106 protein-coding genes, 2 tRNA genes and 2 rRNA genes (2 of these 110 running past the window's edge) are annotated in these 114,429 nt (G+C 60.6%); 51 read left to right on the top strand and 59 right to left on the bottom strand.

The window, feature by feature from the left end:
- A protein-coding gene (gene hemW / locus CK627_RS08215; protein ID WP_095592092.1) for a radical SAM family heme chaperone HemW crosses the window boundary here: on the top strand, positions 1 to 869 show its 3' portion. It extends 277 nt beyond the left edge of the window; only the last 869 of its 1,146 coding nucleotides appear in the window; its start codon lies beyond the left edge, outside the window; its stop codon occupies positions 867 to 869.
- A gap of 254 nt (positions 870 to 1,123) precedes the next feature.
- Here hemW and CK627_RS08210 read toward each other — a convergent pair whose 3' ends face one another.
- From CK627_RS08210 to zntR, 3 genes are all read right to left on the bottom strand, one after another.
- A complete protein-coding gene (locus CK627_RS08210; RefSeq protein ID WP_095592091.1) occupies positions 1,124 to 1,342 on the bottom strand; it encodes an alternative ribosome-rescue factor A in 219 nt (72 codons plus the stop codon).
- A gap of 120 nt (positions 1,343 to 1,462) precedes the next feature.
- Complete coding sequence (locus CK627_RS08205) at positions 1,463 to 1,999, bottom strand: dihydrofolate reductase family protein (protein WP_095592090.1); 537 nt, start codon at positions 1,997 to 1,999, stop codon at positions 1,463 to 1,465.
- Positions 1,989 to 2,426 carry a Zn(2+)-responsive transcriptional regulator gene (gene zntR / locus CK627_RS08200; RefSeq protein ID WP_005309469.1) on the bottom strand — a complete coding sequence of 146 codons (438 nt, stop codon included), beginning with the start codon at positions 2,424 to 2,426 and terminating at the stop codon, positions 1,989 to 1,991. Before zntR ends, CK627_RS08205 begins: the two co-directional genes overlap by 11 nt.
- A gap of 408 nt (positions 2,427 to 2,834) precedes the next feature.
- Between zntR and purH the strand changes: the two genes are divergently transcribed.
- The 18 genes from purH to CK627_RS08120 all read left to right on the top strand — a co-directional run bounded on the left by purH (position 2,835) and on the right by CK627_RS08120 (position 19,893).
- Positions 2,835 to 4,427 carry a bifunctional phosphoribosylaminoimidazolecarboxamide formyltransferase/IMP cyclohydrolase gene (gene purH, locus CK627_RS08195; protein WP_095592089.1) on the top strand — a complete coding sequence of 531 codons (1,593 nt, stop codon included), beginning with the start codon at positions 2,835 to 2,837 and terminating at the stop codon, positions 4,425 to 4,427.
- A 110-nt stretch (positions 4,428 to 4,537) separates the two neighbouring features.
- Positions 4,538 to 5,827: a phosphoribosylamine--glycine ligase gene (gene purD, locus CK627_RS08190; protein ID WP_095592088.1), complete on the top strand. Its 1,290-nt coding sequence runs from the start codon at positions 4,538 to 4,540 to the stop codon at positions 5,825 to 5,827.
- A gap of 255 nt (positions 5,828 to 6,082) precedes the next feature.
- Positions 6,083 to 6,457, top strand: a complete 375-nt coding sequence (locus CK627_RS08185; protein ID WP_005309462.1) for a cytochrome b562 — start codon at positions 6,083 to 6,085, stop codon at positions 6,455 to 6,457.
- Positions 6,438 to 7,001 carry a cytochrome b/b6 domain-containing protein gene (locus CK627_RS08180; RefSeq protein ID WP_095592087.1) on the top strand — a complete coding sequence of 188 codons (564 nt, stop codon included), beginning with the start codon at positions 6,438 to 6,440 and terminating at the stop codon, positions 6,999 to 7,001. Before CK627_RS08185 ends, CK627_RS08180 begins: the two co-directional genes overlap by 20 nt.
- A gap of 531 nt (positions 7,002 to 7,532) precedes the next feature.
- Positions 7,533 to 8,957, top strand: coding sequence for a tyrosine-type recombinase/integrase (locus CK627_RS08175; RefSeq protein ID WP_058056776.1), 1,425 nt, complete (start codon positions 7,533 to 7,535; stop codon positions 8,955 to 8,957).
- Between the two features lie 12 nt (positions 8,958 to 8,969).
- Positions 8,970 to 9,935 carry a DUF6387 family protein gene (locus CK627_RS08170; protein WP_058056777.1) on the top strand — a complete coding sequence of 322 codons (966 nt, stop codon included), beginning with the start codon at positions 8,970 to 8,972 and terminating at the stop codon, positions 9,933 to 9,935.
- Positions 9,936 to 9,991: 56 nt separating this feature from the next.
- Positions 9,992 to 10,264, top strand: coding sequence for a helix-turn-helix domain-containing protein (locus tag CK627_RS08165; protein ID WP_227290100.1), 273 nt, complete (start codon positions 9,992 to 9,994; stop codon positions 10,262 to 10,264).
- Between the two features lie 16 nt (positions 10,265 to 10,280).
- Entirely contained in the window at positions 10,281 to 10,601 is a 321-nt protein-coding gene (locus CK627_RS23235; protein WP_081043458.1) for an ogr/Delta-like zinc finger family protein, read from the top strand.
- The gene (locus CK627_RS08155) at positions 10,598 to 11,227 is read left to right on the top strand and encodes a GPO family capsid scaffolding protein (RefSeq protein WP_095592086.1); all 630 of its coding nucleotides are present in this window, start codon (positions 10,598 to 10,600) and stop codon (positions 11,225 to 11,227) included. The genes CK627_RS23235 and CK627_RS08155 overlap by 4 nt, the downstream gene beginning before the upstream one ends.
- A gap of 12 nt (positions 11,228 to 11,239) precedes the next feature.
- Complete coding sequence (locus CK627_RS08150) at positions 11,240 to 12,205, top strand: P2 family phage major capsid protein (protein ID WP_095592085.1); 966 nt, start codon at positions 11,240 to 11,242, stop codon at positions 12,203 to 12,205.
- Between the two features lie 4 nt (positions 12,206 to 12,209).
- Positions 12,210 to 12,923: a hypothetical protein gene (locus CK627_RS08145; protein ID WP_095592084.1), complete on the top strand. Its 714-nt coding sequence runs from the start codon at positions 12,210 to 12,212 to the stop codon at positions 12,921 to 12,923.
- Positions 12,924 to 13,310: 387 nt separating this feature from the next.
- A complete protein-coding gene (locus CK627_RS23010; RefSeq protein WP_236663931.1) occupies positions 13,311 to 13,478 on the top strand; it encodes a host cell division inhibitor Icd-like protein in 168 nt (55 codons plus the stop codon).
- Positions 13,475 to 13,726 (top strand): hypothetical protein, encoded by a 252-nt coding sequence (locus CK627_RS08140; RefSeq protein ID WP_019444965.1) that lies wholly within the window; start codon positions 13,475 to 13,477, stop codon positions 13,724 to 13,726. Before CK627_RS23010 ends, CK627_RS08140 begins: the two co-directional genes overlap by 4 nt.
- The gene (locus CK627_RS08135) at positions 13,723 to 16,446 is read left to right on the top strand and encodes a DUF927 domain-containing protein (protein WP_095592083.1); all 2,724 of its coding nucleotides are present in this window, start codon (positions 13,723 to 13,725) and stop codon (positions 16,444 to 16,446) included. The genes CK627_RS08140 and CK627_RS08135 overlap by 4 nt, the downstream gene beginning before the upstream one ends.
- 339 nt (positions 16,447 to 16,785) lie before the next feature.
- Positions 16,786 to 18,015: an AAA family ATPase gene (locus tag CK627_RS08130; protein WP_167385307.1), complete on the top strand. Its 1,230-nt coding sequence runs from the start codon at positions 16,786 to 16,788 to the stop codon at positions 18,013 to 18,015.
- A 2-nt stretch (positions 18,016 to 18,017) separates the two neighbouring features.
- A complete protein-coding gene (locus tag CK627_RS08125; protein WP_095592081.1) occupies positions 18,018 to 18,551 on the top strand; it encodes an RloB domain-containing protein in 534 nt (177 codons plus the stop codon).
- Between the two features lie 713 nt (positions 18,552 to 19,264).
- Entirely contained in the window at positions 19,265 to 19,522 is a 258-nt protein-coding gene (locus tag CK627_RS22525; protein ID WP_157737162.1) for a hypothetical protein, read from the top strand.
- Between the two features lie 116 nt (positions 19,523 to 19,638).
- On the top strand, positions 19,639 to 19,893 hold the full coding sequence (locus tag CK627_RS08120) for a hypothetical protein (protein WP_157737161.1): 255 nt from the start codon (positions 19,639 to 19,641) through the stop codon (positions 19,891 to 19,893).
- A gap of 620 nt (positions 19,894 to 20,513) precedes the next feature.
- On the opposite strand, the gene CK627_RS08115 is transcribed toward CK627_RS08120, so the two are convergent.
- From CK627_RS08115 to rpsU, 5 genes are all read right to left on the bottom strand, one after another.
- A tRNA-Ile gene (locus CK627_RS08115) sits at positions 20,514 to 20,590 on the bottom strand.
- A gap of 193 nt (positions 20,591 to 20,783) precedes the next feature.
- Positions 20,784 to 22,679: an RNA polymerase sigma factor RpoD gene (gene rpoD, locus CK627_RS08110; RefSeq protein WP_264082799.1), complete on the bottom strand. Its 1,896-nt coding sequence runs from the start codon at positions 22,677 to 22,679 to the stop codon at positions 20,784 to 20,786.
- Between the two features lie 183 nt (positions 22,680 to 22,862).
- Complete coding sequence (gene dnaG / locus CK627_RS08105; protein WP_095592079.1) at positions 22,863 to 24,650, bottom strand: DNA primase; 1,788 nt, start codon at positions 24,648 to 24,650, stop codon at positions 22,863 to 22,865.
- A gap of 88 nt (positions 24,651 to 24,738) precedes the next feature.
- Positions 24,739 to 25,182, bottom strand: a complete 444-nt coding sequence (locus tag CK627_RS08100) for a GatB/YqeY domain-containing protein (RefSeq protein ID WP_017780947.1) — start codon at positions 25,180 to 25,182, stop codon at positions 24,739 to 24,741.
- Between the two features lie 15 nt (positions 25,183 to 25,197).
- A complete protein-coding gene (rpsU, locus tag CK627_RS08095; protein ID WP_005309452.1) occupies positions 25,198 to 25,413 on the bottom strand; it encodes a 30S ribosomal protein S21 in 216 nt (71 codons plus the stop codon).
- 179 nt (positions 25,414 to 25,592) lie between these two features.
- Here rpsU and tsaD point away from each other — a divergent pair, with 179 nt between their 5' ends.
- Positions 25,593 to 26,606 (top strand): tRNA (adenosine(37)-N6)-threonylcarbamoyltransferase complex transferase subunit TsaD, encoded by a 1,014-nt coding sequence (gene tsaD, locus CK627_RS08090; protein ID WP_017764738.1) that lies wholly within the window; start codon positions 25,593 to 25,595, stop codon positions 26,604 to 26,606.
- Positions 26,607 to 26,690: 84 nt separating this feature from the next.
- Here tsaD and rpoS read toward each other — a convergent pair whose 3' ends face one another.
- The 14 genes from rpoS to rlmD all read right to left on the bottom strand — a co-directional run bounded on the left by rpoS (position 26,691) and on the right by rlmD (position 41,315).
- Positions 26,691 to 27,674, bottom strand: coding sequence for an RNA polymerase sigma factor RpoS (rpoS, locus tag CK627_RS08085; RefSeq protein ID WP_005309444.1), 984 nt, complete (start codon positions 27,672 to 27,674; stop codon positions 26,691 to 26,693).
- A 47-nt stretch (positions 27,675 to 27,721) separates the two neighbouring features.
- A complete protein-coding gene (locus tag CK627_RS08080) occupies positions 27,722 to 28,777 on the bottom strand; it encodes a peptidoglycan DD-metalloendopeptidase family protein (RefSeq protein ID WP_025202185.1) in 1,056 nt (351 codons plus the stop codon).
- A gap of 9 nt (positions 28,778 to 28,786) precedes the next feature.
- Positions 28,787 to 29,368: a YqaA family protein gene (locus tag CK627_RS08075; protein ID WP_010635013.1), complete on the bottom strand. Its 582-nt coding sequence runs from the start codon at positions 29,366 to 29,368 to the stop codon at positions 28,787 to 28,789.
- Positions 29,365 to 29,982, bottom strand: coding sequence for a protein-L-isoaspartate(D-aspartate) O-methyltransferase (locus tag CK627_RS08070; protein ID WP_005309437.1), 618 nt, complete (start codon positions 29,980 to 29,982; stop codon positions 29,365 to 29,367). Before CK627_RS08070 ends, CK627_RS08075 begins: the two co-directional genes overlap by 4 nt.
- A 4-nt stretch (positions 29,983 to 29,986) precedes the next feature.
- A complete protein-coding gene (surE, locus tag CK627_RS08065; protein ID WP_043170413.1) occupies positions 29,987 to 30,733 on the bottom strand; it encodes a 5'/3'-nucleotidase SurE in 747 nt (248 codons plus the stop codon).
- Positions 30,714 to 31,772: a tRNA pseudouridine(13) synthase TruD gene (truD, locus tag CK627_RS08060; RefSeq protein ID WP_095592078.1), complete on the bottom strand. Its 1,059-nt coding sequence runs from the start codon at positions 31,770 to 31,772 to the stop codon at positions 30,714 to 30,716. Before truD ends, surE begins: the two co-directional genes overlap by 20 nt.
- Positions 31,772 to 32,248: a 2-C-methyl-D-erythritol 2,4-cyclodiphosphate synthase gene (ispF, locus tag CK627_RS08055; protein WP_095592077.1), complete on the bottom strand. Its 477-nt coding sequence runs from the start codon at positions 32,246 to 32,248 to the stop codon at positions 31,772 to 31,774. Before ispF ends, truD begins: the two co-directional genes overlap by 1 nt.
- Complete coding sequence (gene ispD / locus CK627_RS08050) at positions 32,245 to 32,976, bottom strand: 2-C-methyl-D-erythritol 4-phosphate cytidylyltransferase (RefSeq protein ID WP_095592076.1); 732 nt, start codon at positions 32,974 to 32,976, stop codon at positions 32,245 to 32,247. Before ispD ends, ispF begins: the two co-directional genes overlap by 4 nt.
- Complete coding sequence (gene ftsB / locus CK627_RS08045) at positions 32,969 to 33,286, bottom strand: cell division protein FtsB (protein ID WP_005309428.1); 318 nt, start codon at positions 33,284 to 33,286, stop codon at positions 32,969 to 32,971. Before ftsB ends, ispD begins: the two co-directional genes overlap by 8 nt.
- Positions 33,287 to 33,464: 178 nt before the next feature.
- Positions 33,465 to 34,766, bottom strand: coding sequence for a phosphopyruvate hydratase (gene eno / locus CK627_RS08040; RefSeq protein WP_005309426.1), 1,302 nt, complete (start codon positions 34,764 to 34,766; stop codon positions 33,465 to 33,467).
- A gap of 89 nt (positions 34,767 to 34,855) precedes the next feature.
- A complete protein-coding gene (gene pyrG / locus CK627_RS08035; RefSeq protein WP_017764743.1) occupies positions 34,856 to 36,493 on the bottom strand; it encodes a glutamine hydrolyzing CTP synthase in 1,638 nt (545 codons plus the stop codon).
- 141 nt (positions 36,494 to 36,634) lie between these two features.
- On the bottom strand, positions 36,635 to 37,432 hold the full coding sequence (mazG, locus tag CK627_RS08030) for a nucleoside triphosphate pyrophosphohydrolase (RefSeq protein ID WP_042051154.1): 798 nt from the start codon (positions 37,430 to 37,432) through the stop codon (positions 36,635 to 36,637).
- 82 nt (positions 37,433 to 37,514) lie between these two features.
- Positions 37,515 to 39,728: a GTP diphosphokinase gene (gene relA / locus CK627_RS08025; protein WP_005309420.1), complete on the bottom strand. Its 2,214-nt coding sequence runs from the start codon at positions 39,726 to 39,728 to the stop codon at positions 37,515 to 37,517.
- Positions 39,729 to 39,992: 264 nt separating this feature from the next.
- Complete coding sequence (gene rlmD, locus CK627_RS08020) at positions 39,993 to 41,315, bottom strand: 23S rRNA (uracil(1939)-C(5))-methyltransferase RlmD (protein ID WP_095592075.1); 1,323 nt, start codon at positions 41,313 to 41,315, stop codon at positions 39,993 to 39,995.
- 153 nt (positions 41,316 to 41,468) lie between these two features.
- Between rlmD and barA the strand changes: the two genes are divergently transcribed.
- From barA to CK627_RS08005, 3 genes are all read left to right on the top strand, one after another.
- A complete protein-coding gene (gene barA, locus CK627_RS08015) occupies positions 41,469 to 44,180 on the top strand; it encodes a two-component sensor histidine kinase BarA (protein ID WP_024941396.1) in 2,712 nt (903 codons plus the stop codon).
- 71 nt (positions 44,181 to 44,251) lie between these two features.
- Positions 44,252 to 44,731, top strand: coding sequence for a YehS family protein (locus CK627_RS08010; protein WP_005309414.1), 480 nt, complete (start codon positions 44,252 to 44,254; stop codon positions 44,729 to 44,731).
- 3 nt (positions 44,732 to 44,734) lie between these two features.
- Entirely contained in the window at positions 44,735 to 45,634 is a 900-nt protein-coding gene (locus tag CK627_RS08005) for an N-acetylmuramoyl-L-alanine amidase (RefSeq protein WP_095592074.1), read from the top strand.
- Positions 45,635 to 45,703: 69 nt separating this feature from the next.
- Here the strand turns inward: CK627_RS08005 and CK627_RS08000 are convergent, their stop codons facing one another.
- Positions 45,704 to 46,501 (bottom strand): DeoR family transcriptional regulator, encoded by a 798-nt coding sequence (locus CK627_RS08000; RefSeq protein WP_017764749.1) that lies wholly within the window; start codon positions 46,499 to 46,501, stop codon positions 45,704 to 45,706.
- Between the two features lie 272 nt (positions 46,502 to 46,773).
- Here CK627_RS08000 and kbaZ point away from each other — a divergent pair, with 272 nt between their 5' ends.
- The 11 genes from kbaZ (at position 46,774) to CK627_RS07945 (ending at position 57,396) form a co-directional block, all read left to right on the top strand.
- Entirely contained in the window at positions 46,774 to 48,087 is a 1,314-nt protein-coding gene (gene kbaZ / locus CK627_RS07995) for a tagatose-bisphosphate aldolase subunit KbaZ (protein ID WP_026459032.1), read from the top strand.
- Positions 48,088 to 48,099: 12 nt separating this feature from the next.
- The gene (locus CK627_RS07990; protein ID WP_095592073.1) at positions 48,100 to 49,311 is read left to right on the top strand and encodes an SIS domain-containing protein; all 1,212 of its coding nucleotides are present in this window, start codon (positions 48,100 to 48,102) and stop codon (positions 49,309 to 49,311) included.
- Between the two features lie 70 nt (positions 49,312 to 49,381).
- Entirely contained in the window at positions 49,382 to 49,816 is a 435-nt protein-coding gene (gene agaF, locus CK627_RS07985; RefSeq protein WP_010635027.1) for a PTS galactosamine/N-acetylgalactosamine transporter subunit IIA, read from the top strand.
- Positions 49,817 to 51,016, top strand: coding sequence for an N-acetylglucosamine-6-phosphate deacetylase (gene nagA / locus CK627_RS07980; protein ID WP_095592072.1), 1,200 nt, complete (start codon positions 49,817 to 49,819; stop codon positions 51,014 to 51,016). It begins immediately after the preceding gene.
- Complete coding sequence (locus CK627_RS07975; protein WP_095592071.1) at positions 51,007 to 51,861, top strand: tagatose bisphosphate family class II aldolase; 855 nt, start codon at positions 51,007 to 51,009, stop codon at positions 51,859 to 51,861. The genes nagA and CK627_RS07975 overlap by 10 nt, the downstream gene beginning before the upstream one ends.
- A 38-nt stretch (positions 51,862 to 51,899) precedes the next feature.
- Positions 51,900 to 52,370 carry a PTS sugar transporter subunit IIB gene (locus tag CK627_RS07970; RefSeq protein ID WP_082033652.1) on the top strand — a complete coding sequence of 157 codons (471 nt, stop codon included), beginning with the start codon at positions 51,900 to 51,902 and terminating at the stop codon, positions 52,368 to 52,370.
- A 15-nt stretch (positions 52,371 to 52,385) separates the two neighbouring features.
- Positions 52,386 to 53,165: a PTS N-acetylgalactosamine transporter subunit IIC gene (agaW, locus tag CK627_RS07965; RefSeq protein ID WP_042008872.1), complete on the top strand. Its 780-nt coding sequence runs from the start codon at positions 52,386 to 52,388 to the stop codon at positions 53,163 to 53,165.
- 1 nt (position 53,166) lies between these two features.
- Entirely contained in the window at positions 53,167 to 54,006 is an 840-nt protein-coding gene (locus tag CK627_RS07960) for a PTS system mannose/fructose/sorbose family transporter subunit IID (RefSeq protein WP_042008873.1), read from the top strand.
- A gap of 17 nt (positions 54,007 to 54,023) precedes the next feature.
- On the top strand, positions 54,024 to 54,752 hold the full coding sequence (locus CK627_RS07955) for a sugar isomerase domain-containing protein (RefSeq protein ID WP_082033653.1): 729 nt from the start codon (positions 54,024 to 54,026) through the stop codon (positions 54,750 to 54,752).
- A 14-nt stretch (positions 54,753 to 54,766) separates the two neighbouring features.
- Positions 54,767 to 55,498 carry a sugar isomerase domain-containing protein gene (locus CK627_RS07950; protein ID WP_095592070.1) on the top strand — a complete coding sequence of 244 codons (732 nt, stop codon included), beginning with the start codon at positions 54,767 to 54,769 and terminating at the stop codon, positions 55,496 to 55,498.
- 65 nt (positions 55,499 to 55,563) lie between these two features.
- The gene (locus CK627_RS07945; RefSeq protein ID WP_082033655.1) at positions 55,564 to 57,396 is read left to right on the top strand and encodes a hypothetical protein; all 1,833 of its coding nucleotides are present in this window, start codon (positions 55,564 to 55,566) and stop codon (positions 57,394 to 57,396) included.
- 85 nt (positions 57,397 to 57,481) lie between these two features.
- Here CK627_RS07945 and pdxJ read toward each other — a convergent pair whose 3' ends face one another.
- From pdxJ to rpoE, 10 genes are all read right to left on the bottom strand, one after another.
- Positions 57,482 to 58,219, bottom strand: coding sequence for a pyridoxine 5'-phosphate synthase (gene pdxJ / locus CK627_RS07940; protein ID WP_017786468.1), 738 nt, complete (start codon positions 58,217 to 58,219; stop codon positions 57,482 to 57,484).
- A gap of 128 nt (positions 58,220 to 58,347) precedes the next feature.
- Positions 58,348 to 59,058: a DNA repair protein RecO gene (gene recO, locus CK627_RS07935; protein ID WP_017779322.1), complete on the bottom strand. Its 711-nt coding sequence runs from the start codon at positions 59,056 to 59,058 to the stop codon at positions 58,348 to 58,350.
- Positions 59,059 to 59,958 carry a GTPase Era gene (gene era / locus CK627_RS07930; protein WP_005309385.1) on the bottom strand — a complete coding sequence of 300 codons (900 nt, stop codon included), beginning with the start codon at positions 59,956 to 59,958 and terminating at the stop codon, positions 59,059 to 59,061.
- Positions 59,955 to 60,626, bottom strand: coding sequence for a ribonuclease III (gene rnc, locus CK627_RS07925; protein WP_005309383.1), 672 nt, complete (start codon positions 60,624 to 60,626; stop codon positions 59,955 to 59,957). The genes era and rnc overlap by 4 nt, the downstream gene beginning before the upstream one ends.
- Positions 60,627 to 61,550: a signal peptidase I gene (gene lepB / locus CK627_RS07920; RefSeq protein WP_005309381.1), complete on the bottom strand. Its 924-nt coding sequence runs from the start codon at positions 61,548 to 61,550 to the stop codon at positions 60,627 to 60,629.
- A gap of 3 nt (positions 61,551 to 61,553) precedes the next feature.
- On the bottom strand, positions 61,554 to 63,347 hold the full coding sequence (gene lepA / locus CK627_RS07915) for a translation elongation factor 4 (RefSeq protein WP_005309379.1): 1,794 nt from the start codon (positions 63,345 to 63,347) through the stop codon (positions 61,554 to 61,556).
- 119 nt (positions 63,348 to 63,466) lie between these two features.
- The gene (locus CK627_RS07910) at positions 63,467 to 63,928 is read right to left on the bottom strand and encodes a SoxR reducing system RseC family protein (RefSeq protein ID WP_005309378.1); all 462 of its coding nucleotides are present in this window, start codon (positions 63,926 to 63,928) and stop codon (positions 63,467 to 63,469) included.
- A gap of 93 nt (positions 63,929 to 64,021) precedes the next feature.
- On the bottom strand, positions 64,022 to 65,002 hold the full coding sequence (locus CK627_RS07905; RefSeq protein ID WP_010635033.1) for a MucB/RseB C-terminal domain-containing protein: 981 nt from the start codon (positions 65,000 to 65,002) through the stop codon (positions 64,022 to 64,024).
- Positions 65,003 to 65,020: 18 nt separating this feature from the next.
- Positions 65,021 to 65,620, bottom strand: a complete 600-nt coding sequence (locus tag CK627_RS07900; protein WP_095592069.1) for an RseA family anti-sigma factor — start codon at positions 65,618 to 65,620, stop codon at positions 65,021 to 65,023.
- Between the two features lie 22 nt (positions 65,621 to 65,642).
- Positions 65,643 to 66,224, bottom strand: coding sequence for an RNA polymerase sigma factor RpoE (gene rpoE / locus CK627_RS07895; RefSeq protein ID WP_005309371.1), 582 nt, complete (start codon positions 66,222 to 66,224; stop codon positions 65,643 to 65,645).
- Positions 66,225 to 66,406: 182 nt separating this feature from the next.
- On the opposite strand from rpoE, the gene nadB reads away from it, so the two are divergent.
- Complete coding sequence (nadB, locus tag CK627_RS07890; RefSeq protein ID WP_094696969.1) at positions 66,407 to 68,014, top strand: L-aspartate oxidase; 1,608 nt, start codon at positions 66,407 to 66,409, stop codon at positions 68,012 to 68,014.
- Between the two features lie 423 nt (positions 68,015 to 68,437).
- Here the strand turns inward: nadB and CK627_RS07885 are convergent, their stop codons facing one another.
- The 3 genes from CK627_RS07885 to CK627_RS07875 form a co-directional block, all read right to left on the bottom strand.
- Complete coding sequence (locus tag CK627_RS07885) at positions 68,438 to 69,385, bottom strand: IS481 family transposase (RefSeq protein ID WP_095592068.1); 948 nt, start codon at positions 69,383 to 69,385, stop codon at positions 68,438 to 68,440.
- 84 nt (positions 69,386 to 69,469) lie between these two features.
- Positions 69,470 to 69,847, bottom strand: coding sequence for a protein YgfX (locus CK627_RS07880; protein WP_095592067.1), 378 nt, complete (start codon positions 69,845 to 69,847; stop codon positions 69,470 to 69,472).
- A gap of 19 nt (positions 69,848 to 69,866) precedes the next feature.
- Positions 69,867 to 70,136 (bottom strand): FAD assembly factor SdhE, encoded by a 270-nt coding sequence (locus CK627_RS07875; RefSeq protein WP_005309363.1) that lies wholly within the window; start codon positions 70,134 to 70,136, stop codon positions 69,867 to 69,869.
- Positions 70,137 to 70,249: 113 nt separating this feature from the next.
- Here CK627_RS07875 and ygfZ point away from each other — a divergent pair, with 113 nt between their 5' ends.
- Positions 70,250 to 71,155 carry a tRNA-modifying protein YgfZ gene (ygfZ, locus tag CK627_RS07870; RefSeq protein ID WP_095592066.1) on the top strand — a complete coding sequence of 302 codons (906 nt, stop codon included), beginning with the start codon at positions 70,250 to 70,252 and terminating at the stop codon, positions 71,153 to 71,155.
- A gap of 18 nt (positions 71,156 to 71,173) precedes the next feature.
- On the opposite strand, the gene CK627_RS07865 is transcribed toward ygfZ, so the two are convergent.
- Complete coding sequence (locus tag CK627_RS07865) at positions 71,174 to 72,052, bottom strand: LysR family transcriptional regulator (RefSeq protein WP_010635038.1); 879 nt, start codon at positions 72,050 to 72,052, stop codon at positions 71,174 to 71,176.
- Between the two features lie 124 nt (positions 72,053 to 72,176).
- On the opposite strand from CK627_RS07865, the gene CK627_RS07860 reads away from it, so the two are divergent.
- Entirely contained in the window at positions 72,177 to 72,614 is a 438-nt protein-coding gene (locus tag CK627_RS07860) for a PACE efflux transporter (RefSeq protein ID WP_005309357.1), read from the top strand.
- A 95-nt stretch (positions 72,615 to 72,709) separates the two neighbouring features.
- On the opposite strand, the gene CK627_RS07855 is transcribed toward CK627_RS07860, so the two are convergent.
- Positions 72,710 to 73,048, bottom strand: a complete 339-nt coding sequence (locus CK627_RS07855) for a hypothetical protein (RefSeq protein ID WP_019839856.1) — start codon at positions 73,046 to 73,048, stop codon at positions 72,710 to 72,712.
- A 193-nt stretch (positions 73,049 to 73,241) separates the two neighbouring features.
- Between CK627_RS07855 and cutA the strand changes: the two genes are divergently transcribed.
- The 4 genes from cutA (at position 73,242) to CK627_RS07835 (ending at position 76,361) form a co-directional block, all read left to right on the top strand.
- Entirely contained in the window at positions 73,242 to 73,559 is a 318-nt protein-coding gene (gene cutA, locus CK627_RS07850) for a divalent-cation tolerance protein CutA (RefSeq protein WP_157737160.1), read from the top strand.
- On the top strand, positions 73,556 to 75,346 hold the full coding sequence (locus CK627_RS07845; RefSeq protein ID WP_095592064.1) for a protein-disulfide reductase DsbD: 1,791 nt from the start codon (positions 73,556 to 73,558) through the stop codon (positions 75,344 to 75,346). The genes cutA and CK627_RS07845 overlap by 4 nt, the downstream gene beginning before the upstream one ends.
- Positions 75,336 to 75,869, top strand: a complete 534-nt coding sequence (locus tag CK627_RS07840; protein WP_095592063.1) for a GNAT family N-acetyltransferase — start codon at positions 75,336 to 75,338, stop codon at positions 75,867 to 75,869. The genes CK627_RS07845 and CK627_RS07840 overlap by 11 nt, the downstream gene beginning before the upstream one ends.
- 78 nt (positions 75,870 to 75,947) lie before the next feature.
- Positions 75,948 to 76,361 carry a hypothetical protein gene (locus CK627_RS07835; protein ID WP_005309347.1) on the top strand — a complete coding sequence of 138 codons (414 nt, stop codon included), beginning with the start codon at positions 75,948 to 75,950 and terminating at the stop codon, positions 76,359 to 76,361.
- A 30-nt stretch (positions 76,362 to 76,391) separates the two neighbouring features.
- Here CK627_RS07835 and CK627_RS07830 read toward each other — a convergent pair whose 3' ends face one another.
- The 11 genes from CK627_RS07830 to CK627_RS07780 form a co-directional block, all read right to left on the bottom strand.
- Positions 76,392 to 76,931: a hypothetical protein gene (locus tag CK627_RS07830; protein WP_236660577.1), complete on the bottom strand. Its 540-nt coding sequence runs from the start codon at positions 76,929 to 76,931 to the stop codon at positions 76,392 to 76,394.
- Positions 76,932 to 77,161: 230 nt separating this feature from the next.
- Positions 77,162 to 78,463 carry an NAD(P)/FAD-dependent oxidoreductase gene (locus CK627_RS07825; protein ID WP_095592062.1) on the bottom strand — a complete coding sequence of 434 codons (1,302 nt, stop codon included), beginning with the start codon at positions 78,461 to 78,463 and terminating at the stop codon, positions 77,162 to 77,164.
- A 221-nt stretch (positions 78,464 to 78,684) separates the two neighbouring features.
- Positions 78,685 to 79,764, bottom strand: coding sequence for a class II fructose-bisphosphate aldolase (fbaA, locus tag CK627_RS07820; protein WP_005309342.1), 1,080 nt, complete (start codon positions 79,762 to 79,764; stop codon positions 78,685 to 78,687).
- Between the two features lie 115 nt (positions 79,765 to 79,879).
- Positions 79,880 to 81,043 carry a phosphoglycerate kinase gene (locus CK627_RS07815; protein ID WP_017764769.1) on the bottom strand — a complete coding sequence of 388 codons (1,164 nt, stop codon included), beginning with the start codon at positions 81,041 to 81,043 and terminating at the stop codon, positions 79,880 to 79,882.
- A gap of 62 nt (positions 81,044 to 81,105) precedes the next feature.
- On the bottom strand, positions 81,106 to 82,116 hold the full coding sequence (epd, locus tag CK627_RS07810) for an erythrose-4-phosphate dehydrogenase (protein ID WP_054544128.1): 1,011 nt from the start codon (positions 82,114 to 82,116) through the stop codon (positions 81,106 to 81,108).
- 49 nt (positions 82,117 to 82,165) lie between these two features.
- The gene (locus CK627_RS07805) at positions 82,166 to 83,095 is read right to left on the bottom strand and encodes an ROK family protein (protein ID WP_095592061.1); all 930 of its coding nucleotides are present in this window, start codon (positions 83,093 to 83,095) and stop codon (positions 82,166 to 82,168) included.
- Positions 83,096 to 83,274: 179 nt separating this feature from the next.
- Positions 83,275 to 84,342, bottom strand: coding sequence for a uroporphyrinogen decarboxylase (gene hemE / locus CK627_RS07800; RefSeq protein ID WP_024943205.1), 1,068 nt, complete (start codon positions 84,340 to 84,342; stop codon positions 83,275 to 83,277).
- A 143-nt stretch (positions 84,343 to 84,485) separates the two neighbouring features.
- Positions 84,486 to 85,265: an NAD(+) diphosphatase gene (gene nudC, locus CK627_RS07795; protein WP_095592060.1), complete on the bottom strand. Its 780-nt coding sequence runs from the start codon at positions 85,263 to 85,265 to the stop codon at positions 84,486 to 84,488.
- 200 nt (positions 85,266 to 85,465) lie between these two features.
- Positions 85,466 to 88,630, bottom strand: coding sequence for a bifunctional proline dehydrogenase/L-glutamate gamma-semialdehyde dehydrogenase PutA (gene putA, locus CK627_RS07790; RefSeq protein WP_095592059.1), 3,165 nt, complete (start codon positions 88,628 to 88,630; stop codon positions 85,466 to 85,468).
- A gap of 269 nt (positions 88,631 to 88,899) precedes the next feature.
- A complete protein-coding gene (locus CK627_RS07785) occupies positions 88,900 to 89,505 on the bottom strand; it encodes a TIGR04211 family SH3 domain-containing protein (protein WP_005309324.1) in 606 nt (201 codons plus the stop codon).
- A gap of 152 nt (positions 89,506 to 89,657) precedes the next feature.
- Positions 89,658 to 90,479 (bottom strand): potassium channel family protein, encoded by an 822-nt coding sequence (locus CK627_RS07780; protein WP_017764773.1) that lies wholly within the window; start codon positions 90,477 to 90,479, stop codon positions 89,658 to 89,660.
- 31 nt (positions 90,480 to 90,510) lie between these two features.
- On the opposite strand from CK627_RS07780, the gene CK627_RS07775 reads away from it, so the two are divergent.
- From CK627_RS07775 to glnE, 3 genes are all read left to right on the top strand, one after another.
- Positions 90,511 to 91,761 (top strand): methyl-accepting chemotaxis protein, encoded by a 1,251-nt coding sequence (locus CK627_RS07775; protein WP_005309321.1) that lies wholly within the window; start codon positions 90,511 to 90,513, stop codon positions 91,759 to 91,761.
- Positions 91,762 to 91,926: 165 nt separating this feature from the next.
- Positions 91,927 to 92,367 (top strand): GNAT family N-acetyltransferase, encoded by a 441-nt coding sequence (locus tag CK627_RS07770; protein WP_019839866.1) that lies wholly within the window; start codon positions 91,927 to 91,929, stop codon positions 92,365 to 92,367.
- 130 nt (positions 92,368 to 92,497) lie between these two features.
- On the top strand, positions 92,498 to 95,371 hold the full coding sequence (glnE, locus tag CK627_RS07765; RefSeq protein WP_167385305.1) for a bifunctional [glutamate--ammonia ligase]-adenylyl-L-tyrosine phosphorylase/[glutamate--ammonia-ligase] adenylyltransferase: 2,874 nt from the start codon (positions 92,498 to 92,500) through the stop codon (positions 95,369 to 95,371).
- Positions 95,372 to 95,421: 50 nt separating this feature from the next.
- Here glnE and CK627_RS07760 read toward each other — a convergent pair whose 3' ends face one another.
- The 4 genes from CK627_RS07760 to CK627_RS07745 all read right to left on the bottom strand — a co-directional run bounded on the left by CK627_RS07760 (position 95,422) and on the right by CK627_RS07745 (position 101,358).
- Positions 95,422 to 96,156, bottom strand: a complete 735-nt coding sequence (locus CK627_RS07760; protein ID WP_095592057.1) for an SDR family oxidoreductase — start codon at positions 96,154 to 96,156, stop codon at positions 95,422 to 95,424.
- Between the two features lie 55 nt (positions 96,157 to 96,211).
- Complete coding sequence (locus CK627_RS07755; RefSeq protein ID WP_095592056.1) at positions 96,212 to 96,748, bottom strand: GNAT family N-acetyltransferase; 537 nt, start codon at positions 96,746 to 96,748, stop codon at positions 96,212 to 96,214.
- 160 nt (positions 96,749 to 96,908) lie between these two features.
- Positions 96,909 to 99,068: an AsmA family protein gene (locus CK627_RS07750; protein ID WP_095592055.1), complete on the bottom strand. Its 2,160-nt coding sequence runs from the start codon at positions 99,066 to 99,068 to the stop codon at positions 96,909 to 96,911.
- Between the two features lie 142 nt (positions 99,069 to 99,210).
- Positions 99,211 to 101,358: a prolyl oligopeptidase family serine peptidase gene (locus CK627_RS07745; RefSeq protein WP_095592054.1), complete on the bottom strand. Its 2,148-nt coding sequence runs from the start codon at positions 101,356 to 101,358 to the stop codon at positions 99,211 to 99,213.
- Between the two features lie 234 nt (positions 101,359 to 101,592).
- Between CK627_RS07745 and CK627_RS07740 the strand changes: the two genes are divergently transcribed.
- The 5 genes from CK627_RS07740 to CK627_RS07720 all read left to right on the top strand — a co-directional run bounded on the left by CK627_RS07740 (position 101,593) and on the right by CK627_RS07720 (position 105,906).
- A complete protein-coding gene (locus CK627_RS07740) occupies positions 101,593 to 102,804 on the top strand; it encodes a threonine synthase (RefSeq protein WP_095592053.1) in 1,212 nt (403 codons plus the stop codon).
- Complete coding sequence (locus CK627_RS07735) at positions 102,801 to 103,466, top strand: amino acid ABC transporter permease (protein WP_095592052.1); 666 nt, start codon at positions 102,801 to 102,803, stop codon at positions 103,464 to 103,466. Before CK627_RS07740 ends, CK627_RS07735 begins: the two co-directional genes overlap by 4 nt.
- A 186-nt stretch (positions 103,467 to 103,652) precedes the next feature.
- Positions 103,653 to 104,315 (top strand): amino acid ABC transporter permease, encoded by a 663-nt coding sequence (locus tag CK627_RS07730; protein WP_095592051.1) that lies wholly within the window; start codon positions 103,653 to 103,655, stop codon positions 104,313 to 104,315.
- Positions 104,312 to 105,073, top strand: coding sequence for an amino acid ABC transporter ATP-binding protein (locus CK627_RS07725; RefSeq protein WP_095592050.1), 762 nt, complete (start codon positions 104,312 to 104,314; stop codon positions 105,071 to 105,073). Before CK627_RS07730 ends, CK627_RS07725 begins: the two co-directional genes overlap by 4 nt.
- On the top strand, positions 105,070 to 105,906 hold the full coding sequence (locus CK627_RS07720) for a transporter substrate-binding domain-containing protein (RefSeq protein WP_095592049.1): 837 nt from the start codon (positions 105,070 to 105,072) through the stop codon (positions 105,904 to 105,906). Before CK627_RS07725 ends, CK627_RS07720 begins: the two co-directional genes overlap by 4 nt.
- Positions 105,907 to 106,212: 306 nt before the next feature.
- Here the strand turns inward: CK627_RS07720 and CK627_RS07715 are convergent, their stop codons facing one another.
- Both CK627_RS07715 and CK627_RS07710 read right to left on the bottom strand, forming a co-directional pair.
- Positions 106,213 to 108,159, bottom strand: coding sequence for a MacB family efflux pump subunit (locus tag CK627_RS07715; RefSeq protein ID WP_095592048.1), 1,947 nt, complete (start codon positions 108,157 to 108,159; stop codon positions 106,213 to 106,215).
- Between the two features lie 2 nt (positions 108,160 to 108,161).
- A complete protein-coding gene (locus CK627_RS07710; RefSeq protein WP_095592047.1) occupies positions 108,162 to 109,322 on the bottom strand; it encodes an efflux RND transporter periplasmic adaptor subunit in 1,161 nt (386 codons plus the stop codon).
- A gap of 161 nt (positions 109,323 to 109,483) precedes the next feature.
- On the opposite strand from CK627_RS07710, the gene CK627_RS07705 reads away from it, so the two are divergent.
- Complete coding sequence (locus tag CK627_RS07705) at positions 109,484 to 110,164, top strand: response regulator transcription factor (RefSeq protein WP_095592046.1); 681 nt, start codon at positions 109,484 to 109,486, stop codon at positions 110,162 to 110,164.
- Entirely contained in the window at positions 110,161 to 111,444 is a 1,284-nt protein-coding gene (locus CK627_RS07700) for a HAMP domain-containing sensor histidine kinase (RefSeq protein WP_017779351.1), read from the top strand. Before CK627_RS07705 ends, CK627_RS07700 begins: the two co-directional genes overlap by 4 nt.
- A 29-nt stretch (positions 111,445 to 111,473) precedes the next feature.
- On the opposite strand, the gene CK627_RS07695 is transcribed toward CK627_RS07700, so the two are convergent.
- From CK627_RS07695 to CK627_RS07680, 4 genes are all read right to left on the bottom strand, one after another.
- Entirely contained in the window at positions 111,474 to 111,974 is a 501-nt protein-coding gene (locus tag CK627_RS07695; RefSeq protein WP_017779352.1) for an NUDIX hydrolase, read from the bottom strand.
- Positions 111,975 to 112,350: 376 nt separating this feature from the next.
- A tRNA-Asp gene (locus CK627_RS07690) sits at positions 112,351 to 112,427 on the bottom strand.
- A gap of 95 nt (positions 112,428 to 112,522) precedes the next feature.
- Positions 112,523 to 112,637: ribosomal RNA gene (gene rrf / locus CK627_RS07685) — 5S ribosomal RNA — on the bottom strand.
- An 83-nt stretch (positions 112,638 to 112,720) separates the two neighbouring features.
- Positions 112,721 to 114,429: ribosomal RNA gene (locus tag CK627_RS07680) — 23S ribosomal RNA — on the bottom strand; it runs 1,180 nt beyond the window's last position.

The raw sequence follows: 114,429 nt of genomic DNA, 5'->3' as shown, positions 1-114,429 counted from the left end.
ACTGCGAGATCACCATGGAGGCCAACCCGGGCACGGTGGAGGCGGACAAGTTCGCCGGCTTCCAGCGGGCCGGCATCAACCGCATCTCCATCGGGGTACAGAGCTTCCAGCAGGAGAAGCTGACCCGGCTCGGCCGCATCCACGGCCCCGAGGAGGCGCGCAAGGCCGCCGAACTGGCTCACGCCATCAAACTTCCCACCTTCAACCTGGATCTGATGCACGGCCTGCCGGATCAGAGCCTGGAGGACGCACTCTATGACCTGCAGCAGGCCATCGACTGCGCGCCGCCGCACCTCTCCTGGTATCAGCTCACCATAGAGCCGAACACGGCGTTCGCCTCCAAGCCGCCCACCCTGCCGGAAGATGACACCCTGTGGGAGATCTACGAGCAGGGCCACGCCATGCTGACCGCCCAAGGCTATCAGCAGTACGAGATCTCGGCCTATGCCAAGGCGGGCTACCAGTGCCGCCACAATCTCAACTACTGGCGCTTCGGCGACTATCTGGGGATCGGCTGCGGCGCCCACGGCAAGGTGACGGATCTCGCCAACCAGCAGATCCTGCGCACCGCCAAGGTGAAGCATCCCAAGGGATATCTGGACCCGAGCCGCCCCTATCTGGACGAACAGTGGCAGGTGAGCACGGACGATCTGCCGCTCGAGTACTTCATGAACCGGTTCAGATTGTTTGAACCGGCCCCCAAGGCGGAGTTCGAGGCCTACACCGGCCTTGAATTGGAGCGGGTAGAAACCATGCTGACCATCGCCCAGAGCAAGGAGCTTATCGAGGATCTCGGCGACAGCTGGCAGCTCACCCCCCTCGGCCATCGCTATCTCAACGTGCTGCTCGAACTCTTTATGGACGAGTGAATACGGGTTCACTCTCTTGCGGCAAGAGAGTGAATCAGCACCAGCGAATAGAAAAACAATCAGGGCGCCATTGGCGCCCTGATTGTTTTGGTTCCAAGAACCTGTTCACGGTCTGTCACGAGAGGCTGTCAGCAAGGTGAAGAGCTGCGCAGGAACCGGAGTGTGTAAGTACACATGAGGATTGCGAGCAGCACATGAGCCTTGATTACGGCCTCGCAGCAAGATCGTGGACAGGTGCCAAAGCAGAAACCCGCTCAGCAGCAGACGCTTACCATCTGCTGTTGGCCGGGCTCCCACCGCTTGCCGTGCTTGGCCTTGCGCTGATAGCTGCCCTTGCCCTTCTTGTTCGGTTCGACCCGGGCCTGGAACAGGGGGGAGGTCACCAGTGCCTTGAGGTGGTTGTCCTGAATGATGCCGCGCTGATGTTCGCAGGCGGATTCGGTGGTGACCCGGGTCACCTTCTTCTTGGCCATATGGGCTCCTTGATGGGATTGTCGTGTTTGCCCAGCGCCCCTGCCCCCACAGAACCGGGGCTGGCGGCGAAAAACGCGCCGATTGTGCGCCTCTCCCGGCCCACCTGCAAGGGGGGATCTTCAGGTCGGTTGATAGACGACCCGCACCAGCCCGCTCGGCAGCACGGTACTGGACACAGGCCTCAGCGCGCCGGGCAGGGATCCAGCAAAGAGCGGCACCCCGCATCCCAGAGTGACCGGCCCCCAGAACAGGATCAGCTCGTCCACCAGGGCCCCTTGCAGACCCTCCCTCACCAGCTCGCCGCCATCCAGGTAGAGGTGGCGGCTGCCCGCCTGCCACAGCTCGTCCAGCACCTGCGCCAGCGCCCCCTGCCGGAAGGAGACGTGCTCACGGGGAGCGGCGGGTCTGTGGGTCAATACCACCACCGGCTTGTCACCATAGAACCACTCGGGAAAGGCGCTCACAGTGTCATAGGTGTTGCGCCCCATCAGCAGGGTATCAACACTCGCCATCAGCGCGCCGTAGCCGGTCTCTTCCTGGGAGTCGCCGTTGTAGGGTTCAAGCCAGGCCAGATCGCCCCCCTCCCCGGCAATGAAGCCATCGAGGGAGAGGGCGAGAAAGGCGGATACCCGGGGCCGGCGCAGCTCAGTGCTCATGGTCGTGGTGCTCGTGGCGGGAGGGAGCACCGGACTCCAGCGTCTCCAGGATGGCGCAGTGCTCCGCCGAGCGCGGGCCGCCGCAGCAGATGTTGGAGAGCTCCCGCAGGTTGTCGCGAAAACGGGTCAGCTCGACGATCTTCTGCTCCACCTGTTCGAGCTTGGTGTCGGCCACCGCCTTCACCTCCTGGCAGGTGACCTTGGCCTTGTTGGTGTCGAGATCCAGCAGCTCGCCGATGTCGGCCAGCGAAAACCCCACCGACTTGGCGCGGATGATGAACTCCAGCCGCCGCTTGTCCTGCTCGCCATAGAGGCGATAGCCGGACTCGTTGCGAATGCCCGGCGAGATGAGACCGTTTTTCTCGTAAAAGCGCAGAGTATCCGCCTTCACCCCGCACGCCTTGGCCAGCTCCCCGATCCGATACATGCCTTTCTCCCTCCCAAATGAGTCAAGAACCACAACCGGCACCCACTATCGCCCCTTTGCCGGACGATTGCCAGTCGGCGGCGGGAAAGAGGATGCGGCCACCCTTTTGCCATCAAGACACTGAAAAGACAAACGTTTCACAAAAAACCACCAGAAAACGTTTAACACCGCACCAGACAAGGCTTTGTCACTTTAAAAAATCCACCACGGGTCACATTTTTTGTGTAGAATACGCGCCCACAAGAGAGCGACGCGTCAAGCGGGTATTTCCTAAAACGCTTTTGCCTGGCGGCAGGTTTCAGGCGAGAGCGGTTTGCGAAATCCCCCACTTCCATTTATTTGGGGACTCTCTGTGTTGAGCCTCGCCTCCCATGGAACGGTCCCCGTTATGCTGAGGACGATAGTGTGATGGAACAAGCTCGACCCATTCGCCGTGCACTGCTGAGTGTGTCTGACAAGACTGGCATCGTGGAATTTGCCAAGGCACTCAACGAGCGCGGCGTGGCCCTGCTCTCCACCGGTGGTACCGCCAAGCTGCTGGCCGAGGCGGGTCTGCCGGTGACCGAGGTCTCCGACTACACCGGATTCCCCGAGATGATGGACGGCCGGGTCAAGACCCTGCATCCCAAGGTCCACGGCGGCATTCTCGGCCGTCGCGAGCAAGACGACGCCATCATGGCTCAGCACGCCATCTCCCCCATCGACATGGTCGTGGTCAACCTCTATCCCTTCGCCGCCACCGTCGCCAAACCCGATTGCACCCTGGCCGATGCGGTCGAGAACATCGACATCGGCGGCCCGACCATGGTTCGCTCCGCCGCCAAGAACCACAAAGATGTGGCCATCGTAGTCAAGGCAGCCGACTATGACCGTGTCATCCGCGAGATGGATGGCAACGGCAACAGCCTGAAACTGGCCACCCGTTTCGATCTGGCCATTGCCGCCTTCGAACACACCGCCGCCTACGACGGCATGATCGCCAACTACTTCGGCACCCTGGTTCCCTCTTACGGTGACAACAAGGAGGGTGACGAGGAGTCTCGCTTCCCGCGCACCTTCAACACTCAGTTCATCAAGAAGCAGGACATGCGCTACGGCGAGAACAGCCACCAGGCTGCCGCCTTCTATTCCGAGGAGCAGGCCGCACCGGGCTCGGTGGCAAGCGCCATCCAGCTGCAGGGCAAGGCCCTCTCCTACAACAACATCGCCGACACCGACGCGGCGCTGGAGTGCGTCAAAGAGTTCAACCAACCGGCCTGTGTCATCGTCAAGCACGCCAACCCGTGCGGCGTGGCCATCGGCAGTGACCTGCTGAGCGCCTACGAGCGCGCCTGGCAGACCGACCCCACCTCCGCCTTTGGTGGCATCATCGCCTTCAACCGTGAACTGGATGGCGCCACCGCCAAGGCCATCGTCGAGCGTCAGTTCGTCGAGGTGATCATCGCCCCCACCGTGAGCCAGGCGGCTCGCGACGCGGTCGCCGCCAAGCAGAACGTACGGCTGCTCGAGTGCGGCCAATGGACCGCGCCGGCACAAGGCTTTGACTTCAAGCGCGTCAACGGCGGCCTGCTGGTGCAGGAGCGCGACCTTGGCATGGTGACGCTCGGGGATTTGAAGGTGGTCAGCAAGCGCCAGCCCACCGAAGCTGAGCTAAACGACCTGCTGTTCTGCTGGAAAGTGGCCAAGTTCGTCAAATCCAACGCCATCGTCTACGCCAAAGACGGCCAGACCATCGGCGTCGGCGCCGGCCAGATGAGCCGCGTCTACTCGGCCAAGATTGCCGGCATCAAGGCCGAGGATGAAGGGCTGACCGTGGCGGGCTCCGTCATGGCCTCCGACGCCTTCTTCCCGTTCCGCGATGGCATCGACGCCGCGGCCGCCGCCGGTATCTCCTGCGTCATCCAGCCCGGTGGCTCGATGCGCGATCAGGAGGTGATCGACGCCGCCGACGAACACGGCATGTGCATGCTGTTCACCAACATGCGCCACTTCCGTCACTGATGGATCAGGGCCGCCGCCGGCGGCCCTTTTGTTGTCTCTTTTCACCTGGCTATTTTCACCGGCGCAGGCCCTAGGCCCGCCCGTGACCCCGAATAGAAGCGAGCGATACGATGAAAGTACTGATCATTGGCAACGGCGGCCGTGAACACGCCCTGGCCTGGAAGGCCAAGCAATCCCCCCTGGTGACCCGGGTCTTCGTCGCCCCCGGCAATGCCGGCACCGCCCACGAAGGGAGTATCGAGAACGTGGCCATCTCGGCTACCGACATTCCGGCCCTGCTGGCGTTTGCCAAGGAGCAGCGCATCGGTCTGACCATCGTCGGGCCGGAAGCGCCGCTGGTGAAAGGGGTGGTCGATGCGTTCCGCGCCGAGGGGCTGGCCATCTTCGGCCCGACCGCCGCCGCCGCCCAGCTGGAGGGCTCCAAGGCCTTTGCCAAGGATTTTCTGGCCCGTCACGCCATCCCGACCGCCGAGTACCAGAACTTCACCGAGGTGGAGCCGGCCCTGGCCTACCTGCGCGAGAAGGGCACGCCCATCGTCATCAAGGCTGACGGCCTGGCCGCCGGCAAGGGGGTCATCGTTGCCATGACCCTGAGCGAGGCCGAAGAGGCGGTGCGTGACATGCTCTCCGGCAACGCCTTTGGTGACGCCGGGGCCCGGGTGGTGATCGAGGAGTTCCTCGAGGGGGAAGAGGCGAGCTTCATCGTCATGGTGGACGGCGAGCACGTGCTGCCGATGGCCACCAGTCAGGACCACAAGCGGGTGGGCGATGGCGATACCGGCCTCAACACCGGCGGCATGGGGGCTTACTCCCCCGCCCCCGTGGTCACCGACGAGGTGCATCGCAAGGTGATGGAGCGGGTGATCATGCCGACGGTGCGTGGCATGGCAGCCGAAGGCAACGTATATACCGGTTTCCTCTACGCCGGTCTGATGATCGATGGCCAGGGTAACCCCAAGGTGATCGAGTTCAACTGCCGCTTCGGCGATCCCGAAACCCAGCCCATCATGCTGCGCATGCGCTCCGATCTGGTGGAGCTCTGCCTGGCGGCCTGTGCCGGCAAGCTGGATCAGGTCGAGGCCATCTATGACACCCGCGTCGCCATCGGCGTGGTGCTGGCCGCCGGCGGTTATCCCGGCGACTACCAGCAGGGCAAGCCCATCAGCGGCCTGCCGGTGGAAGAGGCGAGCGGCGAGAAGGTATTCCACGCCGGCTCCCGCATGGAAGGCGATACCGTGGTCACCGCCGGGGGGCGCGTACTGTGCGCCACGGCTCTCGGCCACACGGTCGCCGAGGCGCAGCAGCGGGCCTATCAGCTGGCCGGGCGCATCAAGTGGGACGGCGTCTTCTACCGCAACGACATCGGCTGGCGCGCCATCGAGCGTGAACAACAGCAGTAATGAACAGGGCCCGCAAGGGCCCTCTCTTTAGCTTGCCCTCGGCCAGCCTGGCAGCATGGATCATATGGCATGGTTCGATTGGCTCAACATCCTCCTTGCATCTCCCCCCTCCCTGTTACCCTTTGTGACAAAAAACAGCAATATTCACAAACAGTTCACGTACTGTCATGGCATCATGCCTGTGATGAATCCAGATAAGGGTTCATAAGAAACCACATAGAATCGATAAGCATGTCGTTTAAATAAGGAAATCCCATGTTGAAAACTGTACGCCCCCTGTTGCTGCCCCTGATGTTTGGCCTGATGACCCTGCCCGCCATGGCCGGTGAGCTGGAGCAGCCGATGAAGAAGATCGGCTTCAACTACAAGCAGGCGGTCAAGGCCGAGGATGCCGCCACCATGGAGAAGTACATCAACGAGATGAAGGCACAGTTCGACATCGCCAAGCAGAAGAACATGCCGGCCGCCAAGAAAGAGAAGTTCCTGGAAGGCATGAACGAAGTGCAGACCGAACTGGACGCCAGCCTGGCGGCTCTCAAGGCGGGTGACGAAGCCAAGGCGCGCGAGCACCTGGCCAAGGTCAACGACCTGAAGAAGGAGTACCACAAATATGCCAAACAAAAAGGCTGATCCCTTCCACTGGGATAGTCTGGTCCGCCTCACCCACTGGGGTGTGGCGGCCATCTGTGTCGGCAACCTCTGGCTCAACGAGGCGGGCGAGGAGTGGCACGAGCGGCTGGGTTACCTGGCCATCGCCCTGATCAGCCTGCGCCTGGCGTGGGGGCTCTCGTTTGCCAAGGGTCATGCCCGGTTGCGAGCCCTCATCCCAAGCCGGGAAGATTTTCGCCAGCAAGCGGTGGAGCTGCGCGAGCGCACGCCACCGGCCCCCGGCCACCACGGCAGCGGCAAGCTGGCGGTATGGACGCTCTGGCTGCTGATCCTCGCCACCGCCGGCACCGGCTGGTTCCAGAATACCGAGATGGGGTTCGAACTGGGGGCTGACGACTGGCACGTCTGGTGCACCTGGGCCCTGCAGGGCATGATAGCGCTGCACCTGCTGGCCATCCTGTTCACCTCCTGGCGCCAGCGCAGCAATCTGGTGAGACGCATGTTGCCCGCCCGACGCCCGGGCGCCCCCAAGCAGGCCCCCATCCAGCAGGATCAGGGCTCCTGACCCTGTTTGAGGCGAAACGCCAGAAAGCAAAAAGGCCGCTCATGATGAGCGGCCTTTTTATGGAATTTGGTGGCCCCTGCCCGACTTGAACGGGCGACCAATCGATTATGAGCGTGGGGAAAATGCATTTTACTGTATTTACGTACAGTATATGATGTTATATAAATCAATATCTTAGAGCGAGCCGCTCATTTTATGACCTTCCCTGATCTTCCCCTATATTCTCCCTCTGTCATATCCTATAGATATCCTTTTTCGACCAATCGATTTTTAGGATACCTGGATCGATTGGTCGGCCAAGAGCAGGCTAGCCAGGGAAAGGAGCAGCAAACGCCACTCCCCCCTTGGGCCAAAAAAGGTCGCATAGGGTTTAAATATTGAGGTTACAGAGGTTACAAGGTTACATCTCTCTACAGGCCACGGTTTTACTGGGTTTGTTTGTAACCTCACCATAAATAGTCAGAGGTTACAGAGGTTACAAGACCTGTCTTGCCTGCCCTTCCTCTGGCTAGCCTGGTTGGTGGGAGGAAGATGAAAGCGTTCAAATTCACCAAGGCCACGATCGATGCACTGCCCCGCGCACCAGAGGGGAAGCAGGTCGAGTACTGTGATGCCATGGTGCAAGGGCTGAGGCTTCGGGTCGGGGCCACTGGAACCAAGTCGTTTAGCGTGGCCAAGAGGAAAGAGGGGCGCTTTATCAGGGCGACCTTGGGGCGCTATCCGGCATTGACCATCGACATGGCCCGCGCCAAGGCGCTGGAGATCCTGGGAGACGTGGCCATCACTGGCCAGAACCCCAACGTGATCCGCCGCGAACAGGATAAGCTGAAAGTCACCCTGGGCGAGGCGATAGATGCCTACCTTGCCAGCCGTGGCGACCGGATCAGAGCAGAGACGGCCAAGCACTACCGCGCCGATCTCAACAACTACTCCGGCGACTGGATGACGATCCCCTTGGTCAAACTCACGCGGGAAAAGATCGAGGTTCGCCACAAGGCCATCACCGAAGGGTTACCCAGTGCCTGGCACGGCGCATCGCCAGAGTTTCGCAAGGCGGGCACCGGCAAGGGCAGCAAGGCGCAGGCTGACCGCTGGGCGCGCACACTGCGGGCCGTGTGGCGCTTTGCCCGTGATCACTATCGGGATGCCAATGATCGGGTCATGCTGCCCGAGCCACCGACCGAAGTCCTGAGCAGCAAGCGGCTTTGGCACAACACCCCCAGACGCAACGACCGGATCCGCACCCATGAACTGAGGCGCTGGCTGGATGCTGTGGAGCAGGTCAGGCAGCACGCCATCGACTGGCGGGACGATACGACCGCCACCGTCTGCGATGCCATCGACATGGCGCTGTTTACGGGGTTACGCCGCGCTGAAGTATTCCAGCTCACCTGGGATCGGGTCAGCATGAGTGGCGGCTACTTCTGGATTGACCAGACCAAGAATGGTGATCCGCTGGAGCTGCCGATCACCGATACCCTGCTCACCATTTTCCGCCGCCGTTGGCACTGGAACCTGAAACAGAGCCGGTTTGTGTTCCCTGGTCGCAATCCGGATCGCCCTATCCATGAGCCGCGCCGTGTCATAGCCAAGATCTGCGCGGCCACTGTACCGAACCCCAACCCTGACGGCCTACCGCCGCTCGAGTTCAAATGCCACGATGCCCGCCGTACCTTCGGCACTGTGGCCGAACTGGCCGAGGTCGGTCAGTACACCATCAAGCGCCTGATGAACCACCGCACCCTGCGCAGTGCAGATGTCACCCAGGGTTACATCCACTTCACCGCAGACGAGCTGCGCAAACCGGCAACCAGGATTGAACGGGATATTTTGGAATACGCAGGCCGCCTAGATAGTAAAAATAATGCCAATAGTAATTTGTTGACTATTTTTGCCACGCTGCCAGAAAACGAGCAGCGCCGATTATTGTTAAGCCTGCATAATAATATTGGTTGAGAAGGGATTTAAATGTTTTTACAAGCATGGTTTGAGAATGAGGATTTTCGGGAGGCACAGGCTTCTGGTATTTTTACGAAGAGTTTTGCAGCTCTGTGTCAGATGGGTAAGTATCATGATTTGACAAGCCTTACATCGAAAGACTTAATCGAACAACTCTGTTTGAGAGCAAGAATACTTGATGTGTTCATTAATGAAGATGCTACGACGGAATATTACTTTAATGCATGGTTTGATATGTTTGAATCTGATTCAGTTATTATCCATGAGCAAGAGCAAGACTCACTAAAAATTGATATTAATCGAATGCTATCGGCGAGTGAGCTATCTCACATTGAGTTAATGGCATGGCGTGGGGCATCTGGCATTGGCATGGAGCAGCCACAAGATTGTGGCACAAACACTCTGGCTTCACAGCATAGCGTCAAACCTTTATCTGTTGCTACAGTTAAACATATGTCAGCAATTTCACACAAAAATAAATATAGGGACATGGACGACTTTAGTGCCAACTATATCTACCATCCTGTATCTGAAGCGTTTTCTTATGAGCATAAAGAGGCGTATGGAAGGTTAGTAGCAATGAGTGTTAACCTGTCCGACTACACAGATGATGAGATACTTGATGACTTGGCCAATTTACTTAAAAGTTGGAGAAAGGATACGGATACACCATCCAAGCCGGAACCATCTAAGGCCAGCAGTATTAACCTAAAAAAGATAATCAATAACAGATATATATTGTTACTAGATGGGATGATTTATGGGCGAATCTTGAACGGGACAATAACCGATGAACTTCTTATTAATCATGTGTATCCACACTTAGAAATTCAGCCTGACTCTTTCCGAAAGACGTATAAGCGAAATGCGCGAGCTTTCGCCAGTCCGCAATGCCTCAATACGTGGGAAAAGACACTGACCAACCTGGGATTGTGGGGAAAGCCCGTACAAGAGGCTTTGCAGAAAAAATTCTGACCATGATCGGAAGAAAAATCGGGTGATTTTTCTTCCTCCCCGCAATCGCGCCCTATATGGAAAATCAGCAGCATCCGAGCAAAACCAAGGGTGCCTGTATGAAATCCGCAATACACCAGAACACTCCGCAACGCCTCACCCGCCGTGAGGCTGCCGCCTACCTTGGGTTGTCCGAGAAAACCCTTGGGGTCTGGGCCAGTAATGGTCGGTACGAGATCCCTTACTACAAACTCGGCAACCGTACCCTCTACGAACGCGCCGATCTCGATGCGTTCCTCGCCTCCCGCAAGATGCTGCATTCCAGCAAACCTGCGAACCCCATCCAATAACCCTGGAGGTACTCACATGCGCGTGATGTGTACCGAGTGCGGTCAGTTGGGCCGCATTACCAAGACCAACCGCCTGACGGCGGGGGTCGCCAATCTCTATTGCCAGTGTACCGATGCCGAGTGTGGTCACTCTTGGGTGTCCACGCTGGCCTATAGCCACACGTTGAGCCCCTCGGCCAAGAAAGCCACTGCGATGGCCATCACGCTGGCGCAAGGGCTGTCGCCCGAGGCGCACGGCTCACTGTGCAAGAGCGTGAACGAGCGCCAGCAGCAGCTCGACATACTGGCCGCGCAAGAGCGGGAAAAACCGGTAGTTACACTGCGGAGGGTGGTATGAGTAGCCAAGTCAAAACCGGCTGGGTGTGCATCGCCACGGCGGGGCCAACACTGGATGGCCGCAATATCAGCCCCGAGAGCCTGCGCCAGATGGCTGAGGCATATGACCCAAGTTTCTATACCGCGAGGCTCTGGCCAGAGGGGGCGCGCACTCGCCCGCTTGGCTCTGTGGATGCCTTGAAGGTGCAGGAAGAAGCGGGCCAGCTCAAGCTGATGGCAATACTTTGCCCGACCCTTGAGCTGATTGACCTCAACACCAGCGGCAGCCACGGCTTTTGCACCATTGAGGCGGCTGAAAACTTTGCAGGCACCGGCCAGTGGTATCTGGCGGGGGTCTCTGTCACCGACCAGCCGACCATCACGGGGCTGACCCAACTGCAATTTAGTGCCAAGCGGCCCGAGGCGCGCCCGCTTTTGGTGCCTGCTTCTTTGCCTGTGCCCGTCCCCACCAAGCCGGTGAACCGGACACCAGACCCTGACCGCATGTTCAAGCAGCTGGAAACCTTGGTGTCGGATATCGACAGCATCAACAAAAAGCTCGCCAGCATGATGCCCTGCCCACCAGACCCGCCCACTGCTGGCCGCCGCGATAACCCCGACTCTGACAACACCTACCGCCTCTACTAAGGAGCCTTTCTGATGACTTTATCTGACCTGCTGCGCGATGTGCGCATGAGCTTTGCCCCCGCGCCGCAACCCAGTTTCGGCAACCTTGACAACGCCACCAGTATGGCCCTGACGGCGGCCATTTTGCAGGCCGTCCCGTTCCTGTGGATGGTCTCTATCTTGGGTGTGGATGACCCGCACGCCCCGCGCTTTGACCCGCTCAAGCCAACCCTGCGCAGTGGCCGCAAGGCGCAAGCGCGTTTCATGGTTCCGGCCAAGCCGAGCAAACGGGCTCACCAATACGAAGAGATGGACAGCAGCGTTATCTGGACATGGCAACAGCTGGCCCAGATGCTGGAAGGGCTCGACCAGCGCCAAGCCAACAACCTGCTCGAAGAGCTGGCCTTGGCCGCTTTTGGTGATGACCTGATACGGATCGGTTTCCATGGCCAGTCTGCCGCCGTCAATACCGACCCCGTTGCGAACCCCAACGGGGAGGATGTCATGGTGGGCTGGCCCGCCTTGGCCAAGGCGGCTGACCCCGAGGGGCTGCGGGTGCTGCGCGATGCGGTCACCTTCTCCACAAGCGGCAAGGGCGATTTCGCCGACCTCGACAGCATGGTCTATGCCCTGATTGATAAGTTGCCCGAGGCGTACCGCCAAGACCCGCGCTTGGTGGTGATGGTCGGTGGCGACCTGCTGCGCGCTCACCAGAGAGCCCACCTCAAGGCCGGACAGGTGAGGGATAAAACCCAGCGCATGAAGATTGCGGACTTGGGCTTTGTTTCGCACCAGCACATGCCGAGCACCTATCTGGCCATCACGTTGGTCGAGAACCTGCAAGTGCTCACCGTCAACCACACCCACCGACTCACGGCGGGCGACATTGACGACTTGGCCAGCTGGGGCATTCGCTACAACCGCGCCCAGACCTACGCCTTGGGCGAGCCGACCGCCTACGCCGCTTTTGATGCCATCACCCTTGCCACCGAGGAGTAACCCCATGCAACAGACCTCCACCTTGCAGGCGGTGCCGACTGCCTCCGCTGCCACCCGAGCCAGCCGACTGGATGAACACGTGGCCCTGTTTCAAAGCGAGCACAGCAAGCTGATGGAACTCGACCAAGAGATATTGACCTTGCGCGAGCAGCGCAAAAACCTGATGGCGCAGATCCCGTCAGCCAAGGCGCGCCGCGAGGAGCTGCGCCAAGGGCGGATTAACCAGCTGATGGGCGGGGTGGTGTCGCTGGAGGCGGCGCAGGAGTACCGCGAGTTGACCGAGCTGCTGGACGATGCCAAGGCGGCAGCCAGCTTGTCGGAGTGTCAGGAGAAGCGTTTGGCGTTGCCGCTCTATCAGACCCAGCTGGCGGTGAACAGTGCCCAGAGCATGGTCGCGGGATGTTATGAAAGCTACCTCGACCACAAGCTGGCTCCCACCATCTTGCCCAACCTCAGGCAGCAGCTGGCCGAACTGGCGGCCCTCACCCGCGCCAAGGGCTGCATCATCGGGATGGAAGGTGCGCGCCGCTGGGCGCTGAACGAATTGGGTTCGGCCCTCAAAGAGGCAATGAATGGCGAGCAGGTGGCGCTGGAGGGCGATAGCCCCGCCGCCCGTAAGGCGTTGCTCACCTCAACCCGTCCCCAGTGCGCCGACTTGCTAGCCCTGTGTGACAGTCCAGGCAAACGCCAATGCCTGCAACGGGAGTTGGAGGAATAACCGCCCAGAAAAACAAAAGGGAGCCTGCCAGGGCTCCCTATTTGCTTACCCCACCCCCAAATCCAGAGGAGCAAGCCCATGCACCATAGCAAAGCCCCTGATCCCCAGCAAGAGTTGCATCCACAGATCAATTCGGATAGCCTTCCGATTACCAAGGGCCTAGACACCCCTTGGTATGGCTGGCGGATTAGACACCCGCAGGCAATGACTAAACCAAGGACAATTTGCACCATTTCCCCCATCTTCGGCCTCATGCCGGAGATCTATCCTTTTTTGGGGGCATGGGTCGGGAGCCAAAGAAAACGCCCCCACTGTGCCTTCCTTGGTTTGGCACTGTCTTGCGGCTACCCGATCCGCCTTGGTCTACCAAAACCAAGGACTGTAATCATGATCTTCACCTTCCTGATCGCCACCCATGGCAAGGTCTCTGACCTTCACCGTATACGCACCATTTCTGCCGTCGCTGATACCGAAGCCCAAGCGCGCGCCAATCTGCCTGGCTTGCCGCTCGTGTTTGTTGCCCGTATTCCCAATGCGAAAAGGGGGCAAGCATGAACATCCATCAGAACCCCTCAAAAGAGCTTACCCGCGTCACTGCTGAACTGGATACGTCAGTGTGTGCCCTTCATACCCTTTCCCATTTGTTGTCCGCCAGCGTGGATTGGGAGCGTAAGAGCCGCATCGACCATGAAGAGTTTACCTATGGCCTTTCCGGCCTGCTCAAGGCACTGGCGAAAGACATAGACACCAACTCTTGCCGGATCAGTGAGCTGAATGATCGGCTGCCTGGAGGTGAGTCATGACCTCTATTCGAATTGTCTCTGATGTCTCCCTGGCAGCCCGTGGCCAATGGCCCTTTATCCTGGCTGAACTTGGCCTATCAGTTCCCAAGCGTGGCCAGCATGGCCCATGCCCTGCCTGCGGTGGCAAAGACCGGTTTCGCCTGGACGACAAGGAGGGGCGGGGCACCTGGATTTGTTCCCAGTGCGGCGCCGGTGATGGCTTAACCCTGCTGGCCAAGGCCACTCACAAGAGCACCAAGGAGGCCGCCCAAGAGGTGGCCACCTTGCTCGGGTTATCCCCAGAAGGGCTGGATGCAAACGAGGTAGCCGCCCGCCGTCAGAACGCCGAGCTGGTCGCAGCCAAAGCCAGACAGAATGAAGAGAAAGCCAAGCGCAAAGCCTGCACCAGGGCCGCCTCAATCATGGGGGATTGCATTAAGGGCCGTAGCCCCTATCTCTCCCTCAAGCACCTGCCCGACTGGCTGGCAGATACCAATCAGACCCTGATCCGAGAAGCGCGGCACAACTTCCCTCAGGGCTCCCTGGTTATCCCGCTCACGGATGAACATGATCAGCTGGTTAACGTCCAGCTCATCGACCCCCAGGGCGAAAAGCGCTATTTGGCCGGTGGCCAGAAAGCTGGCGCATTTCACCGGTTAACTGGCGGGTTACGGGTGGCAATCTGTGAAGGCTACGCAACGGGGGTCTCTGTCCATTTGGCGACAGGGGCAACCGTCTATTGCGCCATGGATGCAAGCAATCTGCTAGCCGTGGCGGAGATAGCCAAGCGCCGAGAAGGAGCGGAGCCGATCCTGATTGCGGGTGACAACGATGCCCATATTGATGGCAACCCTGGCCAAGCCAAAGCCCAAGAAGCAGCAACCGCGATAGGGGGGCTGCTCTGCCTTCCTGGTGAAGCTGGTGACTGGAACGATTACCACCAGGCCCATGGGCTGCTCGATACCAAGAAGGCGATCATGACATCTTTCACAGATACCAAGACCCCATCAGAACAAACACCAGAACTCCCCGACAACTACAGCATGGGGAAAGATCGCCTCTTCGCCATGGAGTGGCGCGGCAAGGGGGAGGAGGCCGAGCGGGTGCCAGTGCCTATCAGTTCTCCGCTGCATGTCAGGGCGATCACCCACACCGAGCAGGGCCAAGGCTTTGGCCGGTTGCTGGAGTGGCGGGATACCAACGGCAAGACCCGCCGTTGGGCAATGCCCATGCGCATGCTGGTTCACAAAGGCGGCGAGGAGGTATTCGGCCAGCTGGCAGAAAGCGGGCTCAGTTACATCAACATGAGCAAAAAGAACCTGCTGCGCGATTACCTGATGAGCTGCCAGCCGCAAGCCAGGATCACCTGTGTCGAGCGTACAGGTTGGCACAAGCGGGCTTATGTGCTGCCAAATGGCAACTTGGGGCCGGATGCCAACGAGGTGATCCTGCAAACCACCGGCTATGTGAATAACGACTTCACCATGTCCGGCACCTTGGCCGAGTGGCAAGCACAGGTTGCCGCCCTAGCGGTCGGCAATAGTCGGTTAGCCTTTGCCATGTCGTGTGCCTTTGCTGCTCCCTTGCTATCACTGATCGGGGTAGAGGGGGGCGGATTCCACCTGAAAGGCGAGAGTACCGATGGCAAGACCACCGTCATGATGGCTGCCGCCAGCGTGTACGGCCCCGAGGCGTTCGCCCATACCTGGCGAGCGACCGGTAACGCGATAGAAGGGATCGCCAGTCGCCGCAATGATGCCTTGCTGTGCCTGGATGAAATCAAGGAGGTGGATGGGCGGGAGGCCGGTCTGGTCGCCTATATGCTGGCCAACGGACAGGGCAAAGGCCGAAGCCGCCAAGATGGGGAGCTGCGCGAGCGCAAGCAATGGCGCTTGCTGTTCCTCTCTACCGGTGAGCTTTCCCTGGAAGACCACGCCGAGCAGGCGGGCCAGCGCACCTTTGCTGGTATGGAGATCCGTACCATCCAGATCCCGAGCGATACCGGCAAACATGGTGCGTTTGAGGAGTTGCACGGCATGACCGATGGCCGCCAGTTCGCTGATACCCTCCGCGAGCGACTGCAAAGCCAACACGGCACTGCTTTTCGTGCCTATGTCGAGGCATTGGCCAATGACTTGAACGGGCACAGTGCTTGGATGAAAGGGGAGATCCGCCGATTGGCTACGGCCATGACCCCAGAGGGGGCCGGTAATCAGGTCGGGCGGGCTATTAACCGCTTTGCCCTGGTAGCCGCTGCCGGTGAGTTGGCCACCCGCTTGGGTATCACAGGATGGCAAGCTGGAGAGGCCACCAACGCAGCACGAGCTTGTCTTGATGCGTGGCTGGCCGACCGAGGACACCTGGGCAACCAGGAAGACGCGGCAACCCTGCGCCAGATCCGCCAGTTCTTCACTGCTTACCAGTACAGCCGATTTGCGGATTGGGATGATAGCAATCACCGCCCATCCCAGATGGTGGGCTACCGAAAGAATCCGAAAGCGGGGGCTGATGAAGGGGTTATCTTCTTAGTTTTGCCTGAAGGTTGGAAAGAGATTAACCGTGGCCGCGATTTCAAAAAGGCAGCCAAACTAGCCTTAGCCGTTGGTTGGATCATTAAGGCTGCGCCAAACAAGACTCAAGCACTTGTTCGCCTTCCAGGAATGGAAAACAAACCGACCAGGGTGTATGTGCTCGGGCATCAAGTCTTGTCAGATGAAGCTGATGTGGCAGAGGAGGTATGAGTTTGCCACAAAGCGATTAGGGGTGCCAAAGCTAGCCCATCTTGTGCAAACAGAAAGGCCTTAATGGGCACCTTATCTAATAGAGCCTGTTTGTATGGCAACGCTTTGAACTGCCACGATTGGTCAATAGTGACCGCTAGCTGTCAGTTCAAGCGTGTCCTGTGCTGCCGGATGTATGCAAAATGAGTCGTTATGTCATTTTTTTCACCCATTATGGTGGACTTGGGGTCATTCGGTGTGCATAGTTGGCGCTAATAGACAAAATTTTGTCTAAAAGGGGATGTCATGATTCTAAAGTATAGTTTTGAAAATTTCTTTTCATTTGCGAATGAGACCATTATGGACCTCACCTCAAATGCCAAGGCCACCAGTACTCGTTATGACTATCAAACTGATGATGGTTATAAAGTAAACAAAGTTTCAGCGGTATTTGGTGCTAATGGTTCTGGTAAATCAAATTTATTAAAACCTTTAGCTTTTTTACGCTGGTTTTTGAATTCGTCCTTTAAGTCATTAGACAGTGATGACGAGATCCCTATTAAGCCACATTTCTCCAGAACTGAGGACAATATCTTCATCAGTGTAGAGTTTTTGAACTTGCCAAATGCCGATGAAAGAACAGTCCCTCTTCAGTTTAAATATAGTCTTGAGTTAAATAAAGAAAGGGTAATTAAAGAAGAACTAAAATTAAAGTCATCCAAGCAATATCGTAGTATTTTCACACGAGAATTTGCTAAGGAAATCAATGACTATAAATATAAGGCTAACAAGAAATTTTTTGATTTCTCACCAGAGATTCTATCGTCCACGCCTAAAAACGCTTCTTTGATTTCATTTTTAAATAGGCTGTCTGATAACGCAGATAAATATAAGAACATATCACTTGAAAATGAAGACATAGTTGCAAAAAGCCTTGTTACTGTTGTTTCCGGCACATTTGAACTTTTTAGTAGCAATTTGTGCTTGAATGGTCGAATTGGTGATAGTGTTGATAAAACAGTACTCGATACAACAAAGCTTTATAGCTCTGATAATGTTTTATTCGAGAAGGTGTCAAAAATAATATCTGATTTTGATATTGGAATTGATAGTTTATCTATTTCAGAGGAAGAGTTTATTACAGAAAGTGGCGAGAAAAAGAAAATGAAATTACCTCTTGCCAAACACACACATAATAACAAGCAATATATTTTACCTCTATTATATGAATCTAGTGGCACTAAGTCAGCATACAATGTTTTATATTCCATTGTAGCCATACTTACTTATGGTGGTGTAGCTATCATTGATGAGTTGGATAATGACCTTCATCCACGTTTGCTATTAGAAACAATAAGCCTATTTAAAAATGAAGAGACGAATCCCCATCATGCCCAGCTCATATTTAGTACTCACACACCGGAAGTATTAAAAAATCTTAAAAAGCACCATTGCTTTATTGTTGAGAAAGAAAACTCAGAGTCTGATGTATGGCGAATTGATGACATTGAAGGCATTCGTAGTCAGGATAACCTTTATACTAAATATATGAGTGGCGCGTTAGGTGGTGTGCCTATGATAGGTAGATAAAAATGGCTAGAGAAAAAAGAAAGTTACATACCACCATTCTTTTTGTTGGAGAAGGTCCCACCGAAAAGACTTTCATTGAGTATCTTCGGGGGATTTATTCACCAGGGAAAGCGAAAGTAACAGTCAGGTCTGCGGATGGTAAAGGTCCAAAACATATTATAGCTGAGGCTATTACCATACAGAGGCAAGATGATTATAACCATTGCTGTGTATTTTTAGATACTGATTTGGAGTGGCCAGCAGACTCAATAAAAAAGGCAAGATCGAAAAAAATCGTTCTTATTGGTTCAGAACCTTGTGCTGAAGGCTTTTTCCTTGATGTTCTAAAAATGAAAAAGCCTCAAGATAGCCAAGGATGTAAAGAGGCATTTAATTTATCTATTTTGAAAAAGAAGAACGCGATGATAGAGCGCGCTATTCTTGAAAAGCACTTTACGTTTGAAGTTCTTGAAGAGATGAGATTAAAAGTTGCCATTCTAGATAAGATAATTAAATGCCTGGAGGGGAGGGTTAAAGAGGTTTTCGAGGAGGGGTAGATTAAAAGCGCTGTAATCGTGAGTGCGTGTCGTAGACACTTGCTGTAAAAGCAAGGACAAGCAGCTAGGTTCCAGTGCATCGGAAATGAGCACGAGCGCGATAACCTCACGGAATCCGCGCTCATCCGCTCCCGCCTGCGGGCCGCGTTAAGAAAATTTTTTGCAGAAATGGATTGCCGCAGTTTCCTAGCTCTAGGCCGCGCCGTTCTTGGGGTTTGGGGGCTTGGGATGAACTGCACGAAGTGAAAGGAATTTCAGTTTTTTGCAAAAACACGCCTCATTAACGGGCCTGTTGTAAAACGTAACAATATGATTTATATATAAAAATCGTACTTTCCGTGGCCGTTTTACCATCGCCCAGATTTTTCAGTTTGCCAACCGAAATCACCTCTTTTCATTTAAAAACAATGACCTATGAATATTTCTCAGATTTATAGGATCTGAAAAATTTCAGTTTTCCAGCTAACCCACCAGAAGGCCGCATACGGCCGCTATACGCCCACAGACTTCATTGAGGGCAATGACCATACCATCGAGTTGGTATTGCCCCCGTTTAGTTATACGGGGGAATTCTCAGACAACCATGCTCACCCTATTCACAGGGGAGGGGGTTATCCATTGCAAAGAGGTTTTTATCATTAAGGGATTGTTTTACAAGCAACAGCCCCAATATCCGTATGGAGCATGGTGCTCAAACGAAAAGTGAGAAATGTATGTCTGATAAGATTGTGTCTGAATCTGAATCCGGTGCTGTTTTTGTTGAAAGCCTAGGCCTTGCGAGACGATTAACTACAACTCATGTAACTGGTTACGCTAGTGCGCAATCACAGACTCGCCGAGTCATGGCTGTGGCGTGTGCCCTTGAATTGATCAAAACGAGTGTCGCTGCAGGAGCCGAGCTATATGGGCAGATGCAGAGCTTGGGCGCTTATGCGGACACTATCGAGGAAGCACTTCAACAACATGAGTGATACCGATAAAGCTAGTCATCGGCATCATAGATCAGGCCAATCTCGGTTTTGGCTCTATTGGCCCGCGTGCAGAACAAAGGATTAATGAAATGGCAATAACACTAACGAATGGCTGTATGACCGCATTGAAGCAATGGCTTGGGCGCGACACTTGGCATACCTCACATGCTATCGACGAAAACTTCTTTTTCCAGTTCGTAGGGCGCTATGTCTCTGAACAAGGTTACAGCCTCGATGAGCAGGCGCTTCGGGAGACTATTTTGAGTATCGCGGACATTGGTGCGCGTGATGATTTGAGCGAGACCGTCAATGAACGTGTTGCGCTCATGCGTAACATCCTCGATTTTATGAAGGCTACAGGCCGCAGTTAATCAGGAATGTCATACAAAGGGGCCTCAGGCCCCTTTGTTCTACCTACAGGCATGACTGGGCATAATGAAACGTTCTGTTCAATGAATGAGATGATAGAAGAGTCGGCAGTGAACCCTATTCGATTAGGAGCTGCGAGTTTCTCCTAGGGGTGACATGGCAAGTTGTGGGGCGCTGAGATTTGTAACCTCACGGGGTTACAGGTTACAGCGTCAAGAAAAATAGCTACAGCCCGTACCAGACAAGGGCTACAGGCTTGTAACCTCATGCCTCTTTCTGTGCGTGTAACCTCTATTCGCTTTTTGTGCCCTGAGTGGGGTTACAGCTCAAAGCCGCGCCAGTACTGGGCTAGAGCCGAGTTGTAACCTCGTAACCCGTGTAACCCCGTTTTTTTCAACATATAGAAATAGAAAAGGGAAATCTGGGGAGGAGAAAAATTTTAGTGATGGTTCTCAAAAGAGAACATTTCGAAGAGGCTGATAATTTTTCTTCCTGGTGGAGAAAAAATTTTTTGAGGGGCTGGGGAGCGGTTTTAGAGTGGTTGCTCTACAGGCTGAGATATCCTATAGGTATCCTACTGAAAAGTGGGTTAGCGAGTACTATCTCGCTAACCCACTGGAATTGGTGGCCCCTGGGGGACTTGAACCCACGACCAATCGATTATGAGTCGACTGCTCTAACCAACTGAGCTAAGGGGCCGAAATGTGCTTTTGCGGCGTGGATTATAGGGGATGTCCGTTAGCCAGTCCATAGGCATATCAACCACTTGGCGAGATTTCATCCATATTCAAGCGGTTCCGTGGTTCATCGTCAGCGCCCCATCACCACGAATAAAACAAAGCCCCGCATGGCGGGGCTTTTGGGCTACTGTTCCGAGTTGGAACGTCCGGGATTATTCGTCCAGGAAGCTGCGCAGCACTTCGGAGCGGCTCGGATGGCGCAGCTTGCGCAGCGCCTTGGCTTCGATCTGACGGATACGCTCACGGGTCACGTCGAACTGCTTGCCCACTTCCTCGAGGGTGTGGTCAGTGTTCATGTCGATACCGAAACGCATGCGCAATACCTTGGCCTCACGAGCGGTCAGACCGGCCAGCACTTCGCGGGTCGCGTTGCGCAGGCTCTCGCTGGTGGCCGCATCGGCCGGCAGGGCCAGGGTGGTATCTTCGATGAAGTCGCCCAAGTGGGAGTCTTCATCATCACCGATGGGCGTCTCCATGGAGATGGGCTCTTTGGCGATTTTCAGTACCTTGCGGATCTTGTCTTCCGGCATGCCCATGCGCATGGCCAGCTCTTCCGGGTTCGGTTCGCGACCCATCTCCTGCAGCATCTGACGGGAGATACGGTTGAGCTTGTTGATGGTCTCGATCATGTGTACCGGGATACGGATGGTACGGGCCTGATCCGCGATGGAGCGGGTAATGGCCTGACGGATCCACCAGGTGGCATAGGTCGAAAACTTGTAGCCACGACGGTATTCGAACTTGTCGACCGCCTTCATCAGACCGATGTTGCCTTCCTGGATCAGATCCAGGAACTGCAGACCGCGGTTGGTGTACTTCTTGGCGATGGAGATAACCAGACGCAGGTTGGCCTCGACCATCTCTTTCTTGGCGCGGCGGGCCTTGGCCTCACCGATGCTCATGCGACGGTTGATGTCCTTGATCTGGGCGATGGACAGACCGGTCTCTTCCTCGATCTGCTGCAGCTTGCCGATGGCGCGCAGCACGTCTTCGTCCATCTCCACCAGACGGGGAGACCAAGCCTTGCCGGCCTGCTTCTGGTATTCGAACCAGGCAGTTTCGCACTCGTTGTTGGTGAAGGCCGCGACGAAGGTCTTCTTCGGCATCTTGGCCTGCTCAACGCAGAGTTTCATGATGATGCGTTCCTGCACGCGGACCCGCTCCATCATCTCGCGCATGTTGTTGACCAGGCGATCGAACTGCTTGGGCATCAGGCGGAATTGACGGAACACGTCTGCCAGCTGGGCGATGGCATTCTGGGTATCTTCGTGCGCGCGGCCATTCTGCTGAATGGAGAGGCGGGTTACCTCGTACTGGGCGCGCAGCTCACCGAACTTCTCGCGAGCAACTTCCGGATCCGGACCACCGTCGCCATCATCGTCGGAGTCATCACCATCACCGTCTTCGTCTTCGTCTTCATCTTCATCCTCGTCAGCCAGATCTTCCTCGCTGAGCTCGGAGCCGATGTGAGTGGCGGTCGGTGCGACGTCGTCGGTCTCGTTGGGATCGATGAAGCCGGATATGATGTCGGACAGGCGCAGCTGTTCGGCTTCATATTTGTCGTACTGTTCAAGCAGATAGGTAATCGCTTCCGGGTACTCGGCGACGGAGCTTTGTACCTGGTTGATACCGTCTTCGATCCGCTTGGCGATATCGATTTCGCCTTCGCGGGTCAGCAGTTCGACGGTACCCATTTCCCGCATGTACATGCGGACGGGATCGGTCGTGCGACCAATCTCGGATTCAACAGATGCCAGAGCCTGGGCCGCTGCTTCGGCAGCGTCCTCATCGGCGGTACCACCTTCAGCCATGATAAGATCATCGGCATCCGGGGCGTTCTCCACCACCTGGATGCCCATGTCGTTGATCATCTGGATGATGTCTTCGATCTGGTCAGAGTCGACAATGTCTTGCGGGAGGTGATCGTTCACCTCGGCATAGGTCAGGTAGCCCTGTTCTTTACCTTTGGCAACGAGGAGTTTAAGCTGAGACTGCGGGGTTTGCTCCATAGAACTCATCCGGTTGGTGTTGCTAGGTTGCGCGTACAGTGCGCTGCTGCGCAAATAGCCAATTCTAATAGAAAACCGCCAGACATGCTATGTCTGGTTGCGGCGTCGGTCATGAGAAACCCCTGCCCGCAGTATTGTCGGGGCCAGGCGGTTATAAAATGTTTGCTTTTAATCCCGTCCATTCGGGCAACGGTATTCATATTGGGGTTAATCACTCAAATATCAAGCCCCACTCTCATTTCTTTTCTCAATCTGCACCTCTCTGATCAGCATCATCAGCTCCTGAGTTTCCTCAGAGCTTAGCCCTTCCTGCGCCACCTTGGCCTGCAATTCCTCGATGCGCTGCTTCAGGAACAGGTTGATGAAACCGACGAAAGTATCCTGCAATTCTCCCAGAATATCGGGCTCCTGGTCGAGCTTTACCTCTTCAAACAGATCGTGCATCGCCAGCTGGGCCAGGATCTCTCCCTCTTTGGTACCGCGCCAGTGTTCCAGCAGGATACCCGTTGTCACCCCGGGCTGAGTCAGGATCTGCTGATGCAGTTGCAGCAGGAACTGGATCCCCTGCAGACGCAGGCCAGCCAGCTCAGGCATGGCCGGCAGCTCGGCGGTGATCGCCGGATGTTGCACCATCAATGCCAATGCCCGACGCAGTGGTGTCAGCTTGGCCGCCTTGGGCTTGCTCACCTCGGCCTTCGGCTGACTGTTGCGGGCAAACAGTTCGGCGATCCGCTGCTTGTTTTCGCCCCAGCGCATCATGCTGGAGAGGCGGGTAATCAACCCCTCGCGGGTAAAGCCTTCCGGCACCCGGCGGATCAGCTCGGCGGCCTTGTTGGCCACTTCGAACTTGCCCGCCTCACCCGAGAGGGCCGCATCGCGCCCGAGACGTTCGAACATGAAGTCGGCAAACGGCTGAGCCTGGTCGAGCAGCGCTTCGAACCCATCCTTGCCGATCTGGCGCACCAGGGAATCGGGATCCTCCCCATCCGGCAGAAACACGAACTTGAGTTCACGGCCATCCTGCAGATGGGACAGCGCGTTATCCAATGCCCGCCAGGCCGCCTCACGGCCGGCGTTATCGCCGTCGTAGCAGCAGACCACCTCGGCCGTGGTGCGAAACAGGGTATGGATATGGTCGCTGGTGGTCGCGGTTCCCAGCGCAGCCACCGCATAATCGATGTCGTACTGGCCGAGTGCCACCACATCCATATAGCCTTCCACCACCAGGATCCGGCGCGGATCCTTGTGTGCCTGTTTGACCTCATAAAGGCCGAACAACTCCCGCCCTTTGTGGAAGATGGGTGTTTCCGGCGAGTTCAGATACTTGGGCGTCCCCTCCCCCAGCACCCGGCCACCGAAACCGATGACCCGGCCACGCTTGTCACGGATCGGGAACATGATGCGATCGCGAAAGCGATCATAGCTGCCGGGCCCGCTGTCACGAGTGATCAGCATGCCGCCCGAGATGAGCAACTGCTCGTGCTCCCGGCTGGCGCCAAAGCGCCGACGCACCTGATCCCAATCGGCAGGGGCATACCCAATGTTGAATCGCTTGACCACTTCACCGGTCAGACCGCGCCCCTTCAGGTATTCCACCGCCTGCGGCGCGTTCTTGAGATTGCTCTCGTAGAAACGGGCAATCTGGTTCATCAGCTCGAACAGATCCTTGCTGACCGCTGGTTGGCTGCTGCTAGCCCCACCTGTTGTTTGCTCACGGGGGACCTGCATGCCGTGCAGGCTGGCAAGTTCTTCAATGGCATCGGGAAATTCGAGCCCGTCATACTCCATGACAAAGCCGATGGCATTGCCGTGAGCGCCGCAACCAAAGCAGTGATAGAACTGCTTCTCCTGACTGACGGTAAACGAGGGGCTTTTTTCGTTATGAAAAGGGCAGCAAGCCTGGTAGTTCTTACCGGCTTTCTTCAGTCGCACACGGGAGTCGATCAACTCGACAATGTCTGTGCGTACCAGCAGATCATCGATAAAGGATTGTGGGATCCTGCCTGCCATAACCGTCCTGTTTCATTGCGTAGAAAATAAAAAAGCCGCGCATTCCTAGGGAAGCACGGCTTCTTTGACCAAACAAGAGAGTTGCCTGTTACGCCAAGCGGGTTTTCACCTGCGCACTGACGGCGCCGACATCGGCACGCCCCTGAATTTTCGGCTTCAAGACAGCCATGACTTTACCCATGTCAGCCATGACGGCAGCACCACTTTCAGCGATGGCTTGCTCAATCAGTGCGGCAATCTCGGCTGCGGTCAGCTGTTGCGGCAGGAATTCCTGCAACACAGCGATCTCGGCGGACTCTTTGTCGGCAAGATCCTGGCGACCGGCGGCCTCGAATTGACTGATGGAATCACGGCGCTGTTTGACCATCTTGGTCACCACAGCGAGGATATCCTGATCATCGAGCTCGACACGGGTGTCAACTTCACGCTGCTTGATTTCAGCCATCAACAGACGGATCGCGCCCAACCGCTGCTTGTCTTTGGCAAGCATGGCGAGCTTTTGCTGATCCTTGAGTTGATCCTTCAGAGACACGGCATGATCCCTTGATTAGTACAGGCGGATACGACGTGCGTTTTCGCGGGACAGCTTCTTGGCGTGACGCTTAACGGCGGACGCTTTGGCACGCTTGCGAATGGTAGTCGGCTTCTCGTAGAACTCACGGCTACGAACTTCGGACAGGATACCGGCTTTTTCGCAAGAACGCTTGAAGCGACGCAGAGCAACGTCAAACGGCTCATTTTCACGGACTTTGATTACTGGCATGTGCCTTTCACCTCAGTGATAAATTGTTAGCTGACCTTCAATCGATCAGCATGTCTTAAAATGGTGCGAAATTATACTCTGGACAGGGAATGAAAGTAAACCCGCAGAGATCGCTCTGGTTTAAAAAACCCGCGAAGGTTACCATAGCCGTCTCATTTTAGCAGTGAAATTTTTTAGCAATGCGTGTATTGGGCATAGAGACATCCTGTGACGAAACCGGGATCGCGATCTTCGACGATCAAAAAGGGATCCTTTCCCACCAGTTATACAGCCAGGTCAAGCTGCATGCGGACTACGGCGGCGTCGTTCCCGAGCTGGCCAGCCGGGACCATGTGCGCAAGACGATCCCCTTGATCCAGGCGGCGTTGCAAGAGGCCGGACTGGGCAAGGATGACATCGACGGCATCGCCTATACCGCGGGCCCGGGTCTGGTTGGCGCCATCCTGGTGGGGGCCACCATAGGCCGCTCGCTGGCGATGGCATGGAACAAGCCGGCCATCGCCGTGCACCACATGGAAGGCCACCTGCTGGCGCCCATGCTGGAAGAGAAGGTTCCCGAGTTCCCCTTTGTGGCGCTCTTGGTCTCCGGCGGCCACTCCATGCTGGTGCGGGTCGACGGTATCGGCAGCTATCAGCTGCTGGGCGAGTCTATCGACGATGCCGCCGGCGAGGCGTTCGACAAGACCGCCAAGCTGATGGGTCTGGACTATCCTGGTGGTCCGCTGCTCTCCCGCTTGGCTGAGAAAGGCCTCAAGGGCCGCTTCACCTTCCCGCGTCCCATGACCGACCGCCCCGGGCTCGACATGAGCTTCTCCGGCCTCAAGACCTTTGCCGCCAACACCATCGCAGCCAATGGCGACGACGAGCAGACCCGTGCCGACATCGCCAGAGCGTTTGAAGACGCGGTGGTCGATACGCTGGCCATCAAGTGTCGCCGCGCCCTGAAGGAGACCGGTCTCAATCGCCTGGTAGTCGCCGGCGGCGTCAGCGCCAACCGTCACCTGCGCGCCCAGCTGGCCGAGCTGATGGAGAGCCTCAAGGGGGAAGTGTTCTACCCACGTACCGAATATTGCACCGACAATGGCGCCATGATCGCCTATGCCGGCATGCAGCGCCTGAAAGCGGGCGTGTTCGAGCCGCTGGCCGTGAAGGCCGTGCCGCGCTGGCCGCTGGATACGCTGGATCCGGTTTGATCCTGAGGATCCTGCCGACATGAAAAAGGGGCCTTGGGCCCCTTTTTGTTTTGCCTGGTAAGCATCTTCGCTCACTCGCAGCAATTAGTTGGTACGGAACAGCGCCTCGATGGAGAGCCCCTGCCCCAGCAGGATCTCCCGCAGACGGCGCAGTCCCTCCACCTGGATCTGGCGCACCCGCTCCCGGGTCAGGCCAATCTCGGCCCCCACGTCTTCCAGGGTCGCCGGCTCATAGCCGAGCAGACCGAAGCGACGGGCCAGCACCTCACGCTGCTTGGGATTCAGCTCTTCCAGCCAGTGCACTATGCTGGCGCGCATGTCGTCATCCTGCGACTCCAGCTCAGGGCCCATGCCGCGCTCATCAGAGAGCACATCCAGCAGCGCCTTGTCGCGATCGCCACCAATCGGGGTATCGACCGAGGTGATCTTCTCGTTGAGCTTGAGCATGCGGTTCACATCGTCCACCGAGCGATCGAGCGCCTGGGCAATGTCCTCGGCGGTCGGTTCATGATCGAGGCGATGAGAGAGTTCGCGCGCGGTGCGCAGGTAAACGTTTAACTCCTTGACCACATGAATGGGCAGACGAATGGTACGGGTCTGGTTCATGATGGCCCGCTCTATGGTCTGGCGGATCCACCAGGTGGCATAGGTGGAAAAGCGGAAGCCGCGCTCCGGATCGAATTTTTCGACCGCGCGGATGAGACCGAGGTTGCCCTCTTCGATGAGATCCAGCAGCACCAGGCCGCGGTTGTTGTAACGACGGGCGATCTTGACTACCAGTCGCAGGTTGGACTCGATCATGCGCTTGCGGGCGGCTTTGTCGCCCCGCAAGGCACGGCGAGCATAATAGACTTCCTCTTCTGCCGTGAGCAGGGGGGAGAAGCCAATCTCCCCGAGATAGAGCTGGGTGGCATCCATCACCTTGTTCAGTTCAGGTGCCATCAGCTCATCGGAAATCGTCTCTTCGGCCTCGGCCGCAACTTCCTGTATCTCTTCTTCTTCCTGACTCTCCAGCTCTTCGTCGAACTCTAACTCTGCATCCTGCATTACCAGTTGTTCTTGGCTCATGGCGTGTCTCCCTGACCTGCACCAGAGTAAGACTTAACTCTCTGGGTCTAACGCTTTGGCAAATGGCTCATCGGGTTGATCGACTTGCCTCTGTACCGGATTTCAAAGTGCAATCGCACATCCGGCGCGTCCGTGCTACCCATGTTGGCAATGACAGATCCGCCCTGCACCGAATCCCCTTCCTTGACCCGCAGCTCATCGTTGTGAGCGTAGGCTGAAAGGTAGTCATCATCGTGCTTGAGGATGATCAGCTTGCCATAACCCCTTAGTGCGCTACCCGCATAGACGACCTTGCCGCCGCTCGCCGCGTAGATGGGTTGCCCCTTCTGGCCAGCGATATCTATGCCCTTGTTCCCCTGTTCTGCAACAGAGAAACCCTCGACGATCCGGCCTTTGGTTGGCCAGTGCCAAGAAAGTCTCGACTGAGGCTTATTGTCGTTTTTTTGTTCTTTTGCCTGAGCGTATTCTTTTGAAGATGGCTGAGCAACGGTTTTTTGTTTGATGAACGGAGTGGTCGTACCTGACGTCGCCGGAGCCAGGGGTTTGGGACCACTGCTCTGGCTGACCACCGGAGCGGTCACCGGCGAAGTCGCCGCCACCATCTGGCCACTGCTCGCCCCGGAGGACTGCACGTTCAGTACCTGCCCCACCTGAAGGGCAAAGGGGGCCCTCAGATTGTTGTTCTGGGCCAGGGTCTGATTCGACATGCCGAACTGGCGGCCAATGCTGCTCAGGGTATCACCGGGTCGAACCTGATAGGTGCCCGCGCTGCGTGCCACCGCCATGGTGCTGCCGGAGGCGTCGAGCCGGATCTGCTGACCCGGATAGATGTTGTAGGGGGGGCTGATACCGTTGAGGCTGGCCAGCGAGGGCACGTCATTGCCCGAGTTGAAGGCGATGGAGTAGAGCGTATCCCCTTTCTTCACCGTGTAGCTGTTGCCCTGAATGGTGGGCTGGGCCGCCATCTGGCGCGCCGGAATGGTGGAAACAAGACCGTCATTGCCCAGTCCCTGGACGGGGGCGGCGGTCTTGCTGGAAGCGCAAGCAAGCAACAGCCATGACAACACGACGACACTGCTTCCTTGCCAAATACGCGAACGCATAGTGGATCCTCAACGACTAAACCAGAAATAGGCCACAACGGCCAAACCAATACAGAGCCAACCCAGCACATCCACATAGTGCATCAGCTTGCGCTCCATCTTTTCGCCACCCCAGCGCATCAGACCCGCCACCAGGAAAAAGCGCATGCCACGCCCGATCAGCGAGGTCACGATGAAGGGCAGCAGTGCCATTTGCAGCAGACCAGCCGTCACGGTAAACACCTTGTAGGGGATCGGCGTGAAGCTGGCAATAAAAATCACCCAGATACCCCACTGCTGAAACCACTGTTCGGCCACGGCAATCTTGTCCTCATAGCCGACCGACGCAACCAGCGGCTGGACGACAGGCTCCCACAGGGCATAGCCGAGCAGGTAACCCACCAGGGCGCCCAGTACCGAAAACAGGGTGGCGAGCGCGGCATAGTGCCAGGCCCGCCGGGGTTTGCCGAGCGCCATGGGGGCCAGCATCACATCCACCGGGATGGGCCAGAACACCGACTCGATGAAGGCGGTGATCGCCAGATACCAGGGGGCATACTTGTGGCGCGCCCACTGCATCACCAGCACATAGAGGCGGGAAAACAACTTCACTCGACATCTCCGTCAATCAGGGGAACAAAACGAACCGGCTCCAGGATCCGGCTGGTGAGCTGGGAGCCCGACCGCTCGATCAGCTGCAGGGTCTGCTGACTATCCCCCACCGGCAACACCAGCCTGCCACCGTCGGCCAGCTGGTCGGTGAGGGCCGTCGGCACCTCGCTGGCCGCCGCCGTGACCAGAATGGCGTCAAACGGTCCTTTATTGGGCCAGCCCAGCCAGCCATTGCCGTGCTTGGCGGAGACATTGTGCAGATCGAGCTGACGCAGCCGGCGCCGGGCCTGAAACTGCAGCGACTTGATCCGCTCCACCGTGTAGACGTGCTCCACCAGATGAGCCAGCACCGCAGTCTGATAACCCGAACCAGTGCCAATCTCCAACACGTGGGCCGGATTGTTCTGGATCAGCAGTTCGGTCATGCGCGCCACCATGTAGGGCTGCGAGATGGTCTGGCCGTGACCGATGGGCAGGGCCGTATTGTCCCAGGCCTTGTGGGCCATGGCTTCATCCACGAACAGCTGGCGCGGCACCTTGGCAATCGCCGCGAGTACGCGGAAATCGCGAATGTCCTGCGCGATCAGCTGGTTTAACAGGCGCTGTACTATCACACCTTCATCCCTGCAGGTCCAACCAAGCCCCCAGCCCCGCCAGACTGCTGTAGGCAGTCATATCGATGGTCAGGGGGGTGATCGAGACGTAGCCCTGCTCGATGGCGGCGAAATCCGTGCCTTCTCCCGCATCTTGCTGGCTGCCGGGGGGGCCGATCCAGTAGATGGGCTGACCGCGAGGATCCTCGGTGCAGATCACCGACTCCGCCCGGTGGCGGTTGCCAAGGCGCGTCACCCTGATCCCCTTGATCTGGTCGAGGGGCAGGTCGGGCACATTGACGTTGAGGATCTGATCGGCAGGCAACGGGTGCACCATCATGCCTTTCACCAGCAGGGCCGCGTAGTGGGCCGCCGTGGAGAAATGGGTCTTGCCTACCAGCGAGATGGCCAGCGAGGGGAATCCAAGGTGGCGCCCCTCGGTCGCAGCCGCCACCGTGCCCGAGTAGATGACGTCATCCCCCAGGTTGGCACCGTGGTTGATACCGGCCACCACCATGTCGGGTTCCGGGCGCACCAGCTCGTTGACGGCCAGGTGCACGCAATCGGTCGGCGTTCCCTTCACCGCATGATATCCGGTTTCGGCGATGCGGGTGACCCGCAGCGGTACTTCCAGCGTCAGGGAGTGACTCGCCCCGCTGCGATTGCGATCCGGCGCCACCACGATGACCTCGCCACAGGCGGCCAGCGCCTCGCTGAGGGCACGGATGCCCTCGGCATGCACACCGTCGTCATTACTGACCAGAATTCTCATCGGACTGATTCCTGAAACCATGATCGGCCTCTTCGGCCTGCATTAACTCGCGCACCACGCTGGTGGCAAACGCCCCGGCCGGCAGGAAGAACGACAGGGTCAACACGGCCCCCTCCAGCTGCCAGCTCATGGCCTGCGGCTTGAGCAGCAAGGGGCGGCGATCCTGATCCAGCCCCGCCTTCTCCAGCCCCTCGCACCAATCGTGATAAGGCGCCAGCACCGCCTGCTCGAACTCGGCGGCGGCGCCCTGGCTGGCAGAGCGACCACGCCCCCACTGGGGCGCGGTGAGCTGCACGTCGCCAGAGGCGAGACGCGCCTCCAGCTCGGGCGTCACGCTCTCTTCGCTGAAGATGGAGTGGCTGCCTTTGAGCATCACGCAGTCGCCAGCCAGCAGCTGATGGGCCAGCCCCTGCTCGATGCGGGCGCTGACGATGGCGTTGAACAGCATGCTGCGGGCGGCGGAGAGGTAGAGGGAGCGCTTGTTGCGATCCTTGATCCGCTTGCCGGCGAACATCGCCTTGGCGGCCTCCAGATTGTTGCCACCGCGGCCGAAACGCTGCTCGCCGTAGTAGTTGGGCACGCCCTGATCGGCGATGGCCTGCAGGCGGGACTCCAGCCCGTCGGCCTGCTCCAGCGCGGTGAGGCGCAGGGTGAAGTGGTTGCCCTTGAGATAGCCGACCCGCAGCTTCTTGTTGTGGCGTTTCACTTGCAGGATCCGGATGCTGTCGCTCTCGATGACCGAGAGGTCCGGTTCTGCCTTGCCCGGCAAGTGGATACCGAACCACTGTTCGGTCACCGCGTGGCGATCTTTCAGCCCGGCCCAGGTCACCGCATTGCGGGCAACCCCGGCCGCATCGGCCAGCAGGCCCGCCACCCAGGCGGTGTTCTCGCCGGTTTTGCGCACCTGGACGAAGATGTGCTCACCCTCGCCGCAGGGGTCAAACCCGAGATCTTCATTGACCACGAAGTCGGCGGCTTGCGCCTTGAGGATGCCACGGGCAGTGGGCGCCCCGTGCAGGTAGGCCAGTTGTTCGAGCATTATTGTTTCACCAGTAAGACGACGGCTTCGGTGGCGATCCCTTCCTTGCGCCCCGTGAATCCAAGCTGTTCGGTGGTCGTCGCCTTGACGTTCACCCGGTTCAAATCACATTGCAGATCGGCGGCCAGCACGGTGCACATGGCATCGATGTGGGGCGCCATCTTGGGCGCCTGGGCGATGATGGTCACATCCAGATTGCCGATGGCATAACCCGCCTTCTGCACCCGGGCAAACACGTCCCGCAGCAGGATGCGGCTGTCGATGCCCTTGAATGCGGCCGCGGTATCGGGGAAATGGCGGCCGATGTCGCCGGCGCCGATGGCCCCCAGCAGGGCATCGCTCACCGCATGCAGCACCACATCACCATCGGAGTGAGCCAGCAGGCCCTGTTCATACGGCACCGCCACCCCGCCCAGCATGCAGGGGCCAACCCCGCCAAACTTGTGTACATCAAAACCATGTCCAATCCGGATCATGCCAGCTCCTCTGTGGGTGAATCGGGTCGCGCCGGCCGGCACGCGTCCTGTTGCTGCAAATAGAGCCCCGCCAGGGAGAGATCCTCCGGCCGGGTCACCTTGATGTTGTCGGCCCGCCCTTCCACCATCCGCACCGGGAAGCCGGCCCGCTCCATGGCGGAGGCCTCATCCGTGATGGTGGCACCCAGCGCCAGCCCCTCCTCCAGCGCCCGCTTGAGGGGGCCGGTGGGGAACATCTGCGGGGTCAGGGCGTGCCAGAGCTCCTCGCGCTCGACGGTGGCGAGTATGTTGCCGGCGGCGTCGGAGCGCTTCATGGTGTCGCGCACCCGGCTGCCGAGGATGGCTCCGCCACAGGCCATGGCGGTGGCGATGAGGCGATCGAGATCGCCGTGGGTCAGGCAGGGACGGGCGGCGTCATGCACCAGCACCCACTCCCCTTGCGCCACGTGCAGCGCATTGAGCACGGAGAAGGCGCGTTCGGCGCCCCCTTCCACTCGCAGGATCCTCGGATCGGCGGCCACGGCCAGTGTGTCGAACCAGCGGTCATGGGGAGCCAGCGCCACTATGACCTGACCGATAGCCGGGTGGGAGAGCAGCCGGGTTAGGGTGTGCTCCAGAATGGCCATGCCCGCCAGCTGCAGATACTGTTTCGGGCACTCGGCCCCCATCCGGCTGCCGATGCCGGCGGCCGGCACGATGGCGGTCAGTCCGCTGTGATGATCAGTCATCGTAGGCTGCGTCTCCGGAACTGGAGCCCTTGTCTTTGTCCTTGGGAATGATGCGGTAGAAGGTCTCGCCCTGCTTGATGTAGCCAAGATCGTTGCGCGACAGCTCCTCGATGGCTTCCAGACCCGAGGTCAGGTCATCAATCTCGCGATAAATCAGGTTGTTGCGATCCTTGAGTACCAAATTGTCCTGCTGCTGCCGGGTGATGGCATCGGACAGCTCACGATAGTCAGACAGGCCATTCTTCCCCAGCCAGAGGTCGTATTGAAGCCCTCCCAACAGGAAGAGCAGGATAAGAGTGAGTAGCCGCATGCACTGAGTCTCCTTCAAGCGGCCTAGTTTCCCATATTCGCAGGCAAGACAAAAGAAAGCCTGTGTCCCGGATGGGTTCGGTCGGAACAAAAAATGCAGAATCCGGGGATGGGGGTGACACAGACGAAAAAGCCCCGCCGGATGGCGGGGCTTTGTGAAGCAGGAGAACAGGCGACGATTAAGCCTGGTTCTTCACTTCTTTCAGACCGCGGAACGGAGCCTTGGCACCCAGGGCTTCTTCGATGCGGATCAGCTGGTTGTACTTGGCAACACGGTCAGAACGGCTCATGGAACCGGTCTTGATCTGGCCAGCAGCGGTACCAACGGCCAGGTCGGCGATGGTCGCGTCTTCGGTCTCACCGGAGCGGTGGGAGATGACGGCAGTGTAGCCAGCGTCTTTGGCCATCTTGATGGCAGCCAGAGTTTCGGTCAGGGAACCGATCTGGTTGAACTTGATCAGGATGGAGTTGGCGATGCCGTTGTCGATACCGCGCTTCAGGATCTTGGTGTTGGTTACGAACAGGTCGTCACCCACGATCTGGATTTTCTTGCCCAGTTTCTGGGTCTGGTAGGCGAAGCCTTCCCAGTCAGATTCGTCCAGGCCGTCTTCGATGGAGACGATCGGGAACTTGGCAGTCAGCTCTTCCAGGAAGTCGGAGAAACCGTTGGAGGTGAAGACACGGCCTTCGCCTTTCAGGTTGTACTCTTTCTTCTCTGCGTCGTAGAACTCGGAAGCAGCGCAGTCCATGGCCAGGGTCACGTCGGTGCCCAGCTTGTAACCGGCAGCAGCAACGGCTTCGGCGATCACTTCCAGCGCTTCGGCGTTGGATTTCAGGTTCGGAGCGAAACCACCTTCGTCACCAACTGCGGTGTTGTAGCCCTTGGACTTCAGCACTTTGGCCAGGTTGTGGAACACTTCGGCGCCCATGCGAACGGCTTCTTTCAGGGTCTTGGCGCCAACCGGCTGGATCATGAACTCCTGGATGTCGACGTTGTTGTCGGCGTGCTCACCACCGTTGATGATGTTCATCATGGGCAGCGGCATGGAGTAGACACCCGGGGTGCCGTTCAGCTCGGCGATGTGGGCGTACAGCGGCATGCCTTTGGCAGCAGCGGCAGCTTTGGCGTTGGCCAGGGAAACAGCCAGGATGGCGTTGGCGCCGAACTTGGATTTGTTCTCGGTACCGTCGAGGTCGATCATGATCTGGTCGACAGTGGCCTGGTCCTTGGCATCTTTACCCAGCAGCGCTTGAGCGATCGGGCCGTTGACGGCTTCGAGGGCTTTCAGCACGCCTTTACCCAGGAAACGGCTCTTGTCGCCGTCACGCAGTTCCAGCGCTTCGCGGGAACCGGTGGACGCGCCAGACGGAGCGGCTGCCATACCAACAAAACCACCTTCCAGGTGAACTTCGGCCTCAACGGTCGGGTTACCACGGGAGTCGATGATTTCACGACCGATCACTTTAACGATCTTGGACATGTGTATTTCCTCAGGTTTCGTAAAAAAACAACAAAAATATGCCAAAAAAAGCGGCTGTGGCACAGGGCCCCAACCGCATTTATTTTCAATTACTTCAGATTACGCTTCTGATACTCGCCCGCCGCCTTCACAAAACCGGCGAACAGGGCGTGGCCATCACGAGGAGTCGAGGTGAACTCCGGGTGGAACTGCGCGGCCACGAACCAGGGGTGATCCGGGATCTCGATGATTTCCACCAACTTCTTGTCGGCGGAGAGACCGGTCACTTTCAGGCCCGCTGCTTCGATCTGCGGCAGCAGCTTGTTGTTCACTTCATAACGGTGACGGTGGCGCTCGTAAATGGTCGGGCTACCGTACATCTGACGCACCTTGGAATCTTCCACCAGATGGCAGAGCTGGGAACCCAGACGCATGGTGCCGCCCAGATCGGACTTCTCGGTCCGGGTCTCGACGTTGCCTTCGTCATCCACCCACTCGGTGATGAGACCCACTACCGGGTAGGCGCAATCTTTCTTGAATTCGGAGGAGTGAGCCCCGGTCATGCCGGCCACGTTGCGGGCAAATTCGATCATGGCAACCTGCATGCCGAGACAGATGCCGAGATAGGGGATCTTGTTCTCGCGGGCATACTGGGCCGCCAGGATCTTGCCTTCCACGCCGCGCTCACCGAAGCCACCCGGCACCAGGATCGCGTCCAGACCTTCCAGCAGCTCGGCGCCACGGGTCTCGATGTCCTGTGAATCGATGTACTTGATGTTGACGGAGAGGCGGGTCTTCAGGCCGCCGTGCTTGAGCGCCTCGTTGACGGACTTGTAGGCATCCGGCAGGGAGACGTACTTGCCCACCATACCGATGGTCACTTCTGCAGTCGGGTTGGCCTCTTCATAGATGACCTGTTCCCACTCGGCCAGATCGGCCTCCTTGCACTCGATGCCGAAGCGCTCGGTGATGTAGGAGTCCAGGTTCTGGGATTTCAGCAGCGCCGGGATCTTGTAGATGGAGTCGACGTCCTTCATGGAGATGACGGCACGCTCCGGCACGTTGCAGAACAGGGCGATCTTGGCACGTTCGTTGGCCGGAATGGCGCGGTCGGAACGGCAGATCAGCACGTCTGGCTGGATACCGATGGAGAGCAGCTCCTTCACGGAGTGCTGGGTCGGCTTGGTCTTCACTTCGCCGGCGGCGGCCAGATAAGGCACCAAGGTCAGGTGCATGAACATGGCGTTGTTGCGACCCACTTCGGCAGCCAGCTGACGAATGGCTTCGAGGAACGGCAGGGACTCGATGTCGCCCACTGTGCCGCCCACTTCGACGATGGCAACCTGATGGCCTTCGGCACCGGCAATCACCCGCTCTTTAATGGCGTTGGTGATGTGCGGGATCACCTGAATGGTGGCGCCCAGATAGTCGCCGCGGCGCTCTTTGCGCAGCACGTCGGCGTAGATGCGACCGGTGGTGAAGTTGTTGCGGCGGGTCATCTTGGTGCGGATGAAACGCTCGTAGTGGCCCAAGTCCAGATCGGTCTCGGCCCCGTCCTCGGTTACGAACACTTCACCGTGCTGGGTCGGGCTCATGGTGCCCGGATCCACGTTGATATAGGGGTCCAGTTTCATGATGGTCACATCCAGACCACGGGCTTCCAGAATGGCTGCCAGAGAAGCTGCGGCAATGCCTTTGCCGAGGGATGAAACAACGCCACCAGTTACAAAAATATATTTTGTCGTCATGCTGAACCTGAAAGAAGTTTAGGGAATTTTAAGGGGTGCTTCGGGGATGAAGCAGGACGGGGAAACAGTATACCAAAACCCCCTCTCCCAAACAATGAACAAAAATCTATCAGGCTCCCGGTGCTCCCATCTTGCGCCAAATCAACTTTGTTCGGTTTCCTTGGCCTTGACCCAGGCGGCATCCAGCTTCTCGAGGCTGCAGTCGGTCATTTTCAGCCCTTCCGCGGCGATAAACTGTTCAACCTGACGAAAGCGGCGTTCGAACTTGGCGTTGGCGCCCCGCAGCACCTGCTCCGGATCCTTGCCCAGATGACGCACCAGATTGACGGTGGCAAACAGCAGATCGCCGAGTTCGTCGCTCACCCGTTCTTCATCCACGTCGGCCATCAGCGCCTCTTCCATCACCTCGTCGATCTCCTCGTGGATCTTGTCTACCACAGGGCCAAGCGTCTTCCAGTCAAAACCGACGGTGGCGCAGCGCTTCTGGATCTTGGCGGCGCGGGTCAGGGCCGGCAGCGAGAGGGGGATGTCGTCAAGCACGCTCTCTTTGTCGAGCGCCGCTCGCTCCTTGGCCTTTTCCGCCTCCCAGTTCACCTTCACCGCCTGCTCGTCGCCGAGGTCGGCATCGGAGAAGACATGAGGGTGGCGACGAATGAGCTTCTCGCTCACCGTGTCGACGATGTCGGCAAAGTCGAACAGCCCCTGCTCCTTGCCAAGCTGGGCATAGAACACCACCTGGAACAGCAGATCCCCCAGCTCCCCTTTCAGCCCCTGCCAATCTTCGGTCTCGATGGCGTCGGCCACCTCGTAGGCCTCCTCCAGGGTGTGCGGCACTATGGTCTGGAAGCTCTGCTTGAGATCCCAGGGGCAGCCCCCGTTCGGGTCACGCAGTTTGGCCATGATGGCGAGCAGTTGGGGCAGGTCGTAACGTTGGGACATGGGATATTCGCTTTTCTTGATGCTACCGGGAGAAAACAGTGACCGACCTGGCGGTCGGTCACGAGTGCAGTGTTGTGTACGATCAGAGGCGCTTGGCGCTGATCACGTCGTTGAGCTGGCTGAGCTTGGCCAACGCCCGGTTGAAGGCGTTGATGTTGTAAATTTCCAGCTCCATGTCGATCTCGGCGGTCTGCTCGCGCACGTTGGAGCGCGAGCGCACCCCCATCACGTTGATCTTCTCGTTGGCGAGCACTGTGGTGATGTCGCGCAGCAGGCCGGACCTGTCGTTGGAGAGGATGCGGATGGTGAGACCGTAACCGCCGGAGTAGTTCTCCCCCCATACCGCGTCGATCAACCGCTCCGGGTTGCGGCGCGACAGCTCTTTGAGCTGCTCGCAATCCTCCCGGTGGATGGATACGCCGCGGCCCATGGTGATGAAACCCTGGATGGCATCCCCAGGGATCGGCTGGCAGCAGCGGGCGATGTGGGTCATCAGGTTGCCCACCCCTTCCACGACTATGTGATCCTTGGGCTTGTGGCGGAACGGCGCGTTGGCCTTCTGCTCCAGTTTCTCCAGCAGGCGGCGATCTTCCTCCTCCGCCGTCGGCTTGTTGTAGCAGGTGTCCAGGTAGTTGATCACCTGGTTGATGCGGATGTCGCCGCTGCCGATGCCGGCCAGCAGATCGTCGGTGCTCTCCAGATTGAAGCGGCGCAGCATGTTGCCCTTGTCGATCTTGGCCATGCTGAGGTTGTGGCGATCCAGCTCCTTGTCGAACAACTCGCGCCCGGCGACGATGTTTTTGTCCCGATCCAGCTTTCTAAACCAGGTGGCCACCTTGGCCCGCGCCCGGCTGGAGCGCAGGAAACCCGAGTTGGGGTTCATCCAGTCGCGGCTCGGGTTCGGCTCTTTCTGGGTGATCACCTCCACCTGATCGCCGGTCTGCAGCGCATAGGTGAACGGCACGATGCGGCCGTCGATCTTGGCGCCGATGCAGCGGTGGCCGATCATGCTGTGGACGTGATAGGCAAAGTCGAGGGGCGTGGCCCCCGCCGGCAGGTCGATGACATCCCCTTTCGGAGTGAAGACGTAGACCCTGTCCTCGAACACCTGACTGCGCAGATCCTCGAGCAGGGAACCGCTCTCGGAGAGATCCTCCTGCCAGGCGAGCAGCTTGCGCAGCCACTCGATCTTGTCTTCGAAGTTGTTGGCCTTGCCACCGGCCTGAGCCCCTTCCTTGTAGCGCCAGTGGGCCGCCACTCCGAGCTCGGCGTCCTGGTGCATCTGGTCGGTACGGATCTGGATCTCCACCGTCTTGCCCTCGGGCCCCACCACCACTGTGTGGATGGACTGGTAGCCGTTGGGTTTGGGGTTGGCGACATAGTCGTCAAACTCGCGGGGAATGTGGTGGAAATGGGTGTGAACGATGCCGAGCGCCGCATAGCAATCCTGCAGCCGCTTGGTCACCACCCGCACCGCGCGCACGTCGAACAGCTCGTTGAACTCGAGGTGCTTCTTCTGCATCTTGCGCCAGATGCTGTAGATGTGTTTCGGCCGGCCGTAGACTTCGGCCTCGACCCCCGCCTCTTTCAGGGCATCGCGCAGGGACTGCACGAACTCGCGGATGTAGCGCTCCCGATCGAGCCGTTTTTCGTCGAGCTGTTTGGCGATCTGCTTGTAGGTATCCGGGTGCAGATAACGGAAGGCGAGATCTTCAAGTTCCCACTTGAGCTGACCGATGCCGAGCCGGTTGGCCAGCGGGGCGTAGATGTTGGTGATCTCCTGGGCCATCAGCACCCGGGTCTCTTCATCCGCCTTCTTCGCCTCCCGCAGGCAGGCGATCCGCTCCGCCAGCTTGATCACCACGGCGCGCACATCCTCGACCATGGCGAGCAGCATGCGCCGCACGTTGTCGACCTGCTCCGGCGAGGTTTCGCTGCGGTGCAGGGTCTGCAGGGAGCGGATAGCCTCCATCTCCAGCACCCCTTCCACCAGCTTGGCGATCTTGGGACCGAAGTCCTCGTCCATCCGCTCCTGGCTGATGAGACCGGCTTCGACGAAGGGGTAGATGATGGCGGCCTTGAGGGTGCCGAGATCCATGCTGAGCATCAGCAGGATGCCCACCATCTCGACCCCGCGCACCAGCAGCCGGTTGGTGAGCGCTTCGTCACCGAGCGTCAGACAGTACTGGTAGACGGTTCGCAGCTGATCCTTGTCACTGTCACTCAGGGTGAGCGAGCTGACCCACTCCTCCAGGGTGAAGTTATCTTTCAAATGAATATCGCGAACCGCAACCATGGTATCAATCCTTTAAATTATTGGGCCGAAGGCTGTCGCCCCCTCCCCTCATGAGATTGCCTCAAATGGGGATCTGCGGAGAATTTTTCAAGGCATATTGTCAAGAAAAACAATAGAGTTCTCCGCCAGGCCCTGCCGATTTACAAGGGTCTAGATTACCCCAATCATGCCTGCCCAGACAGCGTTATGGACGCCACCATCGTCAGCTGACGGCTGCCCTTTCATGGCACCGTCACCACGTCCGTTTTGCCCATCACCGCCCGTCTATTTGCGCTCGAACAGCGCCATGGACTCCAGGTGGCCGGTGTGCGGGAACATGTCGAGCATGCCGAGGCGCACCAGCCGATAGCCCCCTTTCACCAGCACCTGGCTGTCGCGCGCCAGGGTGACCGGATTACAGGAAACGTAGACCACCCGTCTGGGTGAAAGTTTCACGACGTGCTCCATCACCTCGAACGCACCGGGACGGGCCGGATCCAGCAGCACCAGATCGAACCCTTCCCGCGCCCAGGACATGCCGGCGATGTCGCCGCTCAGGTCCGCCTTGTAGAAACGTGCATTCTCGATGCCGTTGCGACGGGCGTTCTCTTCGGCACGGGCCACCATGGCCAGCGCCCCTTCCACCCCCACCACTTCGCGGGCCTGACGGGCCAGCGGCAGGGTGAAGTTGCCGATGCCGCAGAAGAGATCGAGCACCTTGTCATCCTTGCCCGCCTCGAGCCAGTTCAGCGCCTGCTCCACCATGCGCTGGTTGACCGGGCCGTTGACCTGGATGAAGTCACCGGGAGCGAATGCAAGAGACAGGCCATCCAGCGAGTAGGAGGGCGCAAATTGCTGGTGCAGCGGCTCGATCTGCTCGTCGGCCGCCTGCAGATAGAGGTCGATCCCCTGCACCTTGGCGAACTCGATCAGCTGAGCCCGATCCGCCTCGGTCGGTCGGCCGGTATGGCGCAGCAGCATCAGGATCCCCTGCTCGGCCTGGATCAACTCCGCATGGCCCAGCTCACGCTGGCTCTTGAGGCGGTTGAGGCATTCGCGCAGCGGGGCGATCAGCGCGGAGAGCGGTTCGGCCAGCACCGGACAGCCACTGATCTCCACCAGATCGTTGGACTGACGGCGACGAAAGCCCACCCGGGTGCAGCGGCCGTTCTTGTCAAACTTGATGGCCAGCCGGCAGACCCGGCGATAGGCGCGGGACTCTCCGCCCAGCACGGGCTCCAGCGCCGGAGGCTGGATGTTGCCGAGCCGCTCGAACAGGCTGACCAGGCCGGCCTCCTTGGCGGCGCGCTGATCCGCCTCAGCCAGATGCTGGGCGCTGCAGCCGCCACACTCGCGGTAGTGGCTGCAGAAGGGGGCGATGCGATTGGCCGCCGGAGTCACCACCTGTTGCAGGGCGGCGTGGGCATACTGCTTCTTGTCTTCGAGGATGCGGGCCTTGACCTGCTCACCGGGCAGCGCCCCTTCGATGAAGATCGCCTTGCCCTGGTGGCGGCCGATCCCGACGCAGTGGTGATCCAGGCTGTCTACCGTAAATTCAATACGTTGGGGCTGGGTGGATTTCTTTTGGGGCTTGAAAAACTGGGCCATAAAACTTGGTGCCTATAGGTGGCTATGTCATGATTGTGGAATCTGCAGCAGGCTATTGTCCCACAAGAATAATAGTATGACCAAATACGGCCTGTGGGCCCGCACCCGCTCGTTTACGCCATTGCCAACCCTGCTCTTCGGGGGATCATCCGCATGACCAAATACGGCCTTCGGGCGCGTGTGCTGGCCTTTACCATCTTGCCGACCCTGATCATCGGCGGCCTGATGGCCGGCTATTTCACCTTCCACCGCTATCAGCAGCTGGAAAACAACCTGATCGATCAGGGCATCAACATCATAGAGCCGCTGGCCATCGCCAGTGAATACGGCATGACCCAGCACAGCCGCGAATCGCTCAAGCGGCTGATCGGCCTCACCCACCGCAAGAACTCGCCGCTCATCAAGTCCATCGCCGTCTTCACCCAGGACAACCAGCTGTTCGTGACGTCCAACTACCACAGGGACTTCACCCGGCTGCGGCTGCCGGACGGCAGCCAGATCCCCGAGCTCACCAGTGTCACCCTCTATGGCGACGACATCATCTTGCGCACCCCGATCCAGGCCGAGACCAGCATGGACGGCTTCCCGCTGCCGAGCGACGTGGAGCCGCCGATGATCGGCTACATCTCCATGCAGATGACCACAGACCGGGCCATGATCCTGCAGTACCGCGACACCTTCTTCGCGGTGATCATGGTGCTCATCGGCATCGCCTTCAGCACCCTGTTCGGCTTTCGGCTGGTCAAGAGCGTGACCCAACCCATCACCGACATGGTGCAGGCGGTGCACAAGATCAGGGAGGGACGGCTCGACACCCGGGTCAGCGGTCAGCTCACCGGCGAGCTGGACATGCTGAAAAACGGCATCAACGCCATGGCCAAGGCGCTCTCGGAATACCACGAAGAGATGCAGCAGAACATCGATCAGGCCACCTCCGACTTGCGCGAGACGCTGGAGCAGATCGAGATCCAGAACGTCGAGCTCGACATGGCCAAGAAGCGGGCGCAGGAGGCGGCGCGGGTCAAGTCGGAGTTCCTCGCCAACATGTCCCACGAGCTGCGCACCCCGCTCAACGGGGTCATCGGCTTTACCCGCCAGCTGCTCAAGACCAGCCTGACCCCGAGCCAGACCGACTACATGCAGACCATCGAGAAGTCGGCCCGCAACCTGCTCGGCATCATCAACGACATCCTCGACTTCTCCAAGCTGGAGGCGGGCAAGCTGCAGCTGGAGCACATCCCCTTCAGCCTGCGCGACACCCTCAACGAGACCATGCACCTGCTCGGCCCCAGCGCCCACGACAAGCAGCTGGAGCTCTCCCTGCAGGTGGATGCCGAGGTGCCGGACTACCTCACCGGCGACCCCATGCGCCTGCAGCAGGTGCTGACCAACCTCACCGGCAACGCCATCAAGTTTACCGAGCGCGGCAACGTGGACGTGCGCATCGAGCAGACCGGCAGCCTCAGCGGCAATAAGGTGCGGCTCAACGTGCTGATCCGCGACACCGGCATCGGCATCTCGGAAGAGCAGCAGCGCCAGCTGTTCCAGGCCTTCAACCAGGCCGACTCCTCCATCTCCCGCCGTTATGGCGGCACCGGCCTGGGCCTCGTCATCACCCAGAAGCTGGTGCAGCAGATGGGGGGGCAGATCCGATTCGAATCGGAACTCGGCAAGGGATCTGTCTTCTCCTTCAGCCTGGATCTGGAGGTCTCCCCCCTGCCCCAGACTGACCGGTTGCCGCTGGATCGCATCCAGGGCAAGCGGGTCTGGCTGCTGGAGCCGGATCCCTTCAGCCACTCCGCCATCTGCGCCCTGCTGGCGGAGTGGCAGTTGCAGGTGCACTCCCTGACCGGCGACGACCCCTGGCCCGAGATGAGCAGCCAGGACATGGTGATCATCGGCAGCGGCACCCAGCACAGCCCGCAGCAAGTGGTGGCGCGCCTCGACGGGCTGGATGGCCAGCAGAACACCATAGTGCTGCTCAGCAGCCACGAGCCTTCGCTCTACGAGGCCATGCTGGCCCACGGTGCCCAGCACTGCCTCTCCAAACCCATCAACCACCGCAAGCTGCTGCACGCCCTGCTCTCCCCCGAGGCGGCGCGCAGCGCCCCGCTGCCAGAGCCCTCCCCGCGCAGCGTGCAGGAGATCAAGGTGCTGGCGGTGGACGACAACGCCGCCAACCTCAAGCTGATCGCCGCCATGCTCAAGGAGATGGTGAGCCAGGTGGTGGTGTGCAAGAACGGCAAGGAGGCGGTCAGACTGGCCCAGAGCCAGCCGTTCGACATCATCTTCATGGATATCCAGATGCCGATCATGGACGGCATCAGCGCCACCCAAGCTATTCGCAGCCAGTCCCTCAACACCGAGACGCCCATCGTCGCGGTCACCGCCCACGCCATTCCCGGCGAGCGGGAGCGGCTGATCCGCCAGGGCATGGACGACTACCTGGCCAAGCCCATCGACGAGGCCATGCTGGCCAAGCTCATCACCGACTTCGCCCATCGTCGCCACCAGAATCACGCCAGCCAGCAGATCGACTGGTCGCTGGCGGTGCGCCAGGCGGCGGGCAAGCTGGATCTCGCCAAGGAGATGCTGACCATGCTGATGACCAGTTTCGACGAGGTGGATCCGGTGCTGGAGGCGGCGCTCGCCGGCCAGGTGGAGGACAGCGAGGTGCTGGCCCAGCTCCATCGCCTCAACGGCGGCTGCGCCTACTCGGGGGTGCCTCGCCTGCAGCGGCTGCTCTCCCAGTTGGAGCAGCAGCTGCGGGACGGGGTGGCGGTGGCCGAACTCGAGCCCGAGTTGCTGGAGCTGCAGGATGCGATGGAGCAGGTGCGCCAGGAGGCTCCCCGCTACCTCGCCTGACCCGGTGGTCCGCTTTTTCTGACGCGGGCCCCGCCAGATGGTAAAGTTGCGCCGTTTCCACAGGAGTCGACATGACCAACAACGATATTTTGCGCCGCCTGCGCTACGCCCTCAGCATCAGCAACGACCAGATGGTCGACATGTTCGCCAAGGGCAACCTGACCGTCACCCACGCCCAGCTGCACGGCTGGCTGATGAAAGAGGCAGAAGAGGGTGAGGTGCAGGAGGCTGGCTTTGCCGCCTGCCCGGATTCGGCCCTGAGCCAGTTCCTCGACGGCCTGATCCTGGTGCGCCGCGGCGCGCGGGAAGATGCACCGCCCCAGGTGATCCCGAACCGGATCAACAACAACATGATCCTGCGCAAGCTGCGCATCGGCCTCAACTTCAAGGAAGAGGAGATGCTCGCCACCCTCAAGCTGGCGAACTTCAACCTCTCCAAGTCCGAGCTGAGCGCCCTGTTCCGCTCACGGGACCACAAGCACTACCAGGATTGCGGGGATCAGATCCTGCGCAACTTCCTCATCGGCCTCACCGCCAAGTATCGCGGCTGAACCATGGGCCGGCGTCTGCGCTCACCATCATCCCGCCTGCTGGCGGTGGGTGGGCGCCGTCGGCCATGGGGCGACTGCCGGCACTGGTATGCCCTCTGCCTCACCCTGCTGCTGAGCGCCTGTCAGCCAGCCCCCTATCGGCTCAACAACGACCATCAGAGCGCCAGCCAGAACGAGCGCATCGCCTTTCTGATCCTGCACTACACGGATGAAGACGATGAGCGTTCCCTGCGCCTGCTGACCGAGCCGGCCCATCAGGTGAGCGCCCACTACCTTATCCCGCGCGATACCGATAAGCGGCCGCTGCCGGTCTACCAGCTGGTGCCCGACAACCGGCGCGCCTGGCATGCCGGCCGCAGCCGCTGGCACCAGTATACGGGGCTCAATGCCAGCTCCCTTGGCATCGAGATCGTCAACCTCGGCTACCCGCCACAAGATGAGCTGCTGCCCGCCCACCAGCGGCGCTGGCAACCCTACACCCGGGCACAGATAGCCGCCCTCGGCGCCCTCACCCGCGAGCTGGTCGAGCGCTACCAGATCCCCCCCACCCAGGTGCTGGCCCACAGCGACGTCGCCCCCGAGCGCAAGCAGGATCCCGGTCCCCACTTCCCCTGGCGCGAGCTGGCCCTGCACTACGGGGTGGGCGCCTGGCCCGATGAGACCCGGCTGGCCGAGCTGCGCCAGCAGCCGGCGCCGGCCTGGGATGCCCTCGGCTGGCAGCAACGGCTGGCCAGCTACGGCTATGGCGTAACCCCGAGCGGCAACTGGGACGAGCAGAGCCGCGCCGCCCTGCGCGCCTTTCAGCTCCACTTTCGGCCCGCCCTGGTCAGCGGTGAACCGGATGCCGAGAGCCAGGCCATCCTGACAGCCCTGCTCGAGCGTTACTTTCCCGCGCAACGCTGAGCTTCGCCCCAGACCACGAAAGAGGGACGCCACGGCGTCCCTCTTTCGCATTCTCAGTCGATTGCAGGCTCAGGCCTCCACCAGCAGCACCTCTATCCCGGCCTGACGCAGACCGGCCAGGGTCTCCGCCGCAATGGCGTCGTCGGTGATCAGGGTGTGGATGCGCCGGGTATCGACGATCTTGTGCAGGCTCAGCCGACCAAACTTGCTGGAGTCGGTCACGACGATGATCCGCTCGGCCACGTGGCACATGCAGCGGTTGAGCCTGGCCTCGTCTTCGTGATGGGTGCTGACGCCGCGCTCCAGATCGATGCCATCCACCCCGAGAAACAGCAGATCGAAGTGATAGTTCTGCAAGGAGAGATCCGCCTGGGCGCCGTAAAAGGAGAGCGACTTGCGGCGCAAATGGCCCCCCGTCATCAGCAGCTCTACCCCTTCCGCCTCCAGCAGGGCGTTCGCCACGTTCATGCCGTTGGTCATCACCACTATCTCCTGGTGATCGCGCAGGTGGCGCGCCACCTCCAGGGTAGTGGTGCCCGAGTCCAGAATGAGGCGACAACCCGGCTGCACCAGGCTCGCCGCCATGGCGCCGATGCGCTGTTTGACCGGGGTGTTGAGCACGCTCTTGTCGGCGATGGTGCGCTCGGCCACCGGCTGGCCGGATTCACACAACAGGGCACCGCCGTAGGCGCGCACCGCCACCCCCTGTTTCTCCAGAAATGCCAGATCGTTGCGGATGGTGACGGTGGATACCTGATAGTGGCCGGCCAGCTCGTTGACCTGAACGCTGCCATTGCTGCGCAGCTGTTGAATGATGCGCTCCCGTCGCTCGCTGGTGCCGAGCACGCTCTTTTCGGTGATTTGCATAGTCTCTCTGCCGGAGTCCTGTGGTGAAAGTAGAGCTTTCACTTCGTTACGTTTCCCTATTAACACTCAGCCTCGATGGCAAATCAAGCTTTCATTGAATTGAAAAGTGCCGTCAGACTCCCTTAAGCAGCGAAAAAACTTTCGATTCATTTCTTTTTGTGATCTTGCTCAAGATGTGAACACGCTTTTATTTCGTTTCGAACGCCGTACGCCTAGGGTAAAGAAAGAAATCGAAAGCAACACATCCTGTTCAGGCCAAGAGGAAGAGGGAAATGAAATCAATGCTGGATCTGGTCGCACAACACAAGCAGGGGGAGCAGGTCGGGATCTACGCCGTCTGCTCCGCCCATCCGCTGGTACTGGAGGCGGCCCTGCGACTGGCGGCGCAAGGAGACCAGCTGCTGCTGGTCGAGGCCACCTCCAATCAGGTGGATCAATTTGGCGGCTACACCGGCATGACACCGGCCGATTTTCGCGACCTGCTGCACCGGCTCGCCGCCGAGTGCCGCTTTCCCGTGCAGCGGCTGGTACTGGGTGGGGATCACCTCGGCCCCAACCGCTGGCAGAGCGAACCCGCCGAACAGGCCATGGCCCACGCCGAGGATCTCGTCGCCAGCTATGTCGCGGCCGGCTTCAAGAAGATCCACCTCGACTGCAGCATGTCCTGCCAGGGGGATCCGGTGCCGCTGACCGACGAGCTGGTGGCGGCGCGCGCCGCCCGACTGGCAAACGTGGCCGAGCAGACCGCCATCCGGCAGTTTGGCCACAGCGACCTGGTCTATGTGATTGGCACCGAAGTGCCGGTACCGGGCGGTGCCCACGAAGAGCTGGCCGAGCTGGCGGTCACCACGCCTGAGGCGGCGCGCCACACCCTGGCCGCCCACCAGCAGGCCTTCGAGCAGGCCGGGCTGGCCCAGCTCTGGCCGCGGGTGATCGGTCTGGTGGTACAACCCGGCGTGGAGTTCGACCACACCCACGTCATCGACTACCGCCCCGAGCGGGCCGCCCCCTTGAGCCGGATGATCGAGGCCTATCCCCATCTGGTGTTCGAGGCCCACTCCACCGATTACCAGACCCCGGATGCCTACCACCAGCTGGTGCGCGATCACTTCGCCATCCTCAAGGTCGGCCCCGCCCTCACCTTCGCCCTGCGCGAGGCGCTGTTTGCCCTCGCCGCCATCGAGGAGGAGCTGGTGGTGGCCAAGGCCTGCTCGGGCCTGCGCCAGGTGCTGGAAGAGACCATGCTGGATCGCCCCGACTTCTGGCGCAGCCACTATCAGGGCAGCCCCAACGAGTGCCGGCTGGCCCGCGGCTACAGCTACTCCGATCGCATTCGCTACTACTGGCCCGACAGCCGGGTCGATGACTGTTACGCCCGGCTGCTGGCCAACCTGGCCGCCGAACCCATTCCCCTGCCGCTGCTCAGCCAGCACCTGCCGCTGCAATACCGCAAGGTGCGCCAGGGCACGCTGTCGCCCCGGGTTCACGACCTCATTCTCGATCAGGTGCAGGAGGTGCTGCGCCAGTACGCGGCGGCCTGCAGCGCCGTTCCCGCCAGCCACTCCCGGCTGACCCCGGTTGTATAAGGAGTTGTAGAGATGATCCTTGGTTATCCAGAAGAGACGCTGCGGTCGGCCAACGGCCTGGCCACCGCCCGTGAAATTCGCCAGCAACCCGCCACCTGGCGGGAGACCCTCACCATGGTAGAGGAGTGCCGCGCCACCATAGAGCGCTTCCTGCTGCCCCTGCTGTCGCGGGGCAACCTGCGGGTGATCCTGACCGGGGCCGGCACCTCCGCCTTTGCCGGACGCGCCCTCGCCCCCTATCTCAGTGCCCGCCTCAACGGCCGTTTCGAGGCGATCGCCACCACCGACATCGTCACCGATCCGGGCGAATACCTGGCACAGGACTGCCCGACCCTGCTCATCTCCTTCGCCCGCTCCGGCAACAGCCCGGAGAGCGTGGCGGCGGTGGAGCTGGCCAGCCAGCTGCTGAGCGAGTGCCACCACCTGGTGCTGACCTGCAACGGTGAGGGGGAGCTCTATCGCCGCTGCCAGAAGGATGCTCGCTCCCTGGCGCTGCTGATGCCGCCCCAGACCCACGACCGCAGCTTTGCCATGACCAGCAGCCTCACCAGCATGATGCTGAGCTGTCTGGCGGTATTCCTGCCGCGCCAGTTCAACCCGATCGCCAGCCAGCCGCTCATCGCGCTGGGGGACGCCATCCTGCCCCAGGCCGAGCTGAAGGTGCCCGAGTGGGATCGGCCGCTGCCGGAGCGGGTCATCTACCTTGGCAGCGGCAGCCTGCAAGGGGTGGCCCAGGAGGCGGCCCTCAAGCTGCTGGAGCTCACAGCCGGCCAGGTGATGGCCATGCACGACTCCCCCACCGGCTTTCGCCACGGGCCCAAGTCGGCCATCAATCGGCAGACCCTGATCGTGCTGATGGTGTCCAACGATCCCTATACCCGCCAGTACGACCTGGACCTGCTCGGCGAGCTGCGCCAGGACGGCCATGCCGCCCGGGTGGTCGCCCTGGCCGATCGGCCTGATCCGCTCATCAGCGCTGGCGAACACATCTATCTGCCCACCCCCCTCAACGGTGACGACGCCGAGCTGGCGCTCTGCTACCTGCTCTACGCCCAGTATTACGCCTTCCACACCGCGCTGGTGCTGGGCATCACCCCGGACAATCCCTGCCCGAGCGGGCGGGTCAACCGGGTAGTGCAGGGGGTCAACATCTATCCGTTCGAAGGCCGGAAGTACGAAACAAGACACAGAAATCATCAACAGGGCGAACCAATATCCCTTTGAGGGGTGGGTAAATGTTGAACTGACGCGGTTTTCCCCACTTACCCATGTCACGGAAAAAGGAGTGAGTTGCATGTTGGGCATCATCATTTGCGGACACGGCGGCTTCGCCAGCGGCATGGAACAGGCCATGTTGCAGATCCTCGGCGAGCAGGAGGCGGTGGTCGCCATCGACTTTCCCGAGTCCTCCACCACGGCCCTGCTGCAGGATCAGTGCGAAACCGCCCTGACTCAGGTTGAGCGAGGGGATGGAGTGGTCTTTCTGACCGATCTGCTGGGGGGAACCCCGTTTCGGGTCGCCTCCACCCTGGCGCTGCGCCAGCCCGGACGAGAGGTGGTCACCGGCACCAATCTGCAGCTGCTGCTGGAGATGGTGATGGAGCGCGGCGAGCTGACCCCGTCCCAGTTTCGTGAACAGGCGCTGTGCTGTGGTCATCGCGGCCTCACCAGCCTGGTGGACGAGCTGGCGCGCGAGCGGGCCGAGACGCTGGCCGAGGAGGGGATCTAGATGGCAGAGCAGATCCGCGCCCGCCGCCTGCTGACCGAGCAGGGCTGGCTGACACACCAGGTACTGACTCATGAAGGAGGCGTCATCACCGCCATCTACCCCATCCCGGCCGACGACCCGGTACGGGAGGTCGAGCTGCTGGTGCCCGCCCTCATCGATGGCCATGTCCACGGCGGGGCCGGCGTCGACGTGATGGACGAGGCGGCCGACGCCCTGGCCCGCCTCTCCCTTGCCAAGGCGGCAGAAGGGGTGGGCGCCTTCCTCGCCACCACGGTTACCGCCCCGCTGCCCGCCATCCTCAGCACCCTCTGTCGCATCGCCGATGCCATGGCGAGCCCCCTGCCGGGCGCGCAACTGCTCGGCAGCTATCTGGAGGGGCCCTACTTCACCCCGGACAACAAGGGCGCCCATGACCCGGCCCTGTTCCGGGAGCTTGATCTGGCGGAGCTCGACCGGCTGCAACAGGTGGCGCGAGGCACCCTGAAAGTGGTCGCCCTCGCCCCCGAGAAAACCGGGGCGCTGGCCGCCATCCGTCATCTCAAGCAGGCCGGCATCCGGGTGATGCTGGGTCACTCCGCCGCCGACCATGACACCACCATGGCGGCGCTGGCGGCGGGGGCCTCCGGGCTGGTGCACTGCTTCAACGGCATGCGCGGCCTGCACCACAGAGAACCCGGCATGGTCGGCGCAGGGCTGGTGCATCCCGATGCCTGGCTGGAGCTCATCGCCGACGGCCACCACGTCCATCCGAGCGTGCTCAGACTCTGTCACTGCTGCGCCAGGGATCGCCTGCTGCTCATCACGGATGCCATGCGCGCCGCCGGCATGCCGGACGGTCACTACCTGCTCGGCGACTACCGGGTGGAGATGAAGGACGGGGTGGTGCGCACCGACACCGGCGGCCTGGCGGGCAGCACCCTCACCCTGCTCGGCGCCGTGCGCAACATGGTGCAGCTGGCCGGCGTGCCCCTGGAGGAGGCCATCCGCATGGCTTCGCTGGCACCGGCCCGGATGCTGGGGATGGAACATCGCCTCGGCTCGCTGGCCGTCGGCAAGCAGGCCAACCTGCTCGCCCTGACCGCAGATCTCAATCAACAACATATCTGGGTGGCGGGCCGGGAGATCCTCCCCGCCCCTGCCCCGCTCTCTTTCCCTGAAGCTGGTGCCCGCCAGGGTGCCAAGGAGTCCTCATGTATCTGATCTCGTCCCACGAAATGCTTAAAGATGCCCAGCGCCGCGGCTATGCGGTGCCCGCCTTCAACATCCACAACCTGGAGACCGTCGAGGTGGTGGCCCGCACCGCCGCCAAGCTGAACTCGCCGGTGATCCTGGCGGCCACACCGGGCACCTACCGCCACGCCGGAGTCGAATACCTGGTCTCCATCTGCGCCTCGGCTGCCCATCAGTACCGTATCCCGCTGGTACTGCATCTGGACCACCACGAGGACGAGCAGGATATCCACTACAAGGTCGAGGCAGGCATCCATTCCGCCATGATCGATGCCTCCCACCTGCCGTTCGAGGAGAACGTCGCCAAGGTGCAGCGGGTCGTCACCTTCTGCCACCGCATGGGGGCGAGTGTGGAGGCCGAACTGGGCCAGCTCGGCGGCCAGGAGGATGACCTCATCGTGGACGCCGCCAACGCCCATCTGACCGCCCCTGACAAGGCGGCCGAGTTCGTGGCGCGCACCGGCATCGACTCCCTGGCCGTCGCCATCGGCACGGCCCACGGCCTCTACAAGGAGGAGCCGCGCCTCGACTTCGAGCGCCTCGCCGCCATCCAGGCCAGGGTCCCGGTGCCGCTGGTGCTGCACGGTGCCTCCGGCATTCCCGACCGGGACGTGCGCCGCTGCATCGAGCTCGGGGTGTGCAAGGTCAACGTGGCCACCGAACTCAAGATCGCCTTCTCCGACGCCATGAAGGCGTTCCTGGCCTCCCACCCCGACGCCAGCGATCCGCGCCAGTATCTGGTGCCCGCCATGGCCGCCATGGAGGAGGTAGTCGCCGCCAAGATCCGCATGTGCATGAGCGATCAAAAGTTATAAACAAAAACTATCGACAGCGTGAATAAAGGACTAACACTATGCCAAACATTGTATATACACGAATTGATGAGCGCGGATTGCACGGGCAAGTCGCAGTAGGTCATGGCCCCCACTCTGGATGTAATTTAATTCTTTTTGCCAATGATGCGGTTGCCAACGATCCCGCACAGCAAATATTGGCAAAAATGTCAGCAGGTGAATTTGATACTCGCTTCTTCAGCCTGCGAAAAACCATGGATGTTATTCATAAAGCAGCGGCACATCAAAAAATATTCATTTTAGTTTGTTCACCACAAGACGCCCTGACACTCGTAAAAGGCGGTGTACCAATAAAAAGAATCAATGTTGGCAACATGCACTATAAGGAAGGAAAAGAACAGATACATGCAACTGTATCGTTAGACAGCGATGATAAAAATACATTCAGAGAATTGGTTGGACTTGGTGTTTCTTGCACCATCCAACGTAACCCGTCAGATACACCAATAAACATTGAACAATACTTGTAAGGTATAGGTATAGATATGGATATTTTAACTGTATTGGCAATAGCCGTATGGGTCGGCTTTGCAGGCCTGGACTATTATGGCTCAGGACTTATGTTTGGCCGACCAATTGTCACAGGGACGGTTGTAGGTCTGCTTATGGGAGATGTCAAATCTGGTCTTGAAATTGGTGCAACACTAGAGTTGGCTTGGCTAGGACTAATGCCATTGGCAGGTGCTCAGCCACCTAACGTAACGATTGGCTCTGCGGTTGGAGTTGTTTTTGGAATTCAATCAGGACTATCCCCAAGTGCCGTCGTAGGTGTTGCAATACCTTTTGCTATTTTGATGCAACAACTGACAGTCATTCAATTTACCACTTTTGCAACCCTGATGGAAAAAGTAGACAGAATGGCAGGTGAAGGTGACATAAAAGGGATTGAACGAGTCAACTATCTTGGCATGGCGACTTACTTTATCACCTTCTTTATCTGTGCATTCATACCAACCTATTTTGGTGACGTTGTTGCCAAAGCTATTGTAGAACAAGTACCAAAAGGGGTTATTGAAGGGCTCAGTATCGCCGGTGCCATGATGCCAGCTCTCGGTTTCGCGATGCTTTTGAAAATGATGCTGAAAGAGAAAAAATACACGCCATTTTTCATTATTGGTTTTGTTTTAGCAACATTTATGAAGTTGCCTATTATAGCCGTAGCACTGCTCGGATTGTCTGTAGCCATCATTGATTATTACAACGACTCTGCTCAAAAAAGAACAATAGCACCACTTGACCATGAACAGATGGATGAGGGAATTTAATATGTCACAGTACCAGTCTAAATTTATTAATAGTGGAGAGTATCTTGATCAAGACACAAGTACTGTCTTGGACAAAAAAATCATGAGGCAATCTTGGCTTCGCATGTTATGGGTTCAGGCCTCATTCAACTATCAAAGGATGCAATCCAGTGGATTTCTCTATGCAATGCTTCCAGCACTTCAAAAAATTCACAAAAACAAGCAAGACCTGGCCATTTCATTGAAGCTCCACAATGAATTTTTTAATACATCGCCCTGGCTGGTTACCTTCATGCAGGGTGTCATCCTTGCTATGGAAAAAGGTAAGCAACCAATAGAAACCATCCGTTCTTTCAAAGTGGCAGCAATGGGACCACTAGGCGGGATTGGTGATGCAATGTGTCAATTAACAATACTTCCAATTACGGCATCCATTGCCGCAGCATTAGCTTTAGATAAAGTTGTGATTGCACCACTTATCTTTCTGTTGATGTTTAACATGGTTAGATTCTCTATTTATATTCCTCTGTTCAACTATGGATATAAGCTTGGTTTAACTGCACTAAGCGCACTAAAACAACAGAGTGATGCATTTAGCCGTGGCGCCACTATTCTTGGCCTTACCGTTGTAGGGGCACTCACAGCCTCATTTGTCAGGGTAAAGCTGGGTGCTGAAATCCAGCTTGGTGATTCAGTATTAAATCTTCAGGAAGGAATATTGGATAAAATTATGCCAAATATTCTTCCTCTTATCATAGTGATGAGTTGCTACAGGTTGATTATGCGTGGATGGTCACCCGTAAAGATCATGCTTGGCATGATCATTGGCTCCATTGGATTGCATTATGTTGGTATTCTTTAGAGAGTAAAGGGCAACGTATGAACAACTACATAAATGAGTGCAAACGTATTCTTGAAAAAGTAATGCAGGATGAAGCTAGCAATATCGTTCAAGCAGCTACAGTAATGGCTAATACGATCAAGCATGATGGTATCATTCACGTGTCTGGTGGACATTGCCACATCTATGCGATGGAAACATTTTATCGAGCGGGAGGTTTGGTACCTATCAATCCACTCTTACCACATATTTTCGCCACGGCTCCACGAACACAAGCTTACTCAGATCATATTTATGAGATTGAAGGTGTTGGCACTACGATTTTCGAAGATCAACATGTATCAGCATGTGATTGTGTTGTTCTAGCTTCAATTGCTGGCCGCACAATACCAACCATTGATATCGCATTGGCAGCCAAGAAACGTGGTCTTCCTGTAATTGCATTACAATCAATGGAGTTCAGCAAGCGGACAACACCAAAGCACTCCTCCGGTTCATTTCTGAGTGATATTGCAGATATCACGATTGACCTAAACATTCCGTATGGTGATGCGGTAATAGAATTTAATGGGCTCTCAGAAAAATGTTGCCCAGTCTCTTCTATTATCGGCTTTTCAGTTATTCAGGCACTAGTTACACAAACAGTATGTAATTTGGCAGAAGCCGGTATTACCCCGCCTGTTTGGGTTAGTTCAAATCTGGATCGAGGAGATGAGATTAACAAGAGTCATATTTTGGCTATGAAAGGTCGAGTGAGCTGCCTGTAATAGGAGAAGGTGATATGTATAAGAAATATTTAACTGACTTGCTAAAGCATATTGATGCAGTGAAAGATCAGCAAGATGTCATTGAACAGTGTGCTTTGGCCATGGCCAATACAATCACAAACGATGGAATGATCCATGTTACCGGTTGTGGCCATTCACAGATGTTTGCCCATGAAATGTATTTCCGTGCTGGGGGTTTGGTACAAATCAACGCCATTTTGCCACCAGTATTAGCATTATCACCCTATGCCCCGATGAGTACGTTCGCTGAACGCCAACATGGTTTGGCGACTGTCGCTCTTGATGCTGAAAAAGAGGTGCGTCCAGGAGACATTTTGATTGTGGTATCCACCTCTGGCCGAAATCCGGTACCGATTGAATTTGCGCTTGAAGGTAAAAAGCGTGGTTTGACGGTGATCGGTTTGACTTCGCTCGCATTTACACGTTCAGTCACATCTCGCCATCAGAGTGGTAAAAAACTGGAAGAGGTGTGCGATTACATCTTGGATATGGGAGGCCTGCCTGGCGATGCCATTATTCCTGTGCCCAATCAAGATTTTTCAACCGGTTCAATATCATCTGTTATAGGTTTTACTATCTTGAACAGTTTGGTCTGTGAATGTGTCAAACATATCATCAAGATAGATAAAAAGCCGCTACTTTGGCGGTCCGTCAATGCTGTCCAAGCGACAGAGTTCAATCAAGAAAACTTAAAAAATTATAAAAACAGAGTCACTTGTATGTAAATGAAAAACGATACTGCCTCGCATATTGGTAGTATTACATCTCTACAATCACATGGGGTTTAGCTATGAAATTAAACAGCACCTTAATTGCTGGTAGTGTGATAAGCCTTTGTTGCTTATCGATTCCGCATGCAGAGGCCACCATTACGGCCACACATACAGCACCGAAAGAGGTCTATACCACTAATGACTCACCCGGGTTTTCATTTATTGATGAAACCGGCAGGTATATTTATCATGATACCCTTTCACAGTATAGCAAATATAAACCAGATGATTATGAGCATGCTTGGCGGTTCGTTAGTTCCAATAACTATCAAGGCGTAAACAAGAAAATAAAGAATGCAGAAAATTTTGAAGCGTTTCAAAAAATAGCAGATAAGGCAACTGTTCAGAATACAGTGCCATTATGTGTAAACACCCCCCTTATGCAGAAAATAAAACCCAAAGGCACCAGTTATGATTATATTAACTTTTGTGGCTTGATGGATGTATGGGTTGACCCAGATACTGGTGATTGGTATGGCCTGCTTCACGATGAAGTTTTTGGCCTTGATCCCAGATATGATGCCATTGAGCGGGTTAAGTCGTCAGATAAAGGAGTTCATTGGGAAGTGGTTGATGTCATCCAGACCTCGCAATATGGGATGAAAGACAAACGCGATGAAGCTCTGGGACAAACATATAACTATGGGGGGGGGGACCCTCGCCTGTTTGTTGATTATGCATCTGGCTATTTTTATATGTTCTATACCAGTAGAGTCCAAAACCTGTCTGGCTGGTCCGGGTTTAGTTCATTTATGCAAGAACATGTAATGAGAGCACCAATATCAGGAAAGATGTCCCCTGATAGCTGGCGTAAATATCATAATGGGAAGTGGGAAAAATATGATACTCAGGACTACTCTTTAGGCAACGCCGGTGCTGCAAGCAATATAGTGTCGGTGGATGTCTCCCCCAAAGGATATTTTACTCCTGAGTACAATCCTGAGACCATGAGTGGCACAGCCTCCGAATTGACATCCCAGGGTAAGTTAATAAACTCCCCCCTAAGAGTCATGAATGTTGCCTGGAACAGCTATTTAAGCAAGTACATTGCAACGCCAGAGCCAAGTTCGGGGGCTCAAAACGAGAAAAAAGCACCAATGGAGTTCTATGCGACCGAAAGCTTAACAAATCCGAAATGGAAAAAAATATTTACCCTGAATGACTATGTTACTCGTTCCTGGTATCGCTTTATGATGGATCCACAGGCGCTGACTTTATCCAACTTTATTGTTGGAAAAAAACTCAGAACCTTCTGTTATGTTGAGTGCCAACAATATGGTGGTGAATATATTGATGTCACCATTAATAATTCAGGCAAGAACAAAACCAGTAATGCGATAAGACTCACTAATTTTAAAAATAAACTTGGTGATATACTCACTGCAGACAAGAAATTCAACTTAACCGTTACTCATGGCAAGACAAACAATAAAATGTCTTGGGGGTTATTGGATAAACAGGATGGTTATTACCATATTGTGGTTTATCCAAAAGGAAAGGCAAATAACAAGAGGTATTTGGGTGTTACTGAAGCTGGCGGTGGCAACCACTTGAGAAAGTGGGGTGCTGAAGTTGGGTTGATGGTGAATCCATGTAAAGCTAACCCGGTTTCAGATAGATGCTTGAGCTCTCAGTGGGTGAAAATGCCGACAGTGAAAACAAAGCATGATGGTACTGAGCTAAAAGATGGCAACTATCGTTTGGTAAACAGGCTGAGTGGGTTAACTCTGAGTTTTGACTCGACCCAGAGACTGGATCAACAGGTTTCAGTATCTCCATTCCGCTCTTGGGATTGTACTGAGCCAACTTGCCTAGATGGAAGCAAGGCATATTCACAGATCTTGCAATAAAAACGTTTATTCGCCGTTGTAAAAATCAACTCACTGACAAAATTAACGCAGAGCCACCTACTTGGTGGCTCTGCGTTTTCCACGATCAGATCCCCTGACGGGCTTCCTGCATCAGCAGGCGCATGTCGCTGACCGCCTTGGCCAGGCCGTCGAAGGCGGCGCGGCCGATGATGGCGTGGCCAATGTTGAGCTCATAGAGCTCGGGGATGGCTGCGATGGCCTTGACGTTGTGGTAGTGCAGGCCGTGGCCGGCATTGACCTTCAAGCCCTTGCCGGCGGCATAGGAGGCACCGGCGGCGATGCGCTTGAACTCGGCGTTACGTTCGGCATCCGTGGTGGCATCGGCGTAGCGACCGGTGTGGATCTCGATGAAGGGAGCACCGCTCGCGGCGGCCGCATCGATCTGGATGGGGTCGGCATCGATGAAGAGCGACACCTGGGCGCCGACGGCGGCCAGACGGGTCACCGCATCAGTCACCTTGTCCAGCTGGCCGGCCACGTCCAGGCCCCCCTCGGTGGTCACCTCGGTGCGCTTCTCCGGCACCAGGCAGACGAAGTGAGGCTTGATACGGCAGGCGATGCCGATCATCTCCTCGGTCACCGCCATCTCCAGGTTCATCCTGGTCTGGATGGTCTGGCGCAGGATCTCCACGTCACGGTCGGTGATGTGGCGGCGATCTTCCCGCAGGTGCACGGTAATGCCATCGGCACCGGCCTGCTCGGCCACGAAGGCGGCCTGTACCGGATCCGGATACTGGGTGCCCCGGGCATTGCGCAGGGTGGCGATGTGATCGATGTTCACACCCAGATAGATTTCGCTCATTGACGACTCCTTGAAGCTCTTCACTGTTAACTGTGCAGCTGGCGCCTAGGCGCCAGCGCCGATATCCGTATGTCACGTGGGGGGTTGCAGGTTGCAACCCGCAGCAGAGGCACAGGGCCGGCGGGCCCTCAGCCCTGGCCTGCACCTCTGCGCTTTAAAAACAGCTCCCGGCTCTTCAACTGACGCCGTCCCAGATAGGGTTGCAGCGCCAGCCGGCTGAAACGCTTGGCCGCCTGCAACAGGGGGGGAGTATCGAAGCGCCCCTCGGCAAAGGCCAGCAGGTGCGCGCCGAGAAACAGGGTACGGGGATCCGGCGCCCGCTCGCAAGCGACAAAGCCCAACTCCCGCTCGAAGCCGTAGAGCAGGGTTGGCTCAATCGGCGACTCGTCATCCGCCGTGTACTCGAAATCCACCGCATAGCCCAGCGCCTGCAACAGCAGGAACTCGAAGCGGCGCAGCGGCAGTTCCGGGGTCTCGCCGTCGGCCAGCGCCATGATGGCGCGGGCATAGGCATCGAACACCTCGGGGAAGGGGGTGTGCGCTTCCAGCAGGTAGTAGACCAGCTCGTTGAGATAGAGGCCGTAGAAGAGGCGATCGCCACCGAGGCGCAGGGAGTGATCCGGGCACTCGACCTGGGTGAGATTCTTGAGATCCCCCTTGCCACGCCAGGCGATGGTGAGCAGGGTAAAGGGCTGCAACAGCCCCTTCAGAGGCGAGCGTGGCCCGCGAGAACCGCGAGCCACCAGGGTAAAACGGCCACTATCCTGGGTGAAAACCTCGACCAGCTGGCTGGTCTCCCGATAGGGCCGACTGTGGATGACGAAAGCCGGGGTCAGCAATCAGTCATCGCCATAGCCGAGACTGCGCAGGGCGCGCTCGTCGTCGGCCCAGCCGGACTTGACCTTGACCCACAGCTCGAGGTGCACCTTGTTCTGGAACAGCCGTTCCATGTCGATGCGGGCCTCGGTGCCGATGGTCTTGATCTTCTCGCCCTTGTTGCCGATGACCATCTTCTTCTGGCCTTCGCGCTCCACCAGGATCAGGCCGTGGATGTGGTAGAGACCGTTCTCTTCCACCTTGAAGCGCTCGATCTCCACCGTCACCGAGTAGGGCAGCTCCTCACCGGTGAAGCGCATCAGCTTCTCGCGGATGATCTCGGAGGCCATGAAGCGGGAGGAGCGATCGGTTACGTAATCTTCCGGGAAGAAGTGGACGTTTTCCGGCAGCAGATCCTTGGCCCACTCACGGATCTTCTCCACGTTGGTGCCCTTCTCGGCACTGATGGGCAGGATATGGGAAAAGTTCATCTGCTGGCCCAGCCACTCCAGGTGGGGCAGCAGATCCTCTTTCTCTTTGACGTTGTCGATCTTGTTGACCGCCAGCACCACGGGACACTTGAGGTTGCGCAGTTTGCCCAGCACCATCTCGTCGTCTTTGGTCCAGTGGGTGCCGTCGACCACGAACACCACCATGGCCACGTCCCCCAGCGAACTGGTGGCGGCGCGGTTCATCAGGCGGTTGATGGCCCGTTTCTCTTCAATGTGCAGACCCGGGGTATCCACGTAGATGGTCTGATAGTTCTCCTCGGTGTCGATCCCCAGGATCCGGTGACGGGTAGTCTGGGGCTTCTTCGAGGTGATGCTGACCTTCTGGCCAAGCAGCTTGTTGAGCAGGGTGGACTTGCCCACGTTGGGGCGGCCCACGATGGCGACAAAGCCGCAATAAGTGCTATCTGTCATGACAGTTTTTCCAATGCTTGCTGCGCAGCGGCCTGTTCGGCCTTGCGACGGCTGGTGCCGACCCCGACCAGCGGACCATCCAGGCCTTCCACCTCACACTGGACGGTGAACTCCTGGTTGTGGGCTTCGCCCTTGACGTTGGTCACTGTGTAGGTCGGCAGGGATTTGCGGCTTCCCTGCAGAATTTCTTGCAGACGGGTCTTGGGATCCTTCTGCTCTATGCCCGGCTTGATCTCGTCCAGGCGGCTGGCGTACCAGCCCAGCAGCAGGGTCCGTACCGTCTCAAGATTGGTATCCAGATAGACGGCACCGATCACCGCCTCGACCGTGTCGGCCAGAATGGATTCACGGCGAAAACCGCCGCTTTTCAGCTCGCCCGGCCCCAGGATCAGGTGATCCCCGAGGTCGAACTCCCGGCCCAGTTCGGCCAGGGTCTTCTCGCGCACCAGGGTGGCGCGCATCCGGCTGAGATCCCCTTCCGCCGCCTGCGGGAAGCGGTGGAACAGATCGTCGGCAATCACCAGACTCAAAATGGAGTCACCCAGAAATTCCAGTCGCTCGTTGTGACGGGAGCCGGCGCTGCGGTGAGTCAGCGCCCGGGTCAGCAGTTCTTGATCCTGAAAGACATGCCCGAGACGGGACTGCAGTCTGTTCATCTTGATATTCATTTACTTGATTCCGCCAATGCGGTTGAAGCGCACCCCTGTCGGTACCCAGCTCGGCAGCAGGGAGCCTTCTTCGCGCTCGAATTCAAAACTTATCCAGATAGCGACCGCCTTGCCCACCAGGTTCTGCTCGGGCACGAAGCCCCAGAAACGGCTGTCGGTACTGTTGTCACGGTTGTCGCCCATGACGAAGTACTGACCTTCCGGTACGACCCACTCGTCGGGGTAGGTGCCGGGCTGGCGGTAGTAACGGCCGACCATATCGGGCATCAGCGGGTTGCGCAGGGTCTCGTGAGACACCTCGCCCAGCTGCTCGGTATAGCGGTCAAGCGGGATCCCCATCTGGGTAAATTCACCCCTTTGTTCAAACTTGACGTCGAGCTTCTGGAAGCCCGGGCACGTTTTCCCTTCCTGCTCCTCGCACTTGGGCCGGATCATCAGCTCCTTGTTGCGATAGATGACCCGATCCCCCGGCATGCCGACTACGCGCTTGATGTAGTCCACCCGGGTATCCAGCGGATACTTGAACACCACCACGTCGCCGCGCTTGGGTTCACCGGTCTCGAGGAACTTGGTGTTGGTCACCGGATCCTTGAGGCCGTAGGCAAACTTCTCCACCAGGATGAAATCGCCCACCAGCAGGGTGGGCATCATGGAACCAGACGGGATCTGGAACGGTTCGAAGATGAAGGAGCGCAGGATCAGTACGAGGGTGATGACCGGGAAGACCCCGGCGGTCTGTTCGATCCAGACCGGCACGGGGGCCACCTTGGCCAGGGTTTTCTCGTCCAGATGGGCGCCGCCGTGGGCACGGGCCACGGCAATCTTGGCGGCCCGCTGTTTGGACCAGATCATCTTGTCCAGACACCAGATAACACCGGTGATCGCGCAGACCACCACCAGGATCAGGGAAAACGTGCTTGCCATCTATTAATCCTTTCCGACGTGGAGAATTGCGAGGAAGGCTTCCTGCGGCACGTCGACACGGCCCAGAGACTTCATCCGTTTCTTGCCTTCTTTCTGCTTGTTCAGCAGCTTCTTCTTACGACTCACGTCACCACCGTAACACTTGGCGGTCACGTCCTTGCGCAGGGCCTTGACGGTGCTGCGAGCGATGATCTGGTTGCCGATGGCAGCCTGGATGGCGATATCGAACATCTGGCGCGGGATCAGCTCGCGCATCTTCTCCACCACCTGGCGACCGCGGTACTGGGCGTTCTCCTTGTGGGTGATGATGGCCAGGGCGTCGACCCGCTCGCCGTTGATCATGATGTCCAGACGGACCATGTCGGAGGTTTCGAAACGCTTGAAGCCGTAATCCAGCGAGGCGTAACCGCGGCTGGTAGATTTGAGGCGGTCGAAGAAATCGAGCACCACTTCCGCCATCGGGATCTCGTAGGTCAGTGCCACCTGCTTGCCGTGGTAGACCATGTTGGTCTGCACGCCACGCTTCTCGATACAGAGGGTGATCACGTTGCCCATGTACTCCTGCGGCAGCAGGATGTGACACTCGGCGATCGGCTCACGCATCTCCTTGATGCTGGTGATGGCGGGCATCTGGGCCGGGCTGTCGATGTGGATGGTGGTGCCGTCGGTCTGCTCGATCTGGTAGACCACGGTCGGTGCGGTGGTGATCAGATCCAGATCGTACTCACGCTCCAGCCGCTCCTGGATGATCTCCATGTGCAGCATGCCGAGGAAGCCGCAACGGAAGCCGAAGCCCAGTGCGGTGGAACTCTCCGGCTCGTAGAACAGGGAGGCGTCGTTGAGCGACAGCTTCTCCAGTGCATCGCGGAAGGACTCGTAGTCATCGCTGGAGATGGGGAACAGACCGGCATAAACCTGCGGCTTCACCTTCTTGAAGCCGGCCAGCGCCTTCTCGGCACCGTGTTTGGCCAGGGTCAGGGTATCGCCCACCGGCGCGCCGTGGATGTCCTTGATGCCGCAGACGACCCAACCTACCTCGCCGCAGCCCAGACCGTCGGTATCCACCTGCTTGGGTGTGAAGATACCGATGCGATCGACGCCCCAGGTCTGGCCGGTGCTCATTACCTTGATCTTGTCATTCTTCTTGAGCGAACCGTTCTTGATCCGCACCAGAGAGACGACGCCCAGATAGGAGTCGAACCAGGAGTCGATGATCAGCGCCTGCAGCGGGGCATCCGGATCCCCTTCCGGAGACGGGATCTTGGCCACGATCTCTTCCAGCACCAGATCGACGCCGAGGCCGGTCTTGGCTGAGCAGCGCACCGCGTCGACCGCGTCGATGCCGACGATGTCCTCGATCTCTTCGGCAACCCGCTCTGGCTCGGCGGCCGGCAGGTCGATCTTGTTCAGCACCGGCACCACTTCCAGGTCCATTTCCATGGCGGTGTAGCAGTTGGCCAGAGTCTGTGCCTCAACCCCCTGGCCGGCATCCACCACCAGCAGTGCCCCTTCACAGGCCGCCAACGAGCGGGAGACCTCGTAGGAGAAGTCCACGTGGCCCGGGGTGTCGATAAAGTTCAGCTGGTAGGTGTTACCGTCTTGTGCCTGGTAGTTCAGGGTCACACTCTGTGCTTTGATGGTAATGCCGCGCTCGCGCTCCAGTTCCATGGAGTCAAGCACCTGAGCCTGCATCTCGCGGTCGGACAGGCCGCCACAAGTCTGGATCAGACGGTCCGACAGGGTCGATTTACCGTGGTCGATGTGCGCAATAATCGAAAAGTTACGAATGTGTTTCATCGAGCAAGAATCACTCAAAATTAGGTTAGGGCCGGATTATGGAGGCAGGATTTTACTGGATAACCCGGTCGACGGCCAATCTTTAGTCGACGAAGCACCAGAAATAGCGGCCTGCACGGTCAGGAGAGGTGGCGGGTGGGCAGGACCACACCCAGCATGCGGGGACCATAGGCCCCCTGATCGAGCCGGTTGGAAAAGTAACGAACCAGTGAAAAACCGACGAGGCCCCCCAGCAGGCAGCAGAGGATGGTGACCCCCTCCCCCGCAGAGAGCAGAGGGGCCAGCCAGAGTTGCCCCAGCAGGGCCCCCGCCAGCAGACAGAACAGTGGCAGCACATAGACCAGCGCGGCCCCCTGCAGGATGCTCGCCTGGGGAATGCCGAGCCTCACCTGCTGGCCGACGCTCACCTCGGCGGTGAGCGCCACCCGCAGTCGCTGCGCTTTCAATGGAAACGCCTTGGCCACCGTGCCGGTACCGCAGTTGGACTGTTGATGACAACCGCTGCAGGCGGAGCGCCGTTCGCACTCCACCCAGGCATGTTCTCCATCAATGGCCACCACGGTCGCCAGCTCTTCGCTCATTCCACTCACAAGACGGTTCCACAATAATGAAAGATAGATTGACCCAATCTGAACACGACTGCCGGCCTTGGGCAAGCAGCCGCGTCTGACGGCTTACTGTACGGCCTCGTTGCGGGCCAGCGGCTGCACCGATTCGGCAATCCGCTTGGCGGTGTCGGCCGGCACTTCCCCGACCACTGTTATCTCGACCCCCACGTCATTGACGAAGCTCACCAGCGAGGTGGCGCCCTGGCGGATCAGCTGCTGGCGCACCGCCTGCTTGGGATCGACCCGGGCCACGTAGACCGAGAGATCCACCAGCCCGTCGGAGAGCATCATGTAATCCACCGGCAGACTGGTAGTCACCAGCTGGTGACGATCCCGGGAGAGCACCTTGAAGCCTTCAGGCAGCCAGGTGAGGTGCCAGTTCAGCTGCTGCTGCGGCGCCGGATAGGCATCTTCCAGCGCCAGCGCCTGGGGCAGCTTGCTGCTGGCCAGCTTCACCAGCCAGGGAGCCGGCGCAGGGAGGCGGTCCAGATCCACCCCCAACACCTGCTCCACCAGATTTCCTTCCCGATCCACCATGTCCACCCGCAGCAACAGGCTGCTCTGCTCGTCAATCCAGAGCACGAAGCCGTACTTGTCGGCCTCCTTGGGCACCAGCCGCACCACCTGTGCCACCAGCCCGGCAGCCCGGCTGCGGCCGGCCAGCACAGGATCATAGCTCTCCAGCACCCGCGGCAACGGCATTCTCACCAGGGTGGCCCATACCCCGGGGAAACGCGCCCCCTTGAGGGTGTAGGGTTCATGGGTATTTTCAAAAAAGGTGTACTCGTCTTGGCGCTGCAGGTACTCGATGGTCTTGCCATCGAGGTAGCTGAGGTGAGCCACCTCCTTGCCATCGATCACGCCGTGGCTGAAGCGGATAGGCTCGAGTCGCCCCTGCCGGGCCTTGACCATGGACAATTCGAAATTCTGTTGCGAGACGGCACTCTGCATCTGCTGCAACAAGGCCTCGGCCGACTTGTCGTCGGCCGAGGCCTTGGCGCTGATCAACAGGAGAGAGGCCAGCAAAATACGGCTGGACTGGCGCACGTTCTGATCCCTAATCCGTTATTCCTGAATCTGCTTGTCTTGCAGCAGACGCTGTTGCAACTGGTGGTCGCGCAGGAAAGCGTTGATGCGCTCGCGCTGCTCTTGCATCTGCTGTTCGCTCAACCCCTGCTGACGCTGGGTCGCACGATTGCTGTCCTGCGGATAGTGCACGCTCACCGGCGAGGCACTGCCACCAACGGGGATAGTGTTGAGTACCGGGTTGGTCGGCACACCGTCCTGCCCCTGATACTGCTGCACCCCGAAGATGACGGCGGCAGCGACCGAGGCGGCGATGGCGTATTGCCCTACCTGCTGGCCGGCACGGCGCAGGAACGGCACTATCGTGGCGGTCTTGGCGGTACCAGGCTGCGGTGCCGCAGGTTTGCTCTCCACCGGCTTGGGCGCCAGTATGGTGGGTTCATCTTCCAGCGCAGCCATGATGCTGTCGCTCAGATCCAGTTGCAGATTGACCGGCAGGTCCCCCCGCATGGCATCACCAATCAGGTGGTAACGAGACCAGGTATCTTGCAGAGCCGGATCCGTTCCCAGCTCGTTCAGAACCTCAACATCGCTCAAGTCACCGTCCATCAGGGCCGAGAGTTGCTCTTTATTTGCCATAAGTTAACCTGTCTTTCCCCAGTTAATTCTCGATCAGAGGTTGCAGCTTTTTATCGATTGCTTCCCTCGCCCGGAAGATGCGGGATCTCACCGTACCCACCGGACAATCCATGATTTCGGCAATCTCTTCGTAGCTCAGCCCTTCCAGTTCGCGAAGGGTGATAGCTGTCCTCAAGTCTTCCGGCAAAGCTTCTATGGCAGAAAACACGGTGCGCTTGATCTCGTCGGTCAGCGTCAGGTTTTCCGGGGTAGCCACCTCTTGCAAGGCTTCGCCACCGCCATAGTATTCTGCCTCTTCCGCCTCTACGTCACTGCTGGGCGGCCTGCGCCCCTGAGAGGTCAGATAATTCTTGGCCGTGTTCACGGCAATCCGGTACAACCAGGTGTAAAAGGCGCTCTCGCCACGGAATGTCGGCAGCGCACGGTAAGCCTTGATGAAAGCCTCCTGCGCCACATCCGGTACATCGCCCGGATTGTTGACATACCTGGCCACCAGGTTGACCACCTTGTGCTGGTATTTTTTTACCAACAGGTTGAATGCATTTTTATCGCCACGCTGGACCCGTTCAACCAGCTGTTCGTCCAGTAGATTCTGGTCGCTCATCAGAGCCGTAAAACCCCCATCAGGTTATCGTTTTTCTTTTCCGGCCCTTCCTAAGCGCACAAGTTCAGACAGGAGGAATCAGGGAAAGTTCGCTTGCATTGAAAAAAATGTGACGCAGGCTGCATCACCACCCTCGCTTGGGCTACCATGGTGCCAGTTCTTAATCCAGGCCAATGATACTTATGAAAGCAAGTGTTGAATACCTTTGCGACGTACTGATCATTGGCAGCGGTGCCGCCGGTTTGTCTCTCGCGTTGCGATTGGCAGACCAGGCCAAAGTCCTGGTTCTGAGCAAGGGGCCCATCAGTGAAGGGGCCACTTTCTATGCGCAAGGAGGCATCGCTGCCGTGTTCGACGAGACCGACAGCATCGAATCCCACGTGAGCGACACGCTCAACGCCGGGGCCGGGTTGTGTGACCCGGCCGTGGTGGAGTTCACCGCCCGCAACGCCCGCGACTCCATCCAGTGGCTGATCCAGCAGGGGGTCCCCTTCGATCAGGAGGAGGACGCCGAGGGCGAATCCCACTATCACCTGACCCGCGAAGGGGGCCACAGCCATCGCCGCATCTTCCACGCGGCCGATGCCACCGGCAAGGCGGTGCAGCTCACCCTGATCGACCAGGTGCGGGCTCACCCCAACATCCAGCTGATGGAGCGTTTCAACGCGGTCGACCTCATCACCACCCGCAAGCTGGGTCTGCCGGGCAACCGGGTGCTGGGCGCCTATGTCTGGAACCGCAACGCCGAGCAGGTCGAGGTGGTGCGTGCCCGTTTCGTGGCGCTGGCCACCGGTGGTGCCTCCAAGGTGTACCAGTACACCTCCAACCCAGATGTCAGCTCCGGTGACGGCATCGCCATGGCGTGGCGCGCCGGCTGCCGGGTGGCGAACCTGGAGTTCAACCAGTTCCACCCCACCAGCCTGTTCCACCCCGACGACCCCAACTTCCTGCTGACCGAAGCCCTGCGCGGCGAGGGAGCCTATCTGCGCCGCCCCGACGGCAGCCGCTTCATGCCCGACTTCGACGAGCGAGCCGAGCTGGCACCGCGAGACATAGTCGCCCGCGCCATCGACCACGAGATGAAGCGCCTCGGTGCCGACTGCATGTATCTGGACATCAGCCACAAGCCGGCCGATTTCATCATCAAGCACTTTCCCACCATCCATGAGCGCTGCCTCGCGGTAGGCATCGACATCACCAAGGAGGCGATGCCCATCGTCCCTGCCGCCCACTACACCTGCGGTGGCGTGATGATCGACAACAACGGCCAGACCGACATTCCCGGCCTCTACGCCATCGGCGAGGTGACCTACACCGGGCTGCACGGCGCCAACCGGATGGCCTCCAACTCCCTGCTCGAATGCGTGGTCTATGCCCATCAGGCGGGGGCCGACATTCTGGCCAAGCTGCCGACGAGCGTGGAGCCGCCCCGTCTGCCGGTGTGGGACGAGAGCAAGGTGGAAGATTCGGATGAGCTGGTTGTGATCCAGCACAACTGGCACGAGCTGCGGCTAATGATGTGGGACTACGTGGGGATAGTGCGTACCAACAAACGTCTGGCACGCGCCAAGCGCCGCATCGACCTGCTCAAGCAGGAGGTGCAGGAGTACTACGCCAACTTCCGGGTCTCCAACAACCTGCTGGAACTGCGCAACCTGCTGCAGGTGGCCGAGCTCATCGTCAACTGCGCCCTGCAGCGCAAGGAGTCGCGCGGCCTGCACTACAACCTGGACTACCCGGACATGCAGCCGGACTCCAGGCCGACCGTGCTGACGCCGGAGCGGGATTGATCTTTTCGCTCAGCAATGAGCCTGAAGGTCCCGCGGCCTGCACTGCTGCAACCCGGACTACCCGGACATGCAGCCGGACTCCAGGCCGACCGTGCTGACGCCGGAGCGGGATTGATCTTTTCGCTCAGCAATGAGCCTGAAGGTCCCGCGGCCTGCACTGCTGCAACCCGGACTACGCGGACATGCAGCCGGACTCTAAGCCGACCGTGCTGACGCCGGAGCGGGATTGATCTTTTCGCTCAGCAATGAGCCTGAAGGTCCCACGGCCTGCACTGCTGCAACCCGGACTACCCGGACATGCAGCCTGACTCCAAGCCGACCGTGCTGACACCGGAGCGGGACTAACCTCTGCCGCAAGCAACAAGCAGCAACATCCAGATGACCTCGCTCCGGCGGGGTCATCTGTTTTATGGGGAAGAGAGGCTAGCTGTGTAAACCCACCAGGTTGTTCACAGATTGAAGACGACTGATTGGGGGCTGATAGTTCAGACTGGCATGAGGACGATGCCAGTTGTACTCATGCAGCCACGGGGTCAAGTGTTCTGCCCGTTGCTCTGACGACTCATAGCTCCGGGCGTACGCCCATTCACGCAGCGCTGTCTGAATGAAGCGCTCTGCTTTGCCATTGGTTTGTGGTGTGTAAGGCTTGGTGCGCAGGTGCTTGAGCCCCAACCGACGACACAGCTTCTGGAAGCGTTTCGATCGATAACAGGCGCCATTGTCAGTAAGTAGCCGACTGAAACGAATACCGAGCCCGGCGTAGTAACGAAGAGCCTGTAACAGCGCCAGGCAGGCACTGCGCCCCGTTTCATCAGGATGCAGGGCGCTGAACGCCACACGGGAGTGGTCATCAATCGCCACATGCGCATACACCCATCCCGCGCCGGGGGAGTCCTGGCTGCGGTCACCGGTGACACGATGGCCGGGGCGACGGAAACGCCCCAGCTTTTTGATGTCCAAATGCAGCAAGTCACCCGGTTTCTCATGTTCATAACGTTGTACTGGAGGGGCTGGTGCCAGATCCGCCAGTCGATTCAGTCCCATTCGTTGCAGGATACGGGCGACGGAACTGTGTCCGATGCCCAACGCTTGGCTGATGTGCCGATAGGTCTGTCGTTGCTTGCGCAGTGCGATAATCACCTGTTGGCGCTGGTCATCGATGGCGTGGGGACAGGATGCGGGTCGAGAAGAGCGATTGTGCAGCCCATCAGGCCCCTCATGGCGATATCGCGTGAGCCACTTGTAAGCGGTGCGGGTACTGACCCCGGCGGCGTGAGCCGCTTCTTCAACACGCAGGCCTTGTTCAAGGATACGCTGGACAAGAAGCTGTCGACCGAAGAGGGTTAATCGGACATTTTTATGGTTGTTCACTGGGGCACCTCGGATGATTGGTTTGGTTGGCGCCTCCAATTTTGCGGGAATGCCCCGAGTGAACAACCTACAGAGAGATCACAGCTAGCGAGTCGGCTGGGAGAAGTGGATGGCGCGAGCCAGCGTGCGGTAGTGGGCCGGTGCCAGCGCATCGCTGAACAGCCAGAGCCGGCTGGCGGGACGCTCCACCGCTACCAGCTGCAACCAGAGCACACCGGGCCAGATGCGGCTGCCCGCCCCCAGTTGATAGCGGTTGCCCTGCCAGCTGAGCCACTGCCCGTCCCACTCCAGCACGCCGGTCATCCGGCTCGTGTCGAGCCAGGCTCGCCACAACCCCAGACCCCAGCAGGGCAGCAACAGTGCCCACTGCCAGCCCTGGATCAGGGCGGCCAGCGGCCACAGGATCAGCAGAAACAGCGACAACAGCAGCAGACGCTGCTGTCTGGAGACGGTGACGGGCATCGACACCCGTACGGATGGATCAACGCTGGCGATCGTGACGGGCCTGATTGCGTTCCAGGATCAGCGGGATCATGGCGGCGAAGGCGGGGTCTTCCGGCACGCCGTGGCCCATGCTCCAGCGGAACAGCTCCGGATCCTCACACTCCAGCAGGCGGATGAAGGTCTGCTGATCGGCCTCACTCAAGCCATCGAACTCGTGCTCGAAGAAGGGCATAAAGATCACATCCAGCTCGAGCATGCCACGGCGGCAGGCCCACTTCAGGCGGGATTTTTCAATTGGGCTCAACATGGAACTCTCCTTACAAAGACCCGGCGATGGTACCAGCTGGATTTTCCGGCTGACAAACATTCCTTACGTCTTTACCATGCAGGTCACATACTTTCTGTCTCTGGAATGCCATCGTGAGCCTGCCAATCCTTCCTGCCGAGCCAACCCTGTTCCCTCTGACCGATCTGGCCATCACCAGCCTGAGCGGCCCGGATCGCGCCAAATACCTGCAGGGTCAGGTCACCTGTGACGTCAACGCCCTGCAGCCAGGCCAGCACACCCTGGGCGGCCACTGCGATCCCAAGGGCAAGCTGTGGAGCGATTTTCGCCTGCTCTGCCTGAGCGATCGCCTGCTGATGCTGACCAAGCCGTCGGTGCTGGCCCGCCAGCTACCCGAGCTCAAGAAGTTCGCGATCTTTGCCAAGGTCGAGATCAGCGAAAATCACGGCCAGGCGGTCGGCGTGGCCGGTCAGGGAGCCGATGGCTGGATCGCGGGGCAATACGACCTGCAGCAGAGCGGCCTCATCGAGGGTGGCATGGCGGTGCGGATCGAAGCCGATCGCTGGCTGCTGGTCAGCGAACAGCCGCTGGCGCTGGCCCTGCCCAGCGGCCCCGAGTCGCTCTGGTGGGGACTGGAGATCAAGGCCGGCATCCCCCATCTGGAGGCGGTTCATCAGGGTGAGTACATTCCCCAGATGCTCAACCTGCAGGCGCTGGATGGCATCAGTTTCACCAAGGGCTGCTACATGGGGCAGGAGACGGTGGCCCGCGCCAAGTATCGCGGCGCCAACAACCGCGCCCTGTTCGTGCTGAGCGGCACCGCCACTACCCCGGTTACCAGCGGCGACACCCTGGAGATCCAGCTCGGTGACAACTGGCGCCGCAGCGGCATGGTGCTCAACGCCTGGCAGCAGGATGGCGAGCTGTGGCTCACCGCCGTGCTGCCCAAGGACACCGAGGCCGACGCCCGCTTCCGGCTCAAACAGGAAGAATGCTCAAGCCTGACCCTGCAGCCCCTCCCCTATCAGCTGACCGAGTAAGCGAAGCCAAGCGCCCTGCTAGCGCACCCGCGCCAGCAGGGCCTCCTTCAGCCAGCGCCCCGCCTGCCCGAGCGGGCGGGCGCGATGCCACTGCAGCTCCAGCGCCAGCTCGGGCTGGGTTATGAAGTCCGGCTTGAGCACCACCACCTCGCCCCGAGCCAGCGGCCGGTGCAGCAGAAAATCGGGCACCGCCGCCCACCCCAGCCCCAGTTTCACCAGCTCCAGGATCCCGAGATCCCCCTCTACCCACCACACCTGCGCCGACAGGCGAAAGCGATGGCGCTCCGTCCCCTCCCGTCGCCCTGTCACCAGCAGCTGGCGAGCCCCCTGCAGATCGCTCTCCCGCAGCGGCGCCTTGTGGGCCAGCGGATGTTCGGGGGAGACCACCAGTGGCATGGCGACGCCTCCCAGCGAGCGGGCCACGATCTCCTGCTGCGGGTGCTCCTTCTGATAGCTGATGCCGAGCTGGGCGCGGCCGCTGATCAGCATCTCGGTGAGATCCTCCATCAGCGGAAACAGCAGCTCCAGCTCAACCGTCGGGTAGTGGGTGGCGAACTCCTCCAGCACGGCGCCGAGCCAGGGCAGGTGGGAGTCATCATCGATGGCCAGGGTCAGGCGCGACTCGACGCCGCTGGCCAGCTCGCCGGCGATGGCCTGCAAGCGGGCGCTCTGGGCCAGCAAGATACCGGCCTCCTGGCTGATGCGCACGCCCGCCTCGGTCAGCACCGGATAGCGCCCGCTGCGATCGAACAACTCCAGCCCCAGATCTATCTCCAGATTGGCGATGGCGGTACTGACTACCGACTGCGCCTTGCCCAGCTGGCGCGCGGCCGCCGAGAAGGAGCCTGCCTGCGCGGCGGCCAGCAATACCCTGAGTTGTTCCAGCGATGGGTTCATCGTCCTGCTCCTGCAAATGCGGTCATCCATCTATTTTAGCGATGGATACCAACGTGAAACTATCAACAAATATGGATAGATTGCCAACCAGTCAGTCAACATAGCTGTTTAAAGAGAGGAATTTATGCGTACCCGCAATGACCGTATCCGCCACGCCATCGGCTTTGAAGTGATAGGTCTGCTCATCGCAGCCCCCCTGGCCAGCTGGATCACAGGCATCGAGCTCAGCCACATGGGGCCGCTGGCCGTCCTGTTCTCGGTACTGGCCACCGTCTGGAACTATGTCTACAACATCGGCTTCGACAAGCTGCTGCTCAAGTACCAGGGTCACCCGCACAAGACCTTGTGGCAGCGCGTGGTCCATGCGTTCGGCTTTGAAGGGGGCTTCATGGCGCTCACCCTGCCGGTCATCGCCTGGTGGCTGGATCTCGCCCTGCTGGCGGCGCTGGCGCTCAATATCGGCTTCGTGACCTTCTATCTGGTCTACGCCTTCGTCTACAACTGGAGCTACGACAAGGTGTACCCGATCCCGGGTCAGTGGCAGCAGAACGCACTGGGTTGAACGACGGCAAAAAGCGGTGGGAAAAACGAGGCACCATCATGCAAGAGGCATGATGGTGCTGGGGGAGGACAAGCCCGGCGGGCCTGCCGTAGCCTTCAGGCTTGTGCCTTCAGCTCTTCGGTCTGGGCCTCTGCCTCGGCCTCCTGGGTCAGCATGGCCTCAAGGTCGCTCTGGTACTGGGTCAGCAGACGCTGGGCCGCCACCATGTCACCCTTGTGCAGGCGCTCGAACAGATGGTGTTGCACCACGCCGTTGAGATACTCCACCGTGACCGGTTGCTCCAGGGTCTCCAGCAACTCCTCTTTTTCCAGCTCGGCATTGATTTCATCGGCACTGGTACGCAGCAGACCGGCCAGTTGCACCAACATACGGCGCTCACCTTCGCGCAACAGGCTCAACATGCGGTTTCTCTGCTGCTCATTCTGTTGGGTCATACATTTCCTTACGTCGAATGGGAACAAGCCCGCTCATTCTGCCTTGTCGCTCTGACAGCGTCTATCTCATGTCCCCCACTTATTTTCATGTCGCAGCCACAAAGTGCGCCAGATGCTATTTGACCCGTCGCTAGGTATAGTAGCCACTGGTTTGCGGGCGCCTTGCCGCCCGGTACGGACGAGAAATTTCACCATGATTGACGCCATTCTGGTGCTTTGCACCTGCCCGGATGAGGCCAGTGCCGACCTCATCTGCGAACAACTGCTCGATCGGCGGCTGGCGGCCTGCATCAACCAGCTGCCCGGCCTCACCTCCGTCTATCGCTGGCAGGGCCGGATCGAGCGGGCCACGGAGGTCCAGCTCATCATCAAGTCGCAAGCGGCCCTGTTCGAGCCGCTGCGCCAGTGCATTCTTGCTCATCACCCCTATGAGGTGCCCGAGATCCTGGCGCTGCCCACAAGCCAGGGCCACCAGCCCTATCTCGACTGGATAAAACAGGAAACCTCATGACGCCGTTTCGTCTGCTCTCTCCCCTGCTGTTGCTCTGCGCCCTGCTGGCCGGGCTGGGCTCACTGCCAGCCCGCGCCAGCAGCACGGATCTGCTGAGTGCCCTCGGCATCGAGGCCAGTGCCCAGCCCAAATTCCTGAAGGTGGACGAGGCGTTCGTCCTCGAGAGCGAACAGCAGGGCAACCGGCTGCTGCTGCGCCTGCGCATCGCCGACGACTACTATCTCTACCGCCACCGTTTCAGCTTCCAGGGCGAGAACCTCGCCTTCGAGGAGCCGGTGCTGCCCGCCGGCACCGATCATGAAGACGACTTCTTCGGCAAGACCCAGGTCTATTACCGGGAGGTGCAGATCCCCGTCACCCTGACCAAGGCGGGCCAGCAGGCTAGCCTCAAGATCAGCTATCAGGGCTGTACCGATGGCCTCTGCTATCCCCCGACCGACAAGCGGATCGCCGTCGAGCCCCTCGTCGCCGAACCACCGCATGACCAGGTCGATGCGCCTACGCCGGCCCCGGCCAGCAGTCAGCAGGATCAGCTGGCGGCCGCCCTCGGCAACCAGGGGTTCTGGCTCAGCGTCGCCGCCTTCTTCGCACTGGGGCTCGGCCTCGCCTTCACCCCCTGCGTCTTCCCCATGTATCCCATCCTGACCGGGATCATCGCCGGGGCCGGCCATCGCCTCTCCACCCGCCGCGCCTTCCTGCTCTCCTTCGTCTACGTGCAGGGGATGGCGGTCACCTACACCCTGCTCGGGCTGGTGGTGGCGTCGGCAGGCTTGAAATTCCAGGCCGCGCTGCAGCACCCCTATGTGCTGATCGGGCTCTCGGTGATGTTCGTGCTGCTGGCCCTCTCCATGTTCGGGCTCTATACCCTGCAGCTGCCGAGCAGCCTGCAGACCCGACTCTCCGGTCTCTCCAACCGCCAGCAGGGCGGCTCCGTACTCGGGGTCGGCATCATGGGGATGATCTCCGGCTTGGTCTGCTCCCCCTGCACCACGGCCCCCCTCTCCGGCGCCCTCATCTACGTGGCCCAGAGCGGCGATCTCTGGCTCGGCGGCGCGGCCCTCTACGCCCTGTCGCTGGGGATGGGGCTGCCGCTGCTGCTGCTCGGCACCTCGGGCGGCAAACTGCTGCCCAAGGCGGGCGCCTGGATGGACGTGATCAAGCAGCTGTTCGGGTTTGCGCTGCTGGCGGTGCCCATCCTGCTGCTCTCCAGGCTGTGGAGCGATCAGGTCGCCACCCTGGCCTGGCTCGGCTGGGGGCTGCTGCTGTGCGGCTACCTCTACCATCACAACCAGCACCAGCAACATTCGGTGGGGCGCAGCCTGCGCGGTTTCGTGCTGCTGCTGGCGATGATCAGCGCCGTGGTGGTGGGCAAGGATCTGCTGCTGCCCTCCCCGGGCGCCAGCGTCGCCGCCCAGGCCGAGACGCCGGCCTTCATCCGCATCAAGACCCTGGACGATCTCAAGACCCAGCTGGCCGCCGCCCGCGGCAAGCCGGTGCTGCTCGATCTCTATGCCGACTGGTGCGTGGCCTGCAAGGAGTTCGAATACAAGACCTTCAGCGACCCCGCCGTGCGCGAGCGCTTCGGCCAGATGGTACTGCTGCAGGCGGACGTCACCGCCAACGACGATGCCGATGTGGAACTGCTCAACGGTCTCAACGTGCTGGGCCTGCCAACCCTGATCTTCTTCGACCGCGCCGGCAATGAAGTGAGCGGCCAGCGGGTGACCGGCTTTATGGGGCCCGCCGAGTTCCTCGGTCAGCTGGACAGGATTGGCGATGCCAACTGAACTGCGTCAGCTGCAGGCAAGCGATGCGCCCGCCCTGCAGCGGCTGTTCGAACAGGCTCCGACCTATCAGGCGGCGATAAGTCACGCGCCGCTCTGCGCCCAGGCAGCAGAGGAGGCGCTCACGGCCTGTCCGCCGACGCTGCCCTTCTCTGCCAAACAGGTGATCGGGTGCTGGGAGGCGGGGGAGCTTACCGCAGTGCTCGATCTGCTGCGCGACTATCCCGAGCCCACCACCGCCTATCTGGGGCTACTGCTGGTGGGCGAGCCCTGGCAGGGGGCCGGCCGCGGTCAGGCGCTCTATCTGCACGCCTGCACGCTGGCTCGCTCCTGGGGCGCAACCCGGCTGCGGCTGTCGGTCATTGCCAGCAATGAGGTCGCCTTGTCCTTCTGGCAGCGCCGAGGGTTCACCGAGCGCTATCGCCGCGAGCTGGCCGGCTACCGGGCCGAGGCGATCGTGCTGGAGCGCACCATCGACCCCGCCCCTTCCGGACACGCCCCCTCCCTCTCGCCCCTTACTGACTGATTTTTCTGGCAATCCCTTGTATATGGTCGGCAGCATGGCAAAATTTGCCCTTTCCCGTCTCGTTCGTCCGGAGTTTTGATGAAAAAGTGGTTCATCCCCCTGCTGGCCCTCTGGCTCTATGGCTGTTACGCAGGTCCAGGTGAAGAGGCAATCCGGACCCAGGTCACCGCCAAGCTGCAGGCCGACACCGACGCCAATCTGTTCGAGATCAGCGACTTCGCCATCCTGGACAAGGAAGAGCGCATGGAGGGGGTCTATCTGGTCAAGGTGAGCTACCAGCTCCACTTCAAGCGGGGGCTGGAGCAGTTGCAGGTACTGCAGGACGAGGATCTGGTCTATGACAGGGTCGGTCCCTTCCAGCAGGAGATGGGGCTGATGGAGCTGGAACGCAAATACGGCGAGTTCGAGGCGGGCCAGGTGCTGCCCCAGCAGGCCGAAGTGTGGATGATGAAGACCGAACAGGGCTGGCGTCTGGCCGAGCCCGCTCACTGACGCGGCCCCGGCCAGGCAACCCGGGCCGACTCAGGCCTGGGTATCCACCATATAACCCTTCCGGTCGGGCGCGTCGCTCGGGATCTTGCTGGCAAAGGCCGACAGCAGATCCTTCAGAGTCACCCCGCTACCGCTGTTGCCGCTGCTCTCCAGCAGGCTGGAGAATTGACTCTGCAGGGCGCTCACCTCGCTGCCAGGCTCCCCTTCCCCATCCAGCTGACCCAGCAGGCTCTGCAGATCCAGCTTCATGGGATTGTCATTGCTGCCAGTGGCGATGGCCTTGCTCCCCTCCTGCTGAGCGTGCAGGGCATCCATCAGGCTCGCCATGAAGGAATCGAGTGAACCACCGCTGGCGGCGGTACTCTCGGTACTCTCACCGCTCTCTTCCTCGCTCTTGCCCGACAGGCCCAGCTCGGCCAGCACCGACTTGAGATCCTGCTCCATCTTGTTGCTCGCACCGGGGGGCGGCGGGGGCGGCATCTCTGGTCTCTCCTGCCGTTCGCCGCTGCGCGTTGCCAGCAGTTGCGCCAGCGATCCGACGCTTCCCGCGGCTGTTACGTTTGTTGTCATTGTCCTGATCTCCTGAGCGGGGCCGCCGCTGATCCTCAGCGGCTCGAACCCCGTTCACAGATGGCAAACCCCGCGCCAATCCAGTGTGTTCCTCTGATCAGCACAAGAAATTGGCGCATGATGGATTTTTGACAACTCCGACTATAAAGCGAGGCAACGGCAGGATTAATCCGGCTGGCCAGCAAACGGGGCGGCAACCGCTTGCCGAGCCGTGGCAAGCCCTGACTCGCTTAGAACAGATCCTTGAAGCGATACCAGAGCATGCCGAGCGCCAGCAAGGGCGAACGCAGCGCCGGGCCGCCGGGGAAGGTCATGTGCGGCACGCGGCCAAACAGATCCAGCCCCCGGCTCTCCCCCCTGATCGCCTCTGCCACCAGCTTGCCCGCCATGTGGGTAGCGTTGAGGCCGTGGCCGGAATAGGCCTGGGCATAGAAGACGTTGGGATGATCCGCCAGGCGGCCGATCTGGGGCAGCCGGTTGGCTCCTATGCCTATCATGCCGCCCCACTGGAACTCGATGGCGGTCTCCGCCAGCTCGGGAAACACCCGCAGCAGCTTGGGCAGCATGAAGGCCTTGATGTCGCGAGGATCCCGTCCCGAGTAGTTGCAGGCCCCGCCAAACAGCAGGCGGCCGTCGGCGGAGAGGCGGTAGTAGTCGAGCGCCACGTTCTGATCGCACACCGCCATGTTTTGGGGCAGCAACCGCTGGCGCAGCCGTTTCTCCAGCACCTCGGTGGCGAGGATGTAGGAGCCCGCCGGCAGCACCTTGCCCCCCAGCTCGGGGTTGAGGTCGTTAAGATAAGCGTTGCAACCGATCACCAGGTAGTCAGCGCTGACCCGGCCGTGGGCCGTGGTGACCTGCAGCCGATCGCCATAGTCGATATGCACCACTCTGGACTGCTCAAACAGGGCCACTCCCAGGCTGGCCGCCGCGCGTGCCTCACCCAGCGCCAGATTGAGAGGGTGCAGGTGGCCGGAGCCCATGTCGATCATGCCGCCGATGTAGCGATCTGATCCCACCACGCTATGCATATCTTCGCGCGCCACCAGTTTCAGCTCGTGCCGGTAGCCGAGGCTCGCCAGGTGCGCCGCCTCCTCTGCAAACCAGGCCAGATGGCGCTGACGGGTGGCGAGATCGCAGTAGCCCCAGCGCAGGTCGCAGTCGATGTTGAAGCGCTCGACGCGCTCGCGCACCAGCTCGACCGCCGCCAGCCCCATCAAATCCAGCTCGCGCACGCCCTCTTCACCAATCCAGCGGGCGAACTGGCTGGTGTCGTGACCGATGCCACGGATGAGCTGACCGCCGTTGCGCCCGGAGGCGCCCCAGCCGATACGGTTGGCTTCCAGCAGCACCACCTTGTAGCCCGCCTCGGCCAGATTGATGGCGGTATTGAGACCGGTGAAGCCGCCGCCTATGATGCAGACCTCGGCATTGCACTCCCCGCTGAGCTCTGGCCACTGCTGATTGTCATTGCGGGTGGCCGCGTAATAGGAGGCCACGTGTTCCTGATGTGTGTTGTGCTTTCCCTGCATGTTCAGCATCCTGCCCTGGTCCCGTTGCGTTTACTAAAATAAACGGCCTGTCATCGATAATACGCAGGCCCCCGTCGCCAATCCAGCCCGCCGGGATCACAGAAATGCAAAAGGCGTCCCAAAGGACGCCTTGTCACGAGCAGACCGCCCATCGCGATCCGCGCTCATGCAAAAGGCGCCCCGCAGGGCGCCTTTTCATGCAATCAAGGTGCTGTAACGAATTACAGTACGTTGATGGCGTTCAGGTCGGAGAAAGCCTGTTCCAGACGCTTGATCATGGAAGTCTGACCGGCACGCAGCCATACGCGCGGATCGTAGAACTTCTTGTTCGGCTTGTCGGCACCTTCCGGGTTGCCCAGCTGACCTTGCAGGTAGGCTTCGTTGGTCTTGTAGAAGTCCAGGATGCCTTCCCAGGTCGCCCACTGGGTGTCGGTGTCGATGTTCATCTTCACTACGCCGTAGGAGATGGACTCGCGGATCTCTTCCAGAGTGGAACCTGAGCCACCGTGGAATACGAAGTCCAGAGACTTGGCAGGGATGCCGAACTTCTCGGACACGTACTTCTGGGAAGCGTCCAGGATGGACGGGGTCAGCTTGACGTTACCCGGCTTGTAGACACCGTGCACGTTGCCGAAGGAGGCAGCGATGGTGAAGCGCGGGCTGATCTTGGACAGACGCTCGTAGGCGTAGGCCACGTCTTCCGGCTGGGTGTACAGAGCGGACTGATCCATGTGGCTGTTGTCGACGCCGTCTTCTTCGCCGCCGGTGCAACCCAGTTCCAGTTCCAGAGTCATGTTCATCTTGGCCATGCGGGTCAGGTACTCGCAGCAGATGTCGATGTTCTCTTCCAGAGACTCTTCGGACAGATCCAGCATGTGGGAGGAGAACAGCGGCTTGCCGGTTTCAGCGAAGTGCTTCTCGCCCGCTTCCAGCAGACCGTCGATCCACGGCAGCAGCTTCTTGGCAGCGTGGTCGGTGTGCAGGATGACCGGTACACCGTAAGCTTCGGCAACGGCGTGCACGTGCTTGGCACCGGAGATGGCACCGATGATGGCAGCCTGCTGACCTTCCAGCTTCAGACCCTTACCAGCGGTGAATGCAGCACCACCGTTGGAGAACTGAACGATAACCGGCGCTTTCACCTTGGCGGCAGCTTCCAGCACGGCGTTCACGGAGTCGGTACCGACGCAGTTGACTGCCGGCAGAGCGAAGCCGTTCTCTTTCGCGATGGCGAACACTTTCTGAACGTCATCACCAGTGATCACGCCCGGTTTTACGAAGTCGAAAATTTTCTTAGACATGTTTAATCGTCCTGTCTCGTATGCCGTTAATAAAAAATGGGGGGTTCATCATGAACCGGCACAGCGGCCACATGATAAACGAAACGGGAGGCTTTTGCCCCCCGTCTCGGGTCAATTAGGCTTTGGCGCGCTGTTCCAGAATCGCAACAGCCGGCAGTACCTTGCCTTCCACGAACTCCAGGAAGGCGCCGCCGCCGGTGGAGATGTAGGAGACCTTGTCGGCGATGCCGAACTTGTCGATGGCGGCCAGGGTGTCACCACCGCCAGCGATGGAGAAGGCCGGGGATTCAGCGATGGCGCGAGCGATCACTTCGGTACCCTTGGCGAACTGGTCGAACTCGAACACGCCGACCGGGCCGTTCCACAGGATGGTCTTGGCGTTCATGATGATGTCGGCCAGGGCCTTGGCAGAGTCAGGGCCGATGTCGAAGATCATGTCGCCGTCGGTCACGTCAGAGACGGACTTGATGGTGGCCGGGGTGGACTCGGAGAACTCGGCACCGACAACCACGTCGGTGGTCACCGGGATGTTGGTTTCGGCAGCCAGTTTCTTGGCGGTGTCGATCAGGTCGTGCTCGCACAGGGACTTGCCGACGTTGTGACCGGCAGCAGCGATGAAGGTGTTGGCGATGCCACCACCGACCACCAGCTGGTCAGCGATCTTGGAGAGGGATTCCAGTACGGTCAGCTTGGTGGAGACCTTGGAGCCACCAACGATGGCAACCATCGGGCGCTCAGGCTTCAGCATGGCTTTGCCCAGGGCTTCCAGTTCACCCGCCAGCAGCGGACCGGCACAGGCGACCGGTGCAAACTGGGCCACACCGTAGGTGGAGCCTTCGGCGCGGTGAGCAGTACCGAACGCATCCATTACAAAGACGTCACACAGGGCGGCGTATTTTTTGGCCAGCTCTTCGGTGTTCTTCTTCTCGCCTTTGTTGAAACGGCAGTTTTCCAGCACAACCAGCTCACCGGCGGCGACTTCTACGCCATCCAGGTAGTCTTTGGCCAGACGAACCGGGCAGGACAGTGCGTCTTTCAGATAGTTGACAACCGGAGCCAGGGAGAATTCTTCGTTGTATTCACCCTCGGTCGGACGACCCAGGTGGGAGGTGATCATCAGCTTGGCGCCCTTTTCCAGAGCCAGCTTGATGGTCGGCAGAGTCGCAACGATACGTGCATCGGAGGTGACCTTGCCGTCTTTTACCGGCACGTTCAGGTCAGCACGGATCAGAACGCGTTTGCCCGCCAGATCCAGGTCAGTCATCTTGATAACAGACATATTCAGTCCTCTATATTTTCAGGTAATGTTAAAAACAGTAACCTTGCGCCCGGTGCAGGCTCTCAGCCTGCGGCCATCATGGCCCGGGTGGTATCCAGCATGCGGTTGGCGAAGCCCCATTCGTTATCACACCACATCAACATCTTGACGAGGTTGGCATCGCTGACCCGGGTCTGGGTACCATCAATGATGCAGGAGTGAGCATCATGATTAAAGTCTACGGAGACCAGTGGCTCTTCCGTGTAATCCAGAATACCGCTTAATGTACCTCTGGATGCCCGTTGCAGGGCTTGATTTACGTCAGTAACCGTCACTTTTTTACGAACAGTAATACTGAGATCCATTGCCGTTACATTGATGGTCGGTACCCGTACCGCGATCGCCTCGAATTTGCCGGCGAAGTGGGGGAGGATCCGCTCCAACCCCTTGGCCAGCTTGGTATCCACCGGGATGATGGACTGGCTGGCGGCGCGGGTTCGGCGCAAGTCGCTGTGGTAGGCATCGATGACTTGCTGATCATGCATGGCCGAATGAATTGTCGTAATAGTACCACAATTTATCTCGAATTCTCGATGCAATGTTTCGATGACGGGGACCACGCAGTTGGTGGTGCAGGAGGCGTTCGAGACGATCCGCTCGCGCCCGGTCAACACCTGATGGTTGACTCCGTAGACGATGGTGGCGTCCACATCCGCCTCGGCCGGATGGGAGAACAACACCTTGCCCGCCCCCGCCGCCAGATGCAGCTCGGCATCGGCTCGCGAGCCGAACACCCCGGTGCAATCCAGCACCACATCCACCCCCAGCGCCCGCCATGGCAATCTGGACGGGTCTTTCTCGGCAAACAGGGAGATGAGATCCTCCCCCACCAGCATGCTGTTGCCGGCCAGCTGCACCGGATGGTGGAAGCGACCGTGACTGGTGTCGAAGCGGGTCAGGTGCACCATGGCTTCGGGGGCGGCCAGCTCGTTGATGGCCACTATCTTGATGTTCTTGTCGCGGCCGCTCTCGTAGAGGGCCCGCAGCACGTTGCGGCCGATCCGCCCGTACCCGTTGATGGCAATCTTGATCATGAAAATTCCGGGTCCTCAGCATGGACAAAGGGACAAGCGGATGGCTGACTCACGACAGCAGGGCATCCTGAAATTCACCGCGGGCCAGCAGTGCCGCCCCGAATACCCCGGCGCTGTCCCCCAGGGCTGGAGCAATAATGGGGGTGGCGAAGCGGGGATTAAAGAGGAAGGGCAAAATAGTCTCCCGTCCGGCACGGTACAGGCTCTGCACGTTGCCGACCCCGCCGCCGATGACGATCACATCCGGATCCAGGATGTTGACCACGTTGGCCAGCGCCTGGCCAAACAGCAGATGCAGCCGGTCGATGGTGAGCTTGGCCACGTGGTCGTGAGCCATCACCGCCGCGATCTTGGCCAGCGGGAGGCGGCGCTTGGCCTTGGCCTCGTACCAGGCCTCCAGCGCCGGGCCGCTGATGAAGGTCTCGACGCAGCCGCGTTTGCCGCAGTAGCACTCGGGGCCGTCGGGTGAGAGCACGTTGTGGCCCCACTCGCCGGCGATGCCGTGGTGGCCGTTGAGGATGCGGCCATTGATGACGATACCGGAGCCGACCCCGGTGCCCATGATGATGCCGAACACAACCTTGGCGTCGGGATGGTGCTGGCGCACCGCCCCCAGATGGGTTTCCGCCAGCGCGAAGCAGTTGGCGTCGTTGGCGATCAGCACGGGCACGCCGAGCCGGCGCTCCAGATCTTCCTTGAACGGCCTGCCGTTGAGCTCGGTGGTGTTGCAGTTCTTCATCAGGCCGGTTTGCGGATCCCGCGCCCCCGGCGTCCCCATGCCGATGAGGGCCGGCCGCTGGCCGAGCTTGTCGGCGCACTCTGCCACCAGCTTGGCGATCTGGCCGATCATGTGGTCATAACCGCCGGCACGCTCGGTGGGAATGCGATGGCGCAGCAGCACCTCGTCCCCTTCCAGTACCACGCACTCGCACTTGGTACCGCCAAGGTCGATACCCCAATCCAACAACCTGTTGCTCATCCTGCCTCCAGCCATGACCGCAGGGCGCCAACTCCGGAGTGCACTGCCGTGCCCGCCTTAAGTCGACCGCCCTCTACCGGGTTGCAGTGTAACCCGAGCGACGGTCAGGATGCAGCCCCCGCCGCAGGCAGCAAAACGGGGCCCGCAGGCCCCGTTGTTCATTGTGCTGTCGGCGGCGCTCAGCGGCCGTGGTACTGGGCTGACAGCTCGTGGACCGCGTTGACGAACACGCCGGCATGCTCCGGGTTCACATCCTGATGAATGCCGTGACCCAGGTTGAAGACATGGCCATTGCCGTGACCGAAACCGGCCAGGATGGAGGCGACCTCTTCACGGATGCGGGCCGGGCTGGCGTAGAGCATGGAGGGGTCCATGTTGCCCTGCAGCGCCACCTTGTCGCCGACCCGACGCTTGGCGTCGGCGATGTCGGTGGTCCAGTCCAGACCCAGCGCATCGCAACCGGTGGCGGCGATCTGCTCCAGCCACTGACCACCGTTCTTGGTGAACAGGGTGACCGGCACGCGGCGACCGTCGTGCTCGCGGATGAGACCATCGACGATCTTGTGCATGTACTGCAGGGAGAAGTCGCGGTAATCGCGCGGGGTGAGCACGCCGCCCCAGGTATCGAACACCATGACCGCCTGGGCGCCGGCCTTGATCTGGGCGTTGAGATAGGCAATGACGCTGTCGGCCAGCTTGTCGAGCAGCAGGTGCAGGGTCATGGGCTCTGCATACATCATCTGCTTGATCTTGGTGAACGCCTTGGAGCTGCCCCCCTCCACCATGTAGGTGGCCAGGGTCCAGGGGCTGCCGGAGAAGCCGATGAGCGGCACTTCGCCCTTGAGCTCGCGGCGGATGGTGCGCACCGCGTTCATCACGTAGCCCAGCTCATCTTCCGGATCCGGCACCGGCAGCGCCTGCACGTCGGCCATGGAGGTGATCGGACGCTCGAAGCGCGGGCCTTCACCCTGCTCGAAATAGAGACCCAGCCCCATGGCATCGGGCACGGTGAGGATGTCGGAGAAGAGGATGGCGGCATCGAGCGGATAGCGGCGCAGCGGCTGCAGGGTGACTTCACAAGCCAGCTCGGCGTTGCGGCACAGGGACATGAAATCCCCCGCCTGGGCGCGGGTGGCCTTGTATTCCGGCAGATAGCGGCCAGCCTGGCGCATCATCCATACCGGGGTCATGTCCACTTCCTGGCGCAGCAGGGCACGCAGGTAACGATCGTTCTTCAGCTCTTTCATCCCAGTTCCTGAGTTCATATCCAGCATAAAATGGCGGATATGATACCACTTTGTGCGCGGCGGGGGGCGGCTCAAACGCCTGCCGCCGCCGTTGGAGTGCAAAGATGTGAAGGGGCGCAAACAAGCGCCCCTCTTTGCATCCCTCAAGCTTGGTCGTCGAGGCAGAGCGCGATGAGTCGCCGCGCTATGGTGCCGTGGGGCGGCAGCCGTGGCAGCCCGTCGGCCTCGAAGAAATCGGCCGCCACCAGCTCTTCGTCCTGCACCCGTATCTCGCCGCTCTCATAATCGGCGGTGAAGCCCATCATCAGGCTGTGGGGAAACGGCCAGGGCTGGCTCGCAACGTAACGCACGTTGGCCACCCGGATGCCGCTCTCCTCGAACACCTCCCGCGCCACGCACTGCTCCAGGTTCTCCCCCGCCTCCACGAAGCCGGCCAGCACGGTATACATGGGATCCTCGGCCTGATAGTGACGGCGGTGGGCCGCCAGCAAGATGGCGGGCCCCTTGCGCACCGCCACGATAATGCAGGGGGAGATACGCGGATAGACGACGTGGCCATGGCGGCACCCTTGTGCCCACTCCCCCACCTTCGGGCTCATGGGGGCGCCGCACTCGCCGCAGAAACGGTGGGTGCGGCGAAAGGTGGCGAGCTGCCAGGCGCGGCCGGTCAGGCGAAAGCCCTCTTCATCCCCGGCCACCATCAGCTGGCGCAGGGGGGTCAGGGGCGCGGGGTCTGCCGCGTCCCCCAGATCCAGCAGCAGGCAGGGCAGCCCGTCCCACTCGTCAAAGCGCTCAAAGGCAGCATGCTGCAAGTGGCTGGGCAGACAGGCGCGGGGGCCTTGTGGAATGCGCCCCTGGTCATCCAGCAGGACGAGGTGATCGCCCCCCAGCACGAACCAGCGGGCCTGTTCGGTTAATGGCATAGATGCAGCACTCTTTGTTGTGACGTCGGTCGGAATGCGCGCCCGGGGCTGGGCGGCGGTGACGGATGAAAGCGACAACCGGCCACCATATTAAGACGCGGCAAGCCGGGTGGCGACCCCAAGATGGCGGCTTTTCAATGCTCATGAGAACGCCCATGAAAAAGGCCGCCCGCAGGCGGCCTGATGTCGGTCACGGTCGCTCAGGCGTCGCCCATCGCCAGCAGGGAGGCGTTGCCGCCCACCGCAGTGGTGTTGATGGTGCGGGTCTTCTCGGTCACAAAGCGGCTCAGATAGTGGGGGCCGCCCGCCTTGGGGCCGGTGCCGGAGAGGCCCTGCCCGCCGAACGGTTGCACCCCGACCATGGCGCCGATCTGGTTGCGGTTGATGTAGACGTTGCCCACGTTGATGCGGCTCGCCAGCTCCTCGGCATGGGATTCGTTGCGACTGTGGATCCCCAGCGTCAGGCCGTAGCCGGTGCCGTTGATATCCGCGATCACCTTGTCCAGATCCCGCGCGGCGTAGCGCACCACGTGCAGGATGGGGCCGAACTGCTCGCGGGTCAGCTCGCGGATGGAACCGATCTCCAGCGCGGTCGGCTGCACGAAGTGGCCACCCAGGGTTACGGCCGGCATCGGCGCCTGGGCGATCAGGCGGGCACGCGGGATCATGTGCACCAGGTGTGCATCCAGCCCCGCCTTGGCCTCGGCGTCGATGACCGGGCCGACGTCGGTGTTGTGCTCGGCCGGGTTGCCCACTTTGAGCTCCTGCAGGGCACCGGTGAGGATCTCCAGCACCCGCGGCGCGATCTCTTCCTGCAGGTAGAGCACCCGCAGGGCGGAGCAGCGCTGGCCGGCGCTCTGGAAGGCGGCGCTCACCACGTCGCGCACCACCTGCTCCGGCAGGGCGGTGGAGTCGACGATCATGGCGTTCTGTCCACCGGTCTCGGCGATGAGCGGCAGGATGGCGCCATCGCGCCGGGCCAGGGTCATGTTGATGAGCTTGGCGGTCTCGGTGGAGCCGGTGAAGCAGACGCCGCCAATGCGGGCATCCGCCGTCAACTTGGCACCCACGGTGGCGCCGTCACCCGGCAGCAGTTGCAGCACGTCACCGGGAATGCCGGCCTGATGGGCCAGGGTCACCGCCAGGTGAGCAATGAGACCGGTCTGCTCGGCAGGCTTTGCGATGACGGTGTTGCCGGTGGCCAGCGCCGCGGCGACCTGGCCCAGGAAAATGGCCAGCGGGAAGTTCCACGGGCTGATGCAGACGAACACGCCGCGGCCCTGCAGGAACAGCTCGTTCATCTCGCCGGTGTAGCCGGGCAGCAGGGTAGCCTGCCCCATCAGGCCGCGGGCCTGCACCGCGTAGTAGCGGCAAAAGTCCACCGCCTCGCGCACCTCGTCGATGCCGTCCTGCAGCAGCTTGCCCGCCTCGCGAGTACAGAGGGAGATGAACTGCTCGCGGTTCGCTTCCAGCAGATCCGCCAGTTTCTCAAGGGCGGCGGCACGTTCGCTCACCGGGGTCTCGCGCCAGCGCGGGAAGGCGGCATGAGCCGAGGCCAGCGCCTGCTCCACCGCCTGCTCGTCGGCCCAGTGTATCTTGCCCACTAGCTGGCTCACATCCTGCGGGCTCAGCACCACGCGGGCCTCGTTGCGCTTGAGGGTCTCGCCATCGACGATGGGGCCCGCCAGCCACTGCTTGCTCTCCAGCTCCTTCAGCTTGGCGAAGAAGGGGCGCTGGATGGAGACGATGTTCATGTTGACGCCGCTGGAGTTCTTGCGGTCGCTGAACAGGTTCACCGGCTGCGGAATGCGGTCGTTGGCCAGGCTGGAGTAGCGCTTGAGGGTGCGCAGCGGGTGCTCGGCCAGGGAGTCGACCGGGGTGTTGGGGTCCACCAGCTTGTGGACAAAGGAGGTGTTGGCCCCGTTCTCCAGCAGGCGGCGCACCAGATAGGGCAACAGATCCTTGTGAGCCCCTACCGGCGCATAGATGCGGCAGTGCAGACCGGGCTGCTCGTTCAGCACGGCGTTGTGCAGCTCCTCCCCCATGCCGTGCAGGCGCTGGAATTCGAACTGGCGATCGCCGGCCATCTCCAGAATGCTGACCACTGTGTTGGCGTTGTGGGTGGCAAACTGGGGCGAGATGAAGCCGCGGGTCGGCTCGCTCAGCAGGTAGCGGGCGCAGGCGAGGTAGGAGATGTCGGTACCCGCCTTGCGGGTAAACAGCGGGTAGCCGGGCAGGCCGGCCTGCTGGGCATATTTCAGCTCGCTGTCCCAGTAGGCACCCTTCACCAACCGCACCGGGATCATATCCCCCTGCTCGCGGGCCAGCGCGGTGAGCCAGCAGAGTACCGGCAGCGCGCGCTTGGAGTAGGCCTGCACCACCATGCCGAGCTTGCCCCAGCCACGGTTGGCGTCGGAGCGATAGAGCTGCTCGAACAAGTCTAGGGAGAGCTCGAGGCGGTCCATCTCTTCGGCGTCGATGCTGATGGCCACGTCCTTGTCACGGGCCAGACGCACCAGCCCCACCAGCCGCTCGCACATCTCGCCGAGCACCCGCTCGCGGTTGGCCACGTCATAACGCGGATGCAGCGCCGACAGCTTGATGGAGATGGAGGGGGCCGGGCCGCCGTCGCTGATGCGCTCGCCGCCCACTGCCTCGATGGCGCGCTGGTAGTCGCCGAAATACTTGTCGGCATCGGCCAGGGTCAGGGCGGACTCCCCCAGCATGTCATAGGTGTGGGTGTAACCCTTCTCGCGGGACTTGCGGCTCGCCTTGAGGGCTTCCTTCATGTCGCGCCCCAGCACGAACTGTTTGCCCATGATCTTCATGGCGGCGTACATGGCGGAGCGCACCACCGGCTCCCCCAGCTTGTTGACCATGCGGCCCAGCAGGTTGGCCGGGTTGCCGTCCAGCTTCTTGTCCAGCTTGATGATCTTGCCGGTCAGCATCAGCCCCCAGGTGGAGGCGTTCACCAGGGTGGAGTCGCTCTTGCGAAAATGGGACGACCAGTTGGCGCCGGAGAGCTTGTCCTTGATCAGGGCATCGGCGGTCTCGGCATCGGGAATGCGCAGCAGCGCCTCCGCCAGGCACATCAGGATGATCCCCTCCTGGGTATCCAGGCTGTACTCCTGCAGGAAGGCGTCGATGCCGTCGCCGGAGCCGCTCTCCTTGCGCACCTTGGTTACCAGGGTGCGGGCACGCTGGGTCACCCGTTCCAGCGAGGCGCCATCCCCCGGCAGCATGGCCGACAGTTCGGCCAGATAGGCATTTTCATCCACCACGTAGTTCTGGGTGATGGCTTCGCGCAGGGCGGCCAGATCGGAGGGAATGTAGTCAGCGGCAAGCACTTGGGTAGCTTTGAACATATGGGGTCTTCCTGTACGCCCTAGGGCTGATATCGACGAAGGCGGCCGTGCCGCCGAAACGCCGATAATGTATACAATATCAACCCATAGATGAAATGAAATTGTTGCCTGTTATTAACAAAGATCGCTGATTGGCTCATATGGCGCACTATATCGGCGTCATATGCCTACCAGGCAAAATTCATTGCCTTATTTTGTATACAATTTTTCGCCAGGCAAAAAAGAAGGGTCGCCATGGCGACCCTTCACGCTGCTGCCGACAGCGGTTGTCAGTTCATCCAGCGATCACCGCGGCTGCGGCGACGGGGCAGCATGGGCAGCAGGATGCCGAGCAGGATGCCGCCACCCACCATGGCACCACCGCGGATGAACCAGTCCATCTGCATGTCGTGCTCCTGGTTGTCGTAGCTCTGGGTCAGGGCGTCGTTCTGTTCCTTGAGGTTGCCCATCTCCTCGCCCTGGCTGGCGAGCTGGGCCTTGAGAGTGGCGATCTCCTTGCTCTGCTCGGCGATCTTGCCATCCTTCTCGGCGAAGCGTTTCTCGTTGTCACCGTTGAGGTTCAGCAGACGGGCCTTGGCCTCTTCCAGCTCTTTCTGTACCTGGGGCAGCCGCTCGCGCAGGCTGATCTCGCCCTGCAACTCGCTGCTCTTGATCCAGCCCTCACGGCCGCGACCGTCCACCACCTGGGTAAAACCGGCCTCGTTGTTCACTGCCTTGACGTCCAGCGGCTCACCCGCCTTGACGCTGCCAAGGATCCGGTACTGGGTGCCCGGACCATTGTGAATAAAGGTAAAGATGTTGTCTGAAACATAGCGGGTATCGGCCAGTGCCTGTTGGGCACACAAGCAGATCAGGATCCCGAGAAGGGCGCGCATGGTCGATCGGTTCTCTTCGTTTGGTTAGGTGACTGGCGAATGTTAAGCCGCCGGCGGGTCAAAGGACAAGCAAAGAAAAGGGCTCCCCCCCGAGCTGAGAGGTGGCTCGCAACTTGTCTCTATCGCGACGCGACCATTCCGGACGCCGCTGCCTATTTCTGTTTCAGTGCTTTCACTTCGGCCCGCAGGGCACGCAGCTCCTGCAGCAGCAGATCCTGCTGTGCGCTCTGGTGATGGCGCCACTTCTCCAGCTCCACATCCCCCCGTCCCGGTTGCAGGAACAGGCTGGCCATGAAACCGCTGATGGCACCGAACAGACCGACCCCGAACAGGATCAGCAGGCTGGCGACGAAGCGCCCCTCCTCCGTCTTGGGCACCAGATCGCCGTACCCCACGGTGGAGAGGGTCACCAGCGTCCACCAGAAGGCATCGTAGGGAGTCTGGATCTGGCTGCCGGGCTGACCCGACTCGACCCAGTACATCACCCCTGACCCCACCCCCAGCAGCAGGAAGAACAGGAACAGGATGCCGGAGAGGGTGGTCTCGTTGCGCTCGCGGCGAAACATGGCCAGCAGATCCGGCTGATCCCGCAGTAGCTGGTAGATCCGCCACAACTGGATGAGCCGGGCCCAGCGCAGCTGCTCCACCATGGGCAGACTGCCCGGCAGATAGAACCAGTTGGCCTTGAAGAAGGCCATCCGGTCGGGAGCCCGGATCCAGCCATAGGCGAAGTGACCGAGGAAGAAGTAGCAGATCAGGCTGTCGACGTCATAGAAGAGCTGCAGGGTCTGGGGGGCCAGGGTTTGATGACCCCACCAGCGGGCCGTGACCAGCACAACCGAGATCACCGACAGAAACGCCATCAACAGATCCATGGCGCGTAGATGAGTTAAGTGATGGCGCATACATTTTCCCACTTTAGGCACGGTGCGAATTAATAAAAAGGAAGATAATGCCGATAGTCCTGAGGACAAAGGAAAACCGGTCATTAAAAGGAGAAATATTATGCAGTTAAACCCGCTGGAGAGGCGAATGAGCAATATCCGGCTGGTACCCAAAGTGGTACTGCTCATGGTGTTCAGTACTGTGCTGCTGCTGATCAAGCTCTGGTTCGACGCCAGCAATCTGGAAACCACCCTGCTCAGCGAAGGGATCGCCCCCGACAAGGCAGACACCATCGCCAACAGCCTGCTCTGGACCGGGCTGATGGAGACCGCCATCATGGGGCTGGTCTTCGTGGTACTGCTGCTGACCGGCTCGCGCCTGATGGTCAAGCAGGTGCACTATCTGGTGGGGTTGCTGGAACGCTTCGCCCGCAAGGATCTGAGCCACCGGGTGCTGCTCAAGTCCCGTGACGAATTCGGCGACATCGCCAAGGCGGTGGCCCACTCCCAGGAGAACCTCAAGGAGGTGTTCGGCACCCAGCGCGTCGCCTGCAAGGAGCTCAACGACATCGCCTCCCAGGTGACCCTTTGCATGGAGGAGGCCAACGAGGCCATCAGCGAGGAGTTCACCCAGATTGAACAGCTGGCCAGCGCCATGAGCCAGATGGTGGGCGCCATCCGCGAGGTGGCCGCCCATGCGGAGCAGGCCTCCCACGCCACCGCCGAAACCAGCCAGCTGGCGGAAGAGGGGAGCCGCTGCGTGGCTGCCACCGTCAACACCATCGACACCCTCTCCGGCAACATTCAACGCTCCTCCACCGTGGTCAACCAGGTGGAACAGGGGGTCGATCAGATAGGCTCCGTCGTGGACACCATTCGCGGCATCTCGGAACAGACCAACCTGCTGGCGCTCAACGCCGCCATCGAAGCCGCCCGTGCCGGTGAAGCGGGCCGTGGCTTCGCGGTGGTCGCCTCCGAGGTACGGGAGCTGGCCAACCGGGCCCAGGCCGCCACCGTCGAGATCCAGAAGATGATCGAGCAGCTGCAGGGCAACGCCCGCCAGGCGGCCGAGCTGATGGCTCAGAGCGTGCAGCAGGCCGACAAGGGAGTGGAGCAGGTGACCCAGGCCGGCGACCAGCTCGCCACCATAGTGCAACGGGTACAGGGGGTGGCCGACATGAACCGCCAGATCGCCGCCGCCTCCGAGCAGCAGAGCTCGGTGGCCGAGGAGATGAGCGGCAACCTGGAGCAGGTCAAGCAGGTGGTGGAAGGCTCCGTCGTGGTGCTGCGCGAGCTACAGGAGGCTTCCGAACTGGTGGAGCGCCACAGCCAGACCCTGGATACCCATATTCAGGCCTTCAAGCTGGCCTGACGGGCGTCATCGCACAGACAGGAAGGGATGGCTCAGCACAGCCAGCCCCTGGACAGCACTCATTATCCAGCCCCTCAAACTGGCCTGACTTTCACGCAACAATCTGGTTAGACTGGAAGGCCCCCACGAGGGGCCTTTCTTTTTTCATCGCGGCAAGGAGCCAGGATGCAGACCACAGAACTTGCGTTAGAAATCAGCGCCGACCAGGGGCGGCTCGACCTGCCGCTGATCCACCGTTTCCTGTCTGAACAAGCCTACTGGTGTCGCGGCATTCCCCTTGCCACCCTGCAGCGGGCCATCAACCATTCGCTCTGCTTTGGCGGCTACCTCGGCGGCCAGCAGGTCGCCTTCGCCCGGGTCATCACAGACCGCGCCACCTTTGGCTATCTGGCCGACGTGTTCGTGCTGCCCGAGTATCGCGGCCGCGGCTACAGCAAGGCGCTGGTGGCAGCCATACTCGACCATCCCGAGCTGCAGGGATTGCGCCGCCTCTCCCTCGCCACCTCCGATGCCCACGGCCTCTACGCCGGTTTCGGCTTCGCACCGCCCGCCAGCCCCGGCAGCCTGATGGAGATCTACCACCCCGATATCTACCAGCGCACCTGAACGGCCGGCTGCCGATAATTCCCGCCGGATCATGCTTCTCGCCCCTGCGCTGTGACGCGGGGGCCCGACAGTGCTAGATTGGCAGCCAGCTTTTTATCCGGCAGTTTCGTTAATCACAAGGACGGCAACCGTGGCCCAGCACTCTCCCTCTTTCTCCGCCTTCTCCCCCCTGCTGCAGGAGCTGGCCCAGCGCCACTGGCAACGACTGACTGAACTGGCCCCCGACTACGGCACGCAACCCGAGCCGGTGCGCCAGACCCTGCTGACCCTGCTCGGTCTCTCCGATTTTGTCGCCGACTCTCTCTTCAAACAGCCGGCGTTGCTGACCGAGCTGCTCTCCTCCGGAGATCTGGAGCAGGCCGAGCGCTGGCCCGCCTACCAACGCGATCTGGCCGCCCTGCTGGCCCAGGTGGACGACGAGGAGGCGCTCAAGCGCATCCTGCGCCAGTTCCGCCGCAGCCGCATGCTGGTGATCGCCTGGCGCGAACTACTGGGTCACGCCGAGGTTGAAGAGAGCTTTATCCACCTCACCAAACTGGCGGATGCGCTCATCTGCTCCGCCCGCGACTGGCTCTACGCCAAGCAGTGTGGCGAGCTGGGCACCCCGATGGACGGCAACGGCAACCCGCAGCCGCTGCTCATTCTCGGCATGGGCAAGCTGGGTGGTGGCGAGCTCAACTTCTCCTCGGACATCGACCTTATCTTCACCTTCCCCGAGAACGGCTACACGGTCGGTGGGCGGCGCGAGCTCGCCAACCAGCAGTTCTTCATCAAGCTGGGCCAGCGCATCATCAACGCCCTCCACCAGCCCACCCAGGATGGTCAGGTGTTCCGAGTCGATATGCGGCTGCGCCCCTTTGGCGATGCGGGGCCGCTCGCCATCTCCTTTGCCGCCATGGAGGATTACTACCAGCACCACGGCCGCAACTGGGAGCGCTACGCCATGGTCAAGGCGAGGGTGCTGGGCCCCCAATGCGAGCACGCAGTGGAGCTCGCCGAAATGCTGCGCCCCTTCGTGTTTCGCCGCTATATCGACTTCGGCGTCATCGACGGCCTGCGCCAGATGAAGGCGATGATCGCCGCCGAGGTGCGCCGCAAGGGGCTGGAGGGCAACATCAAGCTGGGGGCCGGCGGCATTCGCGAGGTGGAGTTCATCGCCCAGGCGCTGCAGCTTATTCGCGGCGGCCGCGAGCCCGCCCTGCGGGTGCGCCACCTGCCGGAAGCGCTGGCCGCCATCGCCCGGTGCGGCGCCCTCGAAGCCGACCACTGCGACCGCCTGCTGACGGCCTATCGCTTCCTGCGCCGGGTCGAGAACGTCTTGCAGGAGATCGGCGATCAGCAGACCCAGACCCTGCCCACCGAGGAGCGGGATCGCCAGCGGCTGATCGCTGCTCTGGGTTTTACGGACTGGGGTGCCTTCATGGCTCACCTGGACGAGGAGATGGCAGCCGTCCATCAGGAGTTCGCCGCCGTGGTGGGGGAAGAGAAAGAGGCACCCGCCCATCTGGAGCAGCTCTGGCTCGATCTGTGGCGCACCGAGCTCGACGCCGCCGAGCTGGAGCAACTGCTGACCGCGCAGGGGGTGGCCGAGCCCGTTCCGCTCTGCGGTGCCCTGCTGCGCTTCAAGGAGGAGTACAAGCGCCGTCAGGTCGGCCCCCAGGGGCGCATTGCGCTGGACTGGCTGATGCCGGAGCTGCTGCGACTGGTGGTGGCCAGCGAGCAGCCCGCCCGCCTGTTCGAGCGGGTGTGCGAGCTGCTGACCCGCATCTTCACCCGCAGCGCCTATCTGCAGCTGCTGGCGGAGAACCCGGGCGCCCTGCGCCAGCTGGTGCGGCTCTGTGATGCCAGCCATCTGGTGAGCGAGCAGCTGGCCCGCTACCCCATCCTGCTGGACGAGCTGCTCGATCCCCAGCACCTCTACCACCCCACCCCGCTCGATCAGTACAAGCCCCAGCTGCGCCAGTTCCTGCTGCGCATCCCCGAAGAGGACGTGGAGCAGCAGATGGAGGCGCTGCGCCAGTTCAAACAGGTGCAGCTGCTGCGCATCGTGGCGGCCGACATCGCCGGCGCCCTGCCGCTGATGAAGGTGAGCGACCACCTCACCTGGCTGGCGGAGGCGATCACCGAAGAGGTGGTCAATCAGGCCTGGGCCCAGATGAGCGAGCGCTACGGGGTGCCGCCCGAGGTGGCGGTGAGCGATCAGCGCGGCTTTGCGGTGGTGGCCTATGGCAAGCTCGGCGGCATCGAGCTCGGTTACGGCTCGGATCTCGACCTGGTGTTCCTGCACGGCGGCGACCCCAACAGCTATACCGACGGGCGCAAACCCATCGACAGCCGCCAGTTCTACCTGCGTCTGGCCCAGCGGATCCTGCACCTGTTCAGCACCCGCACCCCGTCCGGCATCCTCTACGAGATCGACATGCGGCTGCGCCCCTCCGGCGATTCCGGCCTGCTGGTCTCGTCGCTGTCGGCCTACGAGCTGTATCAGCAAAACGAGGCCTGGACCTGGGAGCATCAGGCGCTGGTGCGGGCCCGCCCCATCTATGGCGATGAGGCGGTGATCGCCGAGTTTGCCCGCATTCGCCGCGCCGTGCTGGCCAAGGAGCGGGCGCTGCCGACCCTGGCCCGCGAGGTGCGCGAGATGCGCCACAAGATGCGGGATCACCTGCTCAAGGCGGGCGCCGGCGAGTTCGACCTCAAGCAATCCCCCGGTGGCATGGTGGATATCGAGTTTATCGCCCAGTACCTGGTGCTGGCCCATGCCTGCGGCGAACCCGAGGCGCTCACCCGCTGGTCCGATAACGTGCGCATCTTCGACGAGTGCGTGCTGGCGGGGGTGCTCACCCTGGAGCAGGCAGAGGGGCTCAAGCACGCCTATCTGGAGATCCGCAACCTCGGCCATCGCCTCAACCTCTCGGAGGTCTCCCGCAAGGTGGGGGACGACCAGTTGCTGACCGAACGAGGCCATGTGCTGGCGGTCTGGCAACAACTGCTGGGGGAGTAAACAAAAGGGGCGCCGAGGCGCCCCTTGTTGTATTCACTCTCGGGTCAGGATCAGCGCCCGCCGGCCACGTCGATAAAGGTGCCGGTGACGTAGGAAGCCTCGTCAGAGAGCAGCCAGGCGATGGCGGCGGCCACTTCGGCCGGCTGACCGCCCCGTTGCAACGGGATCTGCCCCTTCACCCGGTCAACCCGACCGGGTTCGCCGCCGTCGGCGTGCATGTCGGTGTAGATGAAACCCGGACGCACCCCGTTGACCCGGATCCCCTGGGCCGCCACCTCCAGCGACAACCCCTTGGTCAGCACGTCGACGGCCCCCTTGGCGGCGGCATAGTCCACGTACTCCCCCGCCGAACCCAACCGGGCGGCGGCCGAGGAGACATTGACGATGGCGCCCCCCGCCGTCATCCGGCGCACCGCCTCGCGGCAGCAGAGAAAGCAGCTGGTGACATTGGTGGTCAGGGTCTGATTGATGCGCTCGGCGCTCATCTCCAGCACCCGCATCTGCGGCTGCAACCTGCCGGCGTTGTTGACCAGATGGGTGACGGGACCAAGCCGCGCGTCCATCTCCTCGAACAGATGCACCACCTCGGCCTCCACCCCAACATCGGCCTGCACCGCGATGCAGCTGACCGGATGGTGGGCCAGGATCTCGGCCACCAGCGCCTCGGCACTGGCCTGGTCATGGCGATAGTTGAGGCACAGATGATAGCCCTGCCCCGCCAGATGGCGGGCGGTGGCGGCGCCAATGCCTCTGCCGCCGCCGGTGATCAGCACCCGTTTGTTCATGGCCCCTCCTGGTCGTGTGGCGCATGGTGACACTGCGAGATGGATGGTGGCCGTGTCAAACCGGGCCGTGATCCATCACTGTCTCTACCAGCACCTTGTTGAAGCGCTTATAGCCCTGCTCATCGAGCGGGGCCGGATAGCTCAGCACCCGCAGCGCATGTCCCTCGCAATCTGGCTGATAGGGCGGGTGCACATGGTCATGCTCGTTCAGGCAGAAACCCAGTGACTGATAGAAGCGCAGCCGACGAAGGGAAATCTCGTCCTCTGGCGGATCTATCTCCAGGATGACCGGGCGCCCCGCCGTCTCGCAGAAGGCGGCAAGCAGGCGTGAGCCGTGGTTCTGGCCGCGCAGGGCCGGGTTGATGGCCAGATGCTCGATGTAGATCTGCTCACCGCAGTCCCACCAGAAGATAAAGCCGAGCAGCTGCTCGCCCTGATAAAAGAGCTGACAGTGAAAACGGGAGTCTCCCATCTTGCGTTGCTGATGCTGCGGCTGGCGCTGTTCGTAGCGGGGAAAGCTGCTGCCGTAGATCTGCCAGACCAGTGGCCAGTCCGGATGGGATATCTCTCTTGCAATTTCACTTCGACTCATTCATCTGCTCCTTGGTAAAACCACAGTGATACCATCTTTATCCGGCCCAAACACCCCTCTCTTTCGCTACCAACTCCGGCAGCATCCCGTTTAAACACCCCACAATGCACAGAGCCCGCACGGGGCGGGCTCTGCATGGCGATAAAACAACAGGGCTAGGCTATTTGAACAAGCCCTTGAGCAGCTGATCGGCCACCCCCTTCACCCCTTCGTTGTCGGCCTTGTCACCCAGCAGCTTCTTGAGACCGCGCTCGGCCTCCTTGCGGGCCTTCTCCTCCAGCAGCTTGTTGTTGCTGAGCAGTGCCTTCACGTCGAGGCGGTAACTCGGTGCCTGCCAGTGGCCGCCGATACGCACAGGTATGGTGATGTCCTTGAGCTCGTCCACATCCTTGCCCCCCTGCCCCTTGCTGCTCTCCACCACGGAGGTGAGGAACAGGAAATCGAGGGTCTCCGGCACCAGAGCGGTCTGGCCCTGCCCCTTCACCCGCAGAGCGGGGGCAAAGAGCTGGATGTCGTCGCTCTGGGCGACCCCGTCGGCAATCCGGAAGCTGGCGGTGAGGGCGCTGAAGTCGGTCTTGCGCGCCTCCTTCACCTGATCCACCCCCTTGCCGGTCAGGGTGGCCCGCGCCTCGCGGATCATCTCCGCCAGGTTGATGCCGTGCAGGGCGCCATCGCTCAGCTTGAGGTTCACCTTGCCCTGCATCCGGCTGCGCAGCGCCAGTTCGGAGAGGCCGGCCCCCTGTACCTCGACCTCGAGATCCCCCTTGCCCTCCAGCAGATCGGTCTGGGCCAGGGTCTGCAGCAGCGGCCGCACATCGACCTCCTGTACCCGCTTGTGGGCCTGATAGCGAGCCGGCTTTTGCCGTGCATCGAGCACGCCGCTGGCGGTCACCTTGCCACCGGCCACGCCGGCGCTGAACTGCTTGAGGGTGAGCTGGCCACCGGCCAGGGCGAGCTGCAGGTCGACGGCGCTCAGATCCAGTCCCTTCAACCGCACACTGCCCAGCTGCAACCGGCCGGCCAGATCCACCGACTTGAGGGCGGTCAGATCCGGTTCGGCCGTGGAGAGCTCCTTGGCGGCGGGGGCGGCGGCCTGCGCCGTCGTCCCGGCCGGGGCTGCAGCGCCCGAACTGGCCGCGGCGGGCGCGGCCTTGGCCGGCTGACCGAGCCAGCCGTCGAGATCCAGTGCCTCCCCCTTGAGGTCGAATTCCACCCTGGGCACGGCGCCCAGCTGCACGCTGCCGTTGCCGCTCAGCAGGGCGTCATCCACCCCCATCACCAGGTTGGTCAGGGTCACGTTCTGCTTGTCGAGCTCGGCACGGGCAAAGCCCGCCAGCTTCACCTGCAGTTGCGGACGTGGCAGGGCATCACCGCTGAGCTTGGCGGCCAGCACGGCATCCGACACCTCCAGCAGTTGCCGGCTCTCATCGAGCCGTGCCTTGAAGGTGCCCTCCAGGGTACCGGCCAGGGTCGGCTTGGCCGCCGCCCCCTGCGCCCCCTGCAGACTCAGGGTCAGGCTGCTCCACTCCCCGAGCGCCAGCCGATCGGCCTTGAGGGAGAAGGCGTCGAGCCGCTGGGCCGGATCACTCAGACTGCCGCTGAGGTCGAGATCCTTGAGCTCGCTCTTGATGGCCTCCCGGGCCAGTTTGAGCTGGGCCTGACCCTTGAGATCAAAGGCCAGATCCCCCTGGGCCCCCTTGGCGGCCAGGGTCACGGGCACCCACTCCCCCGGGGTCAGCTGCCCCAGATCGAGGTCCAACCGGTCGAGCCGGGAGACGGCACCGCTGCGGTCATCCCGCACCAGGGCGCTGGCTTCCACCAGCGCAATGCCTTGCAGGCTGATCTGCCAGGGCTTTTCGTCACGGGCGGTTGTGGCTGGCTGGCCCTCGCCGGAGGGCTGGGCATCAGCACCCTTGGGCTCGGCAGAGGATGTGAGCAGGTCGCTCAGGTTGGAGCTGCCATCGGCTCTGGTCTGGACAAACAGGTGGGCGCCGTTCAGGGTCACCTTGCCTATCTCAAGCCGGTGGGAGAGCAGCGGCAGCAGGCCCACCGAGGCCTCACCCTGCTCGAAGCTCACCAGATCGGGTTCGGCGAAACCGGCGGGGTTGCGCAGCGCCACCTTCTCGAGGGAGAGACCGAGGCTCGGCCAGAAGCGCCAGCCTATCGCCCCCTCCATCACCAGCTCGCGGCCCGTGCTCTTGCGCACCTGTTCCGCCAGCTGAGGCTTGAACTGATTGGGATCGATGAGGGACACCAGGGCGGCGATGGCCACCACGGCCGCCAGCGCCAACCCCAGCAGGATATAGATGATCTTCTTCACGACGGACTCCTTGAATGCGGATCTTGTGGCTGACTATACCACCGGGGGGATAACAGATGGGGCCCTTCTCCCAAAACAGGCATCCGGCGAGACAGGGATGGTCGCGGTCGGCCATGAAAAAGGGCCCCGCAGGGCCCTGATGTCACTGGACGGTCGGCAGTTGCCGATAGTCCATCTCGTACAGGGTGAAGGCATAGATGTCCGCGCTCTGCTCGATCAGCTTGGCCACCGGCGTGCCCGCCCCGTGCCCGGCATTGGTCTCGATGCGGATGAGCTGGGGATGGGGGCCGGCATCGTCGGCCTGCAGGGTGGCGGCGAATTTGAAGGAGTGGGCCGGCACCACCCGATCGTCGTGATCCGCCGTGGTCACCATAGTCGAGGGGTAGCTGACCCCGGGCCGGACGTTGTGCAGGGGGGAATAGCCCTTCAGGTAGTCGAACATCGCCTCGCTGTCGGCGCTGGTGCCGTAGTCATAGGCCCAGCCCGCCCCGGCGGTGAAAGTGTGGTAGCGCAGCATGTCGAGCACCCCCACCGCCGGCAGGGCGACCCGCATCAGATCCGGCCGCTGGGTCATCACGGCCCCCACTAGCAGACCGCCGTTGGAGCCACCGCGGATCGCCAGCCGATCGGTGCGGGTGTAGCCCTCGGCCTTGAGGTATTCGGCCGCCACGATGAAGTCGTCGAACACGTTCTGCTTGTTCTGCTGGGTGCCCGCCAGGTGCCAGGCCTGGCCGTACTCGCCGCCCCCGCGCAGGTTGGCCACCGCATAGACGCCCCCCAGATCCAGCCAGTTGGCCACCGACACGCTGAAGCTCGGGGTCAGGCTCACGTCGAAGCCGCCATAGCCGTAGAGGATGGTCGGGTTGCTGCCATCGCGTTTCAGCCCCTTGCGGTAGCTGATGATGAGCGGCACCCGGGTACCGTCCTTGCTCTGGTAGAAGCGCTGCTCGGAGACGTAATCATCCGGCTTGAACGGCGCCGCCGAGGCGCGATAGAGGCTGATGGCGCCGCTCTTGGGCTCGAACCGGTAGAGAGTAGGCGGCTGGGCATAGTTCTCGAAGCCAAAGTAGAGGGCGGGGTCGTCGTGCTTGCCGTTGAAGCCGCTGACGCTGCCAAGGCCGGGCAGCGCCACCTCGCGCACCCGCTTGCCCTCATAGTCGAACTGCTCGACCCGGGCGGTGGCATCCACCATGTACTCGGCGAACAGATAGCCGCTGCCGCTGTGCACCGTCAGCACCTGCTGGCGCTCGGGGATGAGATCGCGCCAGCGGGCCGGGCCCGGGTTGGCGGCATCCACCGTCACCAGCCGGCGGTTGGGGGCGTCCCGGTTGGTCAGCAGGTAAAGGGTGCTGCCCTGGTTGTCCACCAGGCTCACGTCCGCATCCAGATCCCCCTGCACCGTCAGCAGTGGCGCGTTCTCCTGGCTCAGATCCTTCACATAGAGGCGGTTGCCGGAGGTGGAGTTCGCCGCCGAGATGAGCAGGAAGCGGTCATCCTCGGTGACGGTCGCCCCCACGTAGCGGTGGTGCTGAGCCGGGATGGCGCCGAACACCAGCCGGTCATCCTGCTGCGCCGTGCCGAGCCGGTGGAAATAGACCTTGTGCTGATCGGTCTTCGCCGACAGCTCGCTGCCGTCGGGCTTGTCGTAGCTCGAGTAGAAGAAGCCCTCGTTGCCGAGCCAGCTGATGCCGCTGAACTTCACGTCCTTGAGGGGCGCCTCCAGCGGCTGCTTGCTCTCTACGTCCATCAGGTGGATCTCGCGCCAGTCGCTACCCGCCAGCGACAAGGAGTAGGCCAGGATGCGGCCATCGCGGGAGAAGCTCAGCTGATCCAGCGCCGTGGTGCCATCGGGGCTGAGGGTATTGGGATCGAGGAACACCTCGGCCGGCTTGCCCTCCAACTGGCGCCACAGCACGTTCTGGTTCTGCAGGCCGTCGTTCTTGAAGAAGTAGTGGTAGCGCCCCTCGCGAAACGGCGCCCCCTCCTTGGCGTAGTTCCAGGAAGCGGCCAGCTTCTCCTTGATGGCGGCGCGATACGGGATCTGTGCCAGATAACCCTGGGTCACGGCATTCTGGGCCTTGACCCAGGCCTCGGTCTCGGGGCTGCGATCATCCTCCAGCCAGCGATAGGGGTCGGCCACGGCCTGGCCGAAGTAGTGATCCACCTGCTCACCCTGGCGGGTGACGGGGTAGTGAAGGCGCGCTTTCCCTGACATGGCATCCTCTCTGGTTGACTGGCCGCTGCATGCACACAGCAGTGACAGGGCCAGCAGGCTGACAATCGCTCGCATCGATGCGGCTCCCTGCAATTTCGGTGAAGCGGGCAGGTTAGCAAAGAGTGCCGGATGGCCCAACCCCCCAGCGGGTGACCAGGCGACATAAGCGGGAAACCGCCACAACCCGGAGCTATCGGAGTCATATGAATTTTTTCGCTTAGGTTTGCCAGTTTATTTTGTTTGTTATCCGGCACTTGGGTCACAGGATGGAATAAGCGACTGACCATCTCGACTCATTCAGGATAAAGCATGCCGTACAGCTACCTATCACATCTGCGTTGCAGCAAGACCGACGAGATTGTGGATGCCGATCAGCCACAGCAGCTGAGCCCGGTCGGCGCCCCCTTGCTGGCCAGCTACGACCTCGAGGCCCTGAAGCAGGCCTGGCATCCGGCCGCCCTGCTGGGCCGCCCCGCCAGCCTGTGGCGCTACCACGAGCTGCTGCCGGTACGCGACCCCGCCCAGGTGGTCACCCTAGGGGAAGGCTTCACCCCGCTGTTGCCGCTGCCGCGCCTCGGCAAGCAGGTCGGCATTCCGGATCTCTGGATGAAGGATGAGAGCCTCACCCCCACCGGCTCCTTCAAGGCCCGCGGCGCCGCAGTCGGCGTCTCCCGCGCCCGCGAACTCGGTGTCACCCACTTCGCCATGCCCACCAACGGCAACGCCGGTGCGGCCTGGGCACTCTACGGCGCCCGCGCCGGCTTGCGCAGCACCATAGTCCAGCCGCAGGCGGCCCCCACCATCACAAGGCTGGAGAGCGCCCTGGCCGGTGCCCGCCTTTATCTGGTGGACGGCCTCATCAGCGACGCCGCTCGCCAGGTGGCCGAGGCGGTGGCCGAGCAGGGGCTGTTCGATGCCTCCACCCTCAAGGAGCCCTATCGCATCGAAGGCAAGAAGACCATGGGGTTTGAAATCGCCGAGCAGCTCGGCTGGACTCTGCCGGACGTGATCCTCTACCCCACCGGCGGCGGAGTCGGCCTCATCGGCATCTACAAGGCGCTGCGGGAGTTGCAGGAGCTGGGCTGGGTGCAGGGACCGCTGCCGCGCCTGGTGGCGGTGCAGGCGAGCGGCTGCGCCCCCATCGTCCAGGCCTGGCAGCAGGGAGAGCGCGAATCGCGCTTCTGGCCCGACTCCCAGACCCTGGCGTTCGGCATCAACGTGCCCAAGGCGCTGGGGGATTTTCTGGTGCTGGACGCCCTCTATCGCACCGAGGGCTGCGCCCTCGCGGTGGAAGATGGCGCCATCCAGCGCGAGCTGCGTCAGCTCCCCTCCCAGGAGGGCTGCTTCGTCTGCCCGGAAGGGGCGGCCGCCTTCGCCGCCGCCCGCCAGCTGCGGGAAGCGGGCTGGATCCAGGGGGGCGAGCGGGTGGTGGTGCTCAACACCGGTGCCGGCATCAAGTACCCGGACGCCATCACGGTCGTGCCCCAGCGGCTGCGCCGTGACGGGAGGATCCCGGCATGAGCTTCGACTGGTCCTTTGTTCTCACCACCCTGCCGGCGTTCGGCCAATCGGTCTGGGTCACCTTGCAGCTCGGCGCCATCGTGATCCTCACCTCGCTCGCCGTGGCGCTGCTCAATGTGACGCTGCAAAGCCTGCATCGGCCCTGGCTGAACAGGGTGATCCGCGCCTATGTGGAGCTGGCCCGCAACACGCCTCTGCTGATCCAGCTGTTCTTTCTCTACTTCGGGCTGCCGGCGCTCGGCCTGTCGCTGTCGGGCTTTGCCACGGCGGTGATCGCCATGACCTTCCTCGGCGGTGGCTACCTGACCGAGGCGCTGCGGGCGGGCATTCAGGCAATCCCCCCCAGCCAGCTGGAGGCGGGGCGAGCCATCGGCCTCTCCCGCTGGCAGCTGCTGCGCCACGTGCAGCTGCCCCAGGCCTGGCTCGCCAGCCTGCCTGCGCTGTTTGCCAACTTCATCTTTCTGCTCAAAGAGACCACGGTGGCCTCGGCAGTGGCGGTGCCGGAGCTGCTCTACACAACCAAAAACTACATCGCCCTCTACTACAAGACCTACGAAATGCTGACGGTGCTGACCTTGATGTGCGTGCTGATCTTTCTGCCGCTGTCCCTTGCCCTGCGGGTCGTTGAAAGGAGGCTGCAACATGGTCAGTTCGGTCATTGAGCAACTGATGCAGGCATCGATCGTTCTGCTATCGCTATCACTCGTCACCGAAGCGCAGGAAAGGAGGGATCAATATGGTCAGTTCGGTCATTGAATCGCGGATGCGGACGAGGAGCCCGATGTGGGCACTTATCTTCCTGCTGCCGCCGTCACTCGTCACCAAGGCACAGGAAAGGAGGGATCACTATGGTCAGTCCGGTCACTGAGCAGCTGACGCAGGCGCTGCCGCTGCTGGCGGTGGGCGCGGGCCAGACCCTCGCCATCTCGCTACTCGCCATCCTGTTCGCCACCCTGGGCGGGGTCGGTTACGGCGTGCTGGCACAGCAGGGCGATCGGTTGGTGCGGGGCCTGCTGCGGCTTTATCTCGAGCTGTTTCGGGTGGTGCCCGTGCTGGTCTGGCTCTACCTCTTCTTCTTCGGGCTGCCGATCTTCTTTGGCCTGGACATCCCGGCCTTCTGGTGCGCCGTGCTGGTGCTCTCCCTGTGGGGGGCCAGCGAGGTGGGAGAGGTGGTGCGCGGCGGCCTCAACTCCCTCGCCCGTGGTCAGCAGGAGGCCGGCCTGGCGCTCGGGCTCTCCCGCTGGCAGCTCTATCGCCACGTGCTGCTGCCTCAGGCACTGCAACGGCTGACGCCGCCGACCATCAACATCTACACCCGCATCATCAAGATCAGCTCGCTGGCGGTGCTGATCGGGGTGGTGGAGGTGATCAAGGTGGGCCAGCAGATCATCGAGCGCACCTATGGCTCGTTGCTTATCTACGGTCTGCTGTTCCTGTTCTTTTTTCTGGTCTGCTATCCGCTCTCGCTCGCCTCGCGCCGGCTGGAGCAACAATGGGGTAATGCGGTATGACACCTCTGCTTGAGCTCAATGCTGTCAGCAAACAATTCGGCCAACACCGGGTACTGGACGAGATCAGCCTCACGGTGCACGCCGGGGAAGTGATCGTCATCCTGGGGCCGAGCGGCTGCGGCAAGAGCACCTTGCTGCGCACTCTCAACGGGCTCGAACCCATTCAGGGGGGCGACATTCGCTTCGACGGAGAGCGGCTGGATGCCAGCACCGACTGGCAGCGGCTGCGCCAGCGCATCGGCATGGTGTTCCAGAGCTATCACCTCTTCCCCAACTTGACGGTGCTGGAGAACGTGCTGCTCGGCCCCCTTCAGGTGCAAAAACGAGAGCGGCAGGAGGCCCTGCTGCAGGCGGAGCAGCTACTGACCCGCATCGGCCTGTGGGAGCGGCGCCACGACTATCCGCGCCAGCTCTCCGGCGGCCAGCAGCAACGCATCGCCATCGTGCGGGCCCTGTGCATGAACCCCCAGGTGATGCTGTTTGACGAGGTGACCGCTGCGCTGGATCCCGAGATGGTGCAGGAGGTGCTGGAGGTGATCCGCGATCTCGCCGGCAGCGGCATGACCCTGCTTATCGTCACCCACGAGCTGGCGTTCGCCCAGGCGGTGGCGGATCGCATCGTCTTCATGGACGGCGGCCACATCCTGGAGCAGGCCGCGCCCCATCAATTTTTCGAGAACCCGCGCAGCCAGCGTGCGCGCCAGTTCCTCGCCAAGTTTTCTTATACAAATGTCATCAAACGAAAGGAGTCAGCATGAAAAAAATCACCTCGGTTCTGTTCAGTGCCCTGTTGGGACTGGGTCTCGCCAGCGGCGCCGCCCATGCGGCGGACGGTTCCCTCGACAAGATCAAGGCGCGTGACAAGCTCATCGTCGGCGTCTTCACCGACAAGCCCCCCTTCGGCTATGTGGACGAGAAGGGCAACTACGTCGGCTTTGACACCGACCTCGGTCGCCGTTTCGCCAAGGACCTGCTGGGGGACGAGAACAAGGTCGAGTTCGTGGCGGTGGAGCCCGCCAGCCGCATCCCCTTCCTGCAGAGCGACAAGGTGGATCTCATCCTCGCCAACATGACGGTCACCCCGGAGCGGCGGCAGGTTGTGGACTTCACCAACCCGAACCTCAAGGTCGCGGTGCAGGTGCTGGTGCCGGAGAAGAGCGCCGCCAAGGGGCTGGACGATCTCGCGGACAAGACCCTGATCGTCACCACCGGCACCACGGCCGACATCTGGCTGACCCGCAACCACCCGGACTGGAAGGTGCTCAAGTTCGAGAAGAACACCGAATCCCTGCAGGCGCTGGCCCAGGGCCGTGGCGACGCCTACGCCCAGGACAACCTGGTGCTCTTCAGCTGGGCCAAGGAGAACCCGGGCTATCGGGTGCTGCCAGAGAAGCTGGGCTCGGAAGACCCCATAGCGCCGGCGGTGAAGAAGGGCAATATCGAGCTGCGTGACTGGGTCAACAACCGTCTCACCAAGCTGGGGGAAGAGAAGTACCTGCTGAAACTCTACGACCAGTATGTGCGCGAACACTTAAGCGCCGATACCGATCCCAACGACGTGATAGTGGAAGGAGGCAAGTGGCAGGGCTGAACCTGCGAAGTGCTGAGAGTGTGAATGTGTGTGAAATCTTGGTTCCGTTGGTCCGCAAACCGCAAGGTTTGACCTTTCAGGCGTCCCCCTCGGGTGGCGCCTTTTTTTCGCATGGGGAAAAAGAACCGGGCCACGGGGCCCGGTTGAAAACCCGCGCAGAGCAGGCTGTGTCACGTCGATGACACGGTTCAGGCTGCCGGACTGGCACGGGATGCCGTCCGGCCAATTCGCCGCGCCGCCGGGGGCGGGATGAGCCCTCGGCAACGCCGGCGAATGGGGTGGCGCAGCGGGCGCCGAAGAGAGTGCCTACTCCCGCTCCAGGGCGTGGATGGGGTCCATCCGCGCCGCCCGCCGCGCTGGAAAGAAGCCGAACAGCACGCCGATGAGGCTCGAGCAGAAGAAGGCCATCAGCACGGCGTCCAGGGAGTAGCTCAGGGTAAACTGGCTGCTGAAGTGCTCGAACAAGACGCCGACCAGCAGGGAGAGCAGCACCCCCGCCGCCCCGCCCAGCAGGCAGACCAGCACCGCCTCGATCAAGAACTGCTGCAATATGTCGCCGGTTCTGGCCCCCACCGCCATCCGCACGCCGATCTCGCGGGTGCGCTCGCTCACCGACACCAGCATGATGTTCATCACCCCGATGCCGCCCACCACCAGGGAGATGAGCGCAATCATGGCGATCAAGAGAGTCAGGGTGGCATTGGTGCTGGTGATCGCCTGACGGATGCTGTCGGTGTTGAGCACGAAGAAATCCTGACTGCCGTGACGCTCGCGCAGCAGGCGGCTGATGCCATCCTCGGCGGCGGCCAGCGCTACCTCGTCCTGCACCCGCACGCTGATGCTGCGCAGGTGGCTCTGGCCCATCATCCGCGTCATGGCCGTGGTGTGGGGGATCCAGACGTTGAGGTTCTCGTCGCTGCCAAAGCCGCTCTGGTTGCGGGCCACCACCCCGATCACCCGGCACGGCAGGCTACCCAGCAGGATCACCTGACCGAGCGGCGACTCCCCCGCGGCAAACAGGCGCGCCAGGCTGTTCTCGTCGATCACCACCTCCTGCGCCATGTCGGCCACGCTGGTGGCATCGAACAGCATGCCTTGCAGCAGTCGGTAGCCGCGCACCTGGAAGAACTGCTCCCCCACCCCGTTCACCGAACCCAGTACCGCCTGACTGCCCCGGCGCAGGGTGACGCTGGTGGCCAGGCTGGGGGTCACGCTGTGCACATAACCAAGCCCGGCGAGGGCTTCGGCATCCTCCACCCTGAGGGTCTGGACTGCGTCGGCCCGCCGATCGCCGAAGCCGCTGCCGGGGAAGATCTCCAGGGTGCTGGTGCCCATGGCGTTGATGTTGGCCAGCACCTGCTGCTGGGATCCGCGCCCGAGCGCCACCACAGACACCACGGCGGCGATGCCGATGATGATTCCGAGCATGGTGAGGAAGGTGCGCATACGCTGGGCCTGCATGGCCAGCAGCGCCATCTTGAAGGCGGCGCCGAGCCGCCCGGCCAGACCGCCACGCGCCCCTTCGCCGACCCGGGACCCAATGTACGCGGGAAGCGGCTGTGCCGGCTCATGACGACGGTCGGCCACCACCTCGCCATCTTTCAGCTCGATGATCCGCTCGGCCTGCTCGGCGATCGCCATGTCGTGGGTCACGATCACCAGCGTATGCCCCTCGCGGTGCAGCCCATTCAATATGCCGAGCACCTCGGCCCCGCTCTGGCTGTCGAGGGCGCCGGTCGGCTCGTCCGCCAGGATCACCTGACCGCCATTGATGAGGGCGCGGGCAATGCTGACCCGCTGCTGCTGGCCGCCGGAGAGCTGGCTCGGCTTGTAGTCGAGCCGGCTGCCGAGCCCGAGTCGCTGCAGCAAGCTCTCGGCCCGCGCCTTGCGCGCATCGCCGGCCAGACCGGCATAGAGGGCGGGCAGCGCCACGTTGTCGCGGGCACTGAGATCCCCCAGCAGGTGGTAGCGCTGAAAGATGAAGCCGAAGTGCTCGCGGCGCAGGGTCGCCAGCGCATCAGCCGTCAGCCGGCTCGTCTCCCGTCCGGCCACCCGGTAGTCGCCCTCGCTCGGCTGATCGAGGCAGCCCAGAATATTGAGCAGGGTCGACTTGCCAGAGCCGGAGGCGCCGACGATGGCCACCATCTCACCCCGCGTTATGGTCAGGTCGATGCCCTTGAGCACCTCGACGCGCCGCTCCCCGTCGCCAAAATGGCGGCGGATGCCGCTCAGTTGCAGCAGTTGTTCTCTCATCATCACATCCCCATGGGCGGACCCATCCGCCCGCTCTGCTGGTGCTGGGCCGTCAACTGGCTCACCACTACGGCCTCCCCCTCCGCCAGCCCGTCCAGGATCTGGGCATCCACCTTGTTGTTGAGGCCGACCTTCACCGGCCGCCATTGCGGGCGACCGCCCTCATCCACCACCTGTACCCGCCCCTCGCTCAGGGCGATGGCAGGGATCACCAGAGCGTTGCGTTCAGTCGCCAGCACAATGTGCACCTGGGCCGTCATGCCGATGCGCAGGGCCCGCTGCGGATTTTCCACCTCGAACAGGCCGTTGTAGTAGACGGCCGTGCTGGTCGAACTGCTGCTGGTCGTGTCGTCGTTGATGGTGTCGGGGGCGGGCTCGATGGCACGCAGGCTGGCCTGGTAGCGCCGCTCGGGCGCTCCCAGCACGGTGAAATAGCTGGGCAGGCCGGCCTTCACCCTGATCACGTCCGCCTCCGAGATCTGCGCCTCCACCGTCATGGTGTCGAGCCGCACCACCTTGACCATGGTCGGAGTGCTCTGCACCGCGTTGACCGTCTGCCCCTGCTCCACCGGGATCGCCACTATGGTGCCCGCCATGGGGGAGACGATGCGGGTGTAGCCCAGATTCACTTTGGCGGTGTCGACCGCGATGCGGGCCTGCACCGCCTGCGCCGTCAACGCCCGGATGTCGGCACGGGTGGCCGTCAGGGTCGCCTCCGCGCTGTCGTAGTCGGCCTGGCTGCCCAATCCCCGAGCCAGCACCTTGCGCTGACGCTCGAAGGCCAGCTGGTTGTTGCGCAAAGTGGCCCGGCGCGAGGCCAGCTGGGCCTGCACGTTGTCGAGAGCAGCTTCGGCATCCTTGAGGGCGTTCTGCTGGGTGAGATCGTCGATCTCGACCAGCAGATCGCCCTGTTTCACCTCGTCCCCCAGTGCCACGTGCAGCGCCTTGATCTGCCCCGATACCTGGGCCCCCACGCTCACCAGCTTCTGGGCCTGCAGGGTGCCGTCGGCCAGCACGCTCTGCTCCAGATCCCGCCGCTCAACCGGGGCCGTGATATAGGCGGCTGCCGGCGCCGCCCTGGAAGGCAGCCACAGCCAGCCGGCGCCGACCAGCAGCAGGGCGGGCAGCAGCAGGCGAACAACGAGAAGACGGACAGGGGTCATCGCGGATATCCTTGGCTAAAACAGAGGATGAAACAGACCCGGGCAATCTACTCCAATGTCCGGTTAAGCCTCTTGCAGGGCAGTGTAAGGATTGCGTAAAAGCAGCTGTCAGGCGGAGACGGACACGGGAAAATGGCGCCAACCCGAGACGGAGAAGAGCGATGAAGATCCTGCTGGTGGACGATGATCTGGAGCTTGGCACCATGCTGAGCGAATACCTGGGCGGCGAAGGCTTTGCCACCACCCATGTGCTGACCGGCAAGAGCGGCGTGCAGCACGCCCTCTCCGGCAACTATGCCGCCGTGGTGCTCGACATCATGCTGCCCGACTTGAACGGCAGCGAGGTGCTGCGCCAGATCCGCCGCGACAGCCGGATCCCCGTCATCATGCTCACCGCCAAGGGGGACAATATCGATCGGGTGATCGGGCTCGAGATGGGGGCCGATGACTATGTGCCCAAACCCTGCTACCCGAGGGAGCTGGTGGCCAGGCTGAGGGCCGTGCTGCGCCGGGTCGAGCCTGCCCCCGCCAATCCGGGCAAAGAGCAGGGCCTGCGCCTTGGCGAGCTGGTGCTCTCCCCCGCCACCCGTCAGTGCCACTGGCAAACGCAGCCGCTGGAGCTGACCGCCACCGAGTTCAACCTGCTGGAGCTGCTGCTGCGATCGCCGGAGCGGGTGGTCAGCAAGGATGAGCTCTCCCTGCATGGGCTGGGCCGCCCACGCGAGCCCTATGATCGCAGCGTCGACGTGCACATCTGCAACATCCGCCAGAAGCTGCAGGCCCTGGCGGGGGACGCCGTCGGCATCGAGACGGTGCGCAGCATAGGATACCGGCTGGCATGATCCTCAAGGGGCGCCTGTTCTGGAAGATCCTGTTCGGCTTCTGGTTCACCATCATCATGATGAGCCAGCTGCTGTGGGTGGCGTTCAGCCTCTATCGCCACGAAGGGCCGCCGGAGCAGCGCATGGCCAACCAGCTGGCCGAACGCCAGCTGGAGGCGGCCGCCAGCCTGCTGCAGCGACAGGGACCGGCTGCAGTCGCAGCCCTGCAGGCCAGCTGGCCGGCTCAGGAGCGAAGGCTGCTGCAGCTTGAACCGATCACAACAGAGCCAGCCACGACGCTGGGCGGCCGCATCCTGCTGGGGGCCGATGGCCAGCGCTATCGGCTTGACTATGACGGCGCCGGCCTGCAGCAGTTGCTGGCCCCGCCCCAGCCCCATCGCAACTGGCTCAACATGCCGCCCCCCATGTGGTGGATCGGCGGGCTTGGCGGCCTCTTCTTCAGTGCCCTGCTCGCCTGGCACCTGACCCGTCCCATGAACCGCTTCCGACAGGGGTTCGCACGCCTCGCCCAGGGAGATCTGGCAGTGCGCCTCTACCCCGCCATGCGGCGGCGCCACGACGAGATCAGCGATGCGGCCCGCGACTTCGATGCCATGGCCGAACGGCTGCAACTGCTGGTGGAGAGCCGCGAGCAGCTGCTGCACGACGTCTCCCATGAGCTTCGCTCCCCCCTTGCCAGGTTGCAACTGGCCATCGGTCTTGCCCAGCAGGATCCGGCCAGGATCGAGGGTTCCCTCGAGCGGATCCAGCTCGAGACCCAGCGCATGGACAAGATGATCGGCGAACTGCTGACCCTCACCCGTGCCGGCCATGGCGAGCGGGACGGCGAGGAGTATTACGATCTGCAGGGGCTGGTCGACGCCGTGGTGAGCGATGCCCGCTACGAGGCGCAGCACATGGGGGTCGAGATCAAAACCTGGGTAGATGAGACCCGGGAGTACACGGTCTGCGGACAGGCTGAGTTGATCCGCCGGGCTCTCGACAATGTGCTGCGCAATGCCCTGCGCTTCTCGCAGGCGGGCCAGTGCATCCACCTGACCCTGATGCACCAGGGCAGCGAGTTCGTCATCGAGGTGGCGGATCAGGGGATGGGGGTGGATGAGAGCAAGCTCTCCAGCATCTTCGATCCCTTCGTGCGGATCGGCTCCCCCGCCGCAGGCAAGGGCTATGGGCTGGGCCTTGCCATCACCCGCAAGGCCATCCAGGCCCAGGGCGGGCGGGTCGAGGCCAGAAACGGCGAAGAGGGCGGCCTGATCGTCACCCTCCACCTGCCGGGCTAGCTGCTCCGCCCAGTCATCACTGCTGCTGGTTAGCCCCGCAGCCGCTGCAATTGACTGATGGCGGCGCCGGTAGAGCGAAAGGCAAACTCGGCAGGGGCAAGGCCGGCCAGCTTGCGCCACTCGCAGGCTGCCACATCATCGGCCGCCACCACCAAAGGCTTGTGCGCCAACTCCAGCAAGAACACGGTATCGCAGGTATGATAAACCACATCGTCATAGGGATAGACGTTGGCATAGGAGCCTAGGTAGCGCGGCGTCTCTCCCGCCAGATCCAGCCCCAGCTCCTCCTTGAGCTCCCTCACCAAGGCTTCCTCCAGCGATTCGCCGGGATCGACGAAGCCGCCCGGCAGATCCAGCAAGCCCCGGCCTGGATCCCGAGCCCGTACCGCGACCAGCAGCTCGTCCTGCCAACACAGTGCCACCATCACGGCCGACGCCACATTCTGGAAATAGTGAAAACCACAGCCACAGGCAAACTCTTTCTCGCTGCGCTGTTGCAGCGTTCCGGAACCACAACGGGGACAAAACATAGGAGACTCTCATCTGACACCAAAGGCGCATTGTATGCCGAACCCCATCCATGATGGAAAGCCTTGAGGCACAACCCCCATAACGTGATAAATCAGCGGGATATAAAAGAGGGAGAAGAGGTAATAGAGAGGGAGAAGAGGTAATAGAGAGGGAAGCAAACGAAAAAAAGCCCAGTCTTTCGACTGGGCTTCTTAAGTAGTGGCGGAGCGGACGGGGAGACGGACAGAGTCCGGCTCAAGCACAAAGGACAACAGACAGGGACCGAGTTGCCAGTGGCAAGTCGCAGCCCTGGCGGTTGTCTCTTGTTTCCTCATCCCGTTTGCAAAAGCCAGATAGCAAAAAGGCCTTCCCGTCAGGGAAGGCCTTTCAATTTAGTGGCGGAGCGGACGGGACTCGAACCCGCGACCCCCGGCGTGACAGGCCGGTATTCTAACCGACTGAACTACCGCTCCGCATTCGGTTAGCTTTCGCTAAATCATTTGCTGCTTCTTTATGAGGTGTCATCCTCGCAGCCGGTCATGTCTTTCACATCACCGTTTAATTGGGTGCCTGGCAGTGTCCTACTCTCGCATGGCGAATGCCACACTACCATCGGCGCTACAGCGTTTCACTTCTGAGTTCGGCATGGGGTCAGGTGGTTCCACTGCGCTATTGCCGCCAGGCAAAATCTTCAATCTGAAAAAGCTGATTTAGTTATTCGTTCTCGGTATCTGCTACAAGTCTTCGAACACTTCTTGGGTGTTGTATGGTTAAGCCTCACGGGTAATTAGTATGGGTTAGCTCAACACGTCGCCGCGCTTACACACCCCACCTATCAACGTTGTGGTCTCCAACGGCCCTTTAGGACCCTCAAGGGGTCAGGGATGACTCATCTCAGGGCTCGCTTCCCGCTTAGATGCTTTCAGCGGTTATCGATTCCGAACTTAGCTACCGGGCAGTGCCACTGGCGTGACAACCCGAACACCAGAGGTTCGTTCACTCCGGTCCTCTCGTACTAGGAGCAACTCCCTTCAATCATCCAACGCCCACGGCAGATAGGGACCGAACTGTCTCACGACGTTCTGAACCCAGCTCGCGTACCACTTTAAATGGCGAACAGCCATACCCTTGGGACCGACTTCAGCCCCAGGATGTGATGAGCCGACATCGAGGTGCCAAACACCGCCGTCGATATGAACTCTTGGGCGGTATCAGCCTGTTATCCCCGGAGTACCTTTTATCCGTTGAGCGATGGCCCTTCCATTCAGAACCACCGGATCACTATGACCTACTTTCGTACCTGCTCGACCTGTCCGTCTCGCAGTTAAGCTGGCTTATGCCATTGCACTAACCTCCTGATGTCCGACCAGGATTAGCCAACCTTCGTGCTCCTCCGTTACTCTTTGGGAGGAGACCGCCCCAGTCAAACTACCCACCAGGCACTGTCCGCGAGCCCGATTCAGGGCCCTGCGTTAGAACATCAAACATACAAGGGTGGTATTTCAAGGACGGCTCCAGCGCAACTGGCGTCACGCCTTCAAAGCCTCCCACCTATCCTACACATGTAGGTTCAATGTTCAGTGCCAAGCTGTAGTAAAGGTTCACGGGGTCTTTCCGTCTAGCCGCGGGTACACCGCATCTTCACGGCGAATTCGATTTCACTGAGTCTCGGGTGGAGACAGCATGGCCATGGTTACACCATTCGTGCAGGTCGGAACTTACCCGACAAGGAATTTCGCTACCTTAGGACCGTTATAGTTACGGCCGCCGTTTACCGGGGCTTCGATCAAGAGCTTCGCTTGCGCTAACCCCATCAATTAACCTTCCGGCACCGGGCAGGTGTCACACCCTATACGTCCACTTTCGTGTTTGCAGAGTGCTGTGTTTTTGATAAACAGTCCCAGCCATCTGGTCACTGCGACTCCCGTCAGCTCCATCCGCAAGGGACTTCACCAACAAGAGCGTACCTTCTCCCGAAGTTACGGTACTATTTTGCCTAGTTCCTTCACCCGAGTTCTCTCAAGCGCCTTGGTATTCTCTACCCGACCACCTGTGTCGGTTTGGGGTACGATGACTTGTAATCTGAAGCTTAGAGGCTTTTCCTGGAAGCAGGGCATCAATGGCTTCCGCACCGTGGTGCGTTCGTCTCGTGTCTCAGTGTTGTGTCTCCGGATTTGCCTAGAAACACCACCTACGCACTTTCACCAGGACAACCGTCGCCTGGCCCACCTAGCCTTCTCCGTCCCCCCATCGCAATTACAAGTCGTGCAGGAATATTAACCTGCTTCCCATCGATTACGCCTTTCGGCCTCACCTTAGGGGTCGACTCACCCTGCCCCGATTAACGTTGGACAGGAACCCTTGGTCTTCCGGCGAGGAGGCTTTTCACCCCCTTTATCGTTACTTACGTCAGCATTCGCACTTCTGATATCTCCAGCATGCCTCTCGACACACCTTCGCAGACTTACAGAACGC

Origin of the sequence: Aeromonas dhakensis (genome assembly GCF_002285935.1) — a bacterium.
Lineage (GTDB): Bacteria > Pseudomonadota > Gammaproteobacteria > Enterobacterales > Aeromonadaceae > Aeromonas > Aeromonas dhakensis.
The sequence above is the reverse complement of the archived record's forward strand: the minus strand, read 5'-3'. Positions and strand labels throughout refer to the sequence as shown.

Bases quoted from the DNA above. Each gene is read 5' to 3' on its own strand.
- CK627_RS08140 (WP_019444965.1), top strand. From the start codon at position 13,475: ATGAACATCCATCAGAACCCCTCAAAAGAGCTTACCCGCGTCACTGCT.
- purD (WP_095592088.1), top strand. From the start codon at position 4,538: ATGAAAGTACTGATCATTGGCAACGGCGGCCGTGAACACGCCCTGGCC.
- CK627_RS07910 (WP_005309378.1), bottom strand. From the start codon at position 63,928: ATGAGCGAAGAGCTGGCGACCGTGGTGGCCATTGATGGAGAACATGCC.
- CK627_RS08150 (WP_095592085.1), top strand. From the start codon at position 11,240: ATGACTTTATCTGACCTGCTGCGCGATGTGCGCATGAGCTTTGCCCCC.
- CK627_RS08005 (WP_095592074.1), top strand. From the start codon at position 44,735: ATGGGCCGGCGTCTGCGCTCACCATCATCCCGCCTGCTGGCGGTGGGT.
- eno (WP_005309426.1), bottom strand. From the start codon at position 34,766: ATGTCCAAGATCGTTAAAGTGATCGGTCGTGAAATCATCGACTCCCGT.
- CK627_RS07705 (WP_095592046.1), top strand. From the start codon at position 109,484: ATGAAGATCCTGCTGGTGGACGATGATCTGGAGCTTGGCACCATGCTG.
- CK627_RS07875 (WP_005309363.1), bottom strand. From the start codon at position 70,136: ATGTTGAGCCCAATTGAAAAATCCCGCCTGAAGTGGGCCTGCCGCCGT.
- kbaZ (WP_026459032.1), top strand. From the start codon at position 46,774: ATGAAATCAATGCTGGATCTGGTCGCACAACACAAGCAGGGGGAGCAG.
- rnc (WP_005309383.1), bottom strand. From the start codon at position 60,626: ATGAATATCAAGATGAACAGACTGCAGTCCCGTCTCGGGCATGTCTTT.
- CK627_RS07955 (WP_082033653.1), top strand. From the start codon at position 54,024: ATGAACAACTACATAAATGAGTGCAAACGTATTCTTGAAAAAGTAATG.
- CK627_RS22525 (WP_157737162.1), top strand. From the start codon at position 19,265: ATGTCTGATAAGATTGTGTCTGAATCTGAATCCGGTGCTGTTTTTGTT.
- lepA (WP_005309379.1), bottom strand. From the start codon at position 63,347: ATGAAACACATTCGTAACTTTTCGATTATTGCGCACATCGACCACGGT.
- truD (WP_095592078.1), bottom strand. From the start codon at position 31,772: ATGCTCGAACAACTGGCCTACCTGCACGGGGCGCCCACTGCCCGTGGC.
- CK627_RS08120 (WP_157737161.1), top strand. From the start codon at position 19,639: ATGACCGCATTGAAGCAATGGCTTGGGCGCGACACTTGGCATACCTCA.
- CK627_RS07945 (WP_082033655.1), top strand. From the start codon at position 55,564: ATGAAATTAAACAGCACCTTAATTGCTGGTAGTGTGATAAGCCTTTGT.
- purH (WP_095592089.1), top strand. From the start codon at position 2,835: ATGGAACAAGCTCGACCCATTCGCCGTGCACTGCTGAGTGTGTCTGAC.
- rpoE (WP_005309371.1), bottom strand. From the start codon at position 66,224: ATGAGCGACCAGAATCTACTGGACGAACAGCTGGTTGAACGGGTCCAG.
- CK627_RS07970 (WP_082033652.1), top strand. From the start codon at position 51,900: ATGCCAAACATTGTATATACACGAATTGATGAGCGCGGATTGCACGGG.
- CK627_RS07730 (WP_095592051.1), top strand. From the start codon at position 103,653: ATGGTCAGTCCGGTCACTGAGCAGCTGACGCAGGCGCTGCCGCTGCTG.
- barA (WP_024941396.1), top strand. From the start codon at position 41,469: ATGACCAAATACGGCCTTCGGGCGCGTGTGCTGGCCTTTACCATCTTG.
- CK627_RS08155 (WP_095592086.1), top strand. From the start codon at position 10,598: ATGAGTAGCCAAGTCAAAACCGGCTGGGTGTGCATCGCCACGGCGGGG.
- CK627_RS07815 (WP_017764769.1), bottom strand. From the start codon at position 81,043: ATGTCTGTTATCAAGATGACTGACCTGGATCTGGCGGGCAAACGCGTT.
- CK627_RS07990 (WP_095592073.1), top strand. From the start codon at position 48,100: ATGATCCTTGGTTATCCAGAAGAGACGCTGCGGTCGGCCAACGGCCTG.
- fbaA (WP_005309342.1), bottom strand. From the start codon at position 79,764: ATGTCTAAGAAAATTTTCGACTTCGTAAAACCGGGCGTGATCACTGGT.
- CK627_RS08080 (WP_025202185.1), bottom strand. From the start codon at position 28,777: ATGCGTTCGCGTATTTGGCAAGGAAGCAGTGTCGTCGTGTTGTCATGG.
- CK627_RS23235 (WP_081043458.1), top strand. From the start codon at position 10,281: ATGCGCGTGATGTGTACCGAGTGCGGTCAGTTGGGCCGCATTACCAAG.
- CK627_RS07835 (WP_005309347.1), top strand. From the start codon at position 75,948: ATGAAAAAGTGGTTCATCCCCCTGCTGGCCCTCTGGCTCTATGGCTGT.
- agaW (WP_042008872.1), top strand. From the start codon at position 52,386: ATGGATATTTTAACTGTATTGGCAATAGCCGTATGGGTCGGCTTTGCA.
- CK627_RS07975 (WP_095592071.1), top strand. From the start codon at position 51,007: ATGTATCTGATCTCGTCCCACGAAATGCTTAAAGATGCCCAGCGCCGC.
- CK627_RS07715 (WP_095592048.1), bottom strand. From the start codon at position 108,159: ATGAGAGAACAACTGCTGCAACTGAGCGGCATCCGCCGCCATTTTGGC.
- CK627_RS07855 (WP_019839856.1), bottom strand. From the start codon at position 73,048: ATGACCCAACAGAATGAGCAGCAGAGAAACCGCATGTTGAGCCTGTTG.
- rpsU (WP_005309452.1), bottom strand. From the start codon at position 25,413: ATGCCAGTAATCAAAGTCCGTGAAAATGAGCCGTTTGACGTTGCTCTG.
- nagA (WP_095592072.1), top strand. From the start codon at position 49,817: ATGGCAGAGCAGATCCGCGCCCGCCGCCTGCTGACCGAGCAGGGCTGG.
- mazG (WP_042051154.1), bottom strand. From the start codon at position 37,432: ATGTCCCAACGTTACGACCTGCCCCAACTGCTCGCCATCATGGCCAAA.
- CK627_RS08210 (WP_095592091.1), bottom strand. From the start codon at position 1,342: ATGGCCAAGAAGAAGGTGACCCGGGTCACCACCGAATCCGCCTGCGAA.
- pdxJ (WP_017786468.1), bottom strand. From the start codon at position 58,219: ATGAGCGAAATCTATCTGGGTGTGAACATCGATCACATCGCCACCCTG.
- CK627_RS08175 (WP_058056776.1), top strand. From the start codon at position 7,533: ATGAAAGCGTTCAAATTCACCAAGGCCACGATCGATGCACTGCCCCGC.
- dnaG (WP_095592079.1), bottom strand. From the start codon at position 24,650: ATGGCAGGCAGGATCCCACAATCCTTTATCGATGATCTGCTGGTACGC.
- CK627_RS07840 (WP_095592063.1), top strand. From the start codon at position 75,336: ATGCCAACTGAACTGCGTCAGCTGCAGGCAAGCGATGCGCCCGCCCTG.
- CK627_RS08145 (WP_095592084.1), top strand. From the start codon at position 12,210: ATGCAACAGACCTCCACCTTGCAGGCGGTGCCGACTGCCTCCGCTGCC.
- nudC (WP_095592060.1), bottom strand. From the start codon at position 85,265: ATGCCATTAACCGAACAGGCCCGCTGGTTCGTGCTGGGGGGCGATCAC.
- rlmD (WP_095592075.1), bottom strand. From the start codon at position 41,315: ATGGCCCAGTTTTTCAAGCCCCAAAAGAAATCCACCCAGCCCCAACGT.
- CK627_RS08010 (WP_005309414.1), top strand. From the start codon at position 44,252: ATGACCAACAACGATATTTTGCGCCGCCTGCGCTACGCCCTCAGCATC.
- CK627_RS07760 (WP_095592057.1), bottom strand. From the start codon at position 96,156: ATGAACAAACGGGTGCTGATCACCGGCGGCGGCAGAGGCATTGGCGCC.
- putA (WP_095592059.1), bottom strand. From the start codon at position 88,630: ATGTTCAAAGCTACCCAAGTGCTTGCCGCTGACTACATTCCCTCCGAT.
- CK627_RS07695 (WP_017779352.1), bottom strand. From the start codon at position 111,974: ATGTTTTGTCCCCGTTGTGGTTCCGGAACGCTGCAACAGCGCAGCGAG.
- CK627_RS07880 (WP_095592067.1), bottom strand. From the start codon at position 69,847: ATGCCCGTCACCGTCTCCAGACAGCAGCGTCTGCTGCTGTTGTCGCTG.
- CK627_RS07830 (WP_236660577.1), bottom strand. From the start codon at position 76,931: ATGACAACAAACGTAACAGCCGCGGGAAGCGTCGGATCGCTGGCGCAA.
- lepB (WP_005309381.1), bottom strand. From the start codon at position 61,550: ATGGCAAGCACGTTTTCCCTGATCCTGGTGGTGGTCTGCGCGATCACC.
- CK627_RS07860 (WP_005309357.1), top strand. From the start codon at position 72,177: ATGCGTACCCGCAATGACCGTATCCGCCACGCCATCGGCTTTGAAGTG.
- cutA (WP_157737160.1), top strand. From the start codon at position 73,242: ATGATTGACGCCATTCTGGTGCTTTGCACCTGCCCGGATGAGGCCAGT.
- CK627_RS08180 (WP_095592087.1), top strand. From the start codon at position 6,438: ATGCCAAACAAAAAGGCTGATCCCTTCCACTGGGATAGTCTGGTCCGC.
- CK627_RS07775 (WP_005309321.1), top strand. From the start codon at position 90,511: ATGCAGTTAAACCCGCTGGAGAGGCGAATGAGCAATATCCGGCTGGTA.
- CK627_RS07960 (WP_042008873.1), top strand. From the start codon at position 53,167: ATGTCACAGTACCAGTCTAAATTTATTAATAGTGGAGAGTATCTTGAT.
- CK627_RS08125 (WP_095592081.1), top strand. From the start codon at position 18,018: ATGGCTAGAGAAAAAAGAAAGTTACATACCACCATTCTTTTTGTTGGA.
- CK627_RS23010 (WP_236663931.1), top strand. From the start codon at position 13,311: ATGATCTTCACCTTCCTGATCGCCACCCATGGCAAGGTCTCTGACCTT.
- relA (WP_005309420.1), bottom strand. From the start codon at position 39,728: ATGGTTGCGGTTCGCGATATTCATTTGAAAGATAACTTCACCCTGGAG.
- CK627_RS08135 (WP_095592083.1), top strand. From the start codon at position 13,723: ATGACCTCTATTCGAATTGTCTCTGATGTCTCCCTGGCAGCCCGTGGC.
- CK627_RS07785 (WP_005309324.1), bottom strand. From the start codon at position 89,505: ATGCGCGCCCTTCTCGGGATCCTGATCTGCTTGTGTGCCCAACAGGCA.
- CK627_RS07755 (WP_095592056.1), bottom strand. From the start codon at position 96,748: ATGAGTCGAAGTGAAATTGCAAGAGAGATATCCCATCCGGACTGGCCA.
- CK627_RS07805 (WP_095592061.1), bottom strand. From the start codon at position 83,095: ATGAGCAACAGGTTGTTGGATTGGGGTATCGACCTTGGCGGTACCAAG.
- CK627_RS08185 (WP_005309462.1), top strand. From the start codon at position 6,083: ATGTTGAAAACTGTACGCCCCCTGTTGCTGCCCCTGATGTTTGGCCTG.
- nadB (WP_094696969.1), top strand. From the start codon at position 66,407: ATGAAAGCAAGTGTTGAATACCTTTGCGACGTACTGATCATTGGCAGC.
- ftsB (WP_005309428.1), bottom strand. From the start codon at position 33,286: ATGCGGCTACTCACTCTTATCCTGCTCTTCCTGTTGGGAGGGCTTCAA.
- CK627_RS08000 (WP_017764749.1), bottom strand. From the start codon at position 46,501: ATGCAAATCACCGAAAAGAGCGTGCTCGGCACCAGCGAGCGACGGGAG.
- pyrG (WP_017764743.1), bottom strand. From the start codon at position 36,493: ATGACGACAAAATATATTTTTGTAACTGGTGGCGTTGTTTCATCCCTC.
- CK627_RS07745 (WP_095592054.1), bottom strand. From the start codon at position 101,358: ATGCGAGCGATTGTCAGCCTGCTGGCCCTGTCACTGCTGTGTGCATGC.
- CK627_RS07700 (WP_017779351.1), top strand. From the start codon at position 110,161: ATGATCCTCAAGGGGCGCCTGTTCTGGAAGATCCTGTTCGGCTTCTGG.
- rpoS (WP_005309444.1), bottom strand. From the start codon at position 27,674: ATGAGCCAAGAACAACTGGTAATGCAGGATGCAGAGTTAGAGTTCGAC.
- CK627_RS08165 (WP_227290100.1), top strand. From the start codon at position 9,992: ATGGAAAATCAGCAGCATCCGAGCAAAACCAAGGGTGCCTGTATGAAA.
- era (WP_005309385.1), bottom strand. From the start codon at position 59,958: ATGACAGATAGCACTTATTGCGGCTTTGTCGCCATCGTGGGCCGCCCC.
- CK627_RS08170 (WP_058056777.1), top strand. From the start codon at position 8,970: ATGTTTTTACAAGCATGGTTTGAGAATGAGGATTTTCGGGAGGCACAG.
- CK627_RS07950 (WP_095592070.1), top strand. From the start codon at position 54,767: ATGTATAAGAAATATTTAACTGACTTGCTAAAGCATATTGATGCAGTG.
- hemE (WP_024943205.1), bottom strand. From the start codon at position 84,342: ATGAAAGAGCTGAAGAACGATCGTTACCTGCGTGCCCTGCTGCGCCAG.
- CK627_RS08205 (WP_095592090.1), bottom strand. From the start codon at position 1,999: ATGAGCACTGAGCTGCGCCGGCCCCGGGTATCCGCCTTTCTCGCCCTC.
- ispD (WP_095592076.1), bottom strand. From the start codon at position 32,976: ATGACTGATCATCACAGCGGACTGACCGCCATCGTGCCGGCCGCCGGC.
- CK627_RS07865 (WP_010635038.1), bottom strand. From the start codon at position 72,052: ATGAACCCATCGCTGGAACAACTCAGGGTATTGCTGGCCGCCGCGCAG.
- tsaD (WP_017764738.1), top strand. From the start codon at position 25,593: ATGCGTGTATTGGGCATAGAGACATCCTGTGACGAAACCGGGATCGCG.
- ispF (WP_095592077.1), bottom strand. From the start codon at position 32,248: ATGATCCGGATTGGACATGGTTTTGATGTACACAAGTTTGGCGGGGTT.
- zntR (WP_005309469.1), bottom strand. From the start codon at position 2,426: ATGTATCGGATCGGGGAGCTGGCCAAGGCGTGCGGGGTGAAGGCGGAT.
- epd (WP_054544128.1), bottom strand. From the start codon at position 82,116: ATGATCAAGATTGCCATCAACGGGTACGGGCGGATCGGCCGCAACGTG.
- CK627_RS07710 (WP_095592047.1), bottom strand. From the start codon at position 109,322: ATGACCCCTGTCCGTCTTCTCGTTGTTCGCCTGCTGCTGCCCGCCCTG.
- CK627_RS07720 (WP_095592049.1), top strand. From the start codon at position 105,070: ATGAAAAAAATCACCTCGGTTCTGTTCAGTGCCCTGTTGGGACTGGGT.
- CK627_RS07825 (WP_095592062.1), bottom strand. From the start codon at position 78,463: ATGCAGGGAAAGCACAACACACATCAGGAACACGTGGCCTCCTATTAC.
- surE (WP_043170413.1), bottom strand. From the start codon at position 30,733: ATGAGAATTCTGGTCAGTAATGACGACGGTGTGCATGCCGAGGGCATC.
- CK627_RS07725 (WP_095592050.1), top strand. From the start codon at position 104,312: ATGACACCTCTGCTTGAGCTCAATGCTGTCAGCAAACAATTCGGCCAA.
- CK627_RS07735 (WP_095592052.1), top strand. From the start codon at position 102,801: ATGAGCTTCGACTGGTCCTTTGTTCTCACCACCCTGCCGGCGTTCGGC.
- agaF (WP_010635027.1), top strand. From the start codon at position 49,382: ATGTTGGGCATCATCATTTGCGGACACGGCGGCTTCGCCAGCGGCATG.
- CK627_RS07770 (WP_019839866.1), top strand. From the start codon at position 91,927: ATGCAGACCACAGAACTTGCGTTAGAAATCAGCGCCGACCAGGGGCGG.
- CK627_RS08130 (WP_167385307.1), top strand. From the start codon at position 16,786: ATGGACCTCACCTCAAATGCCAAGGCCACCAGTACTCGTTATGACTAT.
- CK627_RS07900 (WP_095592069.1), bottom strand. From the start codon at position 65,620: ATGGCAAATAAAGAGCAACTCTCGGCCCTGATGGACGGTGACTTGAGC.
- CK627_RS07740 (WP_095592053.1), top strand. From the start codon at position 101,593: ATGCCGTACAGCTACCTATCACATCTGCGTTGCAGCAAGACCGACGAG.
- CK627_RS07845 (WP_095592064.1), top strand. From the start codon at position 73,556: ATGACGCCGTTTCGTCTGCTCTCTCCCCTGCTGTTGCTCTGCGCCCTG.